This is a genomic window from Thioalkalivibrio sp. ALE16 (assembly GCF_000381305.1).
Lineage (GTDB): Bacteria > Pseudomonadota > Gammaproteobacteria > Ectothiorhodospirales > Ectothiorhodospiraceae > Thioalkalivibrio.
Genome location: NZ_KB906357.1, coordinates 1 through 115343, shown reverse-complemented (window position 1 = coordinate 115343; position 115343 = coordinate 1). Strand labels below are relative to the sequence as shown.

General features: G+C 67.7%; 107 protein-coding genes, 2 tRNA genes and 2 riboswitches (1 of these 111 running past the window's edge). Of the genes, 39 read left to right on the top strand and 70 right to left on the bottom strand.

The features are described 5' to 3' along the window. Both F627_RS0105025 and F627_RS0105020 read left to right on the top strand, forming a co-directional pair. A protein-coding gene (locus F627_RS0105025; RefSeq protein ID WP_019583451.1) for an HDOD domain-containing protein crosses the window boundary here: on the top strand, positions 1-2118 show its 3' portion. The gene continues 15 nt to the left of window position 1, outside the view; 2118 of the gene's 2133 nt are visible here — the last part of the coding sequence; the start codon falls outside the window, past its left edge; the stop codon is at positions 2116-2118. A gap of 15 nt (positions 2119-2133) precedes the next feature. Continuing rightward, positions 2134-4275, top strand: coding sequence for an EAL domain-containing protein (locus tag F627_RS0105020; protein ID WP_019583450.1), 2142 nt, complete (start codon positions 2134-2136; stop codon positions 4273-4275). Between the two features lie 26 nt (positions 4276-4301). Here F627_RS0105020 and F627_RS0105015 read toward each other — a convergent pair whose 3' ends face one another. After that, positions 4302-4784, bottom strand: a complete 483-nt coding sequence (locus F627_RS0105015) for a DUF1249 domain-containing protein (protein ID WP_018866811.1) — start codon at positions 4782-4784, stop codon at positions 4302-4304. 114 nt (positions 4785-4898) lie between these two features. Between F627_RS0105015 and F627_RS0105010 the strand changes: the two genes are divergently transcribed. Continuing rightward, entirely contained in the window at positions 4899-6536 is a 1638-nt protein-coding gene (locus F627_RS0105010) for an alpha-D-glucose phosphate-specific phosphoglucomutase (protein WP_018866812.1), read from the top strand. Between the two features lie 15 nt (positions 6537-6551). Continuing rightward, entirely contained in the window at positions 6552-7943 is a 1392-nt protein-coding gene (locus F627_RS0105005; protein ID WP_019583449.1) for a sodium-dependent transporter, read from the top strand. Positions 7944-7959: 16 nt separating this feature from the next. On the opposite strand, the gene F627_RS0105000 is transcribed toward F627_RS0105005, so the two are convergent. From F627_RS0105000 to F627_RS0104910, 19 genes are all read right to left on the bottom strand, one after another. After that, positions 7960-9150: an aminotransferase class I/II-fold pyridoxal phosphate-dependent enzyme gene (locus F627_RS0105000; RefSeq protein ID WP_019583448.1), complete on the bottom strand. Its 1191-nt coding sequence runs from the start codon at positions 9148-9150 to the stop codon at positions 7960-7962. A gap of 7 nt (positions 9151-9157) precedes the next feature. Continuing rightward, on the bottom strand, positions 9158-10618 hold the full coding sequence (gene der, locus F627_RS0104995) for a ribosome biogenesis GTPase Der (protein WP_018878357.1): 1461 nt from the start codon (positions 10616-10618) through the stop codon (positions 9158-9160). 49 nt (positions 10619-10667) lie between these two features. Continuing rightward, a complete protein-coding gene (gene bamB, locus F627_RS0104990) occupies positions 10668-11828 on the bottom strand; it encodes an outer membrane protein assembly factor BamB (protein WP_019583447.1) in 1161 nt (386 codons plus the stop codon). Between the two features lie 288 nt (positions 11829-12116). Then, complete coding sequence (locus F627_RS0104985) at positions 12117-12731, bottom strand: tetratricopeptide repeat protein (protein WP_018866817.1); 615 nt, start codon at positions 12729-12731, stop codon at positions 12117-12119. Positions 12732-12768: 37 nt separating this feature from the next. After that, positions 12769-14049, bottom strand: a complete 1281-nt coding sequence (hisS, locus tag F627_RS0104980) for a histidine--tRNA ligase (protein WP_018878360.1) — start codon at positions 14047-14049, stop codon at positions 12769-12771. Positions 14050-14093: 44 nt separating this feature from the next. After that, the gene (locus tag F627_RS0104975) at positions 14094-15263 is read right to left on the bottom strand and encodes a helix-turn-helix domain-containing protein (RefSeq protein WP_019583446.1); all 1170 of its coding nucleotides are present in this window, start codon (positions 15261-15263) and stop codon (positions 14094-14096) included. Next, positions 15260-16030 carry a type IV pilus biogenesis/stability protein PilW gene (gene pilW, locus F627_RS0104970; protein WP_018866820.1) on the bottom strand — a complete coding sequence of 257 codons (771 nt, stop codon included), beginning with the start codon at positions 16028-16030 and terminating at the stop codon, positions 15260-15262. The genes F627_RS0104975 and pilW overlap by 4 nt, the downstream gene beginning before the upstream one ends. Then, the gene (locus F627_RS0104965) at positions 16027-17160 is read right to left on the bottom strand and encodes a bifunctional tRNA (adenosine(37)-C2)-methyltransferase TrmG/ribosomal RNA large subunit methyltransferase RlmN (protein ID WP_018866821.1); all 1134 of its coding nucleotides are present in this window, start codon (positions 17158-17160) and stop codon (positions 16027-16029) included. The genes pilW and F627_RS0104965 overlap by 4 nt, the downstream gene beginning before the upstream one ends. A gap of 113 nt (positions 17161-17273) precedes the next feature. Beyond that, positions 17274-17705: a nucleoside-diphosphate kinase gene (gene ndk / locus F627_RS0104960; RefSeq protein WP_017942415.1), complete on the bottom strand. Its 432-nt coding sequence runs from the start codon at positions 17703-17705 to the stop codon at positions 17274-17276. Between the two features lie 434 nt (positions 17706-18139). After that, positions 18140-18343, bottom strand: coding sequence for a Fe-S cluster assembly protein IscX (iscX, locus tag F627_RS0104955; RefSeq protein ID WP_019583445.1), 204 nt, complete (start codon positions 18341-18343; stop codon positions 18140-18142). A 14-nt stretch (positions 18344-18357) separates the two neighbouring features. Then, complete coding sequence (gene fdx, locus F627_RS0104950; protein WP_018866823.1) at positions 18358-18696, bottom strand: ISC system 2Fe-2S type ferredoxin; 339 nt, start codon at positions 18694-18696, stop codon at positions 18358-18360. 4 nt (positions 18697-18700) lie between these two features. Next, on the bottom strand, positions 18701-20584 hold the full coding sequence (gene hscA / locus F627_RS0104945) for a Fe-S protein assembly chaperone HscA (protein ID WP_019583444.1): 1884 nt from the start codon (positions 20582-20584) through the stop codon (positions 18701-18703). A 36-nt stretch (positions 20585-20620) separates the two neighbouring features. Beyond that, a complete protein-coding gene (gene hscB, locus F627_RS0104940; RefSeq protein WP_018878363.1) occupies positions 20621-21148 on the bottom strand; it encodes a Fe-S protein assembly co-chaperone HscB in 528 nt (175 codons plus the stop codon). A gap of 104 nt (positions 21149-21252) precedes the next feature. Further along, a complete protein-coding gene (gene iscA, locus F627_RS0104935; protein WP_018875726.1) occupies positions 21253-21576 on the bottom strand; it encodes an iron-sulfur cluster assembly protein IscA in 324 nt (107 codons plus the stop codon). A gap of 7 nt (positions 21577-21583) precedes the next feature. Continuing rightward, entirely contained in the window at positions 21584-21994 is a 411-nt protein-coding gene (iscU, locus tag F627_RS0104930; RefSeq protein WP_018866826.1) for a Fe-S cluster assembly scaffold IscU, read from the bottom strand. A 54-nt stretch (positions 21995-22048) separates the two neighbouring features. After that, positions 22049-23272, bottom strand: coding sequence for an IscS subfamily cysteine desulfurase (locus F627_RS0104925; RefSeq protein ID WP_018866827.1), 1224 nt, complete (start codon positions 23270-23272; stop codon positions 22049-22051). A 6-nt stretch (positions 23273-23278) separates the two neighbouring features. Next, positions 23279-23791, bottom strand: a complete 513-nt coding sequence (locus F627_RS0104920) for an Rrf2 family transcriptional regulator (RefSeq protein WP_019583443.1) — start codon at positions 23789-23791, stop codon at positions 23279-23281. Between the two features lie 58 nt (positions 23792-23849). Continuing rightward, complete coding sequence (gene cysE / locus F627_RS0104915; protein WP_196799349.1) at positions 23850-24677, bottom strand: serine O-acetyltransferase; 828 nt, start codon at positions 24675-24677, stop codon at positions 23850-23852. A gap of 56 nt (positions 24678-24733) precedes the next feature. Beyond that, a complete protein-coding gene (locus F627_RS0104910; RefSeq protein WP_018866830.1) occupies positions 24734-25477 on the bottom strand; it encodes an RNA methyltransferase in 744 nt (247 codons plus the stop codon). A gap of 148 nt (positions 25478-25625) precedes the next feature. Between F627_RS0104910 and F627_RS0104905 the strand changes: the two genes are divergently transcribed. Further along, positions 25626-26438: an inositol monophosphatase family protein gene (locus F627_RS0104905; RefSeq protein ID WP_019583442.1), complete on the top strand. Its 813-nt coding sequence runs from the start codon at positions 25626-25628 to the stop codon at positions 26436-26438. 218 nt (positions 26439-26656) lie between these two features. On the opposite strand, the gene F627_RS0104900 is transcribed toward F627_RS0104905, so the two are convergent. Then, positions 26657-28567 (bottom strand): thioredoxin domain-containing protein, encoded by a 1911-nt coding sequence (locus F627_RS0104900; protein WP_019592810.1) that lies wholly within the window; start codon positions 28565-28567, stop codon positions 26657-26659. A 113-nt stretch (positions 28568-28680) separates the two neighbouring features. Here F627_RS0104900 and F627_RS0104895 point away from each other — a divergent pair, with 113 nt between their 5' ends. The 10 genes from F627_RS0104895 to F627_RS0104850 all read left to right on the top strand — a co-directional run bounded on the left by F627_RS0104895 (position 28681) and on the right by F627_RS0104850 (position 43048). After that, on the top strand, positions 28681-29691 hold the full coding sequence (locus tag F627_RS0104895; RefSeq protein WP_019583441.1) for a MerR family transcriptional regulator: 1011 nt from the start codon (positions 28681-28683) through the stop codon (positions 29689-29691). 24 nt (positions 29692-29715) lie between these two features. Continuing rightward, positions 29716-31278 carry a cryptochrome/photolyase family protein gene (locus tag F627_RS0104890; protein ID WP_019583440.1) on the top strand — a complete coding sequence of 521 codons (1563 nt, stop codon included), beginning with the start codon at positions 29716-29718 and terminating at the stop codon, positions 31276-31278. Beyond that, the gene (locus F627_RS0104885; RefSeq protein WP_019583439.1) at positions 31278-32684 is read left to right on the top strand and encodes a deoxyribodipyrimidine photo-lyase; all 1407 of its coding nucleotides are present in this window, start codon (positions 31278-31280) and stop codon (positions 32682-32684) included. The genes F627_RS0104890 and F627_RS0104885 overlap by 1 nt, the downstream gene beginning before the upstream one ends. An 18-nt stretch (positions 32685-32702) precedes the next feature. Next, positions 32703-32966 (top strand): hypothetical protein, encoded by a 264-nt coding sequence (locus tag F627_RS0104880; protein ID WP_018866836.1) that lies wholly within the window; start codon positions 32703-32705, stop codon positions 32964-32966. A 129-nt stretch (positions 32967-33095) separates the two neighbouring features. Further along, positions 33096-33587, top strand: coding sequence for a hypothetical protein (locus F627_RS0104875; RefSeq protein ID WP_019583438.1), 492 nt, complete (start codon positions 33096-33098; stop codon positions 33585-33587). 159 nt (positions 33588-33746) lie between these two features. Beyond that, complete coding sequence (locus F627_RS0104870; protein ID WP_019583437.1) at positions 33747-37562, top strand: AAA family ATPase; 3816 nt, start codon at positions 33747-33749, stop codon at positions 37560-37562. Between the two features lie 126 nt (positions 37563-37688). Then, positions 37689-38771: an ABC transporter ATP-binding protein gene (locus tag F627_RS0104865; protein WP_018878367.1), complete on the top strand. Its 1083-nt coding sequence runs from the start codon at positions 37689-37691 to the stop codon at positions 38769-38771. 95 nt (positions 38772-38866) lie between these two features. After that, positions 38867-39814: an extracellular solute-binding protein gene (locus F627_RS0104860; RefSeq protein WP_051081480.1), complete on the top strand. Its 948-nt coding sequence runs from the start codon at positions 38867-38869 to the stop codon at positions 39812-39814. After that, on the top strand, positions 39811-41514 hold the full coding sequence (locus tag F627_RS0104855) for an iron ABC transporter permease (protein ID WP_019583436.1): 1704 nt from the start codon (positions 39811-39813) through the stop codon (positions 41512-41514). The genes F627_RS0104860 and F627_RS0104855 overlap by 4 nt, the downstream gene beginning before the upstream one ends. Positions 41515-41599: 85 nt before the next feature. Beyond that, complete coding sequence (locus F627_RS0104850) at positions 41600-43048, top strand: OprO/OprP family phosphate-selective porin (protein ID WP_019583435.1); 1449 nt, start codon at positions 41600-41602, stop codon at positions 43046-43048. Between the two features lie 108 nt (positions 43049-43156). Here the strand turns inward: F627_RS0104850 and F627_RS0104845 are convergent. The 4 genes from F627_RS0104845 to gltX form a co-directional block, all read right to left on the bottom strand. After that, positions 43157-43232 (bottom strand) — tRNA-Glu (locus tag F627_RS0104845). Between the two features lie 20 nt (positions 43233-43252). Beyond that, on the bottom strand, positions 43253-43477 hold the full coding sequence (locus F627_RS0104840; RefSeq protein WP_026279239.1) for a hypothetical protein: 225 nt from the start codon (positions 43475-43477) through the stop codon (positions 43253-43255). Positions 43478-43501: 24 nt separating this feature from the next. Further along, a tRNA-Ala gene (locus tag F627_RS0104835) sits at positions 43502-43577 on the bottom strand. Positions 43578-43619: 42 nt separating this feature from the next. Next, positions 43620-45026 (bottom strand): glutamate--tRNA ligase, encoded by a 1407-nt coding sequence (gltX, locus tag F627_RS0104830; RefSeq protein ID WP_019583434.1) that lies wholly within the window; start codon positions 45024-45026, stop codon positions 43620-43622. 138 nt (positions 45027-45164) lie between these two features. On the opposite strand from gltX, the gene F627_RS0104825 reads away from it, so the two are divergent. Next, the gene (locus F627_RS0104825; protein WP_026332031.1) at positions 45165-45608 is read left to right on the top strand and encodes a DUF4399 domain-containing protein; all 444 of its coding nucleotides are present in this window, start codon (positions 45165-45167) and stop codon (positions 45606-45608) included. Positions 45609-45683: 75 nt separating this feature from the next. Here F627_RS0104825 and F627_RS0104820 read toward each other — a convergent pair whose 3' ends face one another. Next, positions 45684-46688, bottom strand: a complete 1005-nt coding sequence (locus F627_RS0104820; RefSeq protein WP_019583432.1) for a cytochrome-c peroxidase — start codon at positions 46686-46688, stop codon at positions 45684-45686. 192 nt (positions 46689-46880) lie between these two features. Then, positions 46881-47103: riboswitch (cobalamin riboswitch) on the top strand. A gap of 110 nt (positions 47104-47213) precedes the next feature. Here F627_RS0104820 and F627_RS0104815 point away from each other — a divergent pair. Beyond that, the gene (locus F627_RS0104815) at positions 47214-48344 is read left to right on the top strand and encodes a porin (protein WP_019583431.1); all 1131 of its coding nucleotides are present in this window, start codon (positions 47214-47216) and stop codon (positions 48342-48344) included. 20 nt (positions 48345-48364) lie between these two features. Continuing rightward, positions 48365-48922, top strand: coding sequence for a cytochrome c (locus F627_RS0104810; RefSeq protein WP_019583430.1), 558 nt, complete (start codon positions 48365-48367; stop codon positions 48920-48922). Between the two features lie 194 nt (positions 48923-49116). Here F627_RS0104810 and cobM read toward each other — a convergent pair whose 3' ends face one another. Genes cobM through F627_RS0104795 form a run of 3 tightly spaced genes read right to left on the bottom strand, consistent with a single transcriptional unit; the run spans position 49117 to position 51553 of the window. Then, a complete protein-coding gene (gene cobM, locus F627_RS0104805) occupies positions 49117-49881 on the bottom strand; it encodes a precorrin-4 C(11)-methyltransferase (RefSeq protein ID WP_018866847.1) in 765 nt (254 codons plus the stop codon). Then, positions 49878-50339: a cobalamin biosynthesis protein gene (locus F627_RS0104800; RefSeq protein ID WP_019583429.1), complete on the bottom strand. Its 462-nt coding sequence runs from the start codon at positions 50337-50339 to the stop codon at positions 49878-49880. Before F627_RS0104800 ends, cobM begins: the two co-directional genes overlap by 4 nt. Further along, a complete protein-coding gene (locus F627_RS0104795; RefSeq protein WP_026332029.1) occupies positions 50318-51553 on the bottom strand; it encodes a bifunctional cobalt-precorrin-7 (C(5))-methyltransferase/cobalt-precorrin-6B (C(15))-methyltransferase in 1236 nt (411 codons plus the stop codon). The genes F627_RS0104800 and F627_RS0104795 overlap by 22 nt, the downstream gene beginning before the upstream one ends. Positions 51554-51557: 4 nt before the next feature. Here F627_RS0104795 and F627_RS0104790 point away from each other — a divergent pair, with 4 nt between their 5' ends. Further along, positions 51558-52358, top strand: coding sequence for a cobalt-precorrin-6A reductase (locus F627_RS0104790; protein ID WP_018875742.1), 801 nt, complete (start codon positions 51558-51560; stop codon positions 52356-52358). 13 nt (positions 52359-52371) lie between these two features. Here F627_RS0104790 and cobJ read toward each other — a convergent pair whose 3' ends face one another. The 17 genes from cobJ to F627_RS0104705 form a co-directional block, all read right to left on the bottom strand. Continuing rightward, the gene (gene cobJ / locus F627_RS0104785) at positions 52372-53157 is read right to left on the bottom strand and encodes a precorrin-3B C(17)-methyltransferase (protein ID WP_018875743.1); all 786 of its coding nucleotides are present in this window, start codon (positions 53155-53157) and stop codon (positions 52372-52374) included. Beyond that, entirely contained in the window at positions 53154-53909 is a 756-nt protein-coding gene (locus F627_RS0104780; protein ID WP_019583427.1) for a precorrin-2 C(20)-methyltransferase, read from the bottom strand. Before F627_RS0104780 ends, cobJ begins: the two co-directional genes overlap by 4 nt. Next, entirely contained in the window at positions 53906-54559 is a 654-nt protein-coding gene (locus F627_RS0104775) for a precorrin-8X methylmutase (RefSeq protein WP_018875744.1), read from the bottom strand. Before F627_RS0104775 ends, F627_RS0104780 begins: the two co-directional genes overlap by 4 nt. After that, complete coding sequence (cobG, locus tag F627_RS0104770; protein WP_019583426.1) at positions 54556-55887, bottom strand: precorrin-3B synthase; 1332 nt, start codon at positions 55885-55887, stop codon at positions 54556-54558. Before cobG ends, F627_RS0104775 begins: the two co-directional genes overlap by 4 nt. Before the next feature lie 71 nt (positions 55888-55958). Next, a complete protein-coding gene (locus F627_RS0104765) occupies positions 55959-56732 on the bottom strand; it encodes an ABC transporter permease (RefSeq protein WP_038028170.1) in 774 nt (257 codons plus the stop codon). After that, a complete protein-coding gene (locus F627_RS0104760) occupies positions 56729-57673 on the bottom strand; it encodes an ABC transporter ATP-binding protein (protein WP_026332028.1) in 945 nt (314 codons plus the stop codon). Before F627_RS0104760 ends, F627_RS0104765 begins: the two co-directional genes overlap by 4 nt. Continuing rightward, complete coding sequence (locus F627_RS0104755) at positions 57670-58779, bottom strand: cobalt-precorrin-5B (C(1))-methyltransferase (RefSeq protein ID WP_018875748.1); 1110 nt, start codon at positions 58777-58779, stop codon at positions 57670-57672. The genes F627_RS0104760 and F627_RS0104755 overlap by 4 nt, the downstream gene beginning before the upstream one ends. 22 nt (positions 58780-58801) lie before the next feature. Beyond that, positions 58802-59656, bottom strand: coding sequence for a uroporphyrinogen-III C-methyltransferase (gene cobA / locus F627_RS0104750; protein ID WP_019583424.1), 855 nt, complete (start codon positions 59654-59656; stop codon positions 58802-58804). Beyond that, on the bottom strand, positions 59653-60945 hold the full coding sequence (locus F627_RS0104745) for a cobyrinate a,c-diamide synthase (RefSeq protein ID WP_019583423.1): 1293 nt from the start codon (positions 60943-60945) through the stop codon (positions 59653-59655). Before F627_RS0104745 ends, cobA begins: the two co-directional genes overlap by 4 nt. Then, on the bottom strand, positions 60942-61556 hold the full coding sequence (gene cobO / locus F627_RS0104740) for a cob(I)yrinic acid a,c-diamide adenosyltransferase (RefSeq protein ID WP_019583422.1): 615 nt from the start codon (positions 61554-61556) through the stop codon (positions 60942-60944). Before cobO ends, F627_RS0104745 begins: the two co-directional genes overlap by 4 nt. 52 nt (positions 61557-61608) lie before the next feature. Further along, positions 61609-61899, bottom strand: a complete 291-nt coding sequence (locus F627_RS0104735) for a DUF2149 domain-containing protein (RefSeq protein ID WP_018138715.1) — start codon at positions 61897-61899, stop codon at positions 61609-61611. Further along, the gene (locus F627_RS0104730; protein ID WP_018174775.1) at positions 61896-62339 is read right to left on the bottom strand and encodes a MotA/TolQ/ExbB proton channel family protein; all 444 of its coding nucleotides are present in this window, start codon (positions 62337-62339) and stop codon (positions 61896-61898) included. The genes F627_RS0104735 and F627_RS0104730 overlap by 4 nt, the downstream gene beginning before the upstream one ends. Before the next feature lie 137 nt (positions 62340-62476). Further along, positions 62477-67027, bottom strand: coding sequence for a cobaltochelatase subunit CobN (locus tag F627_RS0104725; protein WP_026332027.1), 4551 nt, complete (start codon positions 67025-67027; stop codon positions 62477-62479). 111 nt (positions 67028-67138) lie between these two features. Beyond that, complete coding sequence (locus F627_RS0104720) at positions 67139-67693, bottom strand: cob(I)yrinic acid a,c-diamide adenosyltransferase (RefSeq protein ID WP_026332026.1); 555 nt, start codon at positions 67691-67693, stop codon at positions 67139-67141. 4 nt (positions 67694-67697) lie between these two features. Continuing rightward, on the bottom strand, positions 67698-69581 hold the full coding sequence (locus tag F627_RS0104715; RefSeq protein ID WP_019583419.1) for a TonB-dependent receptor domain-containing protein: 1884 nt from the start codon (positions 69579-69581) through the stop codon (positions 67698-67700). Positions 69582-69722: 141 nt separating this feature from the next. Further along, positions 69723-69970, bottom strand: a riboswitch (cobalamin riboswitch). Positions 69971-70057: 87 nt separating this feature from the next. Beyond that, the gene (locus tag F627_RS0104710; RefSeq protein ID WP_018875754.1) at positions 70058-71956 is read right to left on the bottom strand and encodes a hypothetical protein; all 1899 of its coding nucleotides are present in this window, start codon (positions 71954-71956) and stop codon (positions 70058-70060) included. Between the two features lie 131 nt (positions 71957-72087). After that, positions 72088-73326, bottom strand: coding sequence for a cyclopropane-fatty-acyl-phospholipid synthase family protein (locus F627_RS0104705; protein WP_018866868.1), 1239 nt, complete (start codon positions 73324-73326; stop codon positions 72088-72090). A gap of 279 nt (positions 73327-73605) precedes the next feature. On the opposite strand from F627_RS0104705, the gene fnr reads away from it, so the two are divergent. From fnr to F627_RS0104690, 3 genes are all read left to right on the top strand, one after another. Then, positions 73606-74340, top strand: coding sequence for a fumarate/nitrate reduction transcriptional regulator Fnr (fnr, locus tag F627_RS0104700; RefSeq protein ID WP_018866869.1), 735 nt, complete (start codon positions 73606-73608; stop codon positions 74338-74340). After that, a complete protein-coding gene (locus F627_RS0104695; RefSeq protein ID WP_019583418.1) occupies positions 74333-74824 on the top strand; it encodes a DUF2390 domain-containing protein in 492 nt (163 codons plus the stop codon). Before fnr ends, F627_RS0104695 begins: the two co-directional genes overlap by 8 nt. A 97-nt stretch (positions 74825-74921) precedes the next feature. Then, positions 74922-75491 (top strand): DUF2058 domain-containing protein, encoded by a 570-nt coding sequence (locus F627_RS0104690; RefSeq protein ID WP_018866871.1) that lies wholly within the window; start codon positions 74922-74924, stop codon positions 75489-75491. Positions 75492-75531: 40 nt separating this feature from the next. On the opposite strand, the gene F627_RS0104685 is transcribed toward F627_RS0104690, so the two are convergent. The 4 genes from F627_RS0104685 to apbC all read right to left on the bottom strand — a co-directional run bounded on the left by F627_RS0104685 (position 75532) and on the right by apbC (position 78501). Further along, positions 75532-75753 (bottom strand): hypothetical protein, encoded by a 222-nt coding sequence (locus F627_RS0104685; protein WP_018878383.1) that lies wholly within the window; start codon positions 75751-75753, stop codon positions 75532-75534. A 124-nt stretch (positions 75754-75877) separates the two neighbouring features. Continuing rightward, positions 75878-76783, bottom strand: a complete 906-nt coding sequence (locus F627_RS0104680; protein WP_019583417.1) for a carbamate kinase — start codon at positions 76781-76783, stop codon at positions 75878-75880. Between the two features lie 28 nt (positions 76784-76811). Next, positions 76812-77378, bottom strand: a complete 567-nt coding sequence (dcd, locus tag F627_RS0104675) for a dCTP deaminase (protein WP_018866874.1) — start codon at positions 77376-77378, stop codon at positions 76812-76814. Between the two features lie 31 nt (positions 77379-77409). Then, positions 77410-78501 carry an iron-sulfur cluster carrier protein ApbC gene (apbC, locus tag F627_RS0104670; protein WP_018866875.1) on the bottom strand — a complete coding sequence of 364 codons (1092 nt, stop codon included), beginning with the start codon at positions 78499-78501 and terminating at the stop codon, positions 77410-77412. Positions 78502-78960: 459 nt separating this feature from the next. Between apbC and metG the strand changes: the two genes are divergently transcribed. The 12 genes from metG (at position 78961) to F627_RS0104610 (ending at position 89891) form a co-directional block, all read left to right on the top strand. Further along, positions 78961-81009, top strand: a complete 2049-nt coding sequence (gene metG, locus F627_RS0104665; RefSeq protein WP_019583416.1) for a methionine--tRNA ligase — start codon at positions 78961-78963, stop codon at positions 81007-81009. A gap of 101 nt (positions 81010-81110) precedes the next feature. Then, on the top strand, positions 81111-81731 hold the full coding sequence (gene mtnB, locus F627_RS0104660) for a methylthioribulose 1-phosphate dehydratase (protein WP_018866877.1): 621 nt from the start codon (positions 81111-81113) through the stop codon (positions 81729-81731). Next, on the top strand, positions 81728-82435 hold the full coding sequence (locus tag F627_RS0104655; RefSeq protein WP_018866878.1) for a hypothetical protein: 708 nt from the start codon (positions 81728-81730) through the stop codon (positions 82433-82435). Before mtnB ends, F627_RS0104655 begins: the two co-directional genes overlap by 4 nt. A 444-nt stretch (positions 82436-82879) precedes the next feature. Next, positions 82880-83458 carry an electron transport complex subunit RsxA gene (gene rsxA / locus F627_RS0104650; protein ID WP_018866879.1) on the top strand — a complete coding sequence of 193 codons (579 nt, stop codon included), beginning with the start codon at positions 82880-82882 and terminating at the stop codon, positions 83456-83458. Then, positions 83455-84051, top strand: coding sequence for an electron transport complex subunit RsxB (gene rsxB / locus F627_RS0104645; RefSeq protein ID WP_018875761.1), 597 nt, complete (start codon positions 83455-83457; stop codon positions 84049-84051). The genes rsxA and rsxB overlap by 4 nt, the downstream gene beginning before the upstream one ends. Before the next feature lie 32 nt (positions 84052-84083). Beyond that, complete coding sequence (gene rsxC / locus F627_RS0104640; RefSeq protein ID WP_019583415.1) at positions 84084-85733, top strand: electron transport complex subunit RsxC; 1650 nt, start codon at positions 84084-84086, stop codon at positions 85731-85733. After that, positions 85733-86794, top strand: a complete 1062-nt coding sequence (rsxD, locus tag F627_RS0104635; RefSeq protein ID WP_018866882.1) for an electron transport complex subunit RsxD — start codon at positions 85733-85735, stop codon at positions 86792-86794. Before rsxC ends, rsxD begins: the two co-directional genes overlap by 1 nt. Continuing rightward, positions 86787-87482, top strand: a complete 696-nt coding sequence (gene rsxG, locus F627_RS0104630) for an electron transport complex subunit RsxG (RefSeq protein WP_019583414.1) — start codon at positions 86787-86789, stop codon at positions 87480-87482. Before rsxD ends, rsxG begins: the two co-directional genes overlap by 8 nt. Further along, a complete protein-coding gene (locus F627_RS0104625) occupies positions 87479-88180 on the top strand; it encodes an electron transport complex subunit E (protein WP_019583413.1) in 702 nt (233 codons plus the stop codon). Before rsxG ends, F627_RS0104625 begins: the two co-directional genes overlap by 4 nt. A gap of 108 nt (positions 88181-88288) precedes the next feature. Next, positions 88289-88726, top strand: a complete 438-nt coding sequence (locus F627_RS0104620) for a hypothetical protein (RefSeq protein WP_018866885.1) — start codon at positions 88289-88291, stop codon at positions 88724-88726. 66 nt (positions 88727-88792) lie between these two features. After that, positions 88793-89440, top strand: coding sequence for an endonuclease III (gene nth / locus F627_RS0104615; RefSeq protein ID WP_018878554.1), 648 nt, complete (start codon positions 88793-88795; stop codon positions 89438-89440). Positions 89441-89465: 25 nt separating this feature from the next. Continuing rightward, positions 89466-89891, top strand: coding sequence for a DUF1841 family protein (locus tag F627_RS0104610; protein ID WP_018866887.1), 426 nt, complete (start codon positions 89466-89468; stop codon positions 89889-89891). Here F627_RS0104610 and F627_RS0104605 read toward each other — a convergent pair. The 3 genes from F627_RS0104605 to F627_RS0104595 are packed head-to-tail and all read right to left on the bottom strand — an operon-like array spanning position 89869 to position 94640. Then, positions 89869-93027: an efflux RND transporter permease subunit gene (locus F627_RS0104605; protein ID WP_019583412.1), complete on the bottom strand. Its 3159-nt coding sequence runs from the start codon at positions 93025-93027 to the stop codon at positions 89869-89871. The two genes, F627_RS0104610 and F627_RS0104605, sit on opposite strands and share 23 nt — an antisense overlap. Beyond that, entirely contained in the window at positions 93024-94151 is a 1128-nt protein-coding gene (locus tag F627_RS0104600) for an efflux RND transporter periplasmic adaptor subunit (RefSeq protein WP_019583411.1), read from the bottom strand. The genes F627_RS0104605 and F627_RS0104600 overlap by 4 nt, the downstream gene beginning before the upstream one ends. A 30-nt stretch (positions 94152-94181) precedes the next feature. Next, the gene (locus F627_RS0104595; RefSeq protein ID WP_019583410.1) at positions 94182-94640 is read right to left on the bottom strand and encodes a hypothetical protein; all 459 of its coding nucleotides are present in this window, start codon (positions 94638-94640) and stop codon (positions 94182-94184) included. Between the two features lie 462 nt (positions 94641-95102). On the opposite strand from F627_RS0104595, the gene F627_RS0104590 reads away from it, so the two are divergent. Beyond that, a complete protein-coding gene (locus F627_RS0104590) occupies positions 95103-95534 on the top strand; it encodes an SRPBCC family protein (protein ID WP_018866891.1) in 432 nt (143 codons plus the stop codon). A gap of 30 nt (positions 95535-95564) precedes the next feature. Here the strand turns inward: F627_RS0104590 and F627_RS0104585 are convergent, their stop codons facing one another. The 5 genes from F627_RS0104585 to F627_RS0104565 form a co-directional block, all read right to left on the bottom strand. Then, on the bottom strand, positions 95565-96929 hold the full coding sequence (locus tag F627_RS0104585) for a YihY/virulence factor BrkB family protein (RefSeq protein ID WP_018878558.1): 1365 nt from the start codon (positions 96927-96929) through the stop codon (positions 95565-95567). A 38-nt stretch (positions 96930-96967) separates the two neighbouring features. Beyond that, positions 96968-97597, bottom strand: a complete 630-nt coding sequence (locus F627_RS0104580) for a YdbL family protein (RefSeq protein ID WP_018866893.1) — start codon at positions 97595-97597, stop codon at positions 96968-96970. 246 nt (positions 97598-97843) lie between these two features. Next, on the bottom strand, positions 97844-99919 hold the full coding sequence (locus F627_RS0104575) for a hypothetical protein (RefSeq protein ID WP_019583409.1): 2076 nt from the start codon (positions 99917-99919) through the stop codon (positions 97844-97846). Next, positions 99919-100710, bottom strand: a complete 792-nt coding sequence (locus tag F627_RS0104570; RefSeq protein ID WP_019583408.1) for a YdcF family protein — start codon at positions 100708-100710, stop codon at positions 99919-99921. Before F627_RS0104570 ends, F627_RS0104575 begins: the two co-directional genes overlap by 1 nt. Before the next feature lie 24 nt (positions 100711-100734). Further along, positions 100735-101217 (bottom strand): Crp/Fnr family transcriptional regulator, encoded by a 483-nt coding sequence (locus F627_RS0104565; protein ID WP_018866896.1) that lies wholly within the window; start codon positions 101215-101217, stop codon positions 100735-100737. Positions 101218-101328: 111 nt separating this feature from the next. Between F627_RS0104565 and F627_RS0104560 the strand changes: the two genes are divergently transcribed. Next, positions 101329-101787: a DUF6231 family protein gene (locus F627_RS0104560; RefSeq protein WP_018866897.1), complete on the top strand. Its 459-nt coding sequence runs from the start codon at positions 101329-101331 to the stop codon at positions 101785-101787. Positions 101788-101817: 30 nt separating this feature from the next. On the opposite strand, the gene F627_RS0104555 is transcribed toward F627_RS0104560, so the two are convergent. The 3 genes from F627_RS0104555 to F627_RS0104545 are packed head-to-tail and all read right to left on the bottom strand — an operon-like array spanning position 101818 to position 104615. Then, positions 101818-103137, bottom strand: coding sequence for an MFS transporter (locus F627_RS0104555; RefSeq protein ID WP_019583407.1), 1320 nt, complete (start codon positions 103135-103137; stop codon positions 101818-101820). A 22-nt stretch (positions 103138-103159) separates the two neighbouring features. Continuing rightward, positions 103160-103894, bottom strand: a complete 735-nt coding sequence (locus F627_RS0104550; protein WP_018866899.1) for an MBL fold metallo-hydrolase — start codon at positions 103892-103894, stop codon at positions 103160-103162. Between the two features lie 19 nt (positions 103895-103913). Then, positions 103914-104615 (bottom strand): metalloregulator ArsR/SmtB family transcription factor, encoded by a 702-nt coding sequence (locus F627_RS0104545; protein ID WP_018866900.1) that lies wholly within the window; start codon positions 104613-104615, stop codon positions 103914-103916. 217 nt (positions 104616-104832) lie between these two features. Here F627_RS0104545 and F627_RS0104540 point away from each other — a divergent pair, with 217 nt between their 5' ends. Continuing rightward, entirely contained in the window at positions 104833-105282 is a 450-nt protein-coding gene (locus F627_RS0104540; RefSeq protein ID WP_017942339.1) for a hypothetical protein, read from the top strand. 415 nt (positions 105283-105697) lie between these two features. Here F627_RS0104540 and mnhG read toward each other — a convergent pair whose 3' ends face one another. The 9 genes from mnhG to F627_RS0104495 form a co-directional block, all read right to left on the bottom strand. Then, a complete protein-coding gene (gene mnhG, locus F627_RS0104535) occupies positions 105698-106093 on the bottom strand; it encodes a monovalent cation/H(+) antiporter subunit G (RefSeq protein ID WP_018866902.1) in 396 nt (131 codons plus the stop codon). Beyond that, a complete protein-coding gene (locus tag F627_RS0104530; RefSeq protein WP_026279247.1) occupies positions 106086-106361 on the bottom strand; it encodes a monovalent cation/H+ antiporter complex subunit F in 276 nt (91 codons plus the stop codon). The genes mnhG and F627_RS0104530 overlap by 8 nt, the downstream gene beginning before the upstream one ends. Positions 106362-106376: 15 nt before the next feature. Continuing rightward, on the bottom strand, positions 106377-106850 hold the full coding sequence (locus tag F627_RS0104525) for a Na+/H+ antiporter subunit E (RefSeq protein ID WP_018866904.1): 474 nt from the start codon (positions 106848-106850) through the stop codon (positions 106377-106379). Then, positions 106847-108343, bottom strand: coding sequence for a Na+/H+ antiporter subunit D (locus F627_RS0104520; RefSeq protein WP_018866905.1), 1497 nt, complete (start codon positions 108341-108343; stop codon positions 106847-106849). Before F627_RS0104520 ends, F627_RS0104525 begins: the two co-directional genes overlap by 4 nt. Then, on the bottom strand, positions 108340-108687 hold the full coding sequence (locus F627_RS0104515; RefSeq protein WP_018866906.1) for a Na+/H+ antiporter subunit C: 348 nt from the start codon (positions 108685-108687) through the stop codon (positions 108340-108342). The genes F627_RS0104520 and F627_RS0104515 overlap by 4 nt, the downstream gene beginning before the upstream one ends. After that, on the bottom strand, positions 108687-109112 hold the full coding sequence (locus tag F627_RS0104510; protein WP_017942333.1) for a Na+/H+ antiporter subunit B: 426 nt from the start codon (positions 109110-109112) through the stop codon (positions 108687-108689). Before F627_RS0104510 ends, F627_RS0104515 begins: the two co-directional genes overlap by 1 nt. Beyond that, positions 109109-111409, bottom strand: a complete 2301-nt coding sequence (locus tag F627_RS0104505; RefSeq protein ID WP_018878876.1) for a putative monovalent cation/H+ antiporter subunit A — start codon at positions 111407-111409, stop codon at positions 109109-109111. Before F627_RS0104505 ends, F627_RS0104510 begins: the two co-directional genes overlap by 4 nt. Before the next feature lie 203 nt (positions 111410-111612). After that, on the bottom strand, positions 111613-112281 hold the full coding sequence (locus F627_RS0104500) for a TIGR04211 family SH3 domain-containing protein (protein ID WP_018875777.1): 669 nt from the start codon (positions 112279-112281) through the stop codon (positions 111613-111615). Positions 112282-112423: 142 nt separating this feature from the next. Beyond that, the gene (locus tag F627_RS0104495) at positions 112424-113758 is read right to left on the bottom strand and encodes a hypothetical protein (protein WP_018875778.1); all 1335 of its coding nucleotides are present in this window, start codon (positions 113756-113758) and stop codon (positions 112424-112426) included. Between the two features lie 204 nt (positions 113759-113962). Here F627_RS0104495 and F627_RS0104490 point away from each other — a divergent pair, with 204 nt between their 5' ends. Together F627_RS0104490 and fabA are read left to right on the top strand one after the other, a co-directional pair. Further along, positions 113963-114277 (top strand): hypothetical protein, encoded by a 315-nt coding sequence (locus tag F627_RS0104490; protein WP_018866910.1) that lies wholly within the window; start codon positions 113963-113965, stop codon positions 114275-114277. Between the two features lie 162 nt (positions 114278-114439). Further along, complete coding sequence (gene fabA / locus F627_RS0104485) at positions 114440-114952, top strand: 3-hydroxyacyl-[acyl-carrier-protein] dehydratase FabA (RefSeq protein ID WP_018866911.1); 513 nt, start codon at positions 114440-114442, stop codon at positions 114950-114952. Positions 114953-115343: the final 391 nt, after the last annotated feature.

Here is a 115343-nt window from a genome sequence, read left to right as displayed (position 1 = left end):
ACGGCAACGGACGCATTACCCAGCCTGCCCCAGGCGCTGATCCCCGTTCTTGATGCCACCCAGGCAGATGAAGCCGATTTCCAGTCCCTCGCCCGCGCCATCCTGCAGGACGCCGGGATGTCCGGCCGCCTGCTGCAGGCCGCCAACTCCCCCTTCTACTACCGTGGCTCGCCCTGCCGCACCATCGACCGCGCCCTGTTCAGCCTGGGCCTGGACACGGTGCGCAGTCTGGCCCTCACCGCGGCGATCCAGCAGCTGTTCGGCGAGTTCGCACCCCGGCATCGCGGCTACCTCCGCGTAATCTGGCGCCGCGCCCTGACCACCGCCAGCCTCGCCCAGGTCCTCGCGACCCTGACCCGCTACCCCCGCCCGGAAGAGGCCTACCTGGCCGGGTTGCTGATCGACATCGGCCGCCTGATCCGGCTTGCCGGAGACGAGGGCCACTACTGGCCCCTGCTGCAGGCGGCGGAGGATGACCCGCACCTGGTGGCCCTCGAACGCGACAGCTTCGGGTGCCACTACGGCGAGCTGGGCGGCGACTGCCTGGAGACCTGGGGCCTCGGCCGTTTCGTGGCCGATGCCGTGCGCTACCACCTGGAGCCGGCCGAACGCGTGCGTGATGCCCACCACCTGGTGAAGCTGGTGAACCTGGCACATGCCATGGCCTGCCTTCCGGCCACCCTCGCGGCCAGCACCGAGGCCACCTGCAACGAAACGGCGCTGGCCGCCGCCGACACGCTGTTCGGCCTGAACGAGGGTCTGGCACGGGCGCTGCGCGAACGGGTGGCCGAAGATGTTCGGCGCATCGCCGGCTCGCTCGAGATCGATCTCGACGCCCCCGCGTCGGGTCCAGAGACGCAGGACGGGCCGGAATCGAACGACCGGGCAGCCGAACGCGCCCTTGGGGCACGGGTCCGGGACCTCACCGAACTGGAACGGATCAACGCGGAGATGGCCCGCGCGACCCGCCTGCAGGACCGCTGCCTGGCCGCGCGGCGCACCCTGTTTTTGACCCTGGGCGTGAGCCAGAGCCTGCTGTTTCTGGTCGACGACGACCAGCAGTCGGTCTCCGCCTGGGTAGAGGATGACGAGACACCCGATTTCACCCTGCCGCTGCTGCCCGGGCGCAGCCTGGTCACCGACACCCTGCTGGACCGCGAGATCCTGCGTCACGAGGAGGAAAACGCCGCCGGCCTCCCGGTGATCGACCAGCAGCTGTTCCGCCTGTGCGAGGCGGAACGCCTGTGGAGCTTTCCGCTGCTGGCCGAGGGCCAGCAGCCCGCCGGCGTGCTGATCCTCGGGCTGACGCACGGCCAGGCGGAGGGCCTGGAACCCCGCAGCGACTTCATCCGCTCCCTGACCCGCGAGATCGCGCGCGCCCTGACGCAGCCCCGCCCCGAGCCCCGAGACACCGACGCTACCGAACAGCGCATCCGCGAGACCGTGCACGAGGCCGGCAACCCGCTCAGCATCATCCAGAACTACCTGGGCGTGCTGCACCACAAGCTGGGTGCGGAGCACGAGGCCCGCCACGAGCTGGGCCTCATCAAGGACGAGATCGACCGGGTCGGGCGCATCCTGCTGCGCCTGCGCGATCCGGAGGCCGCCGCGACCGGAGAGACCGGACCGGGCTCGCTGAATGCGCTGGTGCGCCAGGTCGCGGATATCGTCGACGGGTCCCTGTGCCGGACCCGGGGCATCGAGCTCCACCTGGACCTCAGCCCCTCGGACCCGCCGCTGTCCGTGTCGGCGGATCACCTGCGCCAGATCCTGACCAACCTGCTGAAGAACGCCGCGGAGGCGCAGGAGAACGGTGGCGAGATCAGTATCGCCACCCGCGCCCCGACCACGGTCAATGGCCGCCGCGTGGTCCCCTTGTCGGTGACCGACAAGGGACCCGGCCTGCCACCGGCGGTCCAGGCCGCCGCGTTTGCGCCGGTGGCGTCCAGCAAGGGGCCGGGCCATGCCGGCCTGGGGCTCAGCATCGTCAAGCGCCTGACCGAGGAGATCGGTGCGGGCTTCACCTTTACCAGCACAAGCGCCGGGACGCGCTTCGAAATCACCCTGCCCCTGGTCACACAGGGGACAGCGGACGCATCAGGGATGACGCAATCATGACGCCCTGAGGCCTTGATGACCGACCGCGACACGCCGATCGACCCGCAGTCCGTCCGCATCCTGATCGCCGATGACGACCCCGGCCTGCTCGAAAGCCTGCGGGGCCTGCTGAGTCTGGAAGGCTATCCCGTACGCACCACCCCGGGTGGCGGCGCCGCCATCGAGGCCCTGCGCGAAAAGCACTATGACCTGCTGCTGCTCGATCTCGCCATGCCGGAACTCGACGGCCTCGATGTCCTGCGCTTCATGCAGGCCGCCGGCCTGGAAACCCTGACCGTGGTGGTGAGTGGCAACAGCACCGTGGAGGACGTCGCCGGGGCCCTGCGCGAGGGCGCGCACGACTATCTGAAAAAACCCTACGAACCGGCCGAACTGCTGGCGACCGTGCGCAACGCGCTGCAGCACAAGGCGCTGGAAGACGCCAACCGCGCCATGCGCGCGCGTCTGGAGAAATCCGAGCGCCTGCACCGCATGATCGTGAACAACTCGCCCGACATCGTGTTCGTGCTGGATGCGGAACACCGCTTCCGTTTCGTGAACTCGCGCGTCCACGAACTGCTGGGCTATGCCCGTCAGGACCTGCTCGAGTCCTCCATCCTGGACCTGGTCGAACCCGAGGACCGCGACAAGGCCGCGTATTTCTTCGAACAGGCCACCCGCCGCCAGGCCCATATCCGCTCCGTCGAACTCGCCCTGAAACCGGCGCGCCCGTCCCACACCCGGCACTTCTTCGAGGTCGCGGTGTGGCCCAACGGGGCCGGGGACGAAAACGCCGATGGCCGGCATGAGGCGCTGACCTACGGCACCGCCCGCGACATCACCGAGCGCAAGGAATCCGAGGCCTTCATCAACTTCCAGGCCTACCACGACCTGCTCACTCGCCTGCCCAACCGCGCCCTGTTTCGCGACCGCGTGGATGTGGCCATTTCCCACGCCCATCGCTCCGGCACGCAGCTGGCCGTGCTGTTTATCGACCTGAACCGCTTCAAGGTGATCAACGACTCGCTCGGGCACACGGTCGGCGACCGCCTGCTGCAGGGCGTGGCGCAGCGCCTGCAGGGCTGCATCCGCAAGGGGGACACGCTGTCGCGCTTCGGCGGCGACGAGTTCACCCTGCTGATACCGGGTCTGGCCAGCAGCGAGTCCGCCATCCAGGTGGCCGAGAAGATCCTGGAGAGCCTGCAGGCCCCGTTCCAGATCGGCGACCACGAACTGTTCGTCGGCGCCAGCATCGGCATCGCAATCTACCCGGATGCCGGCGACAACCTCGAGGCCCTGATCAAGAACGCGGACATCGCGATGTACCGCGAAAAGAGTACCGGCAAGACCGGGGTGCGCGTGTACAGCCCGGACATGGGCGGCCACCCCCCGCGCCGGCTGCAGCTGGAACAGGACATGCGCCGCGCCCTGGAGCGCGACGAGTTCCATATCCTCTATCAGCCTCAGGTCGACACGGAAACCGGGCAAATGGTCGGCGTCGAGGCGCTGATTCGCTGGGACCACCCGCAACTGGGGCTGCTGGGCCCGGCCGAGTTCATCCCGGTCGCCGAGGACACCCGCCTGATCGTGGATCTCGACCGCCTGACCCTGCGCACCGCCATTCGCGAGGTGCAGCAGCACATGCAGTCGGGCTATCCGGAACTACATTTGGCCGTGAACCTCTCCCCCGTACTGGTGGAGCGCGACGATTTCGTCGAGGACTTCCTGGGCATCCTGGGCGAGGCCGGCTTCCCGCCCGATCTGCTGGAGGTGGAGATCACCGAGAACCTGCTGATGAGCGACACCCCGGACACGGTGCACAAACTGAACCGGCTGGGGGCCGCCGGCGTGCAGATCGCGGTGGACGACTTCGGCACCGGCTACTCGTCCCTCAGCTACCTGCAGAAGCTGCCGATCCATACCCTCAAGATCGATCGCAGCTTCACGCAGACCATCTGCCGCGAGGACGAGGCCTGCATCGTCAACGCGATCATCTCCATGGCGCGCGGCCTGAACATGAATATCGTGGCCGAGGGGGTGGAGACCGACGCCCACCGCGATTACCTGCGCAAGCTGGAGTGTCCGATGATGCAGGGCTTCCTGTTCGGTCAGCCCGCCCCGCTGCACCGCCTGCTGGAGAACGACGCGATCGCGCCCCGGCCCGTAGCCTGTCAGTAGGCCGCGACCACGACCGCCTGCTCGACCTACTCGACCGCGGCCACCTGCGACTCGGTATCCGCCAGGAAGCGGTGCCCCTGGCGCAGGCAGTAGCGCAGCCACTTGTACAGGAACCGGTTGTGCCGCCAGCGACAGACCAGGCCCGGGTGGCCGCTCAGCATCTCCGGGACGGCACCGTCCCCGATGGTCCGGCAGTGCAGCTCTAGCACCTCGGCCTGGCGCGCGTCATGGAACAGGCGCACGCGCATGTCTGGCTGCTCGCGGCGTTCACCCTGATGATCGAACCGGTAGGTGAGGTGCAGCGTGGTGGTATAGCGGGTGCGCTCCAGCACCTCCAGGTACAGATCCAGCGCGCCCGCCACCCGCGAGACCGAACGCACCGGCTGCCGCTCGAGTTCGGGACACAGACGGCGCAGCGCGAGGTAGTTCTCCTCGTACATCTCCATCAGTGCCGCGAAGCTCTCGGGCCTGGGTTCCAGGTGGGACGGGGTCTGACGCTCCAGCAACATGTCGCGCAGTCTAACAGGCCAGGGCGGCTTCGCCGCGAGCGCCAGTAGTGCCAGGCGGGACACCCCCCGGGGTTTTTGGTACCTTCGAATCGACCAACAAGGATCCGCGACCCCATGGACATAAGCGTCGTCACCACCCGGCCCTTTTCCGACCAGAAGCCCGGCACCTCCGGCCTGCGGAAGCGCGTCCGCCAGTTCCGCCAGCCGCACTACCTCGAGAACTACATCCAGAGCATCTTCGACGCCTGTCCCGACCTGAAGGACGGCGAACTGCTCCTGGGTGGCGACGGGCGCTTCCACAACCGCGAGGCGATCCAGCTGATCCTGCGCATGGCCCTGGCCAACGGTGTGAAGAAGGTCGCCGTGGGGCACGCCGGCCTCCTGTCGACCCCGGCCGCATCGCACCTCATCCGCTCGCGCGGGGCGACGGGCGCCCTGATCCTGTCTGCCTCGCACAACCCGGGAGGCCCGGAGGGCGATTTCGGGGTCAAGCTCAACACCGCCAACGGCGGCCCCGCTCCGCCCTCGGTGACCGACGCCATCTTCGAGCAGAGCACCCGCATCCAGCACTACCGCATCGCCAATGGCACCGAGCACGTGGACATCGATCACCTGCACGCCGGACAGCTGGGCGACATGGCCGTCGAGGTGGTCGATCCGGTCGGGACCTATGCCGATTACATGGCCACCCTGTTCGACTTCGAGCGCATCGGCGAACTCCTGCGCTCCGATCACTTCCGCATGCGCTTCGATGCCATGCATGCCGTGACCGGCCCGTATGCCGAGGAGATCCTGGTCAACCGCCTGGGGGCCCCGGCCGAGACCATCCTGCGCGCCGAGCCGCTGGCCGACTTTGGTGGCCGCCACCCGGACCCGAACCTGTCGCACGCGCGGGAGCTGCGCGAGGCCCTGTACGGCCGCGATGCCCCGGATTTTGGCGCCGCCTCGGACGGTGACGGCGACCGCAATATGATCCTCGGCCGGCATTTCTTCGTCACGCCTTCGGACAGCCTCGCGATCATGGCGGCCAACGCCCACCACATCCCGGCATTTGCCGACGGCCTGAAGGGCGTGGCGCGCAGCATGCCTACCAGTCAGGCCGTAGACGTGGTCGCCACAAAGCTGGACCTCCCCTGCTTCGAGACCCCGACCGGCTGGAAATTCTTCGGCAACCTGCTGGACGACGGACGCATCCGGCTGTGCGGCGAGGAAAGTTTCGGCACCAGTTCCGACCACGTGCGCGAAAAGGACGGCCTGTGGGCCGTGCTGTTCTGGCTCAACCTGCTGGCGGCCCGGCGCCAGTCGGTGGAGGAGATCGTGCGCGATCACTGGCGCCAGTACGGACGCCATTACTACACCCGGCACGACTACGAGGCCGTGGAGAGCGACCGCGCCGAACAGGTGATGGCACGCATCCGCGAACAGCTCTCGGTGCTGCCGGGGCAATCCCTGGCCGGCATGCGCGTGGCGCGCGCGGACGACTTCGCCTACCGCGACCCGGTGGACAACAGCCTGACCGAGCACCAGGGCCTGCGGGTGCTGTTCGAGAGCGGTGCCCGCATCGTCTTCCGGCTGTCCGGCACCGGCACCGAGGGCGCCACGCTGCGCCTGTACATCGAGCAGCACGAGACCCATCCGGAACACCTCGATGCCGACCCGCAGGAACTGCTGCGTCCACTGATCGAGGCCGCCTCCCGGCTCGGCGACATCCCCGGCCTGACCCGCCGCGAGAAACCCGACGTCATCACCTGACCGGGCCCGCGCGGCATGGATATCACCGCCACCCGCATCCGCTGGCGGCACGGCTATGCCTTCGTGCTGGCCGCCACTGCCTCGGCCGTCGGCCTGGGCAACATCTGGAAGTTCCCCTATATCCTGGGCGAGAACGGCGGGGGTGCGTTCCTGCTGGTCTACCTCGCGGCGATTGCCGTAATCGGTATCCCGGTCATGATGGCCGAGGTCATGATCGGCCGGCGCGGGCGCCGGTCACCGGGCTATGCGGCGCTGGCCGTAGCCCGCGAGAGCCGGGCGCACGATGGCTGGCAGATGGTGGGCTGGATCGGGATCCTAGCGTCATTCGTGATCATGGGCTTTTATGTGGTGGTGGCGGGGTGGGTGTTTTCCTACATCCCGCAGGCGGCGGCCGGGGCCTTTTCCCAGGCCGATGGCGAACAGGTACGGGCGGTCTTCGTGGCCACCACCACCTCGGCCAGCGGAATGCTGTCGTGGACGGCCTTCGGGATCGGTGCCACCTTTCTGATCCTCGGCCTGGGGCTGCGCGGCGGCCTGGAACGCAGCGTCAGCGTCCTGATGCCCCTGCTGTTCGCGCTGTTGTTGCTGGCAATGGCCAGCGGCCTGTGGATCGGCGACGTCCGCAGCGCGGCCGCCTTCATGTTTTGGCCCGATTTCGCGGCACTGGAGCCGCGCAGCCTGCTGATCGCCGTCGGCCATGCCTTCTTTACCATGACCCTCGCGGCCGGCGTGCTGATGATGTTCGGGGCCTACCTGCCACAGGAGATCTCGATCGGCGGCACCGCCGCCGGCATCGCAATCGCGGACACCCTGATTGCCCTGACCGCGGGGCTCGCGATCTTTCCCGTTGTATTCGCCTTCGATCTCGATCCCACGGCCGGCCCCGCTCTGATGTTCGAAGCCCTGCCCCTGGCGCTCAGCGCGATCCCGGCCGGCGCGCTCCTGACCGTGCTGTTCTTCGTCATGCTGGGCCTTGCCGCCTTCGGCACGATGATCACCGGCGTTCAGGTCTTCGTGCACCTGCTCCACGAACGTTTCGGGCTTGGGCACTGGTGGGCGTCCCTTACGGCCACGCTGAGCATCGGGGCGTGCAGCCTGATCACCATTTTTTCCTTCAGCGGGGCGGAATGGGCGCAAATCGATATCACGCTACTTGGGCGCGAACTGCCAACGCTTTACCACCTGCTGGAACACACCTCGATCAATATCCTGCTGCCCCTTTCCGGGCTGATGATCGCGGTGTTCGCTGGCTGGGTGGTCCCGGCGCACATCGCGGCGCAGGAGCTGCCGCACCGGCCGCTTGTCCTGGCCACCTGGCGCTGGACCCTGCGTTTCGTGGCCCCCGCCGCACTCCTGCTGCTGTTCTGGCAGCTCTCGTCCTTCGGCAGCCACCTGCCCCGCCTTTAGGGAAATACTGGGGTAACTAACCCAGCAGGGTCTGCAGTCTCTCCACGGCCTCGCGCAGTCGGGTCTCCGACTGGATATAGGCGATCCGCAGATAGTCCCGCCCCCGAGTCGGGCTGAAATCCGTACCTGGCGTCAGGGCCACGCCGGCCTGGTCGAGAATGCGTGCGCAAAGCGCCTCGGAGTCCGGTCCGTGGGCGGTACAGTCGGCATAGATGTAGAACGCCCCTTCCGGACGCGCCTGGACCTCGAGCCCGAGCCCCGGCAGCGCGTCCAGGAGCACATCGCGCCGCTGTTCGAGCTCGCGCACCTGCGTCTGCAGCAGGGCCTCGGTCGCCGGGGTGAAGGCCTCCAGTGCCGCCGTCTGGGCCATCGTGGCCGGGGCCACGAACAGGTTCTGCGCCAGGCGACGCACCGGGTCCACCCAGGTCTCCGGCACCACCATCCAGCCCAGGCGCCAGCCGGTCATCGCGAAGTACTTGGAGAAGGAATTGATCACCACCACGTCCGGGAAGCCAGCCGCGGCACTGGGCTCGGGGCGGTCAAAGACGATCTGGGCGTAGATCTCGTCCATGATCACCAGCCCGCCGCGCTCGCGCACGACCTCGACGATCGCGGTCAGGCGTTCGCGCGACAGGCAGGTCCCGGTCGGGTTCGCCGGGGAGCCCAGCAGCACCGCCCGGGTATTCCCGCCCCATGCCCCGGCGATGGCCTCGGGCGTCGGCTGGAAGGCATCCTCGGCGTGCACCGGCAGGCCCACGGGCAGCGCGCCACGCGCGGCGACGAACTGCCGGTTGCAGGCGTAGCCAGGATCCGGCAGCAGGACCTCCTCGCCCGGGTTCACCCCGGCCGCCAGGGCCAGCAGGATCGCCGCCGACGCGCCCGCCGTGATCACGATCCGCTCGGGATCCACATCGGCACCGTGGCGCCACCGGTAGTCGGCGCCCAGTGCCTCGCGCAGCGCGCGGGTCCCGTGGGCGGGAGTGTAGCGCGTATCCCCGGCGGCCAGCGCCGCACGACCGGCGGCAATCACCGGCGGCGGCGTCGGGAAATCCGGCTCCCCGACCTCCAGATGGATGATATCGCGCCCGTTGCGCTCGGCCTCCTGGGCCCGGGCGAGGATGTCCATCACGCGGAACGGCTCGACCACCCTGGCGAATGCCGACAGGTCCGGGTCATGGGCCGGGCTGGCGAGAGGCGCCGAGGTCATCCTGGACTCAGCGGCGCACGTGCCGCATCAGGCGCTTGCGCTTTTGCTGCTGCCGCGGAGTCAGCTTGTTGCGCCGGCCGGCATACGGATTGCGACCGGACCGGAACTCCAGGCGCAGGGGCGTCCCGACCAGCTTGAGGTGCTTGCGGAAGAAGTTTTCCAGGTAGCGCTTGTAGCTGCCCGGCAGGGAATCGGTCTGGTTGCCGTGGACCACGATCACCGGCGGATTCTGCCCGCCCTGATGGGCGTAGCGCAGCTTGATCCGGCGGCCGCTGACCATGGGCGGCGCATGCTCCGCCACCGCGGCCTCGAGCAGGCGCGTAAGTTCCGGCGTGGAGACCTTGCGAAAGGCGCTGGCATGCGCCTCGCGCACATCGTCCAGCAGGTGCCCGACATTGGTGCCGTGCAGTGCGGAAATCAGGCGCATGCGGGCGAAGTCGACAAACCCCAGGCGGCGGTCCAGCTCGTCCCGGATGCGCTCGCGCGCATGGTCCTCCATGCCATCCCACTTGTTGACCGCCAGCACCAGCGCGCGCCCGGCCTCGATCACCATGCCCAGCAGGTGCGAATCCTGGTCCGACAGCCCGGACTGGGCATCGACCACCAGGATCACCACATGCGCGGCCTCGATCGCCTGCAGCGTCTTGATCACGCTGAATTTCTCGATCACTTCATGCACCCGCGCCCGGCGCCGCACACCGGCGGTATCGATCAGGGTGTAGTCGGTGCCGTCACGCTCGAAGGGTACGAAGATGCTGTCGCGGGTGGTCCCCGCGACATCGGTGGCGACCACGCGCTCGTCACCAAGGATGCGATTGACCAGGGTCGACTTGCCGACATTGGGCCGCCCGACAATCGCCACGCGGATGCCCGGCCAGTCGTCCAGGGCCGCCTGCTGTGAGGCCTCGTCGAGCCCGTCGCTGGACGCCGCTTCACTGGCCTCATCGCCGCCGGCCTCCAGCGCCGCGCGGCGCGCCGCCGCCACGTCCTTGCGAACGCCCTGCATCAGGCCCTGGACGCCCCGCCCGTGGGCGGCCGCGATGGCCGTGATCGCGCCCAGGCCCAGCGCGTAGAATTCGGCACTGACCGAGTCGGCGTCCAGACCGTCGGTCTTGTTCACCACCACCCGGGCCTTCACACCGGCCGCCCGCAGCTGGTCGGCGATGGCCTGGTCCTGCGGCGTCAGGCCATCGCGGGCGTCCACCAGGAACAGCACGTGATCGGCCTCGGCCACCGCGCGCCGAGTCTGCTCGGCCATCGCGCGGTCCATTTCCGCGCCCTCGCCCGACAGGCCGCCGGTGTCCACCACCAGGTAGGGGAAGTCGCCCACCTTGCCAATGCCGTACTGGCGATCCCGCGTGAGCCCCGCGACATCGGCCACCAGGGCATCACGCGAGCGCGTGAGCTGATTGAACAGGGTGGACTTGCCGACGTTGGGGCGCCCGACCAGCGCGATCACCGGGATCATCGGCGTTCCCGACCCCCGCGGTACCCAGAGCCGGCTGGCCTAAGCGGGCTCACTCGGCGCCCCGAATCGCGGGGTTCACCGCGGTCAGTTGCCCGTTGTCGGTCACCACGTACAGCGTCCCGTTGACCAGCGTCGGGCGGGTCACCACGGAACCCGAGCTCGCGCGCAGCCGCGCGACGATGCGCCCATCCTCGAGATCGATCCAGTGCAGGTAGCCCTCGTAATCGCCGACGATCGCATGCGGTCCCACCACGACCGGCGCCGTTACCCCGCGCAGGCGCAGCCCGTCCATCTGCCACAGGTCGCCGCCACTGCGCGGCTGCAGGCCCCACACGTGGCTCTCGGCATCGGTCACCACCAGCACGTCGGAGTCGGTGTCCACATCCGCGCCCTGGTAGGACGAGAAATCGCGGGTCCAGAAGAGCTCGCCGGAATTCAGATCCAGCGCGGCCAGACGGCCCTGATAGCTCGCGGCAATGGCCGCACCGCGATACAGCGGGATATGGCCGTCCACGTCTACCATGCGCTCGACCTCGGTGCGACCACTGGGGATGCCCAGCGTGGTCTCCCACAGGACATTGCCGCGATTAAGCCCCAGCATCAGCAGGCGCCCGTTGTCGAACCCGGCCAGCACGCGTCCGGAGGTGATCTGCGGGCGCTGGGCGCCGCGCAGGCTCAGCGAGGGCGTGGTCCGCAGCGCGGTCCACTGGGTCGCGCCCGAGGCGGCGTCCAGCGCATGCAGACGGCCGTCATTGGTGCGCACGACCACCAGCCCGCCAGCGACGTCCGAGACGGTCAGCACCTCGCTGGACAGCGCGGCGCGCCAGCGTTCCCCGCCCCCTTCCAGGTCCACGCCGATCGCGTAGCCGTCCAGGGTCCCAACCACCGCGAGGTCTGCGCCAACCCCGACACCGGCCGAGACTCGGGCATCGTCCAGGCGCACCTGCCAGCGCTGGCTGCCACTCTCCGGATTCAGCCCGGAGACACGTCCGCCGGCGTCGGTCATCACCACAAGGTCGTCGGTGATCCCCGGGTAGACCTGCCACAGGAAACGCTCGCCGCCGCTGCCCACCGAGCGCGACCACAGCCGTTCCGGCTGTCCTTCCGCCTCGAACTCCGGCAGTTCGGCCGGGGGCTCGGTGGTATCACGCTGCCACAGCCCGCAGGCGCTGAGGGACAGGATCAGGGCGCCGGCAATCAGCAGACGCATGGCCGGACTTGCAAGGTAAGGCACTGACATCGGGCGACAGATCCTCTAGGGAAACAAGGGTTTATGTACGCACTCGCGTTCGTGTCGCGGGTGCGCGCGAACGACGGGCGGCCCAGGAGTCTGTCGGATTCGGGCGATCGTCGCGAGCGTGGCGGGAGAGCGAATCCATTTTTTCGGCCTCTCGGGCGCATAGTGGCCACTATGAAACGAGCGAGACCGGACAAAGGGGCCGTTCTCCCACGCGCACAGCCGATCAGTTCCAAGTCCGACAGACTCCGCCCCCCTCATTCAAACGGAAAGCTCTTCGTATTTCAGGCGCAGGTATTCGGGGCTGTGGCCCGCGTCCAGGGCCGCCTCGTAATGTTCCCGGGCGCCCTCGCGATCGCCGCGAGCACGGGCGAGATCGCCCTGCAGCTCGCGCTTCAGGCCGTTGAAGGCCTCACTGCGCACATCCGCGAGGGTGGTCTCGGCGTCGTCCAGACGCTCGGCCAGGATCATCTGGCGCGCGAGACGCAGGGTCAGCACCTCGCGGTAGCCCCGATCGGGGGCCGCGTCGCGCGCGGCCTGCAGGGCGCTGATCGCCGTGTCGTGATCGTCCTGGGCAATGGCGACATCCGCGCGGTAGACCCAGGCCAGCGCACGGTATGGCGTGCCCCGGCCCTGCTCGATGATCGCATCGGCCAGTTCCTGGGCGCGATCGGTCTGCCCGGTCTGGCCGGCCACCTGCAGGGCCTGATACATCTCGGAGGCCGCCTGGGCGCGGGTTTCTTCCCGATCGCTCCACCAGTTCCAGCCGAACAGGCCGGCGACCCCGAGGACCAGGCCAGCCACGATCGCAAGGCCGTTGTCCGCCCACCACTGTTTGATGCGTTCGGCTTTTTCTTCGTCGGTGAGATCGCTCATGCTGTTCCTTGTTCTTGCTGGATCCGCGCTGGCGCGGTTACGACCGCTGCGCCAGCGCTGTACGGAGATGATCGGCCAGTGCGGTACGCTCCACGGCTACCTGCTCGCCTCCCTGCGATCTTAACGGCTTCACCGTCACGGTGCCCGCGGCGTGCTCGTCACTCCCGAGGACCAAGGCGTAGTGGGCGCCGAGGCGATCGGCCCGCTTCATCTGCGACTTGAAGCTGCCGCCGCCACAGTGCTGGACCAGGCGCAAGCCGGGCAGCTCGCCACGCAGCGCCTCGGCCAGTTGCAGCGCCGGCCCCACCAGTTCGTCGCCCCCGACGATCAGGTAGGCATCGGGTCCGGGCGCGGCGGGGGCCTCCTCGCGGGCCTCCAGCAACGCCACCAGGCGTTCCAGGCCCATGGCCATGCCGATGGCCGGGGTCCCGCGCCCCCCCAGCTGCTCGACCAGGCCATCGTACCGGCCCCCGGCGCAGACCGTGCCCTGGGCACCGAGATCGTCGGTGATCCACTCGAACACGGTGTGCGTATAGTAATCGAGCCCGCGCACCAGTCGCGGATTGTGCTCGTAGGGGATGCCCAGCGCATCGAGGTGCGCGCACAGGGCATCGAAATGGGCGCGGGAGGCCTCGTCGAGGTCGTCCATCAGGCTGGGGGCGTTGACGACGATCGCACGGGTTTCCGGGTGCTTGCTGTCGAGGATGCGCATCGGGTTGTCGTAGAGCCGACGCTGCGCCTCCTCGTCCAGGGCCTCCCGGTGCTGTTCGAAATAGGCGATCAGATGGTCGCGGTACCGGCGGCGGCTTTCCGGCGTCCCCAGGGTGTTCAGCTCCAGGCGCACGTTGGCCAGCCCCAGCATGCGCCACAGGCGCGCGGTCATCGCCAGCATCTCGGCGTCCACATCCGGCCCCGGCAGACCGAAGACCTCGACCCCGACCTGGTGGAACTGGCGGTAGCGCCCCTTCTGCGGCCGCTCGTGGCGGAACATCGGCCCCAGGTACCACAGCCGCTGCACCTGATTGTGCAGCAGCCCGTGCTGGATCCCGGCGCGCACGCAACTGGCCGTGCCCTCGGGACGCAGGCTCAGGCTGTCGCCGTTGCGGTCATCGAAGGTGTACATCTCCTTCTCGACGATGTCCGTGACATCCCCGATGGAACGCTTGAACAGCTCGGTCGCCTCGACGATCGGCATGCGGATTTCATGGTAGCCGTAGCCCTCCAGGACCTCGCGCAGCGTGTCTTCCAGGTGCTGCCAGACGTGAATGGACTCGGGCAGGATGTCGTGCATCCCGCGGATCGACTTGATCGCTTTCATGATGTCTTTTCTTGTACGTGATGGCCGCGCGGGCAGATCCCGCGTCAGCCTTCCAGGTCGAAGCGCGCGGTGCGGTCGCTCCGGATATGCGGCTCGAGATCGACGGGCGTGCCATCCAGTGTCAGCGAGACCCCCCCGGCGTTGCCGAGGATCACACGGCCTGGCAATTCCAGGCGCAGCGTCTCGCGATCCCCCGAACTGAGAACGCCGGTCAGGACGACCTCGTCAGCGGCGTCGCGGATCTCCACCCAGGAGGTTTCGGAGAACTCCAGCACCAGCTCGGCGCCCTCAACGGAAGCCGGGGGCGCCTCGGACGGCGCTTCCATCTCCGCCTGTGACGCCACATCGGGCGTGGCCGGTTCTTCGGGTACCACTACGCGTTCGGTCAGGGACTCGGCCGTGACCGTGACGGCCTCGCCGTCCTCGGTACCCGCGTCGGGGGTACCCTCGCCCGCCTCGATGGGCCCGGTGGGCTCGCCTTCGGCGGCCTCGGCCGCCGCGCTACCCTCCGCTCCGCCCTCGGTCGGGAGCGCTTCCGGGGGCACGGCTTCACCATCCGGCACCCCGGCCGGTTCTTCGTCCGTCAACGCCGGATCCGCAAGCCCCTGTACAGCTTCCCGGGCGTCCCCAAGGTTGATGGACGGCAGGCCGAGCGCGCCCGTGCGCTCGTTCCAGGCATAGACCCCGAGCCCCAGCAGGGCCACAAGCAGCAACAGTGCCAGCCAGTAGATCCCGCGGCTGCGGCGGCGCCGGCGTGCCCGCGCCGAGGGGGTCGCAACCGCCTGCAGCTCGGGATCCACCAGCCCGTGCCGTTCGAACGACTGGATCCAGGGTCCCGCATCCACCCCCAGCTCGCGGGCACAGGAGCGCAGGTACCCGCGTACGTAGGCCGGCGGCATGTGATGAAAGCGATTGGCCTCGAGATCTTCCAGTGTGCCGCGCCCGAGGTGGATCCGACTGGCCAGGGTCGCGGTATCGAGGCCTGCGGCCTCGCGGGCACGGCGCAGACTCGCACCGGGCTCGTTCTCGCCCCCGGGCGTCTCTGCCTCGGCCTCGGCGGGACGGTCGCGCGTGGTCAGGCCGTGCGCGGCCGAGAACGACGGCTCGGGGTCCGGGTCGCTCCCCTCGGTACGCAGGGGGGCGACGTTGGTGGTCGAATCGTCGACCTCGTCGACCCGCCCCAGGTCCGGTTCCTTATCGCGCGGATCGCTCATCCTTCACGCTCCAGACGCCGCAACTCGGTCATCTCGTCGCTGTCCGGATGCTGACGGCTCAGGCGCTCGGCACAAGCATTGGCCGCGCGGCTGTTCCCCAGCGCGGTTTCGGCCTGGTAGCACAGCAGAAGGGTCTCGGCGCTCTCGATGCCCTGGCTGTCCAGCCGCTGCAGGAAGGCGCGGGTCTGCATCGGCCGGCCGTCCTGGTAGGTCAGCCGGGCCATCTCCAGCAGCGCGCGGGGATAGCCGGGATTGATCTCCAGCGCTTGACGGAGCTGGCGCTCCGCCTGCTCGGTATCGCCCGCATCGGCGTGGCAGACGCCGGAGTTCATGTAGGCGATGTCGCGGCGGTCATAATCCGGATTGTCGATGGCGCGCGCGAACAGGGCCTGCGCCTCGTCGAATTCCTCGCGGCTGCACAACAACGCCCCCAGGTTGGTCTGGGCGAAGGGGTTGCCCTCGTCACGGCGCAGGGCCCGGCGGTAATGTTCCTCGGCGCGATCCAGCTGGCCCTTGCGCTCGAGGACCGCGGCCATGCCGATATTGGCCAGGGCATCGCCGGGGTCATAGTCCAGCGCCCGACGCAGGTTGCGTTCGGCCTGTTCGAACTCGCCCTCGCGCAGATACCCGATCCCGAGCTCGGCGTGCACCTCGGCGGCCTCCTCGCGCTCGCCGGACACCGGCCGGTCGGCCGTGGCGGCACAGCCCCCCAGCACCAGCGCCAGCGTCAACGCCGCGGCGAGGCGCCAACCCGCGCGTCCCGTCATGAAGCCCTCCGATCCGTCTGTGGCAATTCGGCGTGCAGGCGGAACATGCGCATCCCGCGATTGGTACGGTCCTCGACCTGGCCCACCAGCTGGCCGCAGGCGGCATCGATGTCATCCCCGCGGGTACGCCGCACGGTGGTGACGTAGCCGGCCTTTTGCAGCCGTCGTTCAAAGGCCAGCACATCGGCCTCCCGCGGGCGGTCGAACGGGGCCCCCGGGAACGGATTGAACGGGATCAGGTTGATCTTGCCGGGAATACCGCGCAACAGTCCGGCGAGCTCGTTGGCATGTTCCGGCTGGTCGTTGACCCCGGCCAGCAGCACGTATTCGAAGGTCACGCCGCTGTGGGCATCGGTCGCCTCCACATAGCGGCGACAGCTGTCCAGCAGCTCGGCGATCGGGTACTTGCGGTTGATCGGCACTAGACGGTCGCGCAGCGCATCATTCGGCGCGTGCAGACTGACGGCCAGCGCGACATCCGTGTGTTCGCTCAGACGATCCAGCGCCGGCACCAGACCGGAAGTGGACAGGGTCACGCGCCGCCGGCTCAGGCCGTAGGCGTTGTCGTCGGTCATGAGCTGGCAGGCCGGCACGACCGCGTCGAAGTTGGCCAGCGGCTCGCCCATCCCCATCAGCACCACGTTGCTCACCGCCCGCTTGCGCCCTTCCGGCGCCGGCAGGCGCTGCATGGCCAGCCACACCTGGCCGATGATCTCGGCGCTGGTCAGGTTGCGGTTGAAACCCTGCTGAGCGGTGGAACAGAAGGTGCAGTCGAGCGCGCAGCCGACCTGGGAGGAGATGCACAGCGTGCCGCGCCCGCCCTCGGGGATGAAGACGGTCTCGATGGCATTGCCGTCGGGGAGCCGCAGCACCCACTTGACGGTGCCGTCGGCGGAGGCCTTTTCCAGCCCGATCTCGGGGACGCGGATCTCGGTCTCGCGCGCCAGGCGCTCGCGCAGCTTGCGCGAGACGTCGGTCATCTGCTCGAAGTCGGTGACCCCGCGCTGATGGATCCACTTGACGAGCTGGGTGGCACGAAAACGCGGTTCACCCCACTGCGCCAGCAGCTCGACAAGCTGTTGGTGGCTGTAGCCCAGCAGATTCAGGGGGGTGGAGGATGCGCTTGCCATATCAGGGACCGGTTGGCTCAAGTCCCCTAGTGTACTGTGCCGAAGGGATGCCTGCCTACGGGGCCCGGCGCGCGGTGCAACCGGGCCCCGCAGCACATGCGGTGCGGACCGTCTTAGCGGGTGCGCGGGCAGACGCCGTCGTCACCGAAGAAGAAGGCGATCTCGCGCTCGGCGGTCTCCGGGGCATCGGAGCCGTGCACGGCGTTCTCGTCGATGGATACGGCGAAATCGGCGCGGATGGTGCCCGGGGCCGCTTCCTTCGGGTTGGTCGCGCCCATGATGTCGCGGTTCTTGGCGATGGCGTCTTCGCCTTCGAGGACCTGAACCAGCACCGGGCCGGAGATCATGAACTCAACCAGATCGTTGAAGAACGGGCGCTCCTTGTGCACGTCGTAGAAGCCTTCGGCCTGTTCGCGGCTCAGGTGCATCATGCGCGCGCCAACGACCTTCAGGCCGGCCTTCTCGAAGCGGCCGATGATGTCGCCGATCGCGTTCTTGGCAACGGCGTCGGGCTTGATGATGGAAAGGGTGCGTTCAACGGCCATGGGGCGGCTCTCCTGCTACTTGGATGGATGTCATTCGCCGGGCCCGTCTGTAAACGCGAGAACCCGCCGTACGGCGGGTTCCCAACGCAAAACGACGCGGACACAACGTGCGGCGCGTAGTCTAGCGACCTCCCACGCCCACGGCAATCCTCCGCCGCAAACCCCGATTTCACCACGAAGCACACGAAGGCACGAAGAAGGTCAAGGTCGGTTGAACCACGGAGTTCTCGGAGGACACGGAGCCAATGGATGAAAAACACCAAAGTACTGGGCTGGGGCGTCAACCAAACCCGAAAGCGGATGGTGCTTCAACGCACTTCCCTTCTCTGTGTCCTCTGTGTTCTCAGTGGTGGAAAAGGGTTTCGCCCTTGAATTTCTTCGTGCCTTCGTGAGCTTCGTGGTGAATAAACGCCCTTGAACGCCGAAGCGCCCGGTCAGTCGTCGACGTCGGCCTCGTCCATCCAGGCGGTCTGGATCGCCTCGAGGATGCGCTCGCCGGAGCGGTTGGGGTCATCGTCGAAGTCCGGCAGGTTCATCACCCACTGGCGCAGGTCCACGAAGTTGATGTTGCGCGGGTCGACGTCCGGGTGTTCGTCGGCCAGCTGCATCGCGATTTCCTGGGTATCGGTCCACTTCATCGCCTTTCCCTCGCTCAGTGGTTCTCGGAGACCTGATTGATGGTGTACTTCGGCAGTTCCACCACGAGGTCCGTGTCCGCGACGATCGCCTGGCAGGACAGCCGCGAGTCCGGCTCCAGGCCCCAGGCCTTGTCGAGCATGTCCTCTTCGTCCTCGGTGGCCTCCTCCAGACTGTCCAGCCCCTCGCGCACGTAGACGTGGCAGGTCGTGCAGGCACAGGACTTCTCGCAGGCGTGTTCGATCTCGATCCCGTTTTTCAGGGCGAGATCGCAGATGCTGATGCCCGGCTCGGCCTCGATGGAGGCCCCCTCCGGGCAGATTTCCTCGTGGGGCAGAAAGATTACCTGGGGCATGGTGTCAGTTCCCTGCGTCGTATTCGCTAACGTTGTGTCCGGCGAGCGCGCGCCGGATGCTGTCATTCATGCGCCGCGCGACAAAGGCCTCGGAGGCCTGCTCCACGCGCTTGCGCGCCGCCTCGATGGCGTCGGGGTCGGCCCCCTTCTCGCGTTCGGCGCGCAGGGCGTCGCGCGCCTGCTCGATGGTCTGGCGTTCCGCGGCCTCGAGGTAGCGGTCACCGTCCGTCTCCAGCGCGGCGTCCAGCGCCTCGAGCACGCGGTCGGCCTCGACCTGTTCCTCGCGCAAGCGCCGCGCCTCCATGTCCTCGCGCGCGGAGGAGGCGGAATCGCGCAACATCTGCTCGATCTCGGAATCGGTCAGGCCGTAGCTCGGCTTGACCTCGATATGCGCCTCCACACCCTGGGTCTGCTCGCGTGCCGTTACGTTCAGCAGGCCGTCGGCGTCCACCTGGAAGGTCACGCGGATGCGCGCCGCGCCCGCGACCATCGGCGGGATGCCCGACAATGTGAACCGGGCGAGCGAGCGGTTGGCATCGACCACATCGCGTTCGCCCTGCACCACGTGCAGCGACATCGCGGTCTGGCCGTCCTTGAAGGTGGTGAACTCCTGCGCCCGCGTGACCGGGATGGTGGTGTTGCGCGGGACGATGAACTCGACCAGCCCGCCCATCGTCTCCAGCCCCAGTGACAGCGGGATCACGTCCAGCAGCACCAGTTCGGTATCCGGCTTGTTGCCGGCGAGGATGTCCGCCTGCTGCGCGGCCCCGATCGCGACCACGCGGTCCGGGTCGATGCCGGCGTGCGGGGTGCGGCCGAAGAATCCCTCCACCGCCTCACGCACCGCCGGCATGCGGGTGGAACCACCGACCAGTACCACCTCGTCGATGGCGCCAGGCTCCAGACCGGCATCCTCCAGCACCTGCCGGCAGGCGGCCATGGTGCGCTCCAGCAACGGCCGCGCCAGCTCCACCAGGGTGTCGCGATCCAGCTCGCCGGACCAGGTGGCGCCATCGGCGCGCCCGACCTCGACCGGGGTGCTCGCGGCATCGGTCAGGGCCTCCTTGGCCTGGCGGGCGGCCAGCAGCACGCGGCGCAGGCGCTGCGGATCGGTCTCTCCGGCCATGCCGGCCTGGTTCAGCAGCCAGTCGGCGATGGCGCGGTCAATGTCGTCGCCGCCCAGGGCCGAGTCGCCGCCGGTCGCCAGCACCTCGAACACCCCGCGGCGCAGCTGCAGGATGGAGATATCGAAGGTCCCGCCGCCCAGGTCATAGACGGCGATGGTGTTCTCCTCGCCTTGGTCCAGTCCGTAGGCGACAGCCGCCGCGGTCGGCTCGCTGATCAGGCGGAAGACATTCAGGCCGGCCAGCTGTGCGGCGTCCCGCGTGGCCTGGCGCTGGGCATCGTCGAAGTACGCGGGCACGGTGATCACCACGCCTTCGAGTTCGTCGCCCAAGGTCTCCTCGGCCCGCTGGCGCAGGGTATGCAGGATCTCCGCGGACACCTCCACCGCCGTCTTGTCGCCCGCGGCGGTCTCGATGCGCGGCACGCTGGACTCGCCGGTCTTCAGCCGGAACGGCAGCTCGCCGGACAGCGTGGCGACGTCCGCCGCGCCGCGCCCGATGAGCCTTTTGACTGAGGCGATGGTGTTGTGCGGGTCATCCGCGGCGTGCTCGGCAGCCGCATGCCCCACGCTCACCGCATCCGCGGCATAGTGCACCACCGACGGCAGGATATGCCGACCCTGTTCGTCGGGCAGCGTGTCCGCCTCGCCGCTGCGCACGGTCGCGACCAGCGAGTGGGTCGTGCCGAGGTCGATCCCGGCCGCGAGATGGCGCTGGTGCGGCGCGGACTCGGCTCCGGGTTCGGTGATCTGCAATAACGCCATCGGGTATTCGGCTCCTTCACACGGGCGCGGCGGGTGCTACTTGCCGCGCGCCAGGTTCTGTCGGGTTCGTTTCGTTTCTTCCAGCAGGCGATCGAAGAAGCGCAGCTCCAGCACCCGGTCCTTGGCATCCGGCGCCGGGGTCCCCGGCTCCTTCAGGGCATCCGCCACCTTCGCCCGTGCCTCGGCGCGGGCCTGCGCCAGCTCGGTCGCGACCGCTTCCAGTCCGGCCGCATCCCCGCTCGCCGCGGTCTCCTCCAGGCGTTCACGCCATTCGATCTGCGCCTCGATGAACTCGATGTCCTGACTGGTATCGCGTTCGGGGTCAAAGGCCACCCCGGTCCGTTCCAGCAGGTGCACCGCCCGGCGGTAGTCGTCACCCAGGATCGCGTAGGCCTCGTTCACGTCGGCCGCCACCGCCGCCGCCATGCGGCGCGCCTGGTCACCCTGGCGCACGAAGCGGTCCGGGTGCAGTTCCGCCTGCAGGCGACGAAAGCGCTCGTCCAGCTGTTGCCGGTCGACCTCGAAGGCCACCGGCAGGTCAAACTGCTCGAATGGGTCGTTCATTGCGTCCCTTGCGACGGGCTTGCAAAAGAAAAGGGGTGGTACGACAGCCACCGGGGACGTATCCCCGGGCAACCGCCATGCACCACCCCGCGTGCGAGGCTCAGTCAGATGCTGAAGCTTTCACCGCAGCCGCACCGGGCCTTCTCGTTCGGGTTGTTGAACTTGAACCCCTCGTTCAGGCCTTCCTTGCCGAAGTCCAGCTCGGTGCCATCCAGGTACACAAGGGACTTCGGGTTCACGACCAGCTTCACGCCGCGATCCTCGAAGACCGTATCGGTGTCCTCGATATCGTCGGCGAACTCCACCACGTAGGCCATGCCGGAGCAGCCGGTCGTCCTGACGCCCAGCCGAACGCCCACACCCTTGCCCCGCTTCTCGAGGAAGTTGTGGATGCGTTCGGCCGCGGGTTCGGTCACTGTAATCGCCATAGAGCCCTCAGGCAGATTTCTTCTCGGCTTCCGCGGCCTGGCCGTGGCGCTCCTGGTAGTTCGACACCGCCGCCTTGATGGCGTCCTCGGCCAGCACGGAACAGTGGATCTTCACCGGCGGCAGGGCCAGCTCTTCGGCGATCTGGGTGTTCTTGATCTGGCTCGCCTCTTCCAGGGTCTTGCCACGCACCCATTCGGTGAGCAGCGAGCTGGAGGCGATCGCCGAGCCGCAGCCGTAGGTCTTGAACTTGGCGTCCTCGATGATGCCCTCGTCGTTGACCTTGATCTGCAGCTTCATCACGTCGCCGCAGGCCGGGGCGCCGACCATGCCGGTGCCGACCGTGTCGTCGTTCTTGTCGAAGCTGCCGACGTTGCGCGGATTTTCATAGTGGTCCAGAACCTTGTCACTGTACGCCATGACCGTTCTCCTGTTGCGTGTGTACGCGTTGCGTTAGTGGTGTCGAGCGGGCCCCTAGTGGGCCGCCCACTCGACGGTGCTCAGATCGATGCCGTCCTGGTACATCTCCCACAGCGGGGAGAGCTCGCGCAGCTTGGCGACCGCGGCGCGCACGATCTCGACCGTATGGTCGATCTCCTCCACGGTGGTGTAGCGACCGATGGAGAAGCGGATCGAGCTGTGTGCCAGCTCGTCGTCGCGGCCCAGTGCGCGCAGCACGTAGGACGGCTCCAGGCTGGCCGAGGTGCAGGCCGAGCCGGAGGACACCGCGATGTCGCGCAGCGCCATGATCAGGCTCTCGCCCTCGACGAAGTTGAACGACACGTTCAGGTTGTGCGCGACACGCTGTTCCTGGTCACCGTTCAGGTAGACCTCTTCCATGCCGTCGAGACCGGCCCAGAGGCGGTCGCGCAGCATGCGCACGCGCTCCAGCTCGGGACCCATCTCGGCACCGGCGATCGCGAACGCCTCGCCCATGCCGACGATCTGGTGCGGCGCCAGCGTGCCGGAGCGCATGCCGCGCTCGTGGCCACCGCCGTGCATCTGGGCCTCGATACGCACCCGCGGCTTGCGCCGCACGAACAGCGCACCGATGCCCTTCGGACCGTAGGTCTTGTGCGCGGAGAAGCTCATCAGGTCTACCGGCAGCTTCGACAGATCGATCGCGACCTTGCCGGTGGACTGCGCGGCGTCCACATGGAACACGATCCCGCGCTCGCGGCACAGGTTGCCGATCGCCTCGATGTCCTGGATGACTCCGATCTCGTTGTTCACGTGCATCACCGAGACCACGATGGTGTCGTCACGCATCGCGTCTTCCAGCTCCTGCATGTCGACCAGGCCGTTTTCCTTCACGCCCAGGTAGGTGACCTCGAAGCCTTCGCGCTCGAGCTGGCGCGTGGTGTCCAGCACAGCCTTGTGCTCGGTCTTCACCGTGATGATGTGCTTGCCCTTGCGCTGGTAGAAGTGCGCCGCGCCCTTGATCGCCAGGTTGTCGGCCTCGGTCGCACCGGAGGTCCAGATGATCTCCTTCGGATCGGCGCCCACCAGCTGGGCCACCTGGCCCCGGGCGTTCTCGACCGCCTTCTCCGCGTTCCAGCCAAAACTGTGGCTGCGCGAGGCCGGGTTCCCGAACAGCCCGTCCTTGGTCAGGCAGCCCGCCATCTTTTCCGCCACGCGCTCGTCGACCGGCGTGGTGGAGGAATAGTCGAGATAGATCGGCAGTTTCAGGTCACTCATGGGGCGTTAGCTCCTCTCCGCGGCCGCCTCGGCGGCCGCATGGCTTTTGTCGGTCGAGGCCTGCAGGGAGGCGCCGTGCATCACGACCTCCTGCACACCGTCTTTTTCCATTTGTTCGCGGTGGCGCTGCAGCACATCCGCCAGCGAGCGGGTACTGAGAAAGTCGTAGACCTGCTGGCTCAGATCGGTCCACAGGTCGTGCGTCAGGCAGCGCGAATCGGAATTGCAATTGGCCTTGCCACCGCAGCGGGTCACGTCCACCGGCTCGTCCACCGCCACCACGATATCGGCGACGCTGATGCCTTCCGGCTCGCGGCTGAGGGCGTAGCCTCCGCCCGGCCCGCGGCTGCTGTTCACCAGTCCCTTGCGGCGCAGCCTGGAAAAGAGCTGCTCCAGATAGGACAATGAGAGCTTCTGCCGGCGCGCCACCTCGGCCAGGGATACCGGCCCGTTGCGGGTGTGCATCGCCACATCCAGCATGGCGGTCACGGCGTAGCGGCCTTTGGTCGTCAGTTTCATGGTTGAGTGCACTTGTCGGTCATTTGCCGGCAAGCTTAGCAATACCTGACAAAAACGATCAAGTATTCCCCTGCTGTTTACGTTCTTGTTCGCTCGTGGCGGCTCCCGGGACCTCGCATTCGTCCGGCTCCAGGCCCTCCAGATCGCAGGCCTCCAGCGGGCCGGAATCGTCTTCGCCCAGGGCCTCGCCCGGATCGATCCCGGCGCGCTTGAGCGCCTGGCAGGCCCGCTCCATGCGTTCGTCCAGGTCGTGCACACGCTGAACGATACGGTGGATCGCGTTGGCCACCGGGTCGGGCATGTCGCGCGACAGGCCGTAGGCATCGAAGCCCATGCGGTCGGCCATCTGCTGGAATCGCGGATCGGGCTCGGGCCGTGGCCCGATGACCCGGGCCGGGATGCCGACCGCGGTCGCATCGGCCGGCACGTCCTTCAGTACCACCGCGTTGGAGCCGATGCGCGCATGGTCGCCAACGTGGATCGGGCCCAACAGCTTGGCACCCGCCCCGATGACCACCTCGTTGCCGAGCGTCGGGTGGCGCTTGCCCCCCTCCCAGGTCGTGCCGCCCAGGGTGACCTGGTGATAGATCGTGCAGTCGTCGCCCACCTCGGCGGTCTCGCCGATCACCACGCCCATGCCGTGGTCGATGAAGAAGCGCCTGCCAATGGTCGCACCGGGATGGATCTCGATGCCGGTGAGCCAGCGGCTGAAGTTGCCGACCACCCGGCCCAGCCAGCGCAGGCGATGCGTCCACAGCCAGTGCGCGAGGCGGTGATACCACAGGGCATGCAGCCCGGGGTACGCGGTCAGCACCTCGAAGGCGTTGCGTGCCGCCGGGTCGCGGTCAAACACGCAGCGAATGTCCTCGCGCATCCTGTCAAACATCGGCCGGCCTCATTCCTGAGTCTTGCACTAAGGTATCACGCGTCCCGCGCGCGCCCTCAGCGGCCCCTTTCCGTGTGCGTCAATATACCGCGCAGCATGCGCACCTCGCTGGCGCTCAGGCCGGCCCGCAGATACAGGTGGCGCAGGCGGCGCATCAGGTGGCGCGGGTTGTCCGGATCGAGCACGTCGATAGTGGTCAGGGCCTGCTCGAAATGCCGGAACAGCCCCTCCATCTCCGCCTGGGTCGCGGGCGGGTCCCGCTCCACCCCGGTCGGCTCGGCTCCGGACACGGCGGGTGCTTCGCCATTCAGCGCCGCCATGCGCAGCGCGTAGGTCATCACCTGAACGCTGCCGGCCAGATTCAGGGAGCTGAAATCGGGGACGGTGGGTATCTGCACAAAGGCATTGCAATGATCGAGTTCGGCGTTGGTCAGACCGCTGTGCTCGCGGCCAAAGACCAGAGCCACCGGCCCCTCGGCGGCGTTTCCCAGCGCCTGCCCGGCCGCGACATCGGGGCCCAGGACCGGCACCGAGTGGGTGCGCAGACGGGCGCTGGTCCCCACCACCCAGACACAGTCGCGGATCGCGGCGGCGAGGTCCTCGACCACGCGCGCACCCGCCAGCAGATCGTCCGCGCCCGAGGCCAGCGCCGTCGCGTCGGCATGCGGGAACCGCTCCGGCGCCACCAGCACGAGGTCGGTCACCCCCATGGCCTTCATCGCACGTGCGGCGGAACCGATGTTGCCCGGGTGCGTCGTGCCCACCAGCACGACCCGCACCCGACCGAGGCGTTCTTCCATTCCCGGGGCCCTGTATTGAACGGTGCGGGATTGTACACGCGCACGGTCACGACTTCCCAAGAAAGAGCCGCTTGTGTATTGTTCGCGGCCTTCCCGCGGCGCGCCACAGGCGCCCGCCGGACACCCCGCAGAACACCAGGAGACCCCCATGCACCCCATGCTGAACACGGCGGTATCGGCGGCCCGCGAGGCCGGACGCATCACCACCCGCGCCTGGGGCCGGCCGGATCGCATGAATACCCGCGAGAAGGCCCGCAACGACTGGGTTTCGGACGTCGACCTCGCGGCGGAACAGGCGATCGTGCAGACCCTGCGCCGCGCCTATCCCGATCACGCGATCATGGCCGAGGAAGGCGGCGAGCAAAGCGGTGCCGACGCCGATTTCGTCTGGATCATCGACCCGCTGGACGGCACCACCAACTACCTGCGCGAGATCCCGCAGTACGGCATCTCCATCGCGCTGAAGCACAAGGGACGGCTGGAACAGGCGGTGGTCTACGACCCGCTGAAGGAAGAGCTCTTCACCGCCACCCGAGGTGCCGGTGCCTTCCTCAACAGCCGCCGCATCCGGGTCTCCGAGCGCAAGGACCTCAACGGCGCGCTGCTGGGTACCGGCATCCCGTTTCGCGAGGGCCAGGACCTGGAGCGCTACCTCAGCAGCCTGCGCCACCTGATCCCGGGCACGGCCGGCGTGCGCCGCCCGGGCTCGGCCGCGCTGGATCTGGCCTGGGTCGCCTGCGGGCGCTTCGACGGCTTCTGGGAGATGGGCCTGCAGCCCTGGGACATGGCCGCGGGCCTGCTGCTGGTGCAGGAAGCCGGCGGCGTGGTCAGCGACTGGCAGGGCAACCCGGACGTGATGCGCCGCGGCGACGTCGTCGCCGGCAACCCCAAGGTCCTCAAGGCGATGCTCCAGCGCCTGCACAAGGCCGAAAAGGAAGCCTCCGCCCGCTCCGACGCCTGAAGGGCCTGTTGGGTCACCACGAAGCACACGAAGGCACGAAGAAGGTCAGATGCAACTAACAGGAAGGTTAGAAGATAGGAAGGAATTTAGTTTGGATGAATGACCCCGGAAACGGGCAAATCGCCACCAGAAATCGTTCCTTCCAGCCTTCCCTTCTTCCTGTTAACCGCCCTTGACCTTCTCCGTGTCCTCTGTGCGCTCTGTGGTAATACAGCCCTTCAGCGATCGCGCTGCTGCAGCCAGAGGATCAGGCGGGCGTGGTGGTGCGGGTCGGACTCGATGGCGCGCCCCGGGCGCAGGTCGTATTCCGCGAACGCCGCATCCACCGCCTCGCTGGCATCACGCCACTCCGCGCTGAGACGGAAGATCAGGGTCGTCGGCGACGGCCGGTGCACCGCCGGATGGAAGCGCTGCGAGATCATCCCCGGCAGCGGCGGCTCCGGCTCCGAGCGGAAGCCGTCGTCATCGCGGAAGCGTTCCCAGGCCGCCTCCAGCAGTGCCAGCGCCGGCCCCTGCTCGCCCTCGCCCGTGGCGGCCTTCCAGTCCCGCAGGCCGCGCGCGACAAAGGCGTAATCATTCAGCGTGGCCGTCCCGGCCTGATCCGCGGGCAGCCCCATCAGCGTGGGCAATTGGTCGGGATCGGAAGCGACCTCCAGCAGCCAGCCGTGCACCGCCGCACCCGCCTCGCGGAAGCGCTCGTCATGCTGCGCCCCCTCCGCGAGGGCGGAGAGCAGCAGGCCATGCGCCCCGGTCAGGACCTTTTCGTCCCGCGGCAGGCCGCGCGCCTCGCGCGCCCGGATCAGCATCTCGCGCCCGGCGTTCACCTGCTCGCGAACCTCCGCCTCGTCCAGGTCAAAGCGCTCCGCCAGGGCCTCGACCCCCGCGCCGCGCCGGGGCAGGTAGCCGAGATCGAACACGGAACTCCCCTCCATGCCGAACCACGCGCGCACCAGGTCCGGGTAGTCATGGTCCGCCAGCGCGGACTCCAGATCCGCCTCGGGCCACAGGTAGGCACCCCCCTCACGCCCTTCCTCGTCGACCGCCGACAGGCTGGAGGCGAACCCGCGGAAACCACCCTCGGCGGTATCCGCCTGCTCGCCGGTCTCGTCCTCGCGCAGGGCCATGTCGCGCTTGACGAAGTCGAGGTTCTCCAGCCCCAGCTCGATCCAGTCTTCGCGACCGAAATGCTCACCGGCCCGTAGATACAAAAGCGCGAGCTGGGCCTGATCCTCCAGCATCACCTCGAAGTGGGGCTCGTTCCAGTCCGGCGACTCGGAATAGCGGAAGAAACCTCCCCCCAGCACGTCGCGCAGACCGGAGTGGGCCATCTCGTCGAGCGTGATTTCCAGGAACTCGCCGACCCAGCCAGGCGCGGTGCCCGCCTGCACGGCCTCCAGCATCGCGTGCAGATACGGCGAATGCGGGAACTTGGTGGAGCTGCCGAACCCGCCCTGCAGGTCGTCGGCCTCGCGCTCCAGGCGACTCCACAACACCTGCGGCAGGCGGCCGGCACGGCTTTCCGACAGGGGCTCCTCGCCCGCACGCAGTTGCTGGGTCAGCTCGTCACTGCCGCGCCGCGCCAGATCGACCAGCCGGTCGTAGTCCGCCTCCAGGCGTTCGGTAATGCCGTCGAGGAACTCGGCGAACTGATCGCGCGGGGCATAGACCACGCCGGTCAGTGCATGCCCCTGGGGCGTAACCACCACGTTGAGCGGCCAGCCCGCGCTCCCGGCGGTGGCGCGCTGAAACTCCAGCAGGTAGCTGTCCAGCGCCCCGTCGACCTCGCGATCGACCTTCACCGGGATGAAATTCTCGTTCAGCCGCTCGGCAATGCCCTCGTCCTGGAAGCTCTCTTCCTGCATGACATGGCAGTAGAAGCAGGAGTAGTAACCGCTGGAGATCAACAGCGGCCGCCGCTCCTCCCTGGCCTGTTCCAGCAGGGCCGGATCCCAGGCCCGCCACTGGACGGGGTCGTCCGTGTGCAGCCGGAGGTAGGGCGAGATGCTGTCGGCCATCTCGGGGTTGGCCTGCGCCACGCCGGGCATCGCGAGGGCTGCGACCAGCAGCGAAACAACCAGACCGGCCCGGCGATTTTCCGGCGTTGCAAACATGTGACCCTCCAGCAGCATCTAGAAAAGGTTGCTACCCTTTGGGACGCGAAGACCGGAAAGGTTCATCCCTGCAGCCCAATGGTCTCCACGGATCGCATCCGGGATCCGGCACTTGTACATGCGCTGTATAAATGTCGTACAATTTATTCATGGCGAGCGCAACGCACATCGAACTTCAAGACGAAGAAGGCCTGTACCCGATCCGGCACGTGTGCGCGGAGACGGGCATTAACGACGTGACGCTGCGCGCCTGGGAGCGTCGCTACGGGCTCATTCGTCCCATGCGCACGCCCAAGGGCCATCGGCTCTACAGCCCCGGCGATATCGCCCGCATCAAGCGGATCATGGAACTGCTGGACCAGGGCATCCCGGTCTCCCAGGTCCACCGGGTTCTGGACGACGAACCCACAGCCGCCACTCCCCGCCCGGATCCGGACGCGACCGAAGACGCCCCGGACACCACCACAACGCCCCGTCATCGCGACAGCCCCGGCCCCGGGATTGCACCCCACACCATGGACCCGGTTGCCGAGGCACTGTACGACTCGGTCACGGATCTGGATGCAGGGGAGCTGGATCGCGTCTACGCCCGGCTGGTCATGCGCCACGGCTGGAATGGCGTGCACGAAAGCGCCTTCCTCGAGGTGTACCGCCGCCTGCGCGAGGAATCCCGACACAATGCCGAGGGCGAGGTCCGCCTGGCGGTGTTCGCCGCCTGGGCCACGGCGGCATTCGCGGACCAGCTGCGCTCGGCCACGCGCGCCTGCGACGACCCGTCCTACCCCTGTCTGGTCCTGGGCGGCGGGCACCAGCAGGTCGGCGGACTGCTGCTGCAGCTTGCCTGCGCCCGCCACGGCCTGAAGACCCTGCCCCTGTTCGACGCCACCAGCCCCGAGGGTCTGGAGACGCTGATGCGCCGTCTGCGTGCCCCGGCGCTGATCATCCATGGTTCCTCGCAGTTGATGCGCAGCCCCGAACTGCCCCGGGTGGAGGCCATCCTCAACCAAGCCGGACCGCCCTGCTACCTTGCCGGCTCGGCCGCGCTGGAGCTTTCCAAGGTCAAGCACGGCCGCACGGTGGAGGTTCTGCCCGGACCGCCGCTGGAGGCCGCCGCACGACTCTCCCGGCACCTGCCCCAGTAGCCGCCGCGCGCGCCTCCCGGCTCAGTGGCCACCTCCGCCGCGTCCGTGCGCACCCTCCTGGTTGTGCTCGGCGACCAGCTCGCCCCCGACCACCCGGTTCTGCAGGAGCTGGACCCCGACCGGGATGCCGTGTGGATGGCCGAGGTGGCCCACGAATCCCGCCACGTCCTCTCGCATGCGGCCCGCACCACCCTGTTCCTGTCGGCGATGCGCCACTTCGCCCGGCAGCTCCGCAAGGCAGGCCTGAGCGTTCACTATCGCCATCTCGGGGAGCACCCCGAGCCAACCCTGGGCGAGGCCCTGGACACCGACCTGGAACGGCTCCAGCCGACCCGGGTGATCGTCCTCCAGCCGGGGGAACATCGTGTATGCCGTCAGCTTGAGGCCACCTGCCGCACCCGGGGCGTGCCACTGGAGGTCCGCGAGGATCCCTGCTTCCTGGTATCGCAGACGACCTTCGAGCAATGGGCCGGGACGCGCAAGCAGCTGCGCATGGAGTACTTCTACCGCCAGCAGCGAGCCGCCCTGGGCATCCTGATGAATGGCGACGAACCCGCCGGCGGACAGTGGAACTTTGACGCCGACAACCGCGGACATTTCGGCCGGGACGGGCCCGGCCTGCTGCCACCCCCCGTCGCCTTCGAACCCGACAAGATCACGCGCGAATGCCGGGATGCCGTCGCCCGGTATCTGCCGGAACTGGCGGGCCAGACGGATGCGTTCGACTGGCCGGTCACCCCGGAACAGGCACAACAGGCCCTGGCCGACTTCATCCAGCACCGCCTGCCCCTGTTCGGCACCTATCAGGACGCGTTGTGGACCGACCAGCCGTGGCTCTATCACGCCCGCCTGTCCGCCGCGCTCAACCTGCACCTGATCCATCCGCGCTCGGTGATCGACGCGGCGGAACAGGCCTGGCGCGACGGCCATGCGCCGCTCCCCGCGGTCGAGGGGTTCATCCGGCAGATCCTCGGCTGGCGCGAATACGTGCGCGGGCTGTACTTCCACTTTGGCGAGGCCTGGCACGAATGGAACGCCCTGGAGGCGGATCAGCCGCTGCCGGCCCTCTACTGGGATGCCGACACCTCCATGCAGTGCCTGCACCAGGCCGTGGGCCAGACCCTGAAACGCGGTTATGCGCACCATATCCAGCGACTGATGGTCACCGGGCTGTTCGCCCAGCTCCTGGGCGTGCGCCCGGCCGAGATCCACGCCTGGTATCTGGGTATCTACGTCGACGCCGTGGAGTGGGTGGAACTCCCCAACGTGGTCGGCATGTCGCAGTATGCCGACGGCGGCCGCATGGCCTCCAAGCCGTACGTCGCCACCGGCCGCTACATTCAGCGCATGAGCAACTACTGCCGGCACTGCCCGTTCGACCCGGCCGAAGCCCTCGGCGCGAAGGCCTGTCCGTTCACCACGCTCTACTGGGACTTCCTCGACCGTCACCGCGAGCGCTTCGCCCGCCACCCGCGCACCGCGCTGCAGTGGAAGCACCTCGAGAAGATGGACCCCGAACGCCTCGAGGCCATCCGCGCCCAGGCCCACCACATCCGCAACACACTCGCGCAGGGAGACCGTATTTGATGCCGCGCCCCGGCCCCACCCTCGTCTGGCTGCGCCGCGACCTGCGCCTGGCCGACCAGCCTGCCCTGCACGCCGCCAGCGAGCGCGGCGGGCCGGTCATCCCGGTGTTCATCCATGCCCCGGAGGACGAGGCGCCCTGGCAACCGGGGGCCGCATCCCGCTGGTGGCTGCATCACAGCCTGCAGGCGCTGGACCAGGACCTTAGCAAGAACGGTTCGCGCCTGATCCTGCGCGCCGGCCCCGCCCTTGACACCCTGCGGACCCTGGTACGCGAGACCGGTGCCACTGCCGTCTACTGGAACCGCCTGTACGACCCCGCCCGGGTCCTGCGCGACCCGGAGATCAAGGCCGGCCTGCGCGCCGATGGCCTCGAAGTCCACAGCTTCAATGCCCACCTGCTGGTCGAGCCCTGGGAGGTCGAAACCGGCCAGGGCCGGCCCTACAAGGTCTTCACCCCATTCTGGAAGGCCTGCCTGCACCGCGGCATTGATCGCGACCCGCTGCCCGCGCCCAACGACCTGCCGCCCCCCGAAGCCTGGCCCGCCAGCCTGCGCCCGGAAGACCTCGGACTCCTGCCCGAGATCGACTGGGCCGGGGGCCTGCGCGCCGCCTGGACGCCCGGGGAGGACGCGGCCCACCAGCGGCTGACGCAATTCCTCGACGCCGCGCTGCACGCCTACGCCAGCGAACGCGACCGCCCGGACCATGACGGTACCTCGCGCCTGTCACCGCATCTGCACTTCGGCGAGCTCTCCCCGCGCCAGATCCTGCGCGCCCTGCGCCAGACCGGCCTGCATCCGGACCACGGAGGACCCGAGGCCTTCGTGCGCGAGCTCGGCTGGCGCGACTTCGCCCATCACGTGCTCTATCACTTCCCCCACACCCCGGAACGGCCGCTGAACCCGCGCTTCGAGGCCTTCCCCTGGCGCGAGGACGCGGCGGACCTGCGCGCCTGGCAGCAGGGCCGCACCGGGCTCCCGATCGTCGATGCCGCCATGCGCCAGTTGTGGGAGACCGGCTGGATGCACAACCGCCTGCGCATGGTGGTCGGCTCCTTCCTGACCAAGAACCTGCGCCTGCACTGGCAGCATGGGGCGCACTGGTTCTGGGACACCCTGGTGGATGCCGACCTCGCCGCCAACACCCTGGGCTGGCAGTGGGCGGGCGGCTGCGGCGCCGATGCCGCGCCCTACTTTCGCGTGTTCAACCCGCAAACCCAGGGCGAACGCCACGACCCCGACGGCGCCTTCGTGCGCCGCTTCGTCCCCGTACTCAAGGACGTCGAAACGCGGTATATTCACGCGCCCGGCGCCGGCGGCGCACGCGGCTATCCGGCCCCCATCGTGGACCTGAAAGCCAGCCGCCAGGCCGCACTCGAGGCCTTCCAGGCCATCAAAGACCACTGATCGAAACAGGCCCCTACCATGAGCTTCTCCGAACAGAACCTGCAGTACCCCAAGGACGTGAGCTACAACTTCAGCCGCTACGACGACACCACCCCGGTACGCGTCACCCACGAGGGCAAGCGCTTCATCGGCCAGCTGCTGAACCACGAGGCTCCCTACCGTATCCGCGTAACCGAGGAGGTCGTCAGCCCGGGCGCCTCGCGCTTCATCCCGGTACGCGAGATCCAGGTCCAGACCCTCGAAGCGGTGGAATATCTGCACAACGGCCACCACGGGCACTGAACCACTGCCGACGGCCGCGCCCGACTCCGGGCGCGGCCGCTCCCCCGGCGTCGACCCGACATCGCTGCACGCAGCGCGCGCGGGACTGCTACTCTCGTAACAGGACCTCCGCCAAAAGGGACGACTGCCATGCACCGCTTACTTGCATCTTTCCTGCTTGGTGCCCTGCTGCTCCCCGGCCTGGCACTCGCCGACAAACCCGGCGATCAGCGTGCCATTACCGGCATGGACACCGGGCGCATCCTCTGGGACATCACCATCGGCGAACCCGACCGGCTGATCGCCCGCCTGAGCGTGATCCGCGAGACCTACGACGACATGCAGCGCCAGGGCCTGGAGCCGGAGATGGTGTTTGCCTTCCGGGGCGGCGCGGCGGGGCTGATCGCCCGCTCCACCGACCACCTCGATATCGAGGACGTCTCCGCCGTGCGCCATATCCACGAACGGCTGGAGGGCCTGCTGGAACTGGACGGCATCCACATGGAGGCCTGCAGCATTGCCACGCGGCGCTTCGACCTCGAACAGGACGACCTGCTGCCCGGGATTCACCTGGTCGGCAACACGTTCCTCTCGATCATGGGCTACGAAAACCAGGGCTATGCAACCATCCGCATTGACTGACCCCGGCCGCGGAATGCCGGTACAATCAACCCGGACGGAGATGGGGCCCGCCCCTGCACCGCAAATGTGGCGGCGGCCCGGTACACGAACGCCCTGACCGGATCGCGGAAGGCCACAAACGGCCGCTGACGAAGAAGACGGGAGACCTGCTTGGCGCATATGGAAATCACGACCTTCGGCACCGTCGGCGTGCGCGTGGAGGACCGTGACATACCCGCTCTCTCCGGGACGAAACTCGGCCTGCTCCTCACCTATGTGGCGGCCGAGAGCCCGCGGCGTATCCCGCGCGAGGAACTGGCCCGCCTGTTCTGGCCCGACCTGGACGCCGACAGCGCCCGGGTCAACCTGCGCCAGGGCCTGTTCCAGCTGCGTCGCCAGCTACCCGCCGGCGACCCGCCCCTGCTCGACACGACACCCCGCTATGTGCGCTTCCAGCCGCAAGCGGACTCGCGCATCGACTTCCTCACCCTGCAGCGTGCGCGCTCCGAGCGCCGCACGACCGAGGGGCGGGAGACCACGGCACCCCCGCCGGACCTGGCCATTGTGTGCGAGTACCGCGGACACTTCCTCGAGGGCCTGCGCGCCCTGCAGGACCTGCCGGAACTATCCGCCTGGGCCCAGTCCCAGCGCGACCATCACTGGCAGAACCTGCTGGTCTTCATCGGCCACAACCTCCCCGAACTCGCCAAGCCCAACGAGGGCGAACCCCTGCTCGCCGAGCTCCACCGCCTGCTGGCCATGGAGCCCCACGACGAGACCCTGCACCACCTCCTGATGAAGGCCCTGGCGGCCAGCGGCCATCCCAAGCGCGCACTCGAGCACTATGCCCACCTGGAGGCCGAGGCCGGCAAGCCCCCGGGCGAACTGCTGGCGCGCACGCGCGAGGAAATCCTGGGCGCCGAACGCGCCGAGGCCAGCCATCAGCACGCCAGCCCCGAGGATGCCGAGCCCGCCACCCTGCGCCCCGAACGCCGTCGGGTCACGGTCGTGGCCTGCCATGTACAGCCCGATGCCGACGCCGACATCGAGATCCAGCAGCAACAGGTCAACCGCACGCTGGAGCATGTCGACTTCGTCCTGTTGAGCCACCACGGCCATGTCGTGCCCTCGCCCGGCCATGGCCTGCTCGCCTATTTCGGCTATCCCGCCGGACGCGAAGAGGCGACGGTCGACGCCGTGCATGCCGCCTGGCAGGCGCTGGAGAGCGCCCCCGGTGACTGCCAGCTGCGCCTCGCCGTGGATACCGACCTGATCGTCACCGGCGCCGACCCGGATCTGCCCGACCCCGCCGGCCAGCTCACCGCCCGCGTACACGAGTGCGCCCAGCGCGCCGACCCCGGCACCCTGCGCGTCAGCGCACCCACCCATGCCCGCGTGTCCGGCTACTTCAGCTTCCGCGAGGCGGAGGACGGCACGGGCGCCTACCGCGTCACCGGCGATCCCGGTCCGCTGGACCGCGTGGATGCCCAGACCCTGCGTGGCCTGACGCCGCTGACCGGCCGCAGCCCGGAACTGCAGGCACTGCGTGGCCACTGGGATCAGGTACTCGACCGCGACGAGGTCCGCTTCGTGCTGGTTCAGGGCGAGGCCGGTCTGGGCAAGAGCCGCCTGGCCCGCGGACTCGATCTCCAGGTCCGCGGCCAGGCCCGCTCACGCTACCTGCTCAAGTGCCGCGAAGACCGCGCCCGCCAGCTCCTGGCCCCGGTACGCCAGGCCTTCGCCACCTGGATGGGACACGACACCCTGCGCGATGCCCGAAAGCGCCGACTCGCCGGCGCCCTCAAGCATGCCGGGGTCGCCCCGGAGCTTGCGCCACGCCTGGCCCACTGGCTCACCCATCCGGACGCCGACGGCCCAGAAAGCCTCGCCCACGAAGGGCTGGACCGCGACCGCATCATCGACACCCTGGTCGAACTGGTGCAGCGGCGCGCCGCCCACGGTCCGACCCTCCTGATCTGCGACGATCTCCACTGGATGGACTCGGGCACGGCGGAGTTCCTGCGCCGGCTGTACCAGCGCCTGCAGCACCAGCCCCTGATGGCCATCCTGACCGCGCGCATGAGCTTCCGCTCCTCCTGGCGCGATCTCTCGCTGCAGCACATCCGCCTGCACGGCCTGGACGATGCCGCCGCCCGCGACCTGGTCGATCGCCTGGACCCCCACGGCCGCCTGGCCAGCGGCCTGCGCGACCAGCTGGTCGAACGCGGCGAAGGCGTGCCGCTGTTCCTCGAGGAACTCACGCGGTATGCCCTGGAGGCTGCCCGCAGCGGTCAGCTCCCGGACACCCTGCCACCCGGTCTCTCCAACCTGCTGGTCGCACGCCTGGAACAGCTGGGCAGCGCCCGGGAACTGGCCCACTCGGCCGCAGTCATCGGCCGCGACTTCGATACCCGCATCCTCAGCCGACTGCGCGGTCAGCCCGCCGACACCATCCGGCGGCAGCTGACCCGGCTGACCGGAAAGGGGTTCATCGAACCCGCCGGCATGGTGGACGGCGTGCGCTATCGCTTCCGCCACGCCCTGTTCCGCCAGGCAGCCTACGAATCGATGCTGCTGAGTGAACGCACGCGCCTGCACGGCCAGCTGGCCGACCTGATGCAGGAAGACGGCGAGAACGGCATGCAGACCGCGGACTGGGGCCGCATCGCCAGCCACCTCTACCATGCCGCTCGCTACCCCGAGGCGGTCAGCGCCTGGCTGCATGCCGGCGAGGCGGCGTTCGCGCGCGGCCTCCTGCCCGAGGCCTCGCACTACTTCGAGGATGCCCTGGCCTGCCTGGAGCGCCATCCGGCAGCTCACAAGGAACATGACCCGACGGATTTGGAACACAACACGCTGCGGGCCCTCGGCGGGCTCGGCGCGTCCAATCTGGCCCTGCTGGGCTACGGTTCGCGCACGGTCAATGACATCTTCGAACGGGCCATGCACCTGACCGCGCCGGAGCAGGATCCGGTGCAGTACTTCCGCGTGCTGTGGGGTTTGTGGCACGGCGCCGGCTCCTGGCATGGCTTCACCGAGGCCCACCGTCTCGCCGGGGAGATGGAACAGCTCGCCGAACGCTCCGGCGATCGCCTGCTGCGGGTCGCCGCCCATTACGTACAGGGCAACACCCACTTCTGGACCGGTCGCTTCGCCGAGGCCCTGGAACATCAGACCCGGGCGGTGGAGCTCTATCGCGAGGAAGACCACGCCGCCCTGGTAGCCCGGCACACCGAGAACCCGGCCATCAGCGCGCGCGGCTTCATGGCCTGGACGCTGCTCCACCTGGGGAACCACGCGCGCGCCTGGGCCGAGATGGACACCGCCTGCGAGCAGGCGGACGCACTCGGCCATCGGCCCACCGAGGCCTTCGTGCAGGCCTTCCGCGCCGTGCTCGGCTTCTACAGCGGGGATCCGGACTCCACCCTGCCGGCGGCACGCCGAACGCTCGCCATCGCGCGCGATTACGACTACCCGCTGTGGCGCGCCGCCGGCATCACCCTCGAGAGCTGGGCCCTCGCCCGCCAGGGACAAGCCGACGCCTGTCAGGCCATCGAGCAGCAGGTGGAGGCCATGCGTCACATCATGGACGGGGTCAACACCATCTTCCAGTACATCCTGCTGGACGCCCTGCAGGCCAGCGGCACCGCGGCGGACCAGCGCCTGAGCGTCGCCGACGTCGCCCTGGCCGGCTGCCGCAAGCGGGGCGACCTCGCGTTCGAAGCGCCGATCCGGCGCCTGCGCGCCGTGGCCCTGCTCGACCAGAGCCAGGGACGCGACGAAGAAGGCTGGCACGAACTCGAGCGCGCCCGCCGTATCGCCCACGAACAGGGCAACCCCAATATCGAGCGCCAGGCCCTACTGGATCATGCGCGCTACGCCACGGACCCCCAGGTGCAGTCCTGGGCCGAGCGCGAACTCCTGCGCATCAACCACTGCATCATTCCCCGCCCGCACCCGGACGAACCCCGCCAGCGCGACCCCCGCCTCGCCTGAACCGGTTCCGGTTCCACACTTGCGGGCAACGCAAAAAAAGCTTCATCCCCGCGCAACAACACCTCAATACCGCTGTAACGATACTGCCCTAGTCTGAGCGCTCGCTCTTTCCCCAAGGCATGTGTCATGCAAACGCCCAACAGCGACCCGCTGCTTGAGTGTCGGCAACTTCGCAAGACCTTCGGGTCGCATACCGCCCTTGATTCCATCGACCTTCAGGTTCATCCCGGCGAATGCCAGGTCCTGCTCGGGCCCTCCGGCTGCGGCAAGACCACACTCCTGAATCTGGTCGCGGGGTCGCTGGCGGCCGATGGCGGGACCCTCTCGATCGCGGGGACGGTCATGGATGACCCAGCGCGCTCTATTCACCAGCCGATGCAGACGCGCGGGCTGGCGATGGTCTTTCAGAATCACAGTCTGTGGCCGCACATGAATGTGGAACAGAACGTGGGCTTCGGACTGAAACTGCGGGGGACCACATCCTCGCAGCGGCGCCGACAGGTCATGGAGATTCTCGAACGCCTCCAGATTGCCGAGTTTGCGGACCGGGCCATATCCACATTATCAGGCGGCCAGCAGCAGCGGGTGGCGATCGCCCGCGCGCTGGTCGTCCGTCCGCGCCTGCTGTTGATGGACGAACCTCTTTCGGCACTCGATGCCCGTCTGAAAGAAGAACTCAAGTCCGAGATCGCACTGCTCATCCGCGACACCGGACAGACCGTCGTGTATGTCACCCACGATCAGGGTGAGGCGTTCGCACTCGGCGACCGCATCGCCCTGATGGCGGATGGCCGCATCGCACAGAACAGTACCCCCGAGGCCATCTACCAGAGCCCCAGCAATCGCTTCGTCGCCGAGTTCATCGGCAGCGCGAACATCCTGGCATTCGAGCGTCGGGGTGACGAGATCGTCCTCGACAATGCCTTGCGCCTGGCGGCCACCAACGGGCTGCCCGCCAATGGGCACCTTGTGGTGCGCCGGGAGGATATTGACCTGTCACCTGGCAAGGCACCGCCTCCGGATGCGCGCCCCAATGGGGTGCTGCCGGGTTCCGTACGCCACTCGCGCTTTCTCGGGGACCGCCACGAGATCCTCCTGGATCTGGACCAGGGCATGCGTCTGCGGGCCTTTCACCGTTCGGCACTCGCCTGCGGCGAAACCGTCGGCATCAGCCTGGACCTCCAGCGCGCCCACGTCGTTCGCAACTGATGGGCATCCGCAGCCTTCTATTGCTCGCCGGTCTTGCGGTCGCGCTTCCGAGTCTGAGCGGGTGCACGGGATCATCCTCGAATGACGACACGCTGGTGGTCTATTCCGCGGGGCCCCGGCCTCTGATCGAACACATCGTTGAGGCGTTCGAAGCCCGGCACGACGTCCGCGTCGACCTCTTCGCCGCCACCACCGGGCAGGTCATGGCGAAGCTGGAGGCGGAACGCTATCGCAACCGCGCGGATGTGGTGATTTTCGCCTCGGAACTCGCGGCCGAGGCCCTGAAGCGAGACGGACGCCTGAGACCGTACCGACCCTCTGGGGTCGAGCAAACCGACGCCGACTGGCACGACCCGGACGGCTATTTCCATGCGACGGCCGCCGCGCTCGTGGGCGTCGCCGTACGCAAGGATCGCCCGCTGGGCGATGCGGCATCGATCGACTGGCTCGATCTGATGCGGGCACCTCATGCCGAGCGGACAGTCATGCCGTCGCCGTCACGATCGGGAGCCACCGGCGACTTCCTGGTGAATTTCGCCCAGGTCCAGGGAGACGAGCTGTGGCCCGCGTTCATCGACGCCCGGACGGATGGACTCGACTTCGCGGCGGCCAACAGCCAGGCCATCGGCGGGCTCGTGACCGGCGCATACGACGCGATCCTGGGCGTGGTGGACTACCTTGTCCTGCGCCAACAGGTCCGCAATCCCGAAGTCGAGATGCGCTACCCGACCAGTGGCGCGGCCATGGTTCGGCGGCCGATCGTGATCCTCGACGAGGCGCACGCGCCCGGACTGGCCGAGGCATTTGTCGACTTTTACTTCTCCGAATTCGCCCAGGAGGCGGTGGCCGAACAGCACCTGATCCCGGCCCGGGAGGGTATCGCGAACAGCCCGGAACGGCAGGCAGCCTACGAAGGCATGCCTCCGATCCTGGCGCTGGACCGGAGCCAGGCACTCGCGGCTCAGAACCGGCTGCTGCGCCAGTTTCAGCTCCGGGTTGAACGCGCGGAGATCCCGCGGGCGGTGCGGAGCCCGGCCCTATGATCACCGTGGCATCCGCGGCCACGCGCCCTTTCGTCCTGTCGTGGGCCAGCACCCGGCTCCCGGTGCTGCTGGTCGCGGCCCTCTTGCTGCTGGGAGCGGGCTATCCCCTGGCGCTGTTGTTCCTGACCAGCATCTTCCCCGAAATCATGGGAGGGCGCTTCGAGGGCTTTCTCGATGCCTATCGCCGGATCGGCGAAACCGAGGGCATCGGCTCCATGTTGTGGAACTCGTTTGCCTGGGCGGGCGCTACCACTGTTGTCAGCTGGATCCTCGGGGTGCCCTGCGGCTACCTGCTCGCACGGACCAATCTGCCCGGGAAACTTTGGGCCCGGCTTTCGCTGCTGGTTCCGATCATGACCCCGCCCTACATCGCGGCGCTGTCCTACATCCTGGTGATGCAGGACGGCGGGTTCTTCGACCAGCTACTGGGACCGATGCCCGAAGCGCTGCGCGCCTGGTTCTTTTCGTTCTGGGGCGTCACGCTCGTCATGGCGCTGGCCTCCTTTGGCTACGTCGCACTGGCCACCGAGGCCGCGCTGGCCTCCATACCGCGTCGCCTGGAAACCGCCGCGGTACAGCTGGGTGCCAGCTGGGGCCAGACCCTGCGCGCCATCATCATCCCGCTGATGCTGCCAGCGCTGTTCAACTCCGGTCTGCTGGTGTTCCTCGAGGCGCTGTCGAATTTTGGTGTTCCCGCGGTCCTGGGCACACGCGCCAACCTGCCGCTGTTACCCGCCGAAATCTTCTACCTGGTGACCAGCTGGCCGCTCGACCTCGCGCTGGCCACCGCCCTGTCTTCCCTCCTGTGCCTGATCGCCCTGATCGCGCTGTACGGGTCGCGCCTGCTGGCCAGCTTCATGGGCGGCGGCCGTTACGAGCCCGAAACCCCGCATCAATTCCAGCTGGGGCCCGGGGCGCGCATCATCGGAGTGGCCTGGTTTGCCGGGCTGTTCGTTCTGTCCACGCTGCTGCCCTACTTCGCCATGCTGGTCACCAGCATCGCGGACCAGTGGCAAGGCGCACTCCCCAGCCTGACCCTCTACCATTACCGCGCCATCCTGATCCCGGGTTCGCGGGGGTCGGAGGCGTTGTTCACCAGCCTGTGGCTGGCCTTCGCCGCCGCGACCATCAGCATCTTTCTCGGCGCGTGGATCGCCTATGTAATCTCGCGAACGCATGGCTGGCTGCGCCATGCGCTGGAGGGCCTGGCAACCCTGCCACGCGTCATCCCCAAGATCGTTCTGGCAGTCGGCCTGATCCTCGCCTGGAACGCATTCTGGGTGCCCGTCTCCCCCTACAACACGGTGTGGATGCTGCTGCTGGCCTATGTGGTGATCTACATCACCGACGCCCTGAACTACGCCAACAGCCGCCTGCAGTCGATGGATCCGGCGCTTGAACATGCGGCTTCGATCCTCGGCGCCAGCCGCTGGCGCGTGTTCTTCCAGGTCGTTCTGCCTCAGCTCAAGCCTGTGCTGCTGGCCGCCTGGCTGACCACCTTCATCGTCACCATGCGCGAGCTCGTGGCCTCCATCCTGCTGCTTCCTCCGGGCCTAGACACCTCCGCAACCTTCATTTTCAACCAGTTCGAGCAGGGCGACCTCGCCGTCGCGATGGCCATGGCCAGCATCACCATCGCCTTGAGTTCGATCGTCCTGGTCGTATTCCAGATTCGGAGCCGCCCCCGCGCTCCCACCTGATCACGCCGCGAGGCGTGTACCCATCACACCCGGTTCGCGGGACTCATGCCGGGTGTGCATACGCATACATTCACAGGAAAAGACCATGAAACCATTCAAGACTCCCGTACTCCTGGCCGCCCTGGTCAGTGGTGGCATACTGGCTGCACCGGCCCATGCCGAGAGCTCCACATCGGCCCTGATCGACAAATTGATCGAGCGCGGCGTGCTCACCGAAGAGGACCTCCGCGACCTCCGCGAGGCGGAAGCCCGGGAATCCGAAGCCGTGGCCGACCAGATTAAGGCCGAGGATCGCTATCAGGGACTGGAGTACGAACCGACCCTTCCATTGCAAACCGTCGATGACCGCATCCAGGCACGCAAATTCCGTGTCGAAAGCCAGGACGGCAAGAACCGATTCGGGCTGCGCGGACGACTGATGGTGGACGCTGCGGCCGCCAACTGGGACGACAATCTTTCCGAAGCCGCCAATGAGGCCGATCCGATTCCCGAGTATGGAACGTTCCTGCGGCGCGCCCGACTGGGCGCCATCGGCGTCTACGACAATCTTTGGGAATGGCAACTGGAGGTCGACTTCCGGGACAGCGAAGTCCGCTTTGCAAACGCCTACGTCGCTCGACTCTTTGACAGCGGGCGCCTTGCAGTCGGCAACTTCAAGGAGCCTTTCTCGCTGGAAAGCTCGACCAGCTCGCGGCGCCTGACCTTCATGGAACGTGCCACCCCCGTAGACGCCTATCGCCCCAGCCGACAGATCGGCCTGATGTACGAGACGCTGGTACCGGATTGGTATTTCGCAGCGGGTGTCTTTGGCGGGGACGGCACGGATCGCGACCGGGATGTCGAGGAAGGGTACAGCCTGGCAACCCGCGCATCGTTCGCCCCGTATATGTCCGAAGATACGTTCACCCACCTGGGTGCGTCCTTCAACCACCGGGTCAACGCGACGGACGAGGGCACGCTCGAAGATGTTCGCCTGCGCTCCCGTGAAGGTGCCCGGGCCATCGACGTCCGGCTGATTGGCCGCAATGACCTCGAGGGTGTCGACTCCTACAGCCGATATGCCCTCGAGGCCGCATGGGGCAAGGGGCCCTTTTCCCTGCAGGGTGAGTATCTGCGAGTGGACCTGGATCTCGACCGTGAACAAGTCCTGGATGCCCATGAAAGTGACGCTACGGACAGAAGCAGCCTCACGCTGGACGGCTACTATGTCCAAGCGAGCTACTTCCTGACCGGGGAGCAACGCAATTATCGCGCCTTCAGCGGCGACTTTGGCGCCGTACGCCCGAATTCCGTCTTTGGTAACGGAGGCACGGGTGCGTGGGAGATCGCGGCTCGCTACGCCCATGCCGACTCGCTGGAACACACCCAAGTGGGGCGCGGCAACAAGATGGACCACTACACCCTCGGTCTGAATTGGTACCCGAACCAGGACATGGTGTTCAAGCTGAACTACATGTACTTCGACTACGAGGGTCGCGGTGGCGTATCCAATGGCAACCACCTGCTGGCCGCCCGCGCCCAGTTCGAGTTCTAGGACGAGCGGATCGGCGAGCACAGGGAGGTGCTCGTCGCTCTACTGGCATCACGCCAGAGGCACAAAAAGAAAAGGCCCGAACCTTCCGGTTCAGGCCTTCTCGGGATATGGCGTCCCCACGGGGATTCGAACCCCGGTCGCCGCCGTGAAAGGGCGGTGTCCTAGGCCTCTAGACGATGGGGACGTAGAGGCAACGTCTTGTTGCTATTCCGGTGGGCCTTTGGGCCGGTCTTCTTCGCTACCCGGTGGCCGATGCAGAAGCGTCGTCACCAGACCGTTGAATACCAGCAAAAACCCGATCGGTACCAGCGCGATGAGGGGCTTGGACCAGGTCTGTTCCCCGGTGAGCATCAGCCCGAATCCGCCGATCAATCCGACTACTGCCAGCACCAATCCAACGTAGAGTGATATGACCCCGAAACGATGCATTGATGAACTCGCAAATCACCTGAGTGGTGGAGCCAGGCGGGATCGAACCGCCGACCTCCTGCATGCCATGCAGGCGCTCTCCCAGCTGAGCTATGGCCCCGTGTCAGGCGAGCGCGTACTGTAGCCAGCACCCCGAAATGTGTCAACCCGCTTCGGCGGAAATTTTCGCCAGCGCGCGGTCGATGCGGGCCAGGGCGCGCTCGCGCCCGATGAGCACCAGCGTATCATCGATAGGCGGGGAGACCGTACCCCCGGTGAGGGCCACGCGCAGCGGCTGTGCGACCTTGCCGAGCTTCAGATCCAGGCGCTCGCCGGTATGCACCACCACCTCGTGCAGCGGCTCCTTCTCCCAGGCGCCCAGGGCACTAAACCCGTCGTGCAGGGTCTGCAGCACGGGCTTTGCCTCGGCGGTCAGCTGCTTGCGTGCGGCCTTCTCGTCGTAGTCCTCGAACTCGCGATAGAAGTACACGCTGTTCTCGGCCATCTCGCGCAACGTGCGCGCGCGTTCGCGCTGGGCGATCACCACATCGCGCATCGCCGGACCATTGGCCGGATCGATGCCCAGCTGGCCCAGGTGCCAGCCGAACTCCAGCGCCACATGATCCGGGTCCAGCGTCTTGATGTAGTGTTGGTTCAGCCACAGGAGCTTGTCGGGGTTGATCGCCGAGGCGGACTGGTTGACGTCCTCGATATCGAACAGACGCACCAGTTCGTCCACCGAGAAGATCTCCTGGTCGCCGTGGGCCCAGCCCAGGCGCACCAGGTAGTTCAGCAGCGCCTCCGGCAGATAGCCCTCGTCACGGTACTGCATCACCGAGACCGCCCCGTGGCGCTTGGACAGCTTGGCACCGTCCGGGCCCATGATCATCGGCAGGTGGCCGTAGCGCGGCGGTTCCACGCCCAGCGCTTTCAGGATGTTGATCTGGCGCGGGGTATTGTTCAGGTGGTCATCGCCACGGACCACATGGGTGATCCCCATGTCCATGTCGTCGACCACCACCGTCAGGTTGTAGGTCGGCGAGCCGTCGGAGCGGGCGATGATCAGGTCGTCCAGCTCGCTGTTCTGGAACGCGACCTTGCCACGCACCATGTCATCGACGACGGTCACGCCCTCGTCCGGCGTGCGAAAGCGGATGACCGGCTCCACGCCCTCGCGCGGCTCGGTGCGCGCACGGCAGCGACCGTCGTAGCGCGGCTTTTCCTTGCGCGCCTTCTGCTCCTCGCGCATCGCATCCAGCTCTTCCTTCGTGCAGTAGCAGCGATAGGCGTGGCCTGCAGCCATCAGCTGGTCGATCACCTCCTTGTACCGGTCGAAGCGTTCGGTCTGGTAGAACGGCCCGTGATCGTAGGTCAGCCCCAGCCAGTTCATGCCCTCGAGGATCGCGTTCACCGACTCCGCGGTGCTGCGCTCCAGATCGGTGTCCTCGATCCGCAGTACGAACTCGCCACCATGGTGGCGGGCGTACAGCCAGGAGAACAGCGCGGTGCGGGCACCGCCGATATGCAGATAGCCGGTCGGACTGGGGGCAAATCGGGTGCGAAAACTCATGCGGGCTACTCGTCTCGATCGGGAGGTGGAAAACGAAGGCGCATAGGGTAGCAGAACGCCACTGCACTGCCGCGCGGACCGCCGACTATACTCGAAATGAGTACACAGACCGGCCGAACCCGGGCCCAAGGAGTACCCATGAATACCGCTCTTACTCGGCTCTCCACACTGCTCGTGCTGACGGGAGGCCTCGCGCTGGCCGGAAGTGCCATGGGCAGCGACCGCATCGCGCCGCCGGATGGCGCGAAGGTCTATTTCATCAGCCCGCAGGATGGCGAAACGCTCGAAGGCCCCGTGCGCATCCAGATGGGCCTGCGCGGCATGGGTGTCGCCCCGGCCGGTGTGGAGATGGACAACACCGGCCACCACCACCTGCTGGTGAATAAGCCGCTCGACGAGGTGGACCTGGACACCTCGCTGCCCTTCTCCGACCACAAGCGCCATTTCGGCGGCGGGCAGACCGAGGGCGAGCTGGAACTGGAACCCGGCGAATACACCCTGCAACTGCTGTTCATGGACTACCGTCACATCAGCTTCGACCCGCCCGTTGTCTCCGAGAAGATCACGATTACCGTGGAATAGATCTGTACCACACCATCAAAAAGCCCCCCTCCGTTTCCGGAGGGGGGCTGGCGCATTCGATTCCGATGCGGCCGGTTACGGCAGCGCAGGAATCTCGAACTGCGGCATTTCGCCGGTCAGCGCGTGCATGAAGGCCTCGATATCCGCGACCTCGTCATCACTGAAGTCCTGCCCCAGCATTTCCTCGCCCATGATGCGGATCGCCTCTTCCAGCGTGGCGGTCTCCCCGTTGTTCATGTAGGGGTAGGTCAGGGCCACGTTGCGCAGGGTCGGGGTCTTGAACGCAAACCGGTCGCTCTCCTCACCCGTGACCAGGTAGCGGCCCTCGTCCTCCGAACCCGGCACCTGGATGCGGTGGAAGTTGCTGTCGGTAAGCGCCGGCCCGCGGTGACAGGCCACGCAGCCGTTGTCGGCGAACAGCTTCATCCCGCGCATCTGCTGCTCGCTCATCGCGCCCTCATCCCCGGCCAGCCAGCGATCCAGCGGCGAGTTCGGGGTGTTCAGCGTACGCTGGAACGTCGCCAGCGCCTTGGCCACGTGGTCGGTATTGATCACGTTGTCGCCGTCATAGTCGGGATAGGCGGCCTCGAATTTCTCCTGGTACTCATTGAACTCCTCCAGGCGGGCGATCGCATCCTCCAGCGGCATCGCCATCTCGATCGCGTCCTGGATCGGGCCCAGGGCCTGCCCCTCCAGGTCGTCCTCTCGGCCATCCCAGAACTGCGCGGTGAAGAAGCCGGAATTCAGCACGGTCGGGGTGTTGCGCTCGCCAACCTGGCCATCGTGGCCGACCGCACGCGGGATGCGGTCCGCCCAGCCCAGCGCCGGGTTGTGGCAGGTCGCGCAGGAGATCACGCCGGAGCTGGAGATGCGCGGCTCGAAGAACAGCATCTTGCCCAGCTCGATCTTCTCCTTGGTCATCGAGTTGTCCGCCGGGATCGGCGGCAGCGCCGGTAGCGGCTCGAACACATCCCGGTACTGCGAGTAGTCGGTATCCGCCACGGCGGGCGCGGCCACGCCAAGCGCCAGGGCGGTGCAGGCCGAAAAGATGGCGCTGCGAAGATAAGAACGTCGGATCATGGCAAGTCTCCCTGAGATTGGATCGGTGTCGGCGAAGACCGATATAGACTCGGTCCAAATCACCTGAATCCCACCCTATCGACCCGGTATTCGATCGACCAGCGAAATCAGCGCTCCCGTTGATCCAGATCAATCAATGCGGTTGGTCGCTCCTCAAACGCACCTCTTGCCAGCCTATTTGTAACCCCAGTAACCTTCGCCCCGCCTCCAGGTGCCCTGGCGTTCCATCGCCGGGGATAATCGGGAAGCCGGTGCGCGAACTGCCGTTCGCAATGCCGGCACTGCCCCCGCAACGGTAGGTGAAGACAACGGATCAACAACCACTGCGCCGCAATTCGGTGTGGGAAGGCGATCCGCCCGGGCACCCCCGCCCGCTTCACGAGTCCGGAGACCGGCCAGGAGGAAACCTGACGCTGCGGCGGGCAAGCGGTCGGGTCGGGCTTGCTGTGTCTATAGTCCCCGACCTCCCCTGGCCCACCCAGCGTCGTTCCATCCACGGCGCACGGGGTGTGCGTCCCAGGGAGAATGACCTTGAACAAACCGACCCGACGACCCGGCCGGCCGCCACTCCTGGCTCCGGCCCCGACCCTTCTCGGCCTGTTGATCGCCAGTGGCGGGGCTTCCCCCCTCCAGGCACAGTTCGAGTTCGGCAGCGAAGCCGACGGCTTCGCCATCACCCTGGACCCGCTCATCCAGGGCCGCTACGCCATCGAGCGGGGCGACGAGGGAACCACCACCGAATTCGACTTTCGCCGCGCCTGGCTGGATACGACGGGCACCCTATTCCACCCCGATCTTAGTTTTCGCCTGCAGCCCGACTTCAGCAGCGGCGAGCTCTCGATGCGCGACGTCTGGCTCCAATACGCGCTGACCGAGTCCCTCGACCTGCGCGCCGGCCAGTTCACCGTGCCCTTCGGCCTGCCGCGGGACATCGGCGGCCCCAACCGGCTGTTCACCGAGTTGAGCATCGCGGGGAATCAGTTCGAGGTCCCGGCCGGCCGCGACACCGGCGTCGCCCTACTGGGTGGCGCGGCCGACGATCGCGCCTGGGCCATCGGCGTGTTTGACGGTCGCGGGCGCCTCGACCAGCGCGATGATCGTCCGTCCACCTCCGGCCACCTGTTCAGCGCGCGCGGCGCGTGGGCCCCGGTCGGCGCAGTCCCACGTGACAACACCACGTTAGGCCAGGCCGTGAAGCGCACCGTCGGCCTGGGCGCCGGCGTACAGGCCGCCAGCCGCAACCACCTGCGCGACTGGAGCCGCGGCATCGAAGACACGGTGGCCAACCAGCGCGCCGACTGGGTCACCGCCACCGCCGACGCGGTGGTCAAGTTCGGCCATACCTCGCTGTCGCTGGCCGCCTTCCGCCGCGATGTCTCCCCCAACCGCACCGCGAACTACCACGACCTGGGGGCCGAACTGGAACTGGCGCAGTCGCTACCGGTGGAGGGACTGGAGTTCGCCGCCCGCCACGCGGTGCTGCGCCACGACGCCGGCGACGACCTGGATGGAGACGAGCGCTGGCAGCGCGAATGGGGCGCCGGCCTCAACTGGTATCACCGAGGGCAGCGGCAGAAGACCCAGCTCATGTGGCTGGACCGCGACACCGACACCTCGAACTGGGAAATGCACTTGCAGCACCAGTTCCGCTTCTGAAACCGGAAAGGAGATCCGACATGACTAGAACCACCTTCACGCCGGCCCTGCGGGTAACCGGCCTTGTCCTGATCCTGATCGCCGCCACCGTCGCCCATGCCGGCGAGGTGACGCTTCCGATGCCCGGGCCCTGGGGTGACGACTACAGCGAGACCCTGGACGACCCGGCCGGAGTCGATGCCACCGAGGCCTTCCAGCGCTTCCGTCAGCAGAGCATGCAGGGCACCTCGGCCACCTACCGCAGCATCGAGCAGATCCTGCGTTATGGCGCACCATTCGCCGAGCGTTTGCCCGACCTGGCCGAGGAACTGGCGCGCCGCGCCGACGACATCGAAACCTGGTTCGCACGCGAGACACCGGCGCGGGACGGCGAACCCGGGGCCCTGCCCGCGGCCTGGGAGGACCCGGACTTCGCCGAATACAAGGCAGCCTACCGCGAGGCCGCCGAACGACTGCAGCGCAAGGTGGAGTCGGCCGAGGACCTGGAGAACGAAGACTTCCAGCTTCGCGCCACCGAGGCCCTGAACGGCGTGCGCCACCATTGCTTGGCCTGCCACGACAACTACCGCCGCCGCTAAACCGGCCGGAACCAGGGGGCCGCCGCATGGCGGCCCCTTTCCGTGATCCTGATCGGGAAGAAACCGCCTTCGCCTGCAAGCAGACTCCTACAGGTTCCTGGCGATGTGGGAGCCTGCTTGCAGGCGAAAAGCCCAGTGCCCCACAACACCCGCCGGAGTCACCCCTGCCTGCGGAAGATCGGGGGCGCCGCCGCTTAGTCCCCGTCCATGCCGCGGTAACGGCGCACATGCGCCGGGTCGTACAGCGCACTGTCGCGGAAATCGCCCGGGTCCAGCGCCGGGCCCACCAGGATCAGCGCCGAGCGCCGCGTGGTCAGGGCCGGCGCCCGTTCCGCGATATTCCCCAGCGAACCGCGCACCACGGTCTCGTCCGGCCAGCTGGCACGGAAGACGATGGCCACCGGGCAGTCGCAGCCGTAGTGCGGCCGCAGGTCCTCGACCACGGTCTCGATATTGTGCAGCGAAAGATGGATCGCCAGGGTCGCCCCGGTGGCGGCAAAACTTGCCAGCCGTTCGCGCTCCGGCATGGAGGACGCCCGTCCCGGCGTGCGCGTCAGCACCACCGACTGCGCCACCTCCGGCACCGTCAGTTCCCGCCCCAGGGTCGCCGCGGCGGCGGAGAATGCCGGCACGCCGGGCGTGATGCTGTAGTCAATCCCGGCCGCCTCCAGCCGGCGGATCTGCTCGCCCAGCGCGCTGTAGACCGACAGGTCGCCGGAGTGCAGGCGCGCCACGTCCTGGCCCGCCGCGTGGGCGCGTTCGATCTCCTCCATGATCGCGTCCAGCGTCAGTGGCGCGGTGTTGACCACGCGCGCCCCCTCCGGGGCATGCTCCAGCACCGCCTCCGGCACCAGCGAACCGGCATACAGGCATACCGGGCAGGCCGCGATGCGATCGCGCCCGCGCAGCGTCAGCAGATCCGCGGCACCCGGGCCTGCCCCGACAAAATGAACCGTCATGATGACTCCTCGAATAGATGTTGGCGGTCGACCCAGGCCACCGCGCAGCTGGCCTGCGGTGACAGACGCCGCGGCAACAGCAGACGCGCGCCCTCGCCGGCCGCTGCCAGCGCCGCTGCCTCGGCCACGGAACCGACCGCGGCCGTTGCACGCGCCCGTGGCGACTCCGTCAGCACTCCCCCCTGGCAGTCCGCAAGGGCGGCCATGGACGGGAATACGAGTTCCAGTTCCAGCTCCCGCGCGACCGTCGCCAGCATGCGACTGTCACTCTTATGCACAGGTGCCGCCAGCTGCCGGGCCCCGAGCACTCCGGCACGCTCCACTCCCAGCACGGCGCGAGCCTCGGCCAGTACCTCGCGCATCAGACCCTCCAGCTCCCGGGCCGTACAGGCGGAGGCGAAGCCGACGCCCGGCACGACCAAGCCCCCCTCCTGGTTCAGATCCGGCGCAGGGACCACAGGGTCACCGGCCGCAGCGGTTTCCAGCCGGACATCGCGCCCAGCGGTTCCGAGCGACTCACATTGATGCGTGTCAGCTCGCCACCATGGCGCTCGCGAGCCGCCGCCAGCACCGCATCGCCCTCCACCGTCACGCTGCTGGCGACCAGGCGCCCCCCCGGGCACAGACGCTCCACGCAGTGTTCCACCAGCCCGGGCGTCGTCAGCCCACCACCGATGAAGATCGCGTCGGGGGCAGACAGGTCATCCAGCGCCTCCGGCGCGCGCCCGTGGATGCGGCGCAGTGCCGGCACCCCCAGCGCGCTCGCGTTGCGCGCGATGCGTTCCAGACGCTCCGCACGCGGCTCGATGGCCACCGCTTCATTGGCCGGGTCCGCCAGCATCCACTCGATGCCGATGGAACCGGAACCGGCACCCACGTCCCAGAGCCGTTCGCCACGACCAGGTGCCAGCAGGGCCAGTGCCACCGCACGCACCTCGCGCTTGGTAATCTGACCATCCTGCTCGAACTCCGCCTCCGGCCGACCGGCGCTCGCCGCAAGCACCGTTGCTGCCGGATCGGCCCGGCACTCCAGCGCCACGGTGTTCAGTGCCTCGATCCCGACCTCCGGCCAGGCATCGGCACGCGCGCTGACGGCCGTCTCGTTGGCCGCGCCCAGGGACTGCAGTACGGTCAGGGTGGAATCACCGAAGCCGAGCCCGGTCAACCAGCGTGCCAGCTCCGCCGGCGTGTCTCCGTCGCGGCTCAGGATCAGCAACCGCGCGCCGTTGTGCAGCCAGGGCCGCAGCGCCTCCATGGGCCGGCCGTGCACCGACAGGCAGCGGGTCTGCTGCAGCGGCCAGCCCATCCGCGCAGCCGCCAGGCTGAACGCCGAGGGCGCGGGCCAAACACAGGTCTGAGCGACCGGGAAACGTCGCATCAGGGTCGCCCCCACCCCGAACCAGAAGGGGTCGCCGCTGGCGAGCACGCACAGCGGCTGCCCGGCGCGTGCCTCGATCCAGTCCAGCGCGGTCTCCAGCGGCGACGGCCACACCAGGCGCTCCTGCCCCGGCCGCTCCGACAGCATCTCCAGATGCCGGGCGCCGCCGATCACCGTCGCCGCCGTGTCCAGCGCCATGCGGGCCCCGGGTGCCAGCCCGGCAAGCCCCTCCGCGCCTACGCCGACGATATTCAGCCATGGCGTTGGTTCACTGTTCGTCGCTAGACTGGTCATCCTCATGAGCTCCCGTTCATCTCCTGACTCCAGCCCCCGGGCGGCTCGCCCGCGGCAGATCCTGCTGCTGGGCGGCACGACCGAGGCCGCGGCGCTGGAACCACTGCTGGATGTGCACCCGCGGCTGCAGGCCACCGTCTCGCTGGCCGGGCGCACCCGAAAACCGGGGCCGGCGCGGCTGCCTCGGCGCACCGGCGGGTTCGGCGGCGTCGACGGCCTCGCCGCCTGGCTGCACGAACACGCCATCGACGCCCTGGTGGACGCGACCCACCCGTTCGCACGGCAGATCTCGGCCAACGCCGTCTCGGCTGCGCGCCAGACCGGCATCCCGCTGGCCCGCCTGACCCGACCGTCGTGGGAGGCCGGACCGGAGGACCGCTGGATCCGCGTGCCCGACCTCGCGGCCGCCGCCCGCGCCCTTCCGGAACTCGGCCGGCGCGTGCTGCTGACCACCGGCCGCCAGCACCTGGAGGCCTTCGAGGCCGCGCCCGAACTGGACTACGTCATCCGCACCATCGACCCGCCCGAACCACCGCCGGCGCTGCCGCGGGTTACCTGGATCCACGCCCGGGGCCCGTTCACGGCCGAAGACGAGGCGCGCCTTTTGCGGGAACACACGATTGACGTGCTGGTGACCAAGGACAGCGGCGGCGATGCCACGGCCGCCAAGCTGCAGGCGGCCCGCGAACGGGGTATGCCGGTTGTGATGGTGGAGCGCCCGCCGGATGCCCCCGGGGTGCCGCGATTCCACGCCCCGCAGGCGGTACTCGACTGGCTGGAGGATCTCCCGGACGCGCACGGCTAACGCGGCTCCCGCCTCATTCCGCGGACTCGACATAACGCGGGGTGTACACGTGCCGCCGGCCCGAAGGACGCTCCAGCACCCGAGTGGAGGCGGCGCCCACGATCACCAGCGTGCTCATGTTCGCCGTCGTCGGGTCCACCTCGCCGAGGGTGGAGATCTGCACGTCTTCGCGTTCGCCGCGGCCCACCGCGGTGGCCAGCACGACCAGGGTGTCCGGCCCCTGCACCTCGCGCACGATGCCCAGTGCCTCGCCCAGCTGCCAGGGACGTGCGCGCGAGATCGGGTTGTAGAAGGCCATGGCGAAGTCGGCCTCGGCCGCCAGCCGTACCCGACGCTGGATCAGCGACCAGGGCTTGAGGTTGTCCGACAGCGAGATCACGCAGAAATCGTTTCCCAGCGGTGCACCCAGCCGCGCCGCGGCGGCCTGCATCGCCGACACCCCGGGCAGCACCTCCACCGTCACCGCGTCCCAGCGACCCGGCTCCGAGCCTTCCAGGGCCTCGAAGACCGCGGCCGCCATCGCGAACACACCCGGGTCGCCGCCCGAAACCACCGCTACGTCCCGCCCCTCGGCGGCCAAATCCAGGGCGTGGGTTGCGCGCGCCAGTTCCTCGCGGTTGTCCGAGGCGTGCACACGGTGGTGGGCGGCCGCAATCCGTTCCAGGTACGGCCCGTATCCCACCAGGTCGGTCGCCGCTTCGAGACGGGCAGCGACCTCCGGCGTGATCCATTCCGGCCCCGCCGGACCCACCCCGACCACACTCAACCGACCGACCACCGGACCACCATCCCCGCTCATCGCCGAACCCCGCGCCCGGGGATCACGATCATCGAGAAATAGGGCACCCGCTCCGGGATCTCGGACAGCGGCAGGACCCGCTCCTCGGCAGTGCTGGCGCGTTCCACGTACCAGGCGCGCTCACTCAGCCCCAGCTCCTGCAGGACACCGACCACCGCATCGCGATGGGTCCCCACTTTCATGATGACCGCTGCATCAGTCCCCTGCAGGGCCTGGCGCAGATCGTCGATCGGCATCGTGCCCGGGATCACCGTCAGCAGGTCATCGCGCATGGTCAGCGGCGTCGACAATTGCGCAGCCGAGGCCATCATCGAGGTCACGCCAGGGACCACGTGGGTGGGAAACCGATCCTTCAGCCGCAGGTAGACGTGCATGAACGATCCGTAGAAGAACGGATCGCCCTCGTTCAACACCACCACCGAACGCCCGGCTGCCAGTTCGGCAGCCAGTTGCTCGGCGGCGGCGTCGAAGAACTGCTCGATGCGGCGGCGATACTCGTCAGAGCCGTGCGGGATCTCGTTGGTCACCGGATACTCCAGCGGCATCTCCTGCTGCCCCGTGCCCAGGTGGGCGTCCACGATGGCGCGCGCCTGGCCACGGCCACCCCGGCGACAGAAATAGGCCACTACCGGGCTCTCTGCAATCAGGCGCGCGGCCTTCAGCGTCAGCAACTCGGGATCACCCGGCCCGGTGCCCACGCCGTACAGACAACCCGCGGCCGCGGGTTCATGCAGCTTGGGGGATGTCGTCATATCCGGTCACTCGCAAAGGCGTTGATGGCCGCCGCGGCCATGGCGCTGCCACCGCGGCGTCCGAAGATGGTCAGGTACTCGAGGTCCAGCGGGCTGGCGGCCAGCGCCTCCTTGCTCTCCACCGCACCGACAAAGCCCACCGGGATACCGAGTACCGCGGCCGGACGCGGCGCGCCCTGGTGCAGCATCTCCAGCAGGTGAAACAGGGCCGTGGGCGCATTCCCGATCGCCACCACCGCACCCTCCATATGCGGTCGCCACCATTCCAGCGCCGCCGCCGAACGCGTTGTGCCCATACGCTCGGCAGCAGCCACCACTCCGTCCTCGCGCAGGCTGCAGATCACCGGGTTATCCGCCGGCAGCCGGGCGCGCGTGACCCCATGCGCCACCATGTTGCTGTCGCAGAGGATCGGCGCGCCAGCAGCCAGCGCCGCGCGAGCCGCCCGGGCCACGCCAGCCGAAAACCCGACGTCCTGCGGCAGGTCGGTCATACCGCAGGCATGGATCATGCGTACCACCGCAGACACCAGATCCTCCGGAAAACGATCCAGCGCCGCCTCGGATCGAATAATCGCGAAGGATTCCCGGTAGATGGCTGCGCCGTCGCGCTCGTAATCCGGTACGACCCCCGCGGTATCGCTCTGCGTCATGTTTCTTCTCCGTTATTCATCATCGCGTTGAGGCGCCGACGCAGGTCGGTCGGGCCCAGCCTGCGCAGGGCCGCGAACATCCCGACGCGCTCTGCGTGCGTAATCTGTTCAAGCGCCGACAGGGCCGCTCGCAGCTGATCCGGTGAAAGACCCTCAAGAAGGGCCTCCCAGTGCGCCGGGGCAGATTGCAGCGACAGGTCGTAATGCCCCGCCCGCGCCGCAAGGACCACCCGGGCATTCGCGGGCCTCCCGCAGTGCTTCTCGCAGCCACTGACATGCAGATATTCGTCATCCGCCAGCAGCCTGCGGGCGGCTGTCCCGAGCATCGCGGCGTCCGCCCGAGTGAATGTCGTACCCGCCGAGCATCCCCCCTGACCGACACAGGCGCTCACCACTAGGCGAGGATCTCGTGGATCCGTTACTCCGCCCCATTCAGCCAGCCGGTCCAGGGTGATCGGCCGCGCCCCGACCAGCAGCACGCTGCGCCAGGGAGTCAGCCGCAGGCGCCCTTCTTGGCCGCGGATCTGCTCGGTCAGCCCCCGCAGGGCCTCGGCGCGCAGGGATCCGAACGGGAACGCGACCCCGAAGGCATCGCCATTCAGGCACGCACCAATCCCGGAGTCGGCGTTTTCGCTGCTCCGTGCCGCAACCGGATCCCCACCCGGAAGCACCCGCTCCAGCCCGGGAGGCGTCAGGGCCTTCGCGCCGAACCGAGCCAGTGCGCCGGGCAAACGGCCCGGCGGATCCGGATCCCCCTGGCGCAGCGCCACGAATTGCTCGAGGACTTGCAGGGCAGCGTCCACGGCCTTCTCCGGGCGTGCCCACCCAAGCACCGTCGCGGCGTGAGCCGACGCCCCGACGGCCACGCGAATCCACACGCCACCCGGTCCCGTACAGGCCTCCAGTCGAAGGTCCGCCGGCACTCTACCCAGCGGCAACCCGCCACCCGCCTCCACCAGCACCCCGACCTTCGGCGGCAGTGCGCGCAGGCGCGGGGTTGCGCCCAGTGCCCGCGCAAGTTGCCGCGCGATGGGCTGTACATCCATGGCGGCCTCCGGGTCGATATCCGTCGCTGGTGCCACCAGCACATTGCGCACCGCCTCCGCCTCGGGATCGCGATCCGCCAGACCCGCCGCCTCCAGTTCGGCCCGTGCCGTCTCCAGGCCCGGCGTGTCCAGACCGCGCAATTGCAGATTGCCGCGACTGGTCAGCTCCAGGTCACCGGAACCGAAACGCAGCGCCACCTCGGCGAGGATGCGCGCCTGCGCCGCGTCAAGCCCTCCGATCGGGTGACGTACCCGCATCAGAAGCCCGTCTCCGGTCGTCATGGGCGCAGCGACTCCGGGACACGCCCGGCGCACACGCGGATGCTCGGCACCCAACGGCTTCGGACCCCTGCTCATGACCGGATCCGCACGCCGCGAGCGACCAGGGTCCAGGCCACCCCGCCGACAACCAGGGTGGTCCCCACGAGCACCCAGAAGGTTGTGGCCCAGGCGAAGGACCCGGTCCCCAACAGGCCGTAGCGAAAGCCCTCGACCATGTAGTACAGCGGGTTCAGCGCTGCCAGCGACTGCCAGGGCTCGGGCATCCGTTCCACCGGATAGAACAGCCCTCCCAGATAGATCAGGGGGGTCAGCACAAACGTCGCCACCACGGAGGTGTGGTCGAAACTGCGCGCGTACAGGCCATTCAGCAGGCCTGCCAGGGCGAACAGCGTGGCACTGACCAGCGCGATCCCCAGCGTCGCCGCCAGGTGGTGCAGTTGCAGGTTGGTAAACGGGATCGCAACCAGCGCCACTAGCGCCCCGGCCAGCAGACCGCGGATCACCCCGCCGGTTGCAAAGCCCGCCACGATCAGCCAGGCGGGGAGTGGCGCAACCAGCAATTCCTCGATGTGCCGCTGCAGGCGCGCGCCATAGAACGCCAGCGTCACATTGCTGTAGGCGTTGGTGGACACGGCCAGGATGATCAGGCCCGGCAGGATGAAATCGGCGTAGTCGACGCCACGCATGGTGCCCAGCTCGCGCCCGACCAGGTGGCCAAAGATCACCAGAAACAGAACGGTCGTCACCACCGATGGCAGCAGGTTCTGCACCCAGGCACGCAGGAAGCGGCGCACCTGCTTGATCACCATCCCGCGATAGGCAAATCCGTACGCCGCGAGCCTCATGTCCCGGCCCCCTGCGATGCACTGGCACGTTCCGCGATGCGCTGCAGGAACAGCGACTCGAGCCGGTTGCGCTTGTTGCGCAGGCCCGCCACCCGGACACCGTACACACCGAGACGCTCAAAAAGCGCGTTCACCTCCATACCCTGCGGCAGGTCAATCTCCAGGGTCCAGCGATCCACCCGCCGGATCGCCAACCCTTCCAGCTCGGGGCACGCATCAAGGGGGGCGCTCAACTCGAGCACCAGGGTCTGCACGTTCAGCCCGTGCAGCAGTTCGCCGGTCTCGCCGCGCGCAACGATCTCGCCCTGACCCAGAATCGCCAGCGAATCGCACAGCGCTTCCGCCTCCTCGAGGTAGTGCGTCGTCAGGAGGATGGTCACACCATCCGCATTCAGCGCACGCAGCAGTTCCCAGGTTGTATGGCGTCCCTCGAGGTCCACCCCCGCGGTCGGCTCGTCCAGCAGCAGCACGTGCGGGCGGTGCACTAGCGCCCGGGCAATCATCAGCCGGCGCTTCATTCCGCCCGACAGCCCCCAGGCGGACTGCCGCCGCCGGTCCGCCAGGCCCACCTGTTCCAGTACCTGGCCAGTACGCTCGCGCGCCCGCCGCGGGGACAATCCGTAATAGGCCGCCTGGGCTTCAACAATCTCGCCCACCGGCTCGAAGCTGTTGAAGTTGATCTCCTGCGGCACCACGCCCATGCAGGCCTTCGCCGCAACCGCCTGTGTCGCCACGTCGAAGCCGCAGACCCGGATCGACCCGCGATCGGCCCGCACCAGCGTGGTCAGCAGTCCCACCAGGGTCGTCTTGCCGGCCCCATTCGGCCCCAGCAGGCCGAAAAAGCGGCCCGCCGGGACTTCCAGGTCCACGTCCGCCAGCCCGACCCGGCCACCGGCATAGCGCTTGGCCACCGACTTCAGGGCGATTGCCGGGGCCATCATGGCGCCAGCCCCCCGGTGTCCCTGGCCAACCCGACGATGCGTCCGGCCCGATCCACCGCGCAGACCTCCAGCGCCGTGGTCTCCGGCAGCATCCCGCGCGCCCGCTTCCAGGCGCGCGCACTGATACGGTCGGCCAGCGCCACACCCTGCTCCAGGCAATCCGCAAGCGCCTGGGCGCTGGTATTCGCCGCGCGGATGCGCGCGACTAGTTCCTGGCTGCCTCCCAGATCCGCCGCCTCCTCCGCCAGCGCGTCGAGATCGATGCGCGACTTGCGGCTGTGGGCATCCAGGTGTCCGGCCGCGAATTTGCTGAGCTTGCCGAACCCCGCGGCCAGCACCACCGCAGGCAGAGGATGACGCCCCAGGTACTTCAGTGCCGCCCCGAACAGATCCCCCATCTCGATCAGCGCCATGTCGTCCAGGCCGTACTGTTCGCGCATCGCCGCCTCGCTGGTACCCCCGGTGCAGCAGGCCACACGCGGACAGCCGTTGGCGCGGGCCACGTCTATGGCCTGATGAATGGATGCGATATAGGCGGCGCAGGAAAACGGCCGGACGATGCCGGTGGTGCCCAGGATCGAGAGCCCCCCGAGGATCCCCAGGCGGGCGTTCATGGTCCGCCCGGCAATGCGTTCGCCACCGTCCACGCCGACCGTGACCCTGAAGCCCCCGCTGTACCCAGCGGCTGCAGCCAGTGTCTCCAGATGCCCCTGGATCATGCGTCGGGGGACCGGATTGATGGCGGGCTCGCCCGGCTCCAGCACCAGGCCCGGGCGCGTGACCGTCCCGACCCCGGCACCCGCCACGAACTCGACACCGGGCGCACCGCACAGATTCACCTCCACCCAGACCCGGGCCCCGTGGGTGGCATCCGGGTCGTCGCCGGCATCCTTGATGACCCCGGCAACCGCGCCGCCCGGAGTGGGTTCGAGGTCGTTCAGTGTCAGGCTCACGACCTGTCCCTTCGGCAGGATGACTTCCACCATCTCGAGCCGCCGCCCCTCCAGCAGCCAGCGTGCGCCGGCAACGGCACCGGCGGTCGCACACACACCGGTGGTCAGCCCCGTGCGCAGACGCCCGCTCGTCTCGGGCGTCTCCGGGCGCATTCCGCCCGCCGAGCTGTTCTGCTCAGCCGGTTTCATGCGTTCCCGGGACGGACTCGGCACCCTGCGTGGCGATCGTCTCGCGCAGGCGCACGACCTCGCCCGCGATCAGCAGCGCCGGCGACTGGATATCCAGATCCGCCACCCGCGCGGGGAGGTCGGCCAGAACGCCTTCGATGACACGCTGGCCCGGGCGCGTCCCCTGTTCGACCAGCGCGGCCGGCATCGCGCCGTCCGCACCCGCCGCCATCATCTCGCCACAGACCTCGGCCAGGGTATGCAGCCCCATGTAGACGACCAGGGTCTGCTGCGGATGCACCAGCGAGGCCCAGTCCAGATTGGTCTCGCCGGCACGCCGGTGGGCGGTCACGAACTGGCAGCGATAGGCATGATCGCGATGGGTCAGCGGGATCCCGGCATACGCCGCGCAGCCACCCGCTGCGGTAATCCCCGGCACGATGCGAACGGGGATCCCGGCGGCGGCAATGGCCGCCGCCTCCTCGCCGCCGCGACCATAGACGAACGGATCTCCACCCTTCAGGCGAACCACGTAGTGGCCCTCCCGGGCCAGCGCGATCATGCGCTCGTTCAGGTCCCCCTGATCGCAGCTGTGCCGTGAGCGGGCCTTGCCCACATACAGGCGATGCGCCTCCGGGTTGGCCAGCTCGAGGATCGCCTCCGGGATCAGGCGGTCGTGCAGCAGGACATCGGCGTGCTGCATCGCGGCCACGGCGTCCAGTGTCAGCAGGCCCGGATCGCCCGGCCCCGCGCCGACCAGATCCACGCAGCCGGGCTTTCGCTCGCCGCGCAACGGGAGGCGGGCCCCGGCGGGTGCCCCGGGCCCGATCCGCGTCACATTGTCCCACGGTCGATCACTCATGCTCGAAACAGCTGGGCCGTGGCCTCCGGGTTGGAAGGGAACCAGGCATGCAGATAGGTCGCGGTCAGGCGACCATCGCGATAGATCGCCTCGCCCTGCGACCCCGTCCCGCGCGCGCGCCAGCAATGGCCATAGGGCTCGAGCCCGACCTCGGAGCGGGTGTGATGGAAGGTGTGCCCGCGCAGCTCGCCCTCCGGCAGCGGGGCCGCCTGGAGCCCCAGACCCTGCAGGCGGTCTGCCAGCTGGGCCTTGCCCGGCACCAGCCCGGCCATGGCCGCGGCATGACCCTCGCGATTGGCCAGTTCATCCAGCAGGTAGAGAAAGCCCCCGCACTCCGCCAGGATGGGGCGACCCGCCGCATGATGGGCCTCAAGGTCCGACTTCAGGACAGCATTGGCGGACAGCTGATCCAGATACAACTCGGGGTAGCCACCCGGCAGCCAGACGGCATCGGCCTCTGGTAACCCGTCCCCCGCAAGCGGGGAAAAGAACCGCAGTTCGGCGCCCATCTTCTCCAGCAGGCGCAGGTTGGCCGGATACATGAAAGCAAAAGCCGCATCCCGCGCGATCGCAATGCGCACGCCGGACAGCGCCGCCTCGATCGGCGCAATTGTTTCCGGATCAAAGCGCACCGGCTCCGGGAGCCCTGTCACCCCAGCCTCTTCAATCGCGGCCGCTGCCGCCTCCAGCCGCGCATCCAGATCGGCGATCTCGCCGGCCTGCACCAGCCCCAGGTGACGATCCGGGACACTCAGCGTTTCGTTACGCTGCACGGCACCAAAGAAGCGGATCGCCTCCGGGGTGCAATCCTCCAGCATCCGCGCATGGCCCGGACTGCCCACCCGGTTGGCAATCACGCCCGCGAAGGACAGACCCGGGCGGTAGGTCGACAGGCCATGCACCAGCGCCCCGAATGTCTGGCCCATGCCGCTGGCGTCCACCATGGCCAGGATCGGCAAACCGAAGGCCTGCGCCAGATCCGCCCCGGAGGGATCGCCATCGAACAGCCCCATCGAGCCCTCGACCAGGATCAGATCGGCATCCTGTGCGGCCTCGTACAGCATCGCTCGACAGGCTTCTTCCCCGACCATCCACAGATGCAGGGCGTCGACCGGATGCCCGGATGCCTGTTCCAGGATCATCGGGTCGAGGAAGTCGGGGCCGGTCTTGAACACGCGCACGCGCAAACCCTGGTTGCGGTGGTAACGGGCGATGGCGGCGGTGATCGTGGTCTTGCCCTGCCCCGAGGCCGGGGCCGCCACGAACGCCGCGGGGCAGCTCACACTCACAGCTCGATCCCCTTCTGCGCCTTGATGCCGGCCTGAAAGGCATGCTTGACCACGCCGATCTCGCTCACGGTGTCGGCGGCCTCGATCAGTGCCTTCGGCGCGGCGCGGCCGGTGCTAATCACGTGCTGCATCGGCGGGCGGTTCGCCAGGTCTTCCAGCACCTCGTCCACATCCAGGTACTGGTACTTCAGGGCGATATGCAGCTCGTCGAGCAGCACGAGATCGACGTTCGGGTCGCGCAGCATGTCGCGGGCATGCGCCCAGGCCTCACGGGCCGCGGCCACGTCCTTATCGCGGTCCTGGGTCTCCCAGGTGTAGCCCTCGCCCATCACGTGATACTGCACGTGGTCCTGACCACGGAAGAAGGCCTCCTCGCCGGTGGCAAACTGCCCCTTGATGAACTGGACGATGCCAACCTGCATGCCATGTCCCAGGGCGCGCGCGACCATGCCGAAGCCGGAGGAACTCTTGCCCTTGCCGTTGCCGGTCAGGATCAGGAACACGCCCTTTTCTTCCTGGGCCTCGGCGATCTTGCGGTCCACGATCTCCTTCTTGCGCGCCATGCGCTGGGCGTGGCGTTCGGCGCGTGCCGCTTCGGTGTCGTCGCTCATGTTGATCTACTCCTTGAGTTCATTGCGTATTTCGGTGCGCGCAGGGGCAGGCCTACTCACCGATCAGGATCATGCGTCCGGTCTCCGGGTCACGGTAGACCTGGCCCATCGACTCGAAGCCGGAGCCGGCCTCGCCGGCGCCCTCGGGCGGGTCCGGGATCTCGCGCCCGGGTTCGATCTCGGCACCGCCGCTGGCCGGTTCCAGTCCGCTGCCCGAGGCGGCCATCACCACCATCAGGCCGACAGCGAACACGAGCATGATGTCGGCCAGATTGGCCAGTGGGCCCATCGGCTCTTCGTCAGGGGCATCGAAGCGGCTGGCGCGGTAGTGCGGGACCCTCATGCCGCCGCCTCCAGGCGCTCCATCGCGGCGTCATACCAGCGCCGACGGAGGCGTCCGAGCAGGAAGCCGAGGATGCCGACCAGCAGCCCCAGCACCGTGGTGTTGAACGCCACCGTAACGGCCTGGGCCAGGATTTCCAGTTCGCCCCGGCCCATCGCGGCCAGCCCGGGACCCAGCGGAATCAACGTCCCCATCAGCCCGAGCATCGGGCCGATGCGTGCCAGCAGATCCGCGCGGTCGATGCGGCGTCGTGCGCGGTAGGCCAGTCGCTCGGCGTCACCGGTGGCCTCCAGCCGGCGCACTCCGCCGGAACGTTCACCCAGTGCCAGCCCAAGCTCCCACACGGCGACCGCGACCAGCACCAGCAGACCGACGATCACCGGCTCCAGCAGCCAGCGCACCACGGTGTCCATCAGTTCCATCGTGATCGAGAACGGCATTCGCGTTTACCTCATTAACCTTTGTTCAGCGCTTCCCACGTTCTTATGTAGGAGGCCAGCCCTCTGGCCGATGAGCCGCCGGACATACCCCATCGGCCAGAGGGCTGGCCTCCTACAGGAGACATTTCCAGCGGCGGTTATCGCCGTCGGCCGGCGGCGATACCACCGATCAGAAGCAGGAACAGCACACCGGCGACCAGCCACGGGAGCCAGGGCATGCCCCCCGCCTCGTCGCCAGCCTCCTGCCCGCCGTCGGCCTCGGCCGATTCGGGGATCTCCTGCATCTCTTGCGCCGCCGGGTCTTCCAGCGGCTGGATCTCGGTGACACGGCTGGGGTCGGCCTCCGCCTGTGCGCGATCGATCTGCGCGGACGCGCGCACGGCCTCGAAGGCCTCGCGCAGTTCGGGGTCCTCCAGGCGCTCGGCCACCTCGTCCAGCATCGGGTGATCCGGGCGCGTGTGGCCACTGCCCGGCAGGCCGTGTTCCGCCACCAGTTCGGCAAAGCGTTCGGACAGGGCCTCCAGTACCTCCGGATCGGCCTCCCAGAACCCACGACTGGCGGCCACCAGATGCACGGCCTGCAGGTGGGTCTTCACATGCACGTTGTGGCCGTCGGCGAGGAATTCGTCCACGCCCAGGCCGTGGCGGTCCTGCAGATACACGTCATGCACCTCGTCCCAGACCCAGGAGCGGATGATCTCGGGATTGGTGGCCTGCCAGCCCCACAGGTTGTCGACGAAGTCGCGGGCCATGGTCCGCGCCCCGGCATAGCCGTGGTCCATCAGCGGCTCGATCCACTGCGGGTTCAGGTTCTGCCCCTGCAGCTCGCGCATCAGCGCGCGGCCCAGCGTCTCCACCCGCGGGTCGTCCGGATCGGCGTGCTGCAGCACGCGGTTGTCCGGCACAGCGCCGCGAATACTTTCGACCGCGGTCGAGAGCCCGCCCTGGAAGTCAAAACCGTCGTCGTTGTCCAGCAGGCCGTAGAGGTGCGAGGCGCGCCCGAGATAGGTGCGCCCGACCTGGCCCAGCCGGGCCTCGAAGGCCTCGTGCGCGGAGCCACCGGATTCGTCCGCCCCGTAGGCGTGGCCCATCCGGCGCAGATAGGCCGCGCCCAGTTCGGCTCGGTCCTCCCAGGCCCCGGAACGGTCCGCGAGACGATTGACCCCGGCCCCATAGGCCCCGGGGGCGGTACCGAACACCCGCAGCGCGGCCTGCTGACCCGCCTCGAGGCCATTGAGGCCTGCGGCGCGCAGGGCCTGGGTGTCCTCCACCCATTGGGCGGCCACATCGTTGCGCGCCAGGGGCTCGGCGCCCGGATCGCGCAGGTCCTGCCCCAGCGGGGCCAACGCCGCTTCCAGTGCCTCTTCCAGCTCGGGGTACTCGGCAAGAATGGTCTCGGACGATCCGTCCAGCGCGAGGCGGGCGGCACGATCCAGCCACACCAGCTGATCCTCGTAGAGGTCGCGAAACAGCCCAGAGGTAGTAAAAAGGGCATCGCGACGTCGATCGCGCCCGGCTTCATCAAGGTCCATGCGCTCCAGCCCCTGGACGATCCCGCGACTGTTCCAGGCCGGACGAATGCCCAGCATGTCCATGCCGAAGGCGATCATCACGCCCTCGTCGCGCACGGTATCCGACGCCCAGAGGATGATCGCCTCGCTGCCATCCGCCTCGGGATCGCCGTGCTCGCGGGCATCCGCGGCCAGCTCCTGACCGATACCCCAGGCGATACGCGTGGGGACCAGGTCCGCCGCCAGCGCGTGGAAGTTGCGCCCGGTCGGCAATACCTCCGGCGTGCGGATCGGATCGTTGCCCTGCCCTGGCGGCACGAAACGGCCTTCCAGCGCCGCCAGCAGATGCGCGCGCTCGCTGGCCGGGGATCCACGCAGCTTCGCATCCCAGTCGTCGCCAACCGCGTCGTCACCCGCCATCGACTCGAGCATCGTGTCCACAGCCTCGTCGCTCCAGTCGCGTCCGAACACATGCAGCCCCAGCGGCATCTGGTCTTCCTGCATGTCGGTCAGGTAATGCCCGATCTCGTGGACCAGCAACTCCTCGTCCATCTCCGCCAGTACGGTCGTTGCGTGTTCATCATGGCCCTCATCCGCATGCTCGTCCGCGTGGTCATGCTCATGGGCGTGTTCGTGCTCTTCATCCCCGTGTTCCCGGTGATGGTCCGCGTCGCGATGTTCATCGCCGTGTTCGTCTCCGTGGCCTTCGCCATGGCCAGTGTCATCCTCGTCGTGATGCCCCTCGTGATGATCACCGTGACCATCATGGTGATGCCCGTGATCGTGATGGTGACCCCGCGCCAGTTCACGCTCGATGGTCTCGGTCAGGCCAAGGTCCTCGATACGTTCGCGCAGGGTCTGGGCGGCCCGCGAGCGCGTCGCGGCATCCGGCTGTGCGGCGGCCTCGTAGGTCTCCACCAGCTGGCGCAGTTCCAGCAGGCTGTCGTAGAGCTCGGTGGCCGCCAGCGGCGGGGTCAGGTGGCTGATCATCACGCCCATGGCGCGGCGCTTGGCCTGGATGCCCTCACCCACGCCATCGACAATGTAGGGATAGATGATCGGCAGGGCCCCGCCAAGGATCTCGGGGTAATCATCCGGTGCCAGCCCCGCGCGCCGGCGCGGCAGGAATTCGCGGGTCGAATGACGCCCGACGTAGACCAGCGCGTCCGCCTCGAAGTGATCGCGGATCCAGTGGTAGAAGCCGACATACTGGTGGGTCGGCGGGAAGGTGGTGTTGGCGTGCAGCAGGCGCTCGCTGACCTCCCAGCCACGCGGCGGCTGCGGGCCGATGAACACGTTGCCGAACTCGATCCCCGGGAACAGCATCTCGCCATCACGGGTCATGGCCTCGCCCGGCGGCTCGCCCCAGCCGGTCAGGCCGGGGATGCCCGTGCGCACCAGCGCCTTGCGCAACTGCTCGGTGGTCGCGTGCGCGTCCTCCCCCGCCAGCGTGGCCTCCCAGGCCTCCTCGTACTGGGCCAGCAGGTCCAGTGCCCGCTCCTGCGCCGCGTGCGGATAACTCTCGAGCATGTGGCGCAGATCACTGACACCGCTTTCCAGCGCAGCTTGCGCGATCTCGACCTTGTCGACGGCCCTGGCGGCCTCCAGGCGTGCCTGCAGATAGCCAATCGGGCCGTCCACCAGTTCGGCCCGGACCGACTCCGGCAGGCTATCGAAATACGCCTGATACTGGTCGCGATCCAGCGAGGCGACCCGGCCGGCGATCGCGTCCAGCGCGTCCGCCTGTTCCGGCAGGTTCACGGCTCGATCCTGGATCATGTCCAGCAGGGTCTCGGCGTCCTCCGGCACCGCGTCGCCCAGGTCGTACCCGGCAGCCTCGAGGCGCTGCAGGATCTCCAGCAGCGACTCGGGGACATCCAGCTTGTCCGCACCGATGTTCTGGCGACCCGGCGGATGGTTGTAGTAGACCACCGCCACGCGCTTGTCCGCGTTATCCAGGCGGCGCAGCCGCTGCCAGCTCGCCACCCGATCGGCCAGGGCCTCGACCCGCTCGTCGACCGGCTCGGTCAGGGTCAGGCGCACGCCGGTACGTTCGTCCTGTTTCGGCGCGCCCGCGGTCGCGAGCACCATCGGCTGGCTCATGCCCTGCAACTCCGGCATGGCCACGTGATAGTGGACCTTGTCCCAGGGGATACCCTCGTGCGAGAGCCGCCACTGGGTTGCGCTCACATCCGCCAGGCGGATCCCCTTGATCACCGGGACATCCAGCTCGCCGAAGGCCTCGGCCACCGCCTCGCGATTACCGCCCCCACCGACCACGAAGTCCTGCAGGCTGACGATACCCGCCAGATCCGCCGGCCCGGCCGCCTCGGCCAGCGTCTCGACCGCCTCGCGGCTGGCCCCGCCCCAGCGCGCCAGCACCGCAAAGCACTGGATGTCTCGCGCCTCCAGGGCTTCGCAGGCTGCGTCCAGAAGCGCGCGGTCTCCCGGCCGGTCACCGGTGTCCAGGTCCAGCAACGCCACGGCGGGCCCGTCGTCCAGCTCGAGATCGTCCGGGTCGGGAGTGGAGTTCCCATGCCGGTAATAGCGGATGGTCTCGCGCGGGTCCGGCTCCGGAACTTCGATCTCGTGCCCGCCGCGCGCGGCCAGCCAGCGCATCAGGCCTTCCATGTTCTCCGGCGTACGCCCCTGATAGAACGCGCGCCCGGTCAGCCAGTCCGCCTGCTCGGGGAAACGCGCCTGCTGTTGGGCCAGGTGCACGCGCGGGTCTTTACCCGGGTCGGGGTTGGCCGCCAGTTCGGTGCGCATCTCGTCATCGAGGCCCGCAAGCACGGCCTCGCCGCCGATCCGCGACAGGGCCGTCAGGTGACGCACGCTGTTGATCGCCAGAATCGGGGCCGCCTCGGGCGGCGGGGCCTCCCGCAACAGACGGTCGAGGCGCGCGGCCTGATCCCCGAATACCGCGGCCACCAGCACCGCGTCGGCCTCGCGCCACAGCGCCGATACCGCCTCGTCCGACTGGTCCGTGAGTTGTTCCGGCGTCCGCAGGATCACCTCCGCCTGCGGATGGGCCTCCAGGAAGCGGTGCGCCCCAGCGGCCACCTCCGCCGCCGAGCGATCGGAGACCACACCCACCACGAGCGGACCCGCATGGGCCGGGACCATTCCGAAAAGAAAAAGCGCGACAACGCTCAGGATCGTGCAACGAAAACGCATGGAAACTTCCCGATAAACAGGTGCAAGAGGGCGCGAGGCGTGTACTCGACACGCCTCGACCGTTGCAATGGGAATGGGACGCCGCCACTGCGGCGCCCCCAAGAAGACCCGTCAGCCGCGCTGGTTGGCCGGCTGCCAGAGGACCTCGGCACCGTTTTCGTGGCGAGCCAGCACGCGGCACAGCACGAACAGGAGATCCGACAACCGGTTGATATAGGCCAGCGACGCCGGACGCAATGCCTCGTGGTGATTGAGCGCCACCAGACGCCGTTCCGCGCGCCGGCAGACGGTTCGCGCAATGTGACAGTCGGCCGTAGCGGGACCCCCACCCGGAAGGATGAACTCCTTCAGGGCGGGCAGATCGGCGTTGAAGGACTCCAGCTCCACATCCAGACGCTCCACGGAAGCCTCCGGGAGGGCCTGATGCCCCGGCACGGCCAGTTCCGCTCCGAGATCAAACAACTCGTGCTGCACCAGAGCCAGCGAGCGACGCACCTCTTCGGGCAGGTCGTGGACCAGGACCCGGCCCACGACACTGTTCAGCTCGTCCACGTCGCCAAAGGCCTCGACGCGGTGGCTGTCCTTGTCCACCCGCGAGCCATCGCCCAGCCCAGTCCGGCCTTCGTCACCCGTACGGGTCGCAATCCTCGACAGTCGATTTCCCATGGTCTTACCTCTGCTGATAGCGGAGCTTAACGAAGGCGGCCCGACCCGGCTGGTTGTAGTCCACACCATTAAAGCTATTCCGGGTGAGTGCGTAATCCCGATCGAACACGTTGTTCAGCGACGCCTCTACGGACCACTCGGGCGTGATGGCGTACGAGCCACGCAAATTGAGCAAGCCATAGCCGGACAACCGCTCGTTATTGGCGGCATCGTTGTAACTCCGGGCGCGAGCGATGACCGAGCCCCCTACGGAGAAGTCACCCAATTGGCGATCAAGATCGACCCGGGCCGATACAGGAGACCGACGAGTCAGTTCGTTTCCCTTGAAAATGGGTGAGCGGTTTTCGGCATCGAGCAGGGTCAAGCTCATGCGCGAATGCCACCCCCCAGAGGCATACCCGCCTTCGAGCTCCAAACCCCGGATGCGCGCTTGGCTGACATTCTCCGGCTGACGATCAAAGTCTCCAGAAATCTGGATCAGGTCTTCGATATCCGTCTGGAAAATGGCGGCGTCCATATAGTACCCATCCCAAGCATGGCGAAGACCCACCTCGATTGTCTGCGACTCTTCTGGATTCAAATCTGGGTTACCTTGATAAGAACCGGTCTGCACACCCGTCTCCCAGTCGAAGAACTCCTCGTAGGGATAATAGAGATCGTTGAAAGTGGGTACGTTGAAGGCTGTTCCATACGACGCACGGAGACGGGTGGAACCAGTCAAGTCGGTACCCCAGGCCACCTGGCCGGTTACCTTGTCACCGAACTGCTCATTATCGTCGTAACGCAGACTACCTTCGAGATCGTGTCGTCCGACGGAGGTTTGCAAGACAGAGAAGACGCCCGCGTTGTATCGCGAGTCCTGTTCGAAGTTGTCCGTGGCGTCGACATGTTCCTCGGCCAGATCGGCTCCTGCAATCAGCAGGGTGCGAGACCCGAGCACGATGTCGTTGCGCCAGTCGAGCATGTCGCGGCGCGTATCGAATCGCGAGAAGAACGTGCCCGAGGTCAGGTTGTCGCTCTCATCGCGGCTCTGGGAAACGCTGATTTCCGTATCCCAATCCCGGGCTACCGGTAGCCGCACGCCCCCACGGATAGCTGCGTGGACAAACTCGGTCTCGTCCACAAACCCATCAAATTCACTCGTACCTTCCGAGTACAACAATGAACCAAACAGTTCGACCCCATTATCCAGCCGATGGGCGACCTTCCCCGACATCGAGGTGTTGTCAAAACCGTCCGCATCCGAGTCCCCTACACCGTCTTGAACATCGAAGCCAACCGTGTCGAAATGACCAAACGAAAAGCTGTAATCCGTTCGTCCGGTTCCACCGGCCACACCGGCGCCAAATTCCCGGGTATTGAAACTGCCTCCACCAACAAAGGCATTTACCTTCGGCGGACCCTCTTGTCCCTCGCGCGTAAACACCTGGATCACGCCGCCTACCGCGTCAGAACCGTAGATGCTGGTCCGCGGGCCACGAACGATCTCCACGCGTTCAATCTCAGAAACCGGGAGGAACTGCCAAGTCGGGGAGCCGGAGGTTGCCGACCCCATGCGTACCCCATCGACTAGCAAGAGCGTATGACCGGACTCCGTACCGCGGGTTCTCACCGCGGTTTCCTTGCCGTATGCAGCGTTTTGAGTAACGTCCAAGCCGGCCCGCGCGGAAAGTAGATCAGCAACCTCTTTCGGCTGAAGACGCTCGATTTCTTCGCGATCGATGACGGTGACCGAGGACAGGGTCTCGTCGACGGTCTGAGCGATGCGACTCGCCGTCACCTGAACAGTGTCGAGGGTCTGGGCTTCCGTTTCGGGGGCGTCCTGGGTGTGTGCCAGGGCGGGGGTCAGGGCCAGCAGGATGGCCGTGGAAAGTGCTGTGCGTTTCATGTCGTCCGTGTCTCCCGGCGAGCCGCCCGCACGCCGTTGATTCGTCGGGATCGCGCGAACAGGGGGAGACAGACACGAGGGGGATCGGCCACAACCGGCTAGCGGCCAGGCCCGATCATCCGCCTCGCATGCCCGCCGCATGCCGCGCGATCATTCCCTGGCCGGTCTCCGGGCTGACGAGCGTTCCGGTGCGGCGCCTTCCCGAACATCATGTTCAGTGGCACTGGCCGCGACCATCAGGGACCGTCGGGCGGTCCCTCGCTCGATCACCGTTGCGGGGGCAGCGTCGGTTTCGTCCGCAGGCCTCGGAGACCTGCCCGGACTCACCGAACTTCCCGTTTAACCCGCCAGGTCGAGCCTGGCCGGGCACCGGGGAACGCGGCGAACACTACACAATTGGGCGCAAAATTACCAGCCGGGGGAGACTCGATCCCGCACAACCGGAACCGTCGAACCAGGCCCGTCGCGACGGATCATCAGCGGCGGCGCCGCTCCTCGGCGTGGAGATAGCGGGTCCCGCGCTTCAGCAGCAGGCCCCAGGTCTTGTCCTGCAGCATGGCGTCAAACTCGGGCGACCGCTCGGCGCGCAGTGCCACGGGATGCGACTCGTCGCCGGCATGCGTTGCCAGCATGTCCAGGCGCTCGCGGTTGGCGCCGTACTGCTCGACCAGGAAATCGCGCATGGAATCGCTCAAAGGCAGGTGATAGATACGCGTGAGGCGCATCGCCAGCCATTCGGCCATGCGCCCGAGATCCTGGCGTACCTTGCGCACCATGGCCGAGCCCAGACCCGCCTTGGCATCCGCGCTCATGCCCACATACAGCCCCCCGAGATACGCGGCCGGGTTGGCGTAGATCGCGCGCTGGATGCTCGGGTTGGTGAGGTCCACCAGCGGCTCCAGGATCAGGGCCAGCTGGATGCCGATGCGCTTGGCCGTCTCGGCGTCCAGCGCTGCCCCTCCGAAGTAGAACAGATCGCCCTCACGCTGGATCTTCAGCTCCCTGAGGAAGTTGCAGAAGTCGTTGGCCAGCTTCAGCTTCTGGTCATCGGTCAGCTCGATCAGCTCCTCGCTGACCCGGATACCGCGCACACTGCGCTTGAACCAGCGCTTCTCGCCCCGCTTCTCCACCTGGGCGCGGCGCAGGGCCTCCCAGCGCTCCACCGCATTGGCGTAACGGCTCTGCGCCTGCATCAGCTGGTCGCGCGCCTCGCGCAGGTCCTCGACCCGCCGCAGTGCCAGCCCCAGGAGCTGGCCTTCCGGCGAATGTTCCCCCGGTTCCCGATCCTCCAGGGTGCGCAGTGCCTCCAGGACCTGGCGCCCCAGGTCGGTTACGGGCTCGCGCAGGACCTGCGGGTCCAGCCCCGAGGCATCGCTCTGGGACAGCAGAATACCGAGCGAGCGCAGGCGACTGACCACCCCGGCCTGCGCCACGCGAAAGCGGTTGCCCTGGGATTCCAGTCGATCCAGGGCAGCCCCGAGCTGCCAGCCACCGGACCATTCGAAGCTCAGGCGCTTGATCTGGCGCCCGTTCACGAGCTCGAACGCGAGCACGAAGATCGCCTGCACATCGTCGAGGGTGCACCGGGCCAGGTCGTCGGCATCGGCGGCGGAAAACAGGCGGTCCAGGAACTGGTCCACCCGGCGCACGCCATCCTCCTGGGTCGGCGCCACGCCGCGCAGCCGATCGCGCAGCAGGTCGGCGACCTCCGGGGCCTCGTGGTGCAGCTTCTCCAGGGCCGCGAGCCGGGAATCCTCGGTCGCGCCCACCAGATCGCCCACGCGCGAGCGCAGGCCCAGGCGGCGATAGATCTCGATCTGCTCCGCGGCAGCCGCCAGGCTGGTATCGCCGGTCATCTCGCGCACCGCGACGGCCACCCCCTCGGGCGAGATATCCACCTCGTGGAGCAGCACCTCGGCCGCCTTGCGCCGGCGCATGTCCGGTGCGAGCTCGCTCATGGCCAGATCACGGGTCACGAACAGCAGGTCCGGCAGCAGGTCGATCGTGTTGCGCAGCTGGTCGCGCGACTGTTCCTGGCGTTTGCCGCGGGTGGCATCGGCGACAAAGCGCGCCACCAGGCCGATCACCCCGAACAGCAGGGTGTAGACAGCGAAGAAGATGAAGTTCTGTGCCGGGGCGGCATGCCCGAAACCGAGAAAATACCCGCCCTGCATGGCCAGGAACGTGACCGGTCCCGCCGCCCACAGCAGCTGGAGGAAATTGAGCGACCAGGGGACGCGCCGCGCGGTGGCCGCCACCTCGGTGATGCGGCTGCGGCCGGCCGCCTCGATCAGGACGTTCTCCTGCGACGGCCCGACGGCCTGCGGGTCTTCCTGACCCGGTGCCTCCCTGCGTTTACGAAAGCGACCGAACACGCGCCCCTGCTCCGGAATGGATGGTCACCGCCGGCATGGCCGCAACGTCCCCATTAGTGTAGGGAAAGTACGTTCGGTTCGCGCGCTCCGGGCCCCGTTTTCGCGCCGTTCCCGGCGCATTCGGCCACCCCTCAGGCCGCGTTGCTGCGCCGTGCCTGGGCCTCGCCGGGCGGGATCGAGACCACCTCGGAGGCATCGTCGCGATAGAGGTAGTCGCGCGTCAGCGGCACCGCGTCCTGCTGCTTGGCCATCTGCACGTGGAAGACCACCTGTCCCCACCAGCGGAAGGTCCCCTCGCAACTGGCCAGATAGAACTCCCACATGCGGCAGAAGCGCTCGTCAAAGCGCGTCACGGCCTCGGCCCGGACCTTCTGGAAGCGGCGGTACCACTCAGCCAGTGTCTCGGCATAGTGCAGCCGCCAGAACTCGATGTCCGTGGTGTACAGCGGGGTGGGTTCCAGCGCACTCATCACCTCGGACAGCGCCGGGGTGTACCCGCCCGGAAAGATGTACTTGCTGAGCCACGGGTTGGAGGTGCCCGGCGGCTCCTGCCGCCCGATGGTATGCAGCACGGCGATGCCGTCGGGCGTCAGGAGGTCGTGTACCCGCTGGAAGAACGTACCGTAGTTGGGTGTGCCGACATGCTCGAACATGCCGACGCTGACAATCCGGTCGTACTGGTCCTCGTGCTCGCGGTAGTCCTGGTAGAGAAACCGCACCCGATCCTCCAGCCCGCGTCGCCCGGCCTCCTCCCGGGCCACCCGCAGCTGCTCCCGGGACAGCGTCACGCCGTCGACCTGCACGTCCGCGTGCTCGGCCAGATGGAAGGCCAGGCCGCCCCAGCCGCAACCGATATCAAGGACTCGCATGCCGGGTTCCAGGCGCAGCTTCCTGCGCAGCATCGCGCACTTGGCCTGCTGCGCTTCCTCCAGCGTCATATCGGGCCGCTCGAAGTAGGCACAACTGTAGAACATGCCCTCGTCCAGGAACTGGCGATAAAGCCACTCGTCTACATCATAATGATGGGCGATGTTCTGATAGCAGCGCGCCACCTTGTTGCCCTGCTCGATCAGCGCCCGGAGCATACGCACCGCCGGATTGACACGCTGCTGGAACATCGGCGCGAAGTTGCGCATAGCCACATCCAGGAACACCTGCAGGCCCTCGGGGCCAGGCGACCACATGCCGTTCATGTAGGTCTCGCCCAGCTGGAATCCCGGATCGCGACCGATCTTGCGCAGCGCCGCCCGGTCATGCAGCTGCATCGTGATCTCCGGCGTACCGCTACCGAAACGCTGCTCGCGGCCATCCGGGTGCCGCAGCACAAAGGTCCCGTAGCGCATGTATTGCTCGAGTAACCGCTCGATCATCTTGACTCCTGTCCTTGTCTCGGCGGCCCGTGCGCAACGCGTGGGTTCCAGGCCGTTGCCGCGCCACCCAATGTAAACTGAGTCTAAATATTGTTATCTCGCGTTGTCCATGCCTGATGCCGCGCGCGGTGAAGTGGGCGGCCGGCGCCGCTTCGAGACCCGTAATAACCCCGACCCGAATCACCTGCATTCCACAGGGACAGTAGCGCATTCCCGAGCGTGATGGCAGACCCCGAAAATCCCTTTCCCCAATTCCGAAAAAACGGCTACCCTGCACTCATGACGCTACGACCCACCCAAGCCTGTCAGCACTGCACCCTGCGCCAGCTCTGCCTGCCGGTCGGCCTGCCGCAGGACGAGCTCTGGCAGCTCGACGAGATCGTCCAGCAGCGCCGGCCGATCGCCAAGGGCGCGGCCCTGTTCACCATGGGGGCCAAGTTCGACGCGCTGTATGCGGTCCGCACGGGGGCGCTGAAGACGGTGCTGATCTCCGATGACGGCACTGAACAGATCACGGGCTTTGCCCTGGCCGGCGACCTCCTGGGACTGGACGCGATCCATTCGGGCAAGCACCCGGTGAGTGCCGTGGCCCTGGAATCCACCAGCGTCTGTGCCGTGCCCTACGGGCATGTCGACGACCTCGCCGGGCGCCTGCCCACGTTCCGCCAGCACATGATGAGCGTGATGAGCCAGGAGCTCGCGCAGGACGAAAGCCTGCATGCGCTGCTTGCCCAGCGCACGGCCGAGCAGCGCCTGGCGACATTCCTCGTGGGGCTGTCGGAACGCCAGCGCACTCGCGGCCTGTCCCCCGAGCGGTTCTACCTGCCGATGTCGCGCGCCGACATCGCCAACCACCTGGGCCTGACCCAGGAGACCATCAGCCGACTGTTCACCCAGCTGCGCAACCAGGGCGTAATCAGCCTGCACACCCGCGACCTCGAGATCCTGGAGCCCGAGAGTCTGCGGAACACCGCCGGGGTGACGTTCACCTCCTCCGCCGCGAGCAGTGCCTGAATCCGGAGGCACCCCGGAAGAGCCGTCGACGGACTTCGAGGCCTTCTGGCGCTTCGCCGGAACCCTCTGGGCCGACCCCGATGCACGCGCGCGCCTGCTGCGCTGGCAGGAGGACTTCGGGGTGGATGTGATGCTGGCGCTGTTCGCCCTGTGGTACCCCCGACCGCTGACGACCTCTCAGTGGCAACGGCTCGCGCAAACCGCCCGCCGCTGGCAGACCTCAGCCACCGGACGCATCCGCGCCCTGCGCCGCCAGTTGCACACCCCCGAGCGCGACACGCTCTACCGCGCGGTACTCGCGCTCGAACTCCAGAGCGAGCGCCTGGCGGGCCTGCAACTGCTCGCGCAGGCCCGCCAGCTCTCGACGCCGGATAGCCGGTCCCACGCCGTGAACCACCGGCGCCGACTGCACACGCTGTTCCCCGCATTGCCGGAGGCCGAGATCCGCGACGCGCCACACACTCCGGATCGGTGTTCTCAATAGCGTGTCCACGCAGGGACGTACGTAGCGGCATGCCGGCTGCATGCGCTGGCGGTTCCGGCTATCCTCCCCGGCATACAGACCCTACACGGCAGGATTCATGTCCGACGATCTGCGCACCCAGCTCCTGAAGACGGGGCTGGTGGACGAAAAACAGGTTCGCAAGGCCAAGGCGCAAAAGCATCAGGCGCAAAAGGGCAACGCGAAAAAGAAGAAGGACCGCAAGACCGGCCCCGAGCCGGGCGTGGCCGAGGCGCGCAAGGCCGAGCAGGCCGAACGCTCGCGGCAGAAGAACCGCGAACAGCAGGAGCGTGCCGAACGCCGCGCCCGCCACGCGCAGATCCGCGAGCTGGTCAGCACCCACCTGGCGCCGATCCCCACGGGCGATGCCGCGCTGGACTATCACTTTCAGCAGGGGGGGCAGATCCGTCACCTACCGGTGACAGCGGATCTGCAAAAGCGCCTGGCCGACGGGCGCGCCGCGATTGCGGGGCTGGATATCCGGCCGGAGAAGGGCTTCCGGGTCATCCCGCGGGAGACAGCGGACCGCATCCGCGAGCGCGATCCGGAATGGCCGCTGGTGATTCCGGCCGAGGACGATGCGTCGTCCGAGCCCGACCCGGACGACCCCTACAAGGATTACGTCGTTCCCGATGACCTGATGTGGTGAGGGCACGGGGCACGCATGGGCAGGCGCCCCCGCGAGTCCGTCAGTCCGTGGTGCGCTTCACGTCCGCGGCCGGCATGCCGGACTGCTGCGGACGCCGTGCCTCGTCACTGGACATGTCCTGAGGGGTCAGCCCCCCCTCCCCCAGACTCTGGGGTGCACCCGCCGACTCCTCCTCCGGCGCGCCGTTGCCACAGCCCAGTGCCAGCAGGCCGACGGCGGTCAGTCCGATCACCAGGGGGGTCGCTCGCTGAATCTCTCGCATCGCTATCGCTCTCGGGTGTTTTCAGATCAAAGCGTGCAAGCCCGCGGCCCGGCGCGCAAGCGCCGGCGTGAAGATCACGGGCTTGGGATCCGCCCTTGAGACCCGCCACGCCGCGGGTTTTCTGTCAGACGGTGCCGACCGGCAGGATGCGGGTCCCGGCCTGGCCGTCCAGGATATCAGCGGCATGCCCCAGCGCACCGATCCCGACCCGGATGCCGCCTTGCGCCGCGCGCCGCGCCGCCTCCATCTTCGGGCCCATGGAACCCGCGGGGTAGGCCGCCGGCTCCACGGCCGTGACCAGCAGGGCCTTCAAGCGCCGAGCGTCCGGCGTGCCCCAGTCCATATAGACGCCGTCGACATCGGTCAGCATCAGCAGCCAGTCGGCCTCGACATGCGCGGCCAGACGGGCGGCCGTCAGGTCCTTGTCGACCACAGCCTCGATGCCCTGCAGGCGCCCGGCCGCGTCGCGCGCGACTGGCACACCCCCGCCACCGGCGCAGATCGCGACCGCCCCGCCCTCCACGAGACTGCGCACAGCCTCCATGCCCAGCAGCCGCTGCGGCTCGGGCGAGGCTACCACGCGCCGCCAACCCTCGCCGTCGGGCGCGATATCCCAACCGCGCTCGTCGGCCAGCGCACGAGCACGGGCCTCATCCCAGGTGGGGCCGATGAATTTCTCCGGATGGCCAAAGGCCGGATCGTTGGGGTCGACCTCGGTCTGCGTCAGCAGGCTCGCCACCCGGTCATGCCCCAGTGCGTTGTGCAGCTCGCGCGCCAGGATGTAGCCGATCATGCCGTGGCTCTCGGCGCCGACAACGTCCAGCGGCCAGGCGATGCGATCGCACTCCGCCTGATTGGCCAGCAAGCCAACCTGCGGCCCGTTCCCGTGGGTGACGACCACCTCGTGCTCGCGCGCCACGGCGGCAATCGCCTCGGCGGCCTGTTGCGCGTTGCGCTGCTGGGCCTCGGCCGAGGGCGTCTCGCCGCGTTGCAACAGGGCGTTGCCGCCCAGCGCGATCACGATGCGCATGGCGGTCCTCCGGGGGATTTGGTGGGTGTCAGGTCCGCGGCAGGGTGACGCCGCGCTGCCCCTGGTACTTGCCGCCGCGATCCTTGTAGGACGTCTCGCAGACCTCGTCGGACTGCAGAAACAGCATCTGCGCCACACCCTCGTTGGCGTAGATCTTGGCCGGCAACGGCGTGGTGTTGGAGAACTCCAGCGTCACGTGGCCCTCCCACTCGGGCTCCAGCGGGGTCACGTTCACGATGATGCCGCAGCGGGCATAGGTGGACTTGCCCAGGCAGATGGTCAGCACATCGCGCGGGATACGGAAGTACTCCACCGTGTGCGCCAGGGCAAAGGAGTTGGGCGGGATGATGCAGACATCCGACTGCACATCCACGAAGCTGCCCTCGTCGAAGCCCTTGGGATCGACGATGCTGGAATTGATGTTGGTGAAGATCTTGAAATGATCCGAACAGCGCACGTCGTAGCCGTAGCTGGAGGTGCCGTAGGACACGATCCGCTCCTCGTCGCGGTAGCGGATCTGGCCGGGCTCGAAGGGCTCGATCATGCCCTGCGTCTCGGCCATCTCCCGGATCCAGCGGTCCGACTTGATGCTCATTGGCCCTGTCCCTGGTCGGCGGTTCGCCGGATCAGTTGTTCTGAATCACGATATTGGGGAACTTGCTGCTGTAGTCCTTGGACTGCTCCGCCAGCTTGGCGCCGGTGCGCCGCGCGATCTCGCGATAGATCTCGGTAATGCGCCCATCCGGGTCGGCGATCACGGTGGGCTCGCCGCCATCCGCCTGTTCGCGGATGCGGATGTCCAGCGGCAGGGCGCCCAGCATATCCACGCCGTACTCCTCGGCCATGTTCTCCGCCCCGCCCTGGCCGAAGATGTACTCTTCGTTGCCGCACTTCGAGCAGATGTGGATGCTCATATTCTCGATGATGCCCAGCACCGGCACCTCGACCTTCTCGAACATGCGCAGGCCCTTGCGGGCGTCCAGCAGCGCGATGTCCTGCGGCGTGGTCACGATCACCGCGCCGGACACCGGAATCTTCTGCGACAGCGTCAGCTGGATGTCGCCGGTGCCCGGCGGCAGGTCGATGATCAGGTAGTCCAGATCCTTCCAGTTAGTCTCGTTCAGGAGCTGCTCCAGCGCCTGGGTCACCATCGGGCCACGCCAGATCATCGGCGTGTCCTCCTCGATCAGGAAGCCGATGGACATCGCCTGTACGCCGTGGCGCTCCAGCGGCTCCATGCTCTTGCCATCCTTGGACTCCGGGTTGCCCTTGATGCCCAGCATGCGCGGCTGGCTGGGGCCGTAGATGTCCGCATCCAGGATGCCGACCTGCGCGCCCTCGGCCGCCAGGCCCAGCGCCAGATTCACCGCGGTGGTGGACTTGCCCACCCCGCCCTTGCCGGAGGCCACGGCGATGATGTTCTTGATCCCCGCCATCGGCTTGAGGCTCTTCTGCACCGCGTGCGTCGTGACCTTGGTGTTGATGGTCACTTCCGAGGATTCCAGCCCGGCGACCCCGGCCAGCGCCCCCTGGATGGCTGCGCGGAGCTCGTCGTGATAGCCGTTCGAGGAGTAGCCCATCTCGATGGCGATGGAGGCGCGCGCGCCCTCCACCTGAATGTCCTTGACCGCGCCGGCGGCCACCAAATCCTGCTCCAGGTACTTGTCCTGAACAGTCTTCAGGGCGTTTTCGATCTGCTCGCGCGAGAGTTCGGCCATGGTGTTCGTTCCATCCAGCAATTGAAGGGTGACCGCGCGATTCTACTGGCACCGGTACGGCACGCCAATGGCAACACGCAGTGCCAGTCCTTTCCCGGGGCCCAAACATGCTCATCCGGCCGGGTGTCAAGCCTTTCGCAACGGTTTTATGCACAAACATGGCGCATACGGGGAAGACAGGCCTAGATAGCCGCACAAACGTCCAAAACGCTGCACAATAGTTGTTTAAATTCATGTTTTATTGGCTTTCTTTTGGGTTGGTCGATTTTTAACCAATTTGTCATGCGCCCTTGTGTGGCAAGGGGTAGCGACCGATTCCACCGGGTTTCCCACAGACTTATCCACAGCTTCTGTGGACAAGCGGGCCCAGCCCGCGCTGCGCCTCGACAAGCCGCCGGACACACCCGACAATAGCGCCCCTGCACCCGCGGCCCGGCGCCGCCCATCACGAGCCAAGCAATGACCGAAACCCCGCGCAAGATCCTCGTCACCAGCGCCCTGCCCTACGCCAACGGCCCGATCCATCTCGGGCACCTGGTGGAATACATCCAGACCGACATCTGGGTGCGGTACCAGCGTGCGCGGGGCCACGGGGTGATCTACGTATGCGCGGACGACGCCCACGGCACGCCGATCATGCTCAAGGCCCGTGCCGAGGGCATCGAACCCGAGGAACTGATCGCGCGGGTGCGCCAGGAACACGAGGCCGACTTCAGCGAATTCCTGATCGGCTTTGATCACTACCACTCGACGCACTCCGACGAGAACCGCGAGCTGGCCGGCCAGATCTACAAGGCCCTGCGCGACGCCGGGCACATCGAGACCCGCACCATCGACCAGGCCTATGACCCCGAGGCCGGGATGTTCCTGCCGGATCGCTTCATCAAGGGCACCTGCCCCAAATGCGGCGCGCAGGAGCAGTACGGCGACTCCTGCGAGGCCTGCGGCGCGACCTACAGCCCGATGGACCTGAAAGACGCGGTATCGGCCATCAGCGGCGCGCGCCCGGAGTCACGCGCCTCGGAGCACTACTTCTTCAAGCTGGGCGACTTCGAGGCCTTCCTGCGCGACTGGACCCGCTCCGGCCGTCTGCAGGACGCGATCCGCAACAAGCTGGACGAATGGTTCGAGACCGGCCTGAGCGACTGGGACATCTCCCGTGACAAGCCCTACTTCGGCTTCGAGATCCCCGACGCGCCGGGCAAGTACTTCTACGTGTGGCTGGACGCCCCGATCGGCTACATGGCGAGCTTTCGCGCCTTCGCCGAGCAGCAGGGCCTGGACTTCAACGCCTGGTGGGGCGCGGACTCCGACGCCGAGCTGTACCACTTCATCGGCAAGGACATCGCCTACTTCCACACCCTGTTCTGGCCGGCCATGCTGCATGGCGCGGGCTTTCGCACCCCGTCGGCGGTCTTCTGCCACGGCTTTCTGACGGTCAACGGCCAGAAGATGTCCAAGTCGCGCGGGACCTTCATCCGCGCCCGCGACTACCTGGACCACCTGAACCCCGAATCGCTGCGCTACTACCTGGCCGCCAAACTGGGGGACGGGGTCGACGACCTGGATCTGAACCTGGACGACTTCGTGCAGCGCGTGAACTCGGACCTGGTCGGCAAGGTGGTCAACATCGCCAGCCGCTGCGCCGGCTTCATCCACAAGCGCTTCGACGGCCATCTGGCCGCGGAACTCCCGCGCCCGGACCTGCACGACGCCTTCGTCGCCGAGGGCGAGGCGATCGCGGCGGCATTCGAGCGGCGCGAGTTCGCCCAGGCGATGCGCCGCATCATGGCGCTGGCGGACCAGGCCAACCAGTACATCGACGAGGCCCAGCCCTGGGTGCTGGCCAAGCAGGAAGGTCGCGAGGCCGAGGTGCAGGCGATCAACACCCAGGGGCTGGACCTGTTCCGCATCCTGATTGTCTATCTCGCCCCGGTGCTGCCGAAACTGGCGGCCGACGCCGCTGCGTTCCTGAACCTGGACGACACCCGCTGGGCGAACCGCGAACCCCTGATCGGACGTTCCATCCAGAAGTTCAAGCCGCTGATGACGCGCATCGAGCCGGAGACCATCGACAAGTTGCTCGAGGCCTCGAAGGCCACCCTGGCCGCCACCGAGACCAGCAGCCCTGACAACGCAGCCCCTGAACAGGCCACGGAGGCGAACGTGGACCCGATTGCCGAGACCATCGACTTCGATACCTTTGCCCGGGTCGACCTGCGTATCGCACGTATCGCCGATGCCGAGCACGTGGAGGGCGCCGACAAGCTGCTGAAGCTCACCCTGGATATCGGTTCCGAGACGCGCCAGGTATTCGCCGGCATCAAGTCCGCCTACGCACCGGAGGACCTGATCGGTCGGCATACCGTGATGGTCGCCAACCTGGCCCCGCGCAAGATGCGCTTCGGCGTCTCCGAGGGCATGGTGCTGGCCGCCGGCCCGGGTGGCTCGGAGCTCTACATCCTGAACCCGGATGACGGGGCCCGCCCCGGCATGCGCGTCAAGTGATGCCCGTCCCGACCGGCGAGAACGCAACGGAACGCGCGCGGCCCATGGATTTGCACCCGAGCCTCGCGTAAGCTGCCGCTCTTTTGTCGACACCCGGACGCATGGAACAAAGCCCCGAATTCAAAGCGCAGGTTCGCCTGCTGGCCGAAGCCGGACGCGAACTCGCGGACCGCGGCTGGCTCCCCGCGCGCACCGGGCACTTCTCCGCGCGTCTGGACGACCGGCATATCGTGATTACCGCCCCGGGGCGCAGCAAGGACCTGCTGGACGCCCACGACTTCATGGTGGTGGATCTCGAAGGGCATCGGGTCACCGGCAGCGGCGAACCCGGCCCCGAGACCTTCCTGCACATCATCATGTACCGCCGCGACGCGCAGCTCGGCGCCGTCCTGCATACGCACAGCGTGCAGGGTACCGTGCTGTCGCGGCAGGTCACGGGCTCGCTGCTGCTGCGCGACTACGAGGCCCTGCGCGAACTCCCCGGCTGCGAACACCCCGCGCGCGGCATTCGCATCCCGGTGTTCGCCAACGAGCCGGACATGCAGCAGCTGGCCGCCCGGGTCGACGCCGCCATGGACCGCGACCCGGCACTTGCCGGTTACCTGATCGGCGGTCACGGGCTCTACACCTGGGGCGAGACGGTGGAACGGGCCATGCAGCGCACCGAGGCCTTCGAGTTCATGTTCGAATGCGAAACGCTGGCCCGCCAGCTACCCCTATGACCTCAACCTCCGCTCACCCCGCCCCCCAGGCCGTCATCCTGGCCTTCGAGGGGGTCCTCGCCCCGTCCGGCGTGCTGCGCGATACGCTGGAACCGCACGCCCTCGAGGCGCTGCCGGACTTCCTCGAGCGTCACGCCGAGTCCACCGCGGTCCAGCGGACGCTGACGGACATCCTCGCCTACTCCGGGCGCGAGCTGGACGTCGACGGGCTGCTGTCCCAGATCCGCGCGTGGATCCGGGGCGGGCAGGACATCACGCCGGTGCGCCAGCTCCAGGGGATGGTCTGGGCCGATGCGCTGGAGGCCGGGGCCCTGCAGCCACAACTCTCCCGGGAAACCGCCGCGACGCTGGACCGGCTGCACCGCAGCGGAGTGGCCCTGTACAGCTTCGGCGCGACCCCGGCACCGGTACAGCGCGACTGGCTGCGCCACGGCCCGCACCCGGAGGTCGAACAACACCTGACCGGACTGTTCGACACCCGCATCGGTGGCCGCCGCGATGCCGGCAGCTACCGTCGTCTCGCGGAGGAGATCGGCCTGACGCCGGAGACCGTGCTGGTGCTGTCCACCCGCCGTGACGAGCTGGACGCCGCCCACCAGGCCTGGCTGCTGACCGCTCGCCCGGCCGCGGACCCCCAGGCCGAGGACGACCATCCGGTGCGGCCCTTGACCTCGCTCATCTCCGACACCGCCGACGGGCGCTAATCTGACTCGACATTCCCGGCCTCGGCCACGCGCCGGACTAGGGAGACGCTGATTGAATCGCACGTCCGCGTTGGTGCCCCCTGTTTTCCGAGACAAGGCGCGTCGTGTAGCGGGTAGTGGTTCTACCCGCAAGCGGCGCAACGCAGGATCGGGGAACAGGGGGCACCAACCCCACAAGCTATTGAAAGCAGGGGCTCGGCCGCCCGTTTTTTTGATCAACAACGGGCGCGGGAACGGCGTTGCGGCTCCTTTGTGCAGAATGACTGCACGGCAGTCACCGCGCCTTGTTCGCACGCAAAAGCGACTCGAGCGCGGACGTGCGATTCAATCAGCGTCTCCCTAGGTTTCGCGCCCGGAAAGGGCAATGGCCCCGTCGCGGGCAGGGTTGAGCGGGCACCGCCCGTCGCCGATACTGTGTTGTTGACCTGACGACTCGGATTTTTCGTGGAATACGTCCTGATCCTCATCAGTACGATCCTCGTGAACAACTTCGTACTGGTGAAGTTTCTGGGCCTGTGCCCGTTCATGGGGGTCTCGCGCAAGGTCGAGACGGCCACCGGCATGGGCCTGGCCACGACCTTCGTCCTGACGTTGTCCGCCGTCAGTTCCTACGTGATCAATGAATACCTGCTGACCCCGCTCGGGCTGGAATACCTGCGCACCATCGCCTTCATCCTGGTAATCGCGGCGGTGGTGCAGTTCACCGAGCTGGTGGTGCGCAAGACCTCGCCCCTGCTCTACAACGTGCTGGGGATCTTCCTGCCGCTGATCACCACCAACTGCGCGGTGCTGGGCGTGGCCCTGCTCAACGTCCAGGAGGCACACAATTTTGTCGAGTCGGCCCTGTACGGTTTCGGCGCCGCGGTCGGTTTTTCGCTGGTGCTGATCCTGTTCTCCGCGATCCGCGAGCGCATCGCCGTGGCCGATGTGCCGGTGATGTTCCGCGGCAGCGCCATCGCCATGGTCACCGCCGGGCTGATGTCGCTGGCGTTCATGGGCTTCTCCGGGCTGGTGCGGCTGTGAGCGTGCTTTACGCCATCCTCGCGATCGGCGGCCTGGCCGCTGCATTCGGGCTGATCCTGGGGTTCGCCGCGCAGCGCTTCCGGGTCGAGGCCGACCCGGTGGTGGACCAGATCGACGCCCTGCTGCCGCAGACCCAGTGCGGCCAGTGCTCCTACCCCGGCTGCCGGCCGTATGCCGAGGCCATCGCCGCCGGCGAGGCGGACATCAACCGCTGCCCGCCCGGCGGTCAGGCCACGGTCCAGGCCCTGGCCGACCTGCTCGACCGCGAGCCCACCCCGCTGGAGGAAGAAGAGCAGGAGAAGGCCGTCGCGATCATCGACGAGAACATCTGCATCGGCTGCACCCTGTGCATTCAGGCCTGCCCGGTGGATGCCATCCTCGGGGCCGCCAAGCAGATGCACACCGTGATCGAGGAGGAATGCACCGGATGCGAGCTGTGCATCGAGCCCTGTCCGGTCGACTGCATCACCATGGTTCCGGTCGGCACCGACATCACCGAATGGCGCTGGTCGGAACCGGAACCCTCGCCCATCGAGCAGCCCATCAAGCGGCCCATCCACGCCATCGCGGACGGTTCGGGGGCTTCCGACTGAGTCGGATGTCCGCAAACCGTTAGAATACGCTTATGCAGCTGCATCGCTTCCACGGGGGCCTGAAACTGGCCGACGAGACCGAAGCCAGCACCCGCGATCCGGTGCTGGTGATGGGCGTGCCTCCGCAGCTGATCGTCCCGCTGGGCCAGCACATCGGCGAGGCCGCGGAGCCCTGCGTGGCGGTCGGCGACTACGTGACCAAGGGTCAGCGCATCGGCCAGTCCAAGGGATATATCGCCGCCCACGTGCACGCCCCCAGTTCCGGGGAGGTGATCGAGATCGCCCCGCACGCGGTGCCCCATCCCTCCGGTCTGGACGCCCCCTGTGTGGTCATCCAGACCGACGGGCGCGACGCCTGGGGCGACACCCGCATGGAACCCTGGCTGGACTGGGATACCCGCGATCCGCGCAAGCTGCGCCAGCGCATCCGCGACGCCGGCATCGTCGGGCTGGGCGGGGCCGCCTTTCCCACCGCGGTCAAGCTCAACCCGCGCGCCGGTCAGCGCATCCATACATTGATCGTGAACGGGGCCGAGTGCGAGCCCTACATCAGCGCCGATGACATGCTGCTGCGCACCGCCCCGGAGGCGGTGTTCGAGGGCATTCGCATCGTCGCCCACCTGCTGGACGTCGAACGGGTGCTGTTCGCGGTGGAAGACAACATGCCCGAGGCGATGCGGGCCCTCACCGAAAACCTGCCGGGCGAACTGCGCGAGCTGATCCAGCTGGTCTCGGTCCCCTCCCTCTACCCCACCGGCGGCGAACGCCAGCTGATCAAGGTGCTGACCGGCCAGGAGGTTCCCAGCGGCGGTCTTCCGGCCGATGTCGGGATGGTCTGCAACAATCCCGGCACCTTCAAGGCGGTCTGCGACGCGATCATCCAGGGGCGCCCCCTGCTGTCGCGCATCGTCACCGTTACCGGGCCGGGCGTGCGGCACCCGCGCAATGTCGAGGCCCTGCTGGGGACCCCGTTCGCCGACGTCATCGCCGCGACCGGCGGTTACGCCGATGGGGTGGATCGCCTGGTGATGGGCGGCCCGATGATGGGTTTCGCGGTCCACGACGACGCCATACCCGTGATCAAGGGCACCAACTGCCTGCTCGCCACTCGCCCCCAGGACACCCCGCCCCCGGGGCCGGTGATGCCCTGCATCCGCTGCGGCGAGTGTGCGGCCGCCTGCCCCGCCCAGTTGCTGCCGCAGCAGCTCTACTGGCAGGCCAAGGCCAAGGACTTCGACGCGATCCAGGACTACGGCCTGTTCGACTGCATCGAGTGCGGCTGCTGCGCGCATGTCTGCCCCAGCAACATCCCGCTGGTGCAGTACTACCGCTACGCCAAGAACGAGATCTGGGCGCGCGAGAAGGAACGGCAGAAGTCCGACATCGCCCGCGAACGCTATGAGTTCCGCCAGGAGCGCATCGAGCGCGAGGAACGCGAGAAGGCCGAGCGCATGGCCAGGAAGAAGGCGGCGGTAAAGAAGAAAGAGGGCGAGGAAGGCGCCGACGACGACAAGCAGGCCGCCATCCAGGCCGCGCTGGAACGCGCCCGCGCGCGCAAGGCCGCCAAGGCCGCACAACCCGCCGAGACCCCGGGGGACGGACAGGACAACGCCGGCACCGCGGAGGCCGGCACATCCAGCGAATCCGGCCCGCGCGATTCCACGGACTCGGGCAGCCGCTGATGCGCTTTCGCACCGAATCCTCGCCGCACATGATCCCGGCCCACTCGGTGGGCGGGGTCATGCAGCAGGTCCAGATGGCCCTGGTACCCGGCACCCTGGCCATGGCCTGGTTCTTCGGCTGGGGCGTCCTGGTCAACGTGGTCCTGGCGGTGCTGTTCGCCGTGGCCTTCGAGGCTGCGATCGTGGCGGCCCGCAAGCGCCCGGTCATGGCCACCCTGAGCGACAACTCGGCCATCGTGACCGGCTGGCTGTTCGCCCTTGCCGTACCGCCGCTGACGCCGATCTGGGTCACCCTGATCGGTATCGCCTTCGCGATCGTGGTGGCCAAGCACCTGTATGGCGGGCTCGGCTACAACCCGTTCAACCCCGCGATGGTCGGCTACGTGGTCGTGCTGGTCTCGTTCCCGCGGGAGATGGCCCTGTGGCCCGCGCCGGACACCCTCTCCGACCTGTCGCTGGGCCTGGGCCAGACGCTGCAGACCGTGCTCACTGGCAGCCTCCCGGCCGCACTCGAGTGGGACACGATCACCCGCGCCACGCCCCTGGACGCAATGCGCGAGGGCCTGGGAGCCGGGCGTACCGTCAGCGAGGTCACCGCGAGCCCGCTGTTCGGCAGCTTCAGCGAGACCAGCTGGGAGTGGATCGGCAATTTCTTCCTGCTCGGCGGCCTGTACCTGCTGTTCCGGCGCATCATCCACTGGCATATCCCGCTGGCGGTGATCCTGGGCGTGGCCATCCCGGCCGGCTTCTTCTGGATGCTGGACCCGGACTCCTTTGCCTCGCCGGCGTTCCACGTCTTCAGTGGCGCGGTCATCATCGGCGCCTTCTTCATCGCCACCGATCCGGTCTCCGCCTCCACCACGCCGCTGGGTCGCATCCTCTACGGCGCCGGCATCGGCGTGCTGATCTTCATTATCCGCACCTGGGGCGGCTACCCGGATGCGGTCGCCTTCGCCGTGCTGCTGATGAATATGGTCGCCCCGACCCTGGACCACCTGACGCGGCCGCGCATCTTCGGGCGCTCGCGCCGCGGACCGCCGCCGGGGGACGGGCATGCTTGACCTGAAGCCCCGCGACATCCTGCTGGCCACCGCCCTGCTCGCCGGCTTTGCGGCCGCCGGGGCGGGGATCGTCGCCCTCGTCCAGGGCACGACCGAGGCCCGCATCGAGGAGAACCGCATGGCGGTCAACCGCAACCGCATCGCGGAGCTGACCGGCGACCTGGATTACCGGAACGACCCCGTGCACGACACCATCGATCTCGGCCATGACCTCCTGGGCGGTGACCACCTGCCGGCCTGGTTCGCCCGCGATGCCGATGACGAAGTGGTCGGCATCGTGTTTTCCGCGATCGCGCGCGATGGCTACAGTGGCGACATCCACCTGCTGATCGGCGTAGATCGCGACGGCGAGCTCCAGGGGGTGCGCGTCTCCGCGCATCGCGAGACCCCGGGTCTGGGAGACGCCATCGAGGCCGAGCGCTCCGACTGGATCCACGACTTCGACGGCCGCTCGCTGGGGAACCCCCCGGCCGAGGACTGGCACGTGCGCAAGGACGGCGGCGTCTTCGACCAGTTCACCGGCGCCACCATCACCCCGCGTGCGGTGGTTCGCGCCGTTTATCGCACGCTGCAATACTTCGACGAACACCGCGAGGAGCTGCTGGCGACCCGGCCCGACGAAGCCCGCTCCATGGCGGAACCGCTCCCGCAGCCCGAGGACCACGGGGACGACGAGGCAAGCCGATGAACCCGACCCTGACCGACATCATTCGCGACGGCCTGTGGCACAACAACCCCGGGCTGGTGCAGCTGCTGGGGCTGTGCCCCCTGCTGGCGATCTCCGGCACCATGGTCAACGCGATCGGCCTCGGCATCGCGACCACCCTGACCCTGCTGCTGTCCAATGTGCTGGTCTCGCTGATCCGCAATCACGCGCGCCCGGAGATCCGCATCCCCGTGTACGTGCTGATCATCGCCTCCATCGTCACCGCGATCGAGCTGGCGATGAATGCCTGGTTCCACGGGCTGTACCTGATCCTCGGGATCTTTATCCCGCTGATCGTCACCAACTGCGCCATCATCGGTCGCGCCGAGGCCTTCGCCTCGCGCAACTCGGTGCCGCGCGCCGCCCTGGACGGCCTGATGATGGGCCTGGGCTTCACCGGCGTGCTGATCGCCCTGGGTGCGCTGCGCGAGGTCCTTGGCCAGGGCACGCTGATGGCCAATGCCCACCTGCTGTTCGGCGAGTGGGGGCACGGAATGACCCTGCAGCTCTATCCCTCCGAGCACGGCTTCCTGCTGGCCCTGCTGCCCCCGGGCGCCTTCATGGCCATGGGCCTGCTGATCGCCGCGAAGAACTGGATCGACAGCCAGTTCGAGCCGGAGCCGACCGCCAGCCGCGACGAGAGCGCCACCGATTCCGAAGCCGCGCCCGACAACGCCTGAACCGAACCGGCCTTGATTCCTGGCCGTCAGCCGGTAAACTTCCGGCGCCACGAATCCGTTCTACCGGGGCCGCGCGCCCCGGACACTCAAACGTCCCAGGAGATTGGCATGGCTGGACATTTCCCGTTTGCTGGCAAGCGCGGCACGCGCTACGGCCTCGCCCCGCGCGGCACGATCGCCGCCTTTTTCGAGAACCACGGGTTCAACGACGACCTGCAGGAGAAGTACTACAAGTGGTGGTACGACTGGGCCAAGGACTTCGTCGAGAAGGACAGCGACCTGTCCTACACCATGATCCGCAAGTTCGACAGCTACCCGATGGGCACCCACGCCCACCACTCGTTCCACCTGAACGACAAGTACTGGCCGAGCTGCCTGGACGAACTGGGTTCGTTCATCCGCGACGTCATCTTCCCGAAGCTGGACGAAAAGGCGATGCATGATCTGGAAGAGAAGCACGCCAAGCTGATCAAGGATCTGGAGAAGGAAGCCGAATCCAACCCGCGCGACGCCGCGCCGGATGTCGGCATGTTCCGCCACGTCTGAGCAACGCCACTACGCGAGTTGCCGGCCCCGCGAAGCGGGGCCGGTTTGTTTGGAGCCTCCGCATCCATGAACGCCGCAAAGCGAGAAGCCATCTTCGAGCGCCTGAAGGCGGCGAATCCCGAGCCGACCACCGAGCTCGAGTACGACACCCCCTTCGAACTCCTGATCGCGGTCATTCTGTCGGCCCAGGCCACGGATGTCGGCGTCAACAAGGCCACCCGCCGCCTCTACCCCGTCGCCAACACCCCCGAGGGCATCCTCGAACTGGGCCTGGACGGGCTGAAGGAACACATCAAGACCATCGGCCTGTACAACGCCAAGGCCGAGAACGTGATCAAGACCTGCCGCATCCTGGTCGACCAGCACGGCGGCGAGGTTCCACGCGACCGCAAATCGCTGGAGGCCCTGCCGGGTGTGGGCCGCAAGACCGCCAACGTCATCCTCAACACCGCCTTCGGCGTCCCCACCATCGCGGTGGACACCCATATCTTCCGGGTCGCCAACCGCACCGGGCTGGCCAGGGGCAAGACCGTGCTCGAGGTGGAGAAGCGCCTGATGCGCCTGACCCCGAAGGCCTACTTGCAGGACGCCCATCACTGGCTGATCCTGCACGGCCGCTATGTCTGCAAGGCACGCAAGCCGGAATGCTGGCGCTGCCCGATCGCCGACCTGTGCGAATACAAGGCCAAGACCCCGCCGCCCGCGGGCGCCTGACACCCCAACTCCGAGGACAACCCGCATGTACGGCAACCGCGACCAGATCCGTACCCAGTTCGTCGACGCCTGGCAGAAGGCGCAAGCCGGCGAGCCCGTCACCGACCTGGAGCAGCAACTGGTGGACGTGATCTCGGAACACCCCGAGTACCACGAATACCTGAAGGACCGCGAGACCGCGCTGACCGGCGAGTTCCCGCCGGAGCTGGGCACCTCCAATCCGTTCCTGCACATGGCGATGCACCTGAGCCTGCGCGACCAGGCGCGAACCGACCGGCCCGCGGGCATCCGCGAACTGCACCAGGGCCTGTGCGCCCGGTTTGGCGTGATGGACGCCGAGCACCGCATGATGGAATGCCTCGGCCAGACCCTGTGGGAGGCCCAGCGCAGCAACAGCGCACCGGACGAGAACGCCTACCTCGAGTGCCTCAAGCGCCTGGCGAGCCGGTAGCCGACTGTTCGGCCGGCGCCGGCTGCCGGTCCAGTCCCAGCCGATCCAGCAGCACCAGCATCGCGGGGGTGAACAGCAACGTCAGCGGCGTGGCAATGAACAGCCCCCCGGCGATCGCGGTCGCGAGCTGCACCCAGAAGCCGGTCACCGGCGCCCCGACGTAGAAATCCCTTCCGGCGAAGTCCACGGTCCAGGCCAGCACCATCGGCATCAGGCCGAGGATGGTGGTGATCGCGGTCAGCAGCACCGGCCGCATGCGCTGGGCCGCCGCGCGCAGGGCCGCCTCCAGGGCATCCAGCCCGCGCCCGCGCTGCTCGTTGTAGGTGTCGATCAGCACGATGTTGTTGTTCACCACGATCCCGGCCAGCGCCAGCACCCCGATCCCGCTCATCACGATGCCGAATGGCTCCCCGCGCAGCAGCAGGGCCAGTAGCACCCCGGCGGTGGAGAACACGATCGCCGACATCACCAGCAGCGCCTGCGAGAACCGGTTGAACTGGGTAACCATCATCGCGAGCATCAGGAACAGCGACAGCGCAAAGGCCGCGAGCAGGAAGCGCGCCGCCTCGGCCTGCTCCTCGGCCTGGCCGCGAAACCGCAGCTGCACCTCCGGGTCCAGGTCCATGCCGGCGATGCGCGCCTCCAGCGCGCGCTGGCGCTCGTCCACCAGGTAGCCACTGGCCGCATCCGCCTCGAGGCTGTAGGCGCGATCGCCGTCGCGGCGCTTGATCAGACCGGTGGCCGGTACCGGCACCAGTTCCGCGAAATGCGCCAGCGGCACCAGCCCGGTCGCGCCGGGCAGGTTCAGGGTGGCCAGTTGCTGCAGGTGGCGCTGCTCCGCCGGCAGGCGCAGGCGGATATCCACCTCCTCGTCGCTGTAGTCCGGGCGGTAGCTGCCAAGCTGGATGCCGCGGGTCAGCAGCTGCACCCCCTCGCCCAGCAGCGGCACGTCCACGCCGAAGCGCGCCGCCTGCTCACGATCGAAGCGCACCTCCAGCTCCACCCCGGGCAGTGGCAGATCGTCGGTCACGTCCTCGAAGCCGCCCAGCTCGTCCATCGCAGCGCGGATCTCGCGGATCACCGGCGCAATGCGGTCGGCCTGGCGGCTGGAGGCCTCGACCACGATCGGCCGGCCCTCGCGCGGCCCGCGTTCCTGGGCGCGAAACTGCAGGCGGATGCCCGGCAGGTCGGCGGTACGCTGGCGCAGGTCCTCGATGATCGCGGCCGCCGGCGGGCGCTCGCGCCAGGAGACCAGTTCCAGCTGGATCAGACCGACGAGATCTTCCGGGTAGTCGCCCTGCAGCCGCCCGAGCTGGGTACCGATGGTCCGCGCATAGACATGCTGGATCTGCGGCACCCCCTGCAGGCGCCCCTCCACCTGTCGCACCAGGGCGTCCGCCTCCCACACCGACAGGTCGCCGCGCGCCTGTACCTGCACCTGCACGAAGTCCGGCTCCACCTGCGGGAAGAACTCCACCCCGCGCCCCTGCTGGGCATACAGCGCATAGGCGGCGGCGACCAGCGCCAGCGTGCCCGCGAGCGTCCAGCCGGGGCGACGCACCAGCGGCTGCAGCAGGCGGATGTAGGCGCGGGTCAGGCCCTGCAGTTCGTCATAGCGACCATCCTCGGCCGCGCGCACGTAGCGCGTCTGGGCCGCGTTGATCGGCCGGCTCTGGCCGATCACGGCCCCCAGCGCCGGGATAAACACCAGCGCCATCGCCAGCGAGGCGATCAGGGTCACGATCACCGTGGCTGGCAGGTAGACGATGAACTCACCGACCATGCCGGGCCACAGCAGCATCGGCGCGAACACCGCCAGCGTGGTCCCGATCGCGGTGGTGATCGGCCAGGACATGCGCTGCGCCGCGGCGCGGAAGGCCTCCCGGCGCGGCATGCCCTCGGCCACATAGCGGTCAGCCAGCTCCACCACCACGACCGCGCCATCCACCAGCATGCCGACCACCAGGATCAGCCCGAACAGCACCACCACATTGAGCGTGAAGCCCATCAGATAGATCGCCAGGATGCCGCCGAGGAAGGCCCCGGGGATGGCCACCCCCACCAGCAGGGCCGCGCGCGCGCCCATCATTGCCAGAATCACCAGCGCCACGATCAGCACCGCAGCGATCACGCTGTTCTCGAGATCGCCCAGCAGGTCGTCGACATCGCGCGCCATGTCCTGCAGGTAGGTGACCTCGACCGTCTCCGGCCAGTCGGCCCGCGCCGCCTCGATGGTCGCGCGCGCGGCCGCCACCACCTCCAGGATGTTGGCCTCCGAGGCCTTGCGGATCTCCAGCGACACCGAGGGCTGTCCGTCGATGCGGGTGAAGCCCTCCGGGTCCAGATAGCTCTGGCGGACCTCGGCGACATCGCGCACCCGCACCACCGCGTCGCCCTCCACCCGGATCGCGGTATCCAGCACGTCGTCGACGTCATCGATGGTGCCCGGCACCCGCAGCGGGATGCGCCCGGCGCCGGTATCCAGCGCCCCGGCCGCAACCAGACGGTTGTTGCGTTCGATCGCCCGGGTCAGCTCGTCGAACGACAGCTCGAAGGTCTCCAGCACCAGCGGATCGACCAGCACCTCCATCTGCTCCTCGCGATCGCCGCCGACATCCGCCTCCAGCACCCCGGGGATCGCCTCCACGCGGTCGCGCAGGTCGCGCGCCAGACGCACCAGCGTGCGCTCGTCCAGCGGCCCGGACAGGTTCAGCGTGAGCACCGGGAACAGCGACAGGTCGACCTCGGAGACGCTCGGGTCCTCGGCCCCGGCGGGCAGTTCCGGGCGCACCTGGTCGACCTCCTCGCGCAGGTCCGACAGGGCCCGGCGGTTGTCCCAGCCGGGCTCGAAGTCCAGCCGCACCAGGGCAAAGCCCTCGCCGGCCCAGGACTGCATCTCGTCCACCCCGGGCAGGGTCTGCAATTCGCGCTCCAGCGGGCGCAGCATCAGGCGCTCGGCATCCTCCGGACTGACCCCCGGATAGGGCACGGACACGAAGAAGATGGGGATGTCGATCTCGGGGGCCGCCTCCTTGGGCACCACCTGGTAGGCGGTCGCGCCCAGCACCAGGATCAGTAGCAGGAACAGCAGCACCGTCCGGGCGTGCTCCACCGCCCAGGCGATCAGGGCCTTCACCGCAGGGCCTCGCCCACCGGTTCCGGCCCGGCCGCGCCCGTCGATGCCTCCATGGGCCGGGGCCGCACGGTCTCGCCCGGGGTCACGAAGCCGTGGCCCATGGTGATCACCCGCGCGCGCTCCGGCAGCCCGGTCACCCAGACGCCGTCGGTGGCGGCACGGATCACCTCGACCGCGTGGAAGACCACCCGGTCGTCGTCATCCACCGTCTTCACCCCGACCCGGCCGCTGTCGTCCAGCCCCATCCAGGCCGGCGACAGCTTGTGCGCCGCGACCGTCTCGGTCGGGATCTCGACCCCGGCGCTGATCCCCGAGGGCAGCGCCTCGTCGGCATTCGGGACCTCGACCTCCACGCGGAAGGTCTGGGTGCCAGCCTCGGCCACCCGCGAGACGAACCGCACCTCGCCCTCGGCGCGACGCCCGTCGAGGAAGCGAATACGCGCCGCCTGGCCCGACTCCACCCGCCCGATCTGGTGCTGCGGCACGTGCACCACCGCCAGCAGCGGGTCGTTGTCCACGATCTCCGCCACCGGGTCTCCGCGGGCCACGAAGTCGCCCCGCTCCGCCAGGCGCTGATTCACCACCCCGTCCACCGGGGCGATGATGCGCGTGTTGCGGATATCCAGCTCGATCGCCTCCAGCTCCGCCCGGGCGGCCTCGCGCTCGGCCTCGCGGGCCTCCAGCTGGGTGCGAGATACATGGCCCTGATCGTGCAGCCGCTGGGCGGCCTCGTATTCGCTCTCGGCGCCGCGCAGCCGGGCGATCGCCTGGCGCCGGCGCGCCTCGCGGTCATCCATGCGCAGCCGCGCCAGCGGCGCGTCGGCCGCCACGCGTGCCCCGCGGGCCACCTCCCACTCGGCCACCTGGCCGGCGGTCTCGGCGCGCACCAGCACGCGCAGATCCGGCTCCACCCGCCCCTGCAGCACCAGCAGGCGCTCCACCGGCTCCGCCTCCAGCGCGGTCACGGCCACGGCCATCGGCTGCGGCTCGGCCGCCCGCGGCGCCTCGTCGGCCTCGCGCCCGAACATCCCCGAGGCGATCCAGAGGATCACCAGCAGCAGGATGCCCAGCGCGATCAGCACGCGCGTCTGTTCGCGCAGGCGCTGCCACCAGGAATCAGCCATCGCCCCGTCTCCCCTGTGTACCGGCGGTACTCATTTTGCCCCGCCGAACAGGCGCTGCCACCAGCGCCGGCGGCTGCCGGTCGGCGGCATCGCCGCCTGCAGGTCCACCGGCGGCACGCGCGACAGCACCCAGCCCGGCAGCACCCGCAGCCCCGAGGAGCCGCAGCTGGAGCCGAGGTTGTTGGGGTCGAAGATCTTCACGAATTCCGGCACCTCGCGGTCATCGACGTAGACGATCCCGCAGTAGTCCTCGTCGTGATCCTGGCGCAGCAGGGTGTCGACCTCGTCGATGAAACGCCGGAAATCCTCTGCGGAGACCGGTTCCACGGGCACGGTATCCCCTACCGCGTAGACGTACCAGCCGCCATCGGCGCGGTCGCGCAGCAGCGTCCACAGCCGCTCCAGCTGCTCCCAGTACAGGATGCCGGTGGAACCGGCCTCGAAACGTTGCAGGAAGTCGGGCACGGGCCCCTCGGGCGCTGGGTTCATACGGAGATCCGTTTGCTCGGGAAAAGCCCTTATCCTAGGGAAACACTGATCAATGTACACACTCGCGTTGGCACCCCAGGTTCTTCGAGACCAGGCGCGTCGTGCGGCGGGTAGTGGTTCTACCCGCCCGTTTTTGATGGATTCGGGGCGCAACGCAGGATCGGGGAACCTGGGGTGCCAACCCCACAACCTATTGAACGAAGGGGCACGGCCGCCCGTTGTTGACAAAAACGGGCGCGGGAACGGCGTTGCGGCTCCCTTGTGCAGAATGACTGCACGGCAGTCACCGCGCCTTGTTCGCACGCAAAAGCGAGTCGAGCGCGAGCGTGCACATTAATCAGTGTTTCCCTCGGGAAACAGCGGTGAATGTACACGCTCGTGTAGTTCCCGCATGGCTTGCAGGGAACCCCCGACCGGGGCCAGGCTCTTAAACGGAAAGCCTTTAGCCAAGAAGACTGCGCCATGCGAACCATCTCCCACGCCACTTCCCTGCGCGCCGAGCCGGAACGGGTCTTCGAGTTGCTGAGTCACGTGCCCAACTTTGTCGACCTGTGCGACCACGTCGAGCATATCGAGTGCCTGGGTGACGACTGCTATCGCTGGACCATTCGGGCCGCCGGGATGCGCATGGATTTCGATGTCGAGGTCTGCACCGCGATCGCGCCGGAGCACTTTGCCTGGCGCTCCATCCGCGGGGTGCAGAACCGGGGCAGCTACCGCCTGAGCCCCGAGGGCGAGGACCGCACGCGCGTGGAGTTCGAACTGGAGTACAAGCTGAACCCGCTGCTCGACGCGGCCGTGCGGCGCGCGGCCCAGTCGCTGGTCGACCGGGTGTCGGGCCAGCTGATGGCACGGGCCCAGCAGCGGCTGGACGCCGAGGCGGCCCGTTCCTGACCCCAAACCTGAACCCAGCGTGGCCGGGTGTCAGGCGGTCTCCGCCGCGGCACTGGCATCGGGGCGCGCCAGCAGGTCGCGCAGGGTGCGCCCGTTCAGGCGCTCCTCGCGCGCCTGATCCACCTCTTTCAGCGTCGTCTCCACACTCAGGCTGCCGCGCAGACGACGAATGGCGTGGTCATCACTGTCCTCGCGCAGCGCCTCCAGGATTTCGTCCACGCGGATCGCGTCCAGGTCGCGGGCCGGTACCAGATGCTGGCCCTCGCTTCCCGCCTTCAACAGCAGACCGGCTTCTTCCAGCCGGCGCGCCGCATCACCCAGGGCATTGCCCGGCACCGCCAGGGTCGCCGCCACCTCGTCCAGGGTCGGTGCCGGGCGCCCGTCGTGGAAGCGCTGGCCAACCTGCTGCATCAGGTGCAGCCCCATGCGTTCGCGTGCCGCCCCGGACAGGCGCAGGCGGATGCCGCGCACGTTCATGTACTCCGGGTGCTGGACGAAGAAGGCGACATTGGCCCCGATCAGCAGGATCAGCCAGGCGAGGTAGATCCAGATCAGCAGCATGATCATGATGGCGAAGCTGGAATAGATCGCCGCATAGCGCGTTGAACCCGCCACCATGTTGGCGAATACCCAGCCCACGCTCTGCCACAGGAAACCGGCCACCACCGCGCCGATCAGCGCCGGGAGGATCTTGACCCGGGTGTTCGGCACGAACACGTAGATGAACGCGAACGCGGAGATGATCAGGATGTACGGCACCAGCCGCGAGATCTCGGTAATCAGCATGCCGAAGGGTTCGACCCCGGCAATCGCCTGCATCGCGGCCGATGACATCACCGTGGCGGTCAGCCCCAGCGCCGAGACCACCAGCACCGGACCAATCAGGATCACCGACAGGTAGTTGGAAAAGCGCTGGGCCAGGCTGCGGCTGTTCTCCACCCGCCAGATGGTGTTGAAGGCCAGCTCGATCTTCTGCACCAGTGCGATGACGGTATACACCAGGAACAGCAGGCCCACGAAGCCGAGCACGCCCACGCGCATATTGTCGACAAAGTCGAGCACGTTGTGGGCGATCTCCACCCCCTGCTCGCCCAGCGGCTCGAGCACGCCCAGCAGGAACGGCTCCACCGCATTGTGGGCACCAAAGGCCTTGAGCACCGAGAACGACAGCGCCAGCAGCGGCACCATCGACAGCAGGGTGGTGTAGACCAGGCTCATCGCCCGCAGCGTCAGCTGGCCCTCGGAGACCTCGCGGGCCAGGCCGAACAGGCCCCGCACGACACCCAGCGGGACCGCCTTCCACCAGGGCAGCGCCGACAGGTCCGTGTCCTGGACCAGCTCGACCAGCTGGCGCCGGCGGGCATCCAGGCGTTCGGCCCAGGCTACGCCCGCCACGCATTACTCCCGTGGGTATGTGGCCCCGTCACCAGGCCCTACTTCTGCCGCCACTGGCCGTTACGGTCCTGGTACCAGTAGCCCGCCGGGGCCTCTTCCACCCAGACGCGGGCAAAGGTCTCGCGGATCTGGCGTTCCCAGTCCGGGCGGTCATTGGCGCGCGCGATCTCGCGGTAGAGCGAATCGCGGTCGGAGTTCTCCTCGCTGACCTGGCGCTGTACGGTGCTGCGGTCCCGCAGTGGCACCTCGGAGAGGTCGCGGATCACCACGTCGCCGTTGTTGCCGAACCCGATCGCCCCGCTGCGGAAATGCGGGGCCAGCTGCGGCGCCCGCTCGCGCATCGAGGCCCGGATGCGATTGATCGCCGGGGTCTCGATCTGCAGGTCCGGGCTCTGCGCCGCGGCCGGGCTGACCAGACGCTCCAGCACCCAGGCCAGCACCGGCGTGCTGCCCGTCGCGGCGCCGGCATGACGCGGCTGGGCCGGAAGCTGCGCACCGGACTCGGACTGCGGCGCGGCCTCGCTGTCCGGCACCTGCAGCGCGTCGCGCACGATGGCACGCGCCGCCTCCTCCGCAGCCGCGGTGGGAAAGTAGATATTGATGGTCACGCAGCCGGCCAGCAGGGCAAACACCAGCGCCAGTCCCGGAACACTCCACAAAGCCTTCATGCCTGTCATCCCTTGTTCGAGCGGGTCCGTCCCGCATGTGCCCAATCTACACCATCATCCTGAATGACAACCAAACGCCAGGGAAACACGGATTGATGTACACGCTCGCGTTGGTACCCCAGGTTCCCCAATCCTGCGTTGCGGCGCTTGCCGGTAGCGCCACTTCCGGCTGCGCACCGCGCCTTGTTCGCACGCAAAAGCGACTCGAGCGCGAGCGTGTACATGAATCCGTGTTTCCCGGGTTCGTCACTGCACCACCGGGCCCTCGCCCGCCTGGATCGTGGCCAGGCGGTTGATCAGCTCCGGCCAGTCGACCCGCCGGTTGTACCCGATCACCTGGATCTGCGGCAGCCCGCCACCCTGGACCAGTACGAACCCGTCATCGGGGCGATCGGCGACGCCAGAGGCGGTGCATACGTCCCCGCGCAGCTCGCAACGGAAACCCAGGCGGCGATAGCTGAAGTTCTCGAAGAAGCGCAGAAAGATCGACGACGCCGCCGCCTGGATCCCGCCGCCCAGCTCGGTGATGTTTTCCACCGCGCGCTGGCTGATGCGCCGCCGCCCCGGCGCGTCCATCGGCGTCATCAGCTCCAGATCCATATGCACCGGCGACCAGTCCACCATCACCAGGTCGTTCACGTGGCCCGACAGACGGCCCTGGATACGCCCGAAATCGAAGGCACGGGTGACCAGTTCCAGATCCAGGCGCTGAATCTGCGTCGACAGCCCCAGCTCCGGGGCGTAGCCGAACAGATCGTGGATATAGACATCGCGCAACACCACCTCGCCGTCAAACACCTGCACCAGCAACCGCCCGTCCACGTTCAGGTCGCCATCCTCCAGGCGGACGCGCGGGATCATTCCCGCCACCTGCCCGGAGAACCGGGGCCATCCCAGCACCTCGGTCAACGGCTCCAGGCTGATGGCCCGGATGCCGCCCTGAAACTGCACATCCGGCCCGGTCTCCGTCTGCTGCAGACTGAAGGCCCCGACCCGCAGCCCACCATCGAGGATCGGGATCTCGGTCGCCTCCAGTAACTCCAGTCCCTGTGGCCGCGCCCGCACCTGCGCGCTGAAGGCATCGAACGGGAGCCCGTAGAGATGGGCGGCATCCACTTCGATGCGCCCCGGACCGCCCGGCACCGTGTCCGACCAGTCGAGACCACCCCGCGCCCCACTGAGACCGAAGCGTCCCCGGCGATCCTGCGCCTCCACCCCGGACCACTCCGCACGCATGTAACGCGGCATGGAATCCTGCAGTTCGATCTCGCCCGCCAGGTGACCCGCGACATCCAGCTCGCCCAGCGGGGTCCCCACCAGCCAGGGCGACAGCAGGGTGTCGTAGATCACCCCCAGCGCCGCGATCTCCGCCTGGACCCGGCCCTCCAGCCCGCGCCCGGGCGCGAACGCCAGGTCCTGCCCCTGCAGGGCCGCCGCCGCCCCATAGTCCAGCGAGAGCAAATCCGTGCGCGCCGAGCCGTTGTCGGCGTCCGCCACCAGGCCACGGGCCTCCAGCACGACCGGCCCCTCGGCGTCGAGATCCACGAACCAGGGATCCACGAACACCACGCCTGCCGTCACGGCCGCCTCCACATCCCAGCCGTTCGCGTCCCCCGCGACCCACAGTCGCGCATCCAGCTCCTCGCCCGCCTGGAGCCCGAGGTCATCGCTGAAGGCGAGGTCATGGACCCGCAGGGTGCCTTCCGAACGGCCGCGTTCACGCCAGCGCAGCGCGACATCCGCCCGGCCCTGGCCAAGGTGCACGGGCAGCTCCATCGGCAGGCGCGGGGAGGCGGCCAGCGCCGCCAGATCAATGCCGTCGAGATCGGCCCGCACATCCCAGCCGCGCGCCGGGTCGCGGTGCACACGAACATCCCCGCTGGCCCCGAACCAGCCCGGCCAGGCGCCCGCCAGGGTCAGCTGACCGCTCTCGCGGCCCCAGACCAGGCGCACCCGCGCGCCGCGCAGGTCCAGATCCCCGGCATCCCCCCAGAGTCGGGCGGCCTCGCAGCGGACCTCGGTACGGCCGAGCCGCAGGTCGCCACATTCCACCCGCAGTCGTCGCAGGGTCCCGATCGGGGCGGGAAGCTCGACGCGTTCCGCGCGGATTTCCAGCGACAGGCCTTCGCGCGTCCATTGCACCCGCGTACTCAGGCCGCGGGCATCGAGATCCTCGCGCAGCAGGGATTCGATCTGCAGGTCGAGCTGGATACCGGTGGCAGCCGATGCGGATTCGGCGGCCATCGCCGACCCCGCCAGCAGGAAAAGCACCAGCCCGGCCGCCGCGGCCACTGCGCCCGGTGCACCGCGCCGCGCGTGCATCAGGCCGGGTCGCCCCGCTCCGGCAGGCGATCGCGCAGCGGGCGCGCCAGACGCGCCAGCCACTCGCGCAGGGCGAAGCGGGAGGTCTCCAGGGCATCCAGTCGCGGCAGGAAGTCCTCGACCCGCATCGGGTCGCCGGTCGGGCCGCGAAAGCCGGCCGGGGCCGGGTCGGCGGCCAGTCCCGCGCGCTCGAAGCAGGCCAGTGCACGCGGCAGATGCAGCGCCTGGGTCACCACCAGTACCCGCTGCACATCACTGTTCTGGAGTCGCTGGCGGGTGTGGGTGGCGTTCTCGCAGGTGTTGCGCGAGGTGTTCTCGAGCCAGCGCACCGGCACCCCCAGATCGCCCTGCAGGCTCGCCGCCATCAGCTCGGCCTCGGAGCGCCGCCCCGGCAAGGCACCCGGACGCCCGCCGGAGACCAGGATCGGCAAGCCGGTATCGCGGTGCAGCCGCGCCGCATGGCGCAGGCGCTCGTGGGTCCGCGGGTTCAGGGCGTCACGCCCGCCGTCCTCGGCGCGCCCGGGCCAGCGGCCACCCCCCAGCACCACGATGGCATCGGCCCGGCCCACCGCGATTACGCCGTCGCGCAGGTCACGCTCGATGCTGTGGGCCAGCGGCTGGGCCACGATGTTCAGGCTCGGCAGCACCAGCGCCAGCAGGCCCAGGGCGAGCAACGCCCGCCCACCCCGCCAGTCGGCCCACCACAAGGCCACGCCCACAAGGGTCAGCGTGATGCCCAGACCGGGCGGCAGCAGCAGGTGCTCGGCGATCGTCTGCAGGGTGGCGAGCACGAGAGTCTCCGCCCGCGACCGGGGTTACTTCTTGCCCGGGGAGTAGAGATAGTGGGCGTAGGTGGCCACGTCCTCGGAGACCCGGCGGATCAGGTGATCCAGGCTGATGATGGCAAACTCGAGCAGGTTCACCGCGATGTACGGCTGCTCGACACGCAGGCGGTCGTACATGGAGCGCGACAGGCGCAACAGGCGGGTATTGTCGCTCAGGGCACGCATGCGCACGCCGCGCGGCACGCGGTCGAAGAACGACATGGACCCGGCCAGTTCGCCGGTCTGCATGCGGCCGACCTCGATCTCCTGGCTGCCGTCGTCGTGGTACAGCGCAGCGGTCCCGCTGACCACGAAGAACAGCGACTCCCCGACCTCGCCGATGTCCGCGATCACCTGCTTGTGATGGGTCTCCACCACTTCCAGGTACTCGAGCAGGACTTCGACCTCGGCCGGCGTCAGGGACGCCGAGATCGGGTGCTTGGAGAGGAATTCGGTCAGCAGTTCCTTGGACATGGAGAGGGTTCCTTCTGACGGGTCCGCGGTAGAAGTGAGAGTGCTTTAGAGTATAACGAACACGGCCCCGGGACGGGGCCGACACGCCACGGAACGCCGGGGAGGTAGCCCTTGATCGACATCGACGTCCTGCGCCGTAACCTGCCGCGACGCCTGCGCGAGGGGCGCACCCTCCTGCTGGTCGCCGCCCCTGAGACCACGGACAGTCCACCGGATGTGGAGCAGGAAACGGTGGCAGCGTTTCTCGAGCATCCGCCCGAGCCACGAGTGCCGCTGGTCCTGCTCCCGGACACCCTCAGCGCGCTGGATGTGACCACCGGACAACAACTGCTGGGCGGCCTGCGCGACCGCTGGGCCGACGAGGTGCTGATTCTGCATCGGCTGGACGACCAACGCTGGGACCTGAACGACTTCCTGGCGCTCGGATTCCGGCGCGACCCCGAAGCCGAGACCGCCGCGCCGGATCACGCGGTCTATCGCACCAGCCTGTACGACTACAAGCTCACTCCCGACTGGCTGAACGCCCGGTTCTGGGCGAACCCCGAGATGTGGGACAAGGCCCGCTGGTAACGCTGTGCCGGGCGAATCGCGACGCGGGGACTACTCGTCGCGGGGGTTCAGGCGCGGATGCGTCTCGTCACCCCACCACCAGACCAGCGCACCGGATGCAAACATCGCGATCACCACGAACCAGAAGCCCCAGATCACCGAGCCGCCCAGGTGGGCCACGATGCCCAGGCCCAGGGCCCCAACGCCGTACCCGAGATCGCGCCAGAACCGGTAGGTACCGATGGCCGAGCCGCGCCAGTTCGGGTGCGCAATGTCCGCCACCGCCGCACTGAGGTTCGGGTACAGCAGCGCCATGCCGAACCCGGTCACCGCCGCCGCGAAGGACCACCACAGTACGCCCTCGCCGAGCAGGGTCAGGGCGACCCCGCCGCCACAGATCCACATTCCCCAGATGATCGGCTGGCGTCGCCCCACGTGATCGGACAGACGCCCGGTAAGGAACTGCGAACCGCCCCAGACGAAGCCGTAGATCCCGACGACCCAGCCGATCGCCGCCAGACTGAGCCCCTGCTGATACAGGAACACCGGGTAGAACACCCAGACCAGCGCATCCACGAACTTCTCCACCAGCCCGGCCTGGCTGAACGCCGCCATGCGCCGGTCACGCCAGGACATCAGGGTGAACACCTGCCAGGTCGTCAGCGTGTCGGGGATATTCGTCGGGTAACGCGGCACCGGGCCGGTGGACTGACCGGCCGCATGCCGGGCACCCTCGGCCTTTGCCCAGTCGAGGGTCTCGCGCACGAACACGGCGGTCATCACGATCGCCAGGGCGATCACCACCAGGCCGAAGATCAGCAGGCCCCAGCGTGGCCCGAACGCGGCCGCCATATAGCCGGTCACGATCCCCGCCACGGCAACCCCGACATACCCGGAGAACTCGTTCATGCCCATGGTGAAGCCGCGCTCGTCGGCCCGGGTGATATCCATCTTGGCGGTCTGCGTCATCGACCACGCCAGCCCCTGGTTCACGCCCAGCAGGACGGTCGCCGCGACGATCCAGCTCCAGGACGGTGCGTAAAGGATCATGAACGGGATCGGGATGGCCGCCACCCAGCCCAGCATCAGGACCGTCTTGCGCCCCAGCCGCTCGGACAGGCGCCCGGCAACGAAGTTGAGCGCCCCCTTCACGACCCCAAAGGCGACCACGAACGCGGTCAGCAGCATGAACGAGCCCTCGGCCACACCGAACTCGCTCTCCGCCAGCGCCGGCACGACCGTGCGCATCATCCCGATGGTCAGGCCAACGAAGAAGACCTGGATCAGTTGCTGCCCGAACTGCCCGAGGTTCTCCCGAATCCCGTGCGTCAGATGGGCGTAGGCTTCCGCGGCCTTGTGATGGTCCGTCATGAAGAGTCCCTCTGCTATCGGATCAGGAGGCGATATTCGCCGCGACGTAGGCATCCATTCCCACCGGGCGCGGGGGGATGTTCTGGGTCAGAAAATCGACGAACGCCTCCCGCTCACCGATCGCAAGCCCCGGGTTGAAGCGCTTTTCGAACCCGAGCGTCGACGACGGCTTCCCGGACAGCCCCGCGCCGCAGGCACTGCCGGCATAGTGACCGGGATAGATCTCCAGTTCGTCCGGAAGGCCCAGGAGGCGCTCGTGAAGGCTGTCGAACAACCGTCCCGCCATCTCGCGCTCCCGCCCGGCCAGATCGGGGCGTCCAACACTGCCGATGAACAGCGTATCGCCCGTAAGAACGAACCAGGGCTGGTCCCCGCGGCGTTTGTCGGTCACCAGAAGACACAGGCTGTCCTCCGTGTGACCGGGGGTATGGATCACCTCGACCTCGACGTTGCCGACCTCGAGCCGATCGCCATCCTCCAGCGCATGGAAGTCGAACTCCACCACCGAACGATCCGACGCATGCAGGCAATACTCCGCCCCGGCACGTCGGGCCAGGTCACGGCCACCGGAATAGTGATCGGCATGCACATGCGTGTCGATCACATGCGTGATGGCAACACCCGCCTCGGCGGCCCGCTCCAGGAACCATTCCTGGTCCCCGTCCACGACATCCACCGCGATGGCCTTGCCCAGCGATCCACAGCCGAACAGGTAGGACAGCGACGACTCCCGGGTGGGTAATTGATGAAAAAACATGACACTCCTCCTGGACCGTTCACCGGTCGCGTTCTTTTTGTCGGTTGTCCTCATCGGCGCTCACGGGCAGACCGTGGTAGCGCCACTCCGCGATGCCGTCCTCGAGCCGGCTGGCCCGGATGCCGTGCCGACCCAGGATCTGGACGGCCTCGCTCGCCATCAGGCAGTACGGTCCTCGGCAGTACGCCACCACGGGGCGGTCAGTCGGCAATTCGCCCAGCCGGTCGCGCAATTCGCTGACGGGGATGGATCGGGCATAGGGAAGATGGGCGCTGGCGTATTCCATGCCCGGACGTACGTCGAGCACGATCACCTCGCCGCGCCGCGCCCGCTCGAGTAGCTGTTCGCCCGCCATGGGGGCCAGATCGCCCGCACCCTCGGCGATCTCTCGAGTGGCGGCCTGCAGCTCCAGCAGCCGTTCTTCGGCCAGTGTTCGCAGCATCACCCAGAAATCGGCGACATGCCGATCGACCAGGCGGTAGAACATGTACCGGCCTTCGCGCCGGGCCTCCACCAGCCGCGCAAGGCGCAGCTCCTTCAGGTGGGCACTGGCCAGCTTCACGCTGATCTCCGCGTCCGACGCCAGTTGTTCGACGCTCTTCTCCCCCTGCACGAGGATCTCGATCAGCTCCAACCGCTTGGGACTGGCGGCCGCGCGGGCAATGCGGGCCACCTGTTCGTACAGGAGGTCTTTGAGTTCGCGTCCGGACACCGCACACATTCCAATATTCGTTGGAATATAAGCTAACCAACGCGCGCCGCCAACGCAAGCCCTGCTTGCGCACCCGCGCGGGACCGGACCCTCCGGTTTTTGGGGCATTCTGGCGAACGCAGTAATTCCTGAGTACGGTACTCTGGAACTTCAATTAGAAGTTGCTTACTAACTGAATGACTATCCCGTGCCCACGGGCACCCTTCCCCTGCAAAAGGAGGACGTCATGAGCCAGCTGATCAACAACTTCCCGGCCGACGGCGTGGTCACCATCAATCGCGTGATCCTGAAGCCGGAGTACACCATCGACGACCTGCAGGAGCGTGTCGCGGTACTCTGCGAGAACGTGAAGACCTACCACTCGGATACCGGCTTTGTCGGCGGCTTTGTCGCCCTGAACTCCGGCGCGGTCTCCAACGAGGGCTCGACGATCGGCCAGGCGGTCGAGAGCCCGATGAAGGACAAGGAAGCGCTGATCATTACCTTCTGGAACAGCTTCGAGGAACACGAGGCGTCGCATCAGAGCGAGACCTTCCAGCCCCTGTTCCAGCAGGTCCTGGAACTGTGCGAGAACGGGAACGAGGAGATCGCCTACGAGATGCTCTGGTCCGGCGCGGCCTACGACCCGGAACAGGCCAAGGCCGCCCGCGAGGCCAAGGAAACCCACGCGGCCTGACGGCCGCATGCCGGGAGCGATCCCGGACCAAGGAACTGTCGTCTCTCCAACGACTGTACCCATTGCCGGGGCCTAACGCCCCGGCTTTTTTGTCGGCCGCCCTGGTCGCGCCTCCATAACGCCCTGCAGGAGCCTGCTTGCAGGCGAATTCCCCTGACCACGTCTGACTTTGGCAGGGGCTTCGCCTGCGAGCAGGCTCCTGCGATTTTCGGGGTGTGCTGAACCGGGGGTCATCTCAAGCATCCGGGCTCTTGCTGACGCCGGAGATCCCGGCTCTGCGCTTCACCCCGGCCGGGTGACCGCATGGCCTCCGAACGCAGACGGGTGTCCTCTCGCCCCGGCCGCGCCGGCCCCAAACGAACGAACCCCGCGGCATGGCCACGGGGCTCGCTGGGTATGCCGAAAAGCATCGGTCTCAGCGCGATGCGTCGTCCCGATCCTCGGGCTCGTGCATCTCCGGCGGCGAAGACAGGGTGTGAGTCTTCTCGTCGTAGCGTCCCTTCAGCTCGTCGGTCTTGCTGTGTTCCCACAGCGGGACACCGACGAAATAACCCGCGCGCCCGATCGCATGGGCGGCCACCGGCGCGGTCAGCAGCAGGAAGCCGATCACCGCCACCGCGCGCGTGGTCACGCCGCCGTCACCGAAGTACACCGCGACCCCGACCATCATCAGGCCAGCCCCCAGCACGCCCGCCTTGGTGGTCGCGTGCAGGCGCATCGGCAGGTCGGGCATGCGCACCAAGCCCAGCGCCGCCACGACCATGAACGCCGCACCCACCACCAGAAACAGCCCCGTGAAGAACTCAGTCATCGTCGCGATGCCCCCCTTTCTCCAGGTAACGGGCAAAGCCGACCGCCGCGAGGAACGCGGTCAGCGCCAGCACCATCGCCACGTCGATGAACGGGGTGCGGCCGCTGGAGATTACATACACCGCGATAAAGCCGATCGTCAGCGATGCGATCAGTTCCAGCGCGACCACGCGATCGGGCAGGGTCGGCCCCAGATACAGCCGCCAGAACCCCAGCAGCAGGGCGATACTCAGCAGCACATTGGAAGCGATGATGGCGATATCGAACATCTGCATCCCCTGCGCCTAGCGCAGGACCTCCAGCGCGCGGTGTTCCAAGTACTTGATGGAGCGGATCACCTCGTCCCGATCCTCGATGTACATCACGTGGATGTACAGCACCTTCTTGTCGGTGGACACGTCGAGGCTCAGTGTTCCCGGGGTCAGCGAGATCAGGTTGGCGACGATGGTGATCTCGCCATCGGTCCTGGCATCCAGGGGGAAGGCGATCACGCCCGGCACCATGTGGTGGGTCGGCGTCATCACGTCATACGCCACCTTCAGATTGGACAGGAACAGCTCCCAGAGGAAGTAGCCAATGAACGCGATGAACTTGGGCACCCGCCGCGCGTAGCTCGAGAAACCCGGCTTGTCGCGCAGCGCGAAGGCCAGCAGCACATAGCCGAGGAAGAACCCCACGAGCAGGTTGCCGGTGCTGAACGTGCCGGTCAGGAAGACCCAGATCAGGGCCAGCGCGATATTCCAGGTCAGCGCGATCATGGCTGTGCCCCCAGTACCGCCTCGATGTACTGCGACGGATCCAGCAGCTGTTCGGCCGACATCAGGGCCATCTGGTAGATCGGCTCGCCGTACAGGCCAATGGCCACGGTCATCAGCGCCAGCATGATCACCGGGAGCCACATCCAGATCATCGGACCGGAGGTCACGTCATCGGTCTCCACGCCTTCCGGCTGCGCCTTCCAGAATACCTCGGCCCAGATCTTGATCATCGAGTAGAGCGTCAGCAGCCCCACCACCAGCGCGACCGCCACCACCCAGTAGGCCTCGGCCTCGATGCCCGCGCGGATGATGATGAACTTCGCGAAGAACCCGGACAGCGGCGGCAGCCCTGCCAGCGACAACGCCGGGATCAGGAACAGCACACCCAGCATCGGATTCGTGCGGTAGATCCCGCCCATCTGCTTCAGCTCGTGGGTGCCCTTCATCACAAAGGTGATCCCGCTGATCAGGAACAGATTCGCCTTCACGATGATGTGGTGCATGATGTAGAACACCCCGCCGACCAGCGCCAGCGGCGTAAACAGCGCCAGCCCCATGATCATGTAGCCGATCTGGCTGATGATGTGGAACGATAGGATGCGCCGGAACTCGTAATGCGCCGCCGCCCCGAGCACGCCGGTCAGCATGGTCGCGGCCGCGACCCACAGCAGGATCTCGTGGGTGTAGTCCACGTCCTGATTGAAGATCAGCGTGAACACGCGGAACAGCGCATATACCCCGACCTTGGTCAGCAGACCCGCGAAAAGCGCGGATACCGCGACCTTGGGCGTGTGATAGGAGGCCGGCAGCCAGAAGAAGAACGGGAACGCCGCCGCCTTCACCCCGAAGGCGACCAGGTACAGCATCGCGATCACGGTGATCAGCCCGGTGTCCTCCACCGTGGCCAGCTTGTCCGCGATGTCGGCCATGTTCAGCGTGCCGGTCAGACCATAGGTCAGGCCGATCGCGGTCAGGAAGATCATCGACGACAGCAGGTTCAGGGTGACGTACTTGATCGCCCCCTCCATCTGCGCGCGTTCCCCGCCCAGGATCAGCAGGGCGAAGGACGCGACCAGCATCACCTCGAACCACACGTAGAGGTTGAAGATGTCGCCGGTCAGGAAGGCGCCGTTTACCCCCGCCAGCAGCAGGTGCAGCAGCGGGTAGTAGCCGAACTTCTCCGACATCTTGCCGATGCCGGAGAGCGAATACAGCGCGGTGGCGAAGCCGATGATCCCGGTCAGCACCACCATGATCGCGGCCAGCATGTCGGACACCAGCACGATCCCGAACGGAGCGGGCCAGGAGCCCATCTCCATCACCACATGGCCGTGCTCCCAGGTATCCGCCAGCAGCCAGACGGAGACTGCCAGCATTGCGCCGGTGCCGAGCACGCCAAGCGAGCGCTGCGCGAAGTGCGAGCGCCAGAACATTACGGACAATGCGCCGAACAGCAGCGGCAGCACGACCGGAAGGGCTACCGACATCATCATCGATCGGTGTCCTTCATCTGATCCATGTCATCGGCCTGCACCACCTCGTAGGCGCGGTGAATCAGCACCACGGCGAATGCCAGCACCCCGAACCCGATCACGATCGCGGTCAGCACCACGGCCTGGGCCAGCGGATCGGCGGATACGCCCTCGGGCACCGTGTCGCCCGGCGCGATCAGCGGCGGCGCACCGGAGGTCATGCCGGCCACGGTGAAGATCAGCAGGTTGGCGGCATTCGACAGCAGTACCAGCCCGATCACCAGCTTCACGATCGAGCGGCGCAGCATCATGTAGATGGCCGCGGCATACAGGCCGCCCACCACAAAGGCCATGACGACTTCCATCAGTCTTCCGCCTCCGCGAGGTTCAGCATGATGGTCAGCACGGACCCGATTACCACCAGGTACACCCCGATATCGAAGATCAGCACGGTGGAGAGCTTCATCTCGCCGAACAGCGGCGCGGTGAACTCCCACCACTGGGCGGTGAAGAAGGCCTCCCCGCGGAACACCCCGGGGATCGCGCTGATCACGGCCAGCACCATGCCAACGCCCAGCACGTCGCGCGGGTCCACGCGCAGCACCTTGCGCGCCGACTGGATATCCATCGAGAACAGATACAGCACGATCGCCGCGGCCGCGACCAGGCCGCCGATGAAGCCGCCTCCCGGTTCGTCATGACCGCGCAGCAGCAGGAACACGGAGAACAGCAGCAGCAGCGGCAGCAGGAAATGCCCCGCGGTGCGCAGGATCAGGGAATGCATGTTCATCGGCGGTCCTCCGCGCGGAAACGCAGCATCGCGTACACCCCGATCGCCGCCAGCGCCAGCACGAAGATCTCGCCCAGCGTATCCAGCGCACGGAAGTCCACCAGGACCACGTTGACGATATTGCGGCCATAGCCGGAGGGCACCGACTCGTCAATGAAGTACTGCGAGATCGACGGGAACAGGCGCGCATCCAGGGTGCTCAGGATCAACAGCGTGATCATGCCGCCCATCACCAGCGCGATCCCGGCATCGCGCACCCGCAGCGCGGTGGACGACAGGTTCAAGAAACCCGGCAGGCGGAACAGCACCAGCACCAGCAGGATCACGGTCAGGGTCTCGACCAGCACCTGGGTAATACCGACATCCGCCGCGCTGTAAAGCACGTAGACCAGGGCCACGGTAAAGCCCAGCGACCCCAGCGCCGCCACCGCCCCCAGACGCGAGCGCGTCAGCACCGCGAACAGCATCGAGGCCACCAGGATCGCCAGGATCGCGACCTCGTGGATCTTCAGCGCGGCCCAGTCGAGGCCGCCCACGCCGACGTCGAACAGCTGCGCCGTCACCCCGACCAGGCCCGCGGTCATCGCGACGATCACGATCACGTAATAGCGCAGATAGCCGTTCTGCAGCACGCGGGTCTGCCACTCCGACAGTGCCACCAGGCCGTCCATCATCTTGAAGTAGCCCTTCTCCGGGCCGTATTCGGCCGCGCGATCCACCCACGCCAGCGCGCGGCGCGCCTGCTCCCAACGCCAGTACAGCACCCCACCGGCCACCAGGCTGAACGCGGAGATCGCCAGCGGCCAGTTGATCCCGTGCCACAGCGCCAGGTAGCCATCCACCGGCGCGCCCTGCACGCTGGCCGCCGCGGCATTGATCAGGCCTTCGTCCGCCAGTCCCGGGCCGAGACCGAAGATCAGCCCCAGACTCGCAAGCACCGCCGGGCCGGCGAGCATGGCCACTGGAGCGTCATGGTGCGGCGTCTTCGGTGTATCCACCTTGGGCCCGAACCACGGGCGAATACCGACGATCGCGGCCACCGCGACCCCCAGGATCGCGGTCAGCACCGCCAGCAGCGCGAGGATGCCGCCCAGGCTCGGGGCATCGAGCACGGCCTCCAGCATCAACTCCTTGGCGACGAACCCGAACAGCGGGATCACACCCCCCAACGACAGCGCCGCGAGAATCGCGAACGCGGCCGTGACCGGCAGCGCGCTGCGCAGCCCCCCGGTCTGCAGGAAATCCTTGGCACCGGCCTCGTGATCCAGGATACCGGCGACCATGAACAGCGCGCCCTTGTACAGCGAGTGCGCCAGCAGGAAGGCCATCGCCGCCATCAATGCGGTTTCGGTGCCGATCCCGATCAGCATGGTCAGCGTACCCAGGGCCATCACCGTGGAGTACGCCAGCACCTTCTTCACCCCGGTCGAGCGGAAGGCCAGGAACACACCGGTGAACATGGTCACCGCACCGAACAACGCCAGCGTGGTGAACCAGATGTCGGTGCCACCCAGCGACGGGTTCAGGCGCGCCAGCAGGTATACGCCGGCCTTCACCATGGTCGCGGAGTGCAGGTAGGCGGAGACCGGGGTCGGCGCAGCCATCGCGCGCGGCAGCCAGAAATGGAACGGGACCTGCGCCGATTTGGTGAAGGCCCCGATCAGGATCAGCAGCAACAACGGCAGGTACAGCGCATGCTCGCGCACCACGTCGCCGTTGTTGAGGATCTCGGACAGCTCCCAGGAACCGCCGGCCATCGCCAGCATGATGATCCCGGCCAGCAGCGCCAGGCCGCCGCCCACGGTGACGAACAGGCCCTGCAGGGCGTACTTCCGGGCGTCCGCGTTCTCGTGGTTGTAACCGATCAGCAGATAGGACGTGATGCTGGTCAGCTCCCAGAACACGAACATCGCGACCAGGTTGTCCGCCAGCACCAGCCCCAGCATGGAGCCCATGAAGGCCAGGATGATCACGTAGAAGCGCCCGAGGTCACGGTCCCCCTCGAGGTAGCGCCCGGCGTAGGTGACGATGAAGAAGCCGATGCCCGAGATCAGCAGCGCGAACAGCAGCGACAGCCCGTCCACCAGGAACGAGAGCTGGATATCCAGCCCCGGCAGCCAGGGCCAGGCCAGCACGATGGACTCGCCACTGGAGACCGCCGGCAGGAAACTCAGGAAATAGACGAACAACGCGGCCGGCAACAGACCCAGCACCCAGCCGCTGGCACGGCCGGTCAGGCGGTGCACCGCGGGGGCGGCTGCCGCCAGCAGGAACGTTGAGATAATTGCGTAGAGCATCCGGCCAGCTCAGTCCTTTTGGTTCCGGGCCAAGGACGCGGCCCGCGGCCACGCGTACAAATCGTTCCGTCGCAACCGAGACAGGCCGGCACCGACCGGCGCATGCCCGTCTCGAACGGTCGCGGAAGCCTACTGACTTGGGTGGGACCGCGCAAGAAACGTGATGTTCCTCGCGCGGACCGTTCCGGGAAACGCGCTGCCGGTCAGACCCAGTCGCTGCGCCGCCGGCGCGTGGGGATGCGCGTCAGGATAATGCCCAGGATCACCGAACCCACGGTGACCAGGGCCCCGGTCATGAACCACTTGCGCTGGCTGTCGGCCTGCATCACCTCGACCTGACGCCGATACTCGTCGGCCGAATCGCGGGACTCGATCAGTTCCTGCTCCAGCCGGCGGTTCTCGCGTTGAATCTCCTGCGGCCGCTCCGCGATATCCCGCAGCTCTTCCAGTTCCGACTCCATATCCGCGATCCGGGCCTGGAGTTCATCTCGCTCGGTCGTCAGTTCGTTGCGCCGGTCCAGCAACTCCGCGATCCGGCCCTCCTGATCATCCGCACCGGAACGGATCTCGGCCAGCTCGGCCTCGACCTCGGCCAGGCGCTCGCGGGAGTGCGGCTCGTCCTGCAAATAGCGGGTCAGGATCCACGCCTCGTTGCCACTGGGCAGCCGCACCCGGCTCCAGCCGTCACCGGACTGTTCCATCACCGTGACCGGCTGCCCGGCGCGCACCGCACTGACAATGCGGTTCTGGTTCGAGGGGCCGCCGCGCACGCCGACCTCGAGTTCCTCACTGACATAGCGCGTCTGCTGCGCGGCCGCCCCGCTCCAGGCCACCAGCATCACGCTCCCCAGAACCAGCGCCATCACGCGCATCGACCACCGTTTCATCGTCATTTCCGCTGCCATCTCTTGATTCGCCCGGGATCTCCGGCGCCGCATTCTACAGGGGGCAGAAAGCCGCGCACGCAAAGCCGTACCGGGGGTTGATCGAGTTCACATTCCGGCTTCCTGACACTTACACGAACCGCTCGCGCACGGCCCGCGAGGGGAACGTGATCAGATCAAATGCCACCGGAAGCAGACGCCGCACTTGCGCCGCCGCGACCGCCAGCAGGTACAGGATACCCGCTAGCACCGCCAGCACGAGCGTCAGCAGGCCGCCCAGAATAACCCGGGTCGCCTGTAGCACCCCCACCAGCCAGATCGGCGCCAGCGCAACGATCAGGGGTACCAGAAGGCCCAGAACCGCGCCCACCGACTGCTCGAACAGGTTCAGGGTCGGCGGCAACGCGTCGCCCCCGGCCAGCAGGGTATCCATCAACTCCTGACGATACGCCACCCACTCCAGATGAAAGCCGCCCAGCGCGGAGATCAGCGCGAGCACGGCCAGCGCAACGCCTGCCACCACCACCAGCGCCCGGCGCACGCCCTCACTACCATCCATCATCGCCTGCGGCAGCAGACGGGACACGCCGCGGGCCTCGGCCAGCAGCCAGCCGGAGACCGCCGCGGCCCCCAGCAGGGTCGCCACCACCAGATCCGGGAAGGCCACCCCGCCGGCCTCCAGCGAGGCCGGAAACTGCGTCCCCAGGGCCGGATCGAACAGCCGCTGGTACACCACCACGGCCACCGCGGTCAGCACCAGCCCGGCCGCGCCCAGCAGCCACTGACTGCCGGCCTGGGCATACGCGGGCAGGTGCCGCTGCGCCGGATGGTCCCGGTTCTCGCAGTTCGCCAGACCGTTATCCAGGCGCTCGCCCTGGCGTTGCAGGTCGGCCAGGCGCCGTTGTACCTGCTCCAGGCGCCCGGTCAATTCGTGCAACGGGGCTTCCAGGCGTCGCCGCGCCGACAGCAGGCCACGCGCCATCTGTCGGTGCTCCTCCATGCCGAGCCGTGCAATCCGCAACACCGTTTCCTGAATGTCCTGCGCCAGGCGCTGCCCCTGCGGGCTTTCACTTACCGGCGTACTGACCAGCGCCTCCAGCCGGCTGACCCAGCCCGGCTCGGCGGACAGGCGCCCCTCGTCGCGGACATAGGCATCTTCCAACTCTCGCAGGGTCTCGTGAACCTGCTGGCGCAGATCGGGGATCTCGGCCAGATCGTGGCCCACCAGGCGAGCGTAACGCCGCTCCAGGGCATGGACCGCCACATGAACGCGTTCGGCCTCCAGCCGAGCCAGGTGGGCGTGGTGCCAGCGCTGGGTCGCGTCGCGCAGATGCAGCACCTGCCGCCGCAGGGCACACGTCAGGCGTGTCACGCCGCCGGTCAGCCCCACCAGCAGGCGGCGCAAGGGCCGCCGTGCCAGGTCCAGCACCACGATTGCGACCACGATCCCCAGCACCCACAGCATTACAGTGACGGCCACGACTCCCCCTCGCTTGTTGTTCTTTCAGGCATGGTCCGCGCCCGCCACCTCGGGCGCAACTCCGGGCCCCACCAACCGGTTACCTGATTATGTCGAATCGTTCCGGTTCCCGTCTCCACGCCGGGCCAATCACGCTCAAGTTTGCCGCGCCCGCGCCGATACCCGAATTAAATCCCCGGAGACCTCGCGATGCTCAGCCTCGACCTCATGCCGGCACCCGAACCGGCCCGCACCGAGAACCCCGCCTGGCTCGACGCCGGCTTCACCGCCGGCTGGCTCCCGGCCTTCCGCAACCGCCGCACCGGCGAGGTTCGCGCCAGCCACCTGGAAGACGGGCGCCTGGCCTGTACCCACATCCTGGATACGGTCCCGACCGCGTGGGTGGCCGAGCACGACGATCAGGGCCGCCCCGGCGCCCTGATCGCCGACATCCAGGCCGGCTACCTGCGCGGCGACCGCTTCTTCACCCTCGCGGAACTGCTACGGTATCCCTCCGACGCCTGATCCGGGGCACGCAGAGCTCTCGACAGGTTGTCCCAGGACGTTCCGAGGACAACCTAATCAGCCCCACCCCCGGGGCTGTCGGCGCACCGCCGAATCCCGTCGCAATTGCTTTTGCGCGCGGGTTTCGGTCCAATACCGGCCTTTTCCCCGAGCGGCGCTCCCATGCAGAAGAATCAGTACGATCGCGACGAACTCCTGGCCTGTGGCTACGGCAACATGTTCGGTCCGGGCAACGCCCAGTTGCCGGTCCCCAACATGCTGATGATGGACCGGGTCCTGGAGATCAACAGCGACGGCGGCCAGTACGGCAAGGGCGAGATGATCGCCGAGCTGGATATCAATCCCGACCTCTGGTTCTTCGCCTGCCACTTCCCCGGCGACCCGGTGATGCCCGGCTGCCTCGGCCTCGACGCCATGTGGCAGCTGGTCGGCTTCTACCTCGCATGGCTCGGCAATCCGGGACGCGGGCGCGCCCTGGGGGTGGGCGAGGTCAAGTTCACCGGGCAGGTCCTGCCGACGGCCAAGAAGGTCACCTACCATATCGACATGAAGCGCGTGATCTCGCGCAAGCTGGTCCTCGGCATCGGCGACGGCATCGTCAAGGTCGACGGCCGCCCGATCTACGAGGCCCACGACCTCCGCGTCGGCCTGTTCACCTCCACCGAAAACTTCTAGCCCCACCGGCTCCCACCATCACAAGCGCGGGAGCCTGTGTTCTTCGCCCTCTCACGTTTCCCTGCCTTCTACCCGCCGCCTGCCTCGTGGTGGCTGGTCCTGGAGTGGCATCCGGTGTTTACGAGCCTTCGGTCCGCGTACCGCCGATTGTTGGCTAGGCCTGGTTCGGCATCCGGTGTTTATGGTGCCTTCGTCCGGCCACCTGCCAGGCGCTGACTCGCCAGCGCGCCCCGAGGTACTTCTTTGCTCGTGCAAAGAAGTACCCAAGAAACACGCCCGACTGCCGCGACCCCGGCCCGCTGCGCGGGCCGGGGTTTCCCTCGCTCCGAGGGTTTTCGCGGGCGGCGCTGAACTCGCTGCGCCTGCGGCTCCGCTCAGACATCCAGCGCCT

Bases quoted from the DNA above. Each gene is read 5' to 3' on its own strand.
- F627_RS0104900 (WP_019592810.1), bottom strand. From the start codon at position 28,567: ATGCTGCTGGAGGGTCACATGTTTGCAACGCCGGAAAATCGCCGGGCC.
- F627_RS0104720 (WP_026332026.1), bottom strand. From the start codon at position 67,693: ATGGGAAATCGACTGTCGAGGATTGCGACCCGTACGGGTGACGAAGGC.
- F627_RS0104520 (WP_018866905.1), bottom strand. From the start codon at position 108,343: ATGATGATGTCGGTAGCCCTTCCGGTCGTGCTGCCGCTGCTGTTCGGC.
- fdx (WP_018866823.1), bottom strand. From the start codon at position 18,696: ATGCCCCAGGTAATCTTTCTGCCCCACGAGGAAATCTGCCCGGAGGGG.
- hscA (WP_019583444.1), bottom strand. From the start codon at position 20,584: ATGGCGTTATTGCAGATCACCGAACCCGGAGCCGAGTCCGCGCCGCAC.
- cobJ (WP_018875743.1), bottom strand. From the start codon at position 53,157: ATGAGCGGGGATGGTGGTCCGGTGGTCGGTCGGTTGAGTGTGGTCGGG.
- F627_RS0104905 (WP_019583442.1), top strand. From the start codon at position 25,626: ATGCACCCCATGCTGAACACGGCGGTATCGGCGGCCCGCGAGGCCGGA.
- F627_RS0104965 (WP_018866821.1), bottom strand. From the start codon at position 17,160: ATGGCAAGCGCATCCTCCACCCCCCTGAATCTGCTGGGCTACAGCCAC.
- fnr (WP_018866869.1), top strand. From the start codon at position 73,606: ATGACGCTACGACCCACCCAAGCCTGTCAGCACTGCACCCTGCGCCAG.
- rsxC (WP_019583415.1), top strand. From the start codon at position 84,084: ATGCAGCTGCATCGCTTCCACGGGGGCCTGAAACTGGCCGACGAGACC.
- rsxG (WP_019583414.1), top strand. From the start codon at position 86,787: ATGCTTGACCTGAAGCCCCGCGACATCCTGCTGGCCACCGCCCTGCTC.
- mtnB (WP_018866877.1), top strand. From the start codon at position 81,111: ATGGAACAAAGCCCCGAATTCAAAGCGCAGGTTCGCCTGCTGGCCGAA.
- F627_RS0104525 (WP_018866904.1), bottom strand. From the start codon at position 106,850: ATGATCGCGCTGACCTGGAATATCGCGCTGGCCCTGATCTGGGTCTTC.
- cobG (WP_019583426.1), bottom strand. From the start codon at position 55,887: ATGACGACCGGAGACGGGCTTCTGATGCGGGTACGTCACCCGATCGGA.
- F627_RS0104580 (WP_018866893.1), bottom strand. From the start codon at position 97,597: ATGAAGGCTTTGTGGAGTGTTCCGGGACTGGCGCTGGTGTTTGCCCTG.
- rsxD (WP_018866882.1), top strand. From the start codon at position 85,733: ATGCGCTTTCGCACCGAATCCTCGCCGCACATGATCCCGGCCCACTCG.
- F627_RS0104910 (WP_018866830.1), bottom strand. From the start codon at position 25,477: ATGGAAGAACGCCTCGGTCGGGTGCGGGTCGTGCTGGTGGGCACGACG.
- hisS (WP_018878360.1), bottom strand. From the start codon at position 14,049: ATGAAAGCGATCAAGTCGATCCGCGGGATGCACGACATCCTGCCCGAG.
- cobA (WP_019583424.1), bottom strand. From the start codon at position 59,656: ATGAGTGATCGACCGTGGGACAATGTGACGCGGATCGGGCCCGGGGCA.
- nth (WP_018878554.1), top strand. From the start codon at position 88,793: ATGAACGCCGCAAAGCGAGAAGCCATCTTCGAGCGCCTGAAGGCGGCG.
- F627_RS0104895 (WP_019583441.1), top strand. From the start codon at position 28,681: ATGTCGTACAATTTATTCATGGCGAGCGCAACGCACATCGAACTTCAA.
- F627_RS0105020 (WP_019583450.1), top strand. From the start codon at position 2,134: ATGACCGACCGCGACACGCCGATCGACCCGCAGTCCGTCCGCATCCTG.
- cysE (WP_196799349.1), bottom strand. From the start codon at position 24,677: ATGTTTGACAGGATGCGCGAGGACATTCGCTGCGTGTTTGACCGCGAC.
- F627_RS0104775 (WP_018875744.1), bottom strand. From the start codon at position 54,559: ATGACGCAGAGCGATACCGCGGGGGTCGTACCGGATTACGAGCGCGAC.
- F627_RS0104790 (WP_018875742.1), top strand. From the start codon at position 51,558: ATGAGCTCCCGTTCATCTCCTGACTCCAGCCCCCGGGCGGCTCGCCCG.
- F627_RS0104690 (WP_018866871.1), top strand. From the start codon at position 74,922: ATGTCCGACGATCTGCGCACCCAGCTCCTGAAGACGGGGCTGGTGGAC.
- mnhG (WP_018866902.1), bottom strand. From the start codon at position 106,093: ATGACTGAGTTCTTCACGGGGCTGTTTCTGGTGGTGGGTGCGGCGTTC.
- F627_RS0104815 (WP_019583431.1), top strand. From the start codon at position 47,214: ATGACCTTGAACAAACCGACCCGACGACCCGGCCGGCCGCCACTCCTG.
- F627_RS0104885 (WP_019583439.1), top strand. From the start codon at position 31,278: ATGCCGCGCCCCGGCCCCACCCTCGTCTGGCTGCGCCGCGACCTGCGC.
- F627_RS0104985 (WP_018866817.1), bottom strand. From the start codon at position 12,731: ATGAGCGATCTCACCGACGAAGAAAAAGCCGAACGCATCAAACAGTGG.
- F627_RS0104565 (WP_018866896.1), bottom strand. From the start codon at position 101,217: ATGTCCAAGGAACTGCTGACCGAATTCCTCTCCAAGCACCCGATCTCG.
- F627_RS0104500 (WP_018875777.1), bottom strand. From the start codon at position 112,281: ATGCGCGTGATGGCGCTGGTTCTGGGGAGCGTGATGCTGGTGGCCTGG.
- F627_RS0104925 (WP_018866827.1), bottom strand. From the start codon at position 23,272: ATGAGTGACCTGAAACTGCCGATCTATCTCGACTATTCCTCCACCACG.
- F627_RS0104490 (WP_018866910.1), top strand. From the start codon at position 113,963: ATGCTCAGCCTCGACCTCATGCCGGCACCCGAACCGGCCCGCACCGAG.
- F627_RS0104680 (WP_019583417.1), bottom strand. From the start codon at position 76,783: ATGCGCATCGTGATCGCGCTGGGCGGCAACGCCCTGTTGCAACGCGGC.
- F627_RS0104735 (WP_018138715.1), bottom strand. From the start codon at position 61,899: ATGAGGGTCCCGCACTACCGCGCCAGCCGCTTCGATGCCCCTGACGAA.
- F627_RS0104875 (WP_019583438.1), top strand. From the start codon at position 33,096: ATGCACCGCTTACTTGCATCTTTCCTGCTTGGTGCCCTGCTGCTCCCC.
- F627_RS0104730 (WP_018174775.1), bottom strand. From the start codon at position 62,339: ATGCCGTTCTCGATCACGATGGAACTGATGGACACCGTGGTGCGCTGG.
- F627_RS0104515 (WP_018866906.1), bottom strand. From the start codon at position 108,687: ATGGAAGTCGTCATGGCCTTTGTGGTGGGCGGCCTGTATGCCGCGGCC.
- F627_RS0104850 (WP_019583435.1), top strand. From the start codon at position 41,600: ATGAAACCATTCAAGACTCCCGTACTCCTGGCCGCCCTGGTCAGTGGT.
- F627_RS0104495 (WP_018875778.1), bottom strand. From the start codon at position 113,758: ATGCTGTGGGTGCTGGGGATCGTGGTCGCAATCGTGGTGCTGGACCTG.
- F627_RS0104810 (WP_019583430.1), top strand. From the start codon at position 48,365: ATGACTAGAACCACCTTCACGCCGGCCCTGCGGGTAACCGGCCTTGTC.
- F627_RS0104840 (WP_026279239.1), bottom strand. From the start codon at position 43,477: ATGCATCGTTTCGGGGTCATATCACTCTACGTTGGATTGGTGCTGGCA.
- F627_RS0104865 (WP_018878367.1), top strand. From the start codon at position 37,689: ATGCAAACGCCCAACAGCGACCCGCTGCTTGAGTGTCGGCAACTTCGC.
- hscB (WP_018878363.1), bottom strand. From the start codon at position 21,148: ATGAACGACCCATTCGAGCAGTTTGACCTGCCGGTGGCCTTCGAGGTC.
- F627_RS0104765 (WP_038028170.1), bottom strand. From the start codon at position 56,732: ATGAGGCTCGCGGCGTACGGATTTGCCTATCGCGGGATGGTGATCAAG.
- F627_RS0104975 (WP_019583446.1), bottom strand. From the start codon at position 15,263: ATGAGCGATCCGCGCGATAAGGAACCGGACCTGGGGCGGGTCGACGAG.
- F627_RS0105005 (WP_019583449.1), top strand. From the start codon at position 6,552: ATGGATATCACCGCCACCCGCATCCGCTGGCGGCACGGCTATGCCTTC.
- F627_RS0104600 (WP_019583411.1), bottom strand. From the start codon at position 94,151: ATGGCTGATTCCTGGTGGCAGCGCCTGCGCGAACAGACGCGCGTGCTG.
- F627_RS0104780 (WP_019583427.1), bottom strand. From the start codon at position 53,909: ATGACGACATCCCCCAAGCTGCATGAACCCGCGGCCGCGGGTTGTCTG.
- F627_RS0104760 (WP_026332028.1), bottom strand. From the start codon at position 57,673: ATGATGGCCCCGGCAATCGCCCTGAAGTCGGTGGCCAAGCGCTATGCC.
- F627_RS0104795 (WP_026332029.1), bottom strand. From the start codon at position 51,553: ATGACCAGTCTAGCGACGAACAGTGAACCAACGCCATGGCTGAATATC.
- F627_RS0104575 (WP_019583409.1), bottom strand. From the start codon at position 99,919: ATGCACGCGCGGCGCGGTGCACCGGGCGCAGTGGCCGCGGCGGCCGGG.
- iscX (WP_019583445.1), bottom strand. From the start codon at position 18,343: ATGAAGTGGACCGATACCCAGGAAATCGCGATGCAGCTGGCCGACGAA.
- F627_RS0104820 (WP_019583432.1), bottom strand. From the start codon at position 46,688: ATGATCCGACGTTCTTATCTTCGCAGCGCCATCTTTTCGGCCTGCACC.
- F627_RS0104870 (WP_019583437.1), top strand. From the start codon at position 33,747: ATGGAAATCACGACCTTCGGCACCGTCGGCGTGCGCGTGGAGGACCGT.
- F627_RS0104855 (WP_019583436.1), top strand. From the start codon at position 39,811: ATGATCACCGTGGCATCCGCGGCCACGCGCCCTTTCGTCCTGTCGTGG.
- F627_RS0104530 (WP_026279247.1), bottom strand. From the start codon at position 106,361: ATGTTCGATATCGCCATCATCGCTTCCAATGTGCTGCTGAGTATCGCC.
- F627_RS0104510 (WP_017942333.1), bottom strand. From the start codon at position 109,112: ATGAACATGCATTCCCTGATCCTGCGCACCGCGGGGCATTTCCTGCTG.
- F627_RS0104705 (WP_018866868.1), bottom strand. From the start codon at position 73,326: ATGATCGAGCGGTTACTCGAGCAATACATGCGCTACGGGACCTTTGTG.
- F627_RS0105000 (WP_019583448.1), bottom strand. From the start codon at position 9,150: ATGACCTCGGCGCCTCTCGCCAGCCCGGCCCATGACCCGGACCTGTCG.
- F627_RS0105015 (WP_018866811.1), bottom strand. From the start codon at position 4,784: ATGTTGCTGGAGCGTCAGACCCCGTCCCACCTGGAACCCAGGCCCGAG.
- der (WP_018878357.1), bottom strand. From the start codon at position 10,618: ATGATCCCGGTGATCGCGCTGGTCGGGCGCCCCAACGTCGGCAAGTCC.
- F627_RS0104625 (WP_019583413.1), top strand. From the start codon at position 87,479: ATGAACCCGACCCTGACCGACATCATTCGCGACGGCCTGTGGCACAAC.
- F627_RS0104540 (WP_017942339.1), top strand. From the start codon at position 104,833: ATGAGCCAGCTGATCAACAACTTCCCGGCCGACGGCGTGGTCACCATC.
- F627_RS0104595 (WP_019583410.1), bottom strand. From the start codon at position 94,640: ATGAACCCAGCGCCCGAGGGGCCCGTGCCCGACTTCCTGCAACGTTTC.
- F627_RS0104655 (WP_018866878.1), top strand. From the start codon at position 81,728: ATGACCTCAACCTCCGCTCACCCCGCCCCCCAGGCCGTCATCCTGGCC.
- F627_RS0104545 (WP_018866900.1), bottom strand. From the start codon at position 104,615: ATGTGTGCGGTGTCCGGACGCGAACTCAAAGACCTCCTGTACGAACAG.
- F627_RS0104755 (WP_018875748.1), bottom strand. From the start codon at position 58,779: ATGCGCCCGGAGACGCCCGAGACGAGCGGGCGTCTGCGCACGGGGCTG.
- ndk (WP_017942415.1), bottom strand. From the start codon at position 17,705: ATGGCCGTTGAACGCACCCTTTCCATCATCAAGCCCGACGCCGTTGCC.
- fabA (WP_018866911.1), top strand. From the start codon at position 114,440: ATGCAGAAGAATCAGTACGATCGCGACGAACTCCTGGCCTGTGGCTAC.
- F627_RS0104685 (WP_018878383.1), bottom strand. From the start codon at position 75,753: ATGCGAGAGATTCAGCGAGCGACCCCCCTGGTGATCGGACTGACCGCC.
- F627_RS0104880 (WP_018866836.1), top strand. From the start codon at position 32,703: ATGAGCTTCTCCGAACAGAACCTGCAGTACCCCAAGGACGTGAGCTAC.
- gltX (WP_019583434.1), bottom strand. From the start codon at position 45,026: ATGAGTTTTCGCACCCGATTTGCCCCCAGTCCGACCGGCTATCTGCAT.
- apbC (WP_018866875.1), bottom strand. From the start codon at position 78,501: ATGGCCGAACTCTCGCGCGAGCAGATCGAAAACGCCCTGAAGACTGTT.
- F627_RS0104590 (WP_018866891.1), top strand. From the start codon at position 95,103: ATGCGAACCATCTCCCACGCCACTTCCCTGCGCGCCGAGCCGGAACGG.
- F627_RS0104550 (WP_018866899.1), bottom strand. From the start codon at position 103,894: ATGTTTTTTCATCAATTACCCACCCGGGAGTCGTCGCTGTCCTACCTG.
- F627_RS0104620 (WP_018866885.1), top strand. From the start codon at position 88,289: ATGGCTGGACATTTCCCGTTTGCTGGCAAGCGCGGCACGCGCTACGGC.
- cobO (WP_019583422.1), bottom strand. From the start codon at position 61,556: ATGAGCGACGACACCGAAGCGGCACGCGCCGAACGCCACGCCCAGCGC.
- F627_RS0104715 (WP_019583419.1), bottom strand. From the start codon at position 69,581: ATGAAACGCACAGCACTTTCCACGGCCATCCTGCTGGCCCTGACCCCC.
- F627_RS0105010 (WP_018866812.1), top strand. From the start codon at position 4,899: ATGGACATAAGCGTCGTCACCACCCGGCCCTTTTCCGACCAGAAGCCC.
- F627_RS0104555 (WP_019583407.1), bottom strand. From the start codon at position 103,137: ATGACGGACCATCACAAGGCCGCGGAAGCCTACGCCCATCTGACGCAC.
- iscA (WP_018875726.1), bottom strand. From the start codon at position 21,576: ATGGCGATTACAGTGACCGAACCCGCGGCCGAACGCATCCACAACTTC.
- cobM (WP_018866847.1), bottom strand. From the start codon at position 49,881: ATGACGGTTCATTTTGTCGGGGCAGGCCCGGGTGCCGCGGATCTGCTG.
- F627_RS0104505 (WP_018878876.1), bottom strand. From the start codon at position 111,409: ATGCTCTACGCAATTATCTCAACGTTCCTGCTGGCGGCAGCCGCCCCC.
- dcd (WP_018866874.1), bottom strand. From the start codon at position 77,378: ATGAGCATCAAGTCGGACCGCTGGATCCGGGAGATGGCCGAGACGCAG.
- F627_RS0104725 (WP_026332027.1), bottom strand. From the start codon at position 67,027: ATGCGTTTTCGTTGCACGATCCTGAGCGTTGTCGCGCTTTTTCTTTTC.
- iscU (WP_018866826.1), bottom strand. From the start codon at position 21,994: ATGGCGTACAGTGACAAGGTTCTGGACCACTATGAAAATCCGCGCAAC.
- F627_RS0104610 (WP_018866887.1), top strand. From the start codon at position 89,466: ATGTACGGCAACCGCGACCAGATCCGTACCCAGTTCGTCGACGCCTGG.
- bamB (WP_019583447.1), bottom strand. From the start codon at position 11,828: ATGCGTCTGCTGATTGCCGGCGCCCTGATCCTGTCCCTCAGCGCCTGC.
- metG (WP_019583416.1), top strand. From the start codon at position 78,961: ATGACCGAAACCCCGCGCAAGATCCTCGTCACCAGCGCCCTGCCCTAC.
- F627_RS0104825 (WP_026332031.1), top strand. From the start codon at position 45,165: ATGAATACCGCTCTTACTCGGCTCTCCACACTGCTCGTGCTGACGGGA.
- F627_RS0104920 (WP_019583443.1), bottom strand. From the start codon at position 23,791: ATGAAACTGACGACCAAAGGCCGCTACGCCGTGACCGCCATGCTGGAT.
- pilW (WP_018866820.1), bottom strand. From the start codon at position 16,030: ATGACGGGACGCGCGGGTTGGCGCCTCGCCGCGGCGTTGACGCTGGCG.